The 115,343-nt window shown below is 65.6% G+C and carries 95 protein-coding genes and 5 tRNA genes (2 of these 100 cut by a window edge); 35 read left to right on the top strand and 65 right to left on the bottom strand.

Annotated elements, in window-relative coordinates:
* On the top strand, positions 1-1,947 hold the 3' portion of the coding sequence (locus HHL27_RS07475; RefSeq protein WP_169492719.1) for a trypsin-like serine protease. The gene continues 378 nt to the left of window position 1, outside the view; the window shows 1,947 of its 2,325 coding nt (coding positions 379-2,325); the start codon falls outside the window, past its left edge; the stop codon is at positions 1,945-1,947.
* A gap of 25 nt (positions 1,948-1,972) precedes the next feature.
* Here HHL27_RS07475 and HHL27_RS07470 read toward each other — a convergent pair whose 3' ends face one another.
* On the bottom strand, positions 1,973-2,191 hold the full coding sequence (locus HHL27_RS07470) for a hypothetical protein (protein ID WP_169492718.1): 219 nt from the start codon (positions 2,189-2,191) through the stop codon (positions 1,973-1,975).
* 38 nt (positions 2,192-2,229) lie between these two features.
* Positions 2,230-4,203: a TIR domain-containing protein gene (locus HHL27_RS07465; RefSeq protein WP_206069426.1), complete on the bottom strand. Its 1,974-nt coding sequence runs from the start codon at positions 4,201-4,203 to the stop codon at positions 2,230-2,232.
* Between the two features lie 156 nt (positions 4,204-4,359).
* On the opposite strand from HHL27_RS07465, the gene HHL27_RS07460 reads away from it, so the two are divergent.
* The 3 genes from HHL27_RS07460 (at position 4,360) to HHL27_RS07450 (ending at position 8,183) form a co-directional block, all read left to right on the top strand.
* Positions 4,360-4,614: an HP1242/YdcH family protein gene (locus HHL27_RS07460; RefSeq protein ID WP_169492716.1), complete on the top strand. Its 255-nt coding sequence runs from the start codon at positions 4,360-4,362 to the stop codon at positions 4,612-4,614.
* Positions 4,615-4,758: 144 nt separating this feature from the next.
* Positions 4,759-6,594 carry an FAD-binding protein gene (locus HHL27_RS07455; RefSeq protein WP_169492715.1) on the top strand — a complete coding sequence of 612 codons (1,836 nt, stop codon included), beginning with the start codon at positions 4,759-4,761 and terminating at the stop codon, positions 6,592-6,594.
* Positions 6,591-8,183 carry a patatin-like phospholipase family protein gene (locus HHL27_RS07450; RefSeq protein ID WP_169492714.1) on the top strand — a complete coding sequence of 531 codons (1,593 nt, stop codon included), beginning with the start codon at positions 6,591-6,593 and terminating at the stop codon, positions 8,181-8,183. Before HHL27_RS07455 ends, HHL27_RS07450 begins: the two co-directional genes overlap by 4 nt.
* A gap of 303 nt (positions 8,184-8,486) precedes the next feature.
* Here HHL27_RS07450 and HHL27_RS07445 read toward each other — a convergent pair whose 3' ends face one another.
* Positions 8,487-9,665 carry a BaiN/RdsA family NAD(P)/FAD-dependent oxidoreductase gene (locus HHL27_RS07445; RefSeq protein ID WP_169492713.1) on the bottom strand — a complete coding sequence of 393 codons (1,179 nt, stop codon included), beginning with the start codon at positions 9,663-9,665 and terminating at the stop codon, positions 8,487-8,489.
* Positions 9,666-9,766: 101 nt separating this feature from the next.
* Between HHL27_RS07445 and HHL27_RS07440 the strand changes: the two genes are divergently transcribed.
* Positions 9,767-10,423, top strand: a complete 657-nt coding sequence (locus HHL27_RS07440; protein WP_169492712.1) for a glutathione S-transferase N-terminal domain-containing protein — start codon at positions 9,767-9,769, stop codon at positions 10,421-10,423.
* Here the strand turns inward: HHL27_RS07440 and HHL27_RS07435 are convergent.
* The 3 genes from HHL27_RS07435 to HHL27_RS07425 form a co-directional block, all read right to left on the bottom strand.
* Positions 10,420-10,566 carry a hypothetical protein gene (locus HHL27_RS07435; protein WP_169492711.1) on the bottom strand — a complete coding sequence of 49 codons (147 nt, stop codon included), beginning with the start codon at positions 10,564-10,566 and terminating at the stop codon, positions 10,420-10,422. The two genes, HHL27_RS07440 and HHL27_RS07435, sit on opposite strands and share 4 nt — an antisense overlap.
* A gap of 85 nt (positions 10,567-10,651) precedes the next feature.
* Complete coding sequence (gene lpdA / locus HHL27_RS07430) at positions 10,652-12,076, bottom strand: dihydrolipoyl dehydrogenase (RefSeq protein WP_169492710.1); 1,425 nt, start codon at positions 12,074-12,076, stop codon at positions 10,652-10,654.
* Between the two features lie 82 nt (positions 12,077-12,158).
* Positions 12,159-13,472 (bottom strand): pyruvate dehydrogenase complex dihydrolipoamide acetyltransferase, encoded by a 1,314-nt coding sequence (locus tag HHL27_RS07425; RefSeq protein WP_169492709.1) that lies wholly within the window; start codon positions 13,470-13,472, stop codon positions 12,159-12,161.
* Positions 13,473-13,664: 192 nt separating this feature from the next.
* On the opposite strand from HHL27_RS07425, the gene HHL27_RS07420 reads away from it, so the two are divergent.
* On the top strand, positions 13,665-14,126 hold the full coding sequence (locus HHL27_RS07420) for a universal stress protein (protein WP_169492708.1): 462 nt from the start codon (positions 13,665-13,667) through the stop codon (positions 14,124-14,126).
* 9 nt (positions 14,127-14,135) lie between these two features.
* On the opposite strand, the gene HHL27_RS07415 is transcribed toward HHL27_RS07420, so the two are convergent.
* Together HHL27_RS07415 and HHL27_RS07410 are read right to left on the bottom strand one after the other, a co-directional pair.
* Complete coding sequence (locus HHL27_RS07415; RefSeq protein WP_169492836.1) at positions 14,136-16,415, bottom strand: ribonuclease R family protein; 2,280 nt, start codon at positions 16,413-16,415, stop codon at positions 14,136-14,138.
* A gap of 52 nt (positions 16,416-16,467) precedes the next feature.
* Positions 16,468-17,802, bottom strand: coding sequence for a M20/M25/M40 family metallo-hydrolase (locus HHL27_RS07410; protein WP_169492707.1), 1,335 nt, complete (start codon positions 17,800-17,802; stop codon positions 16,468-16,470).
* Positions 17,803-17,929: 127 nt separating this feature from the next.
* On the opposite strand from HHL27_RS07410, the gene HHL27_RS07405 reads away from it, so the two are divergent.
* Positions 17,930-19,969, top strand: coding sequence for a M3 family metallopeptidase (locus HHL27_RS07405; RefSeq protein ID WP_169492706.1), 2,040 nt, complete (start codon positions 17,930-17,932; stop codon positions 19,967-19,969).
* 45 nt (positions 19,970-20,014) lie between these two features.
* Here HHL27_RS07405 and HHL27_RS07400 read toward each other — a convergent pair whose 3' ends face one another.
* From HHL27_RS07400 to radA, 7 genes are all read right to left on the bottom strand, one after another.
* On the bottom strand, positions 20,015-21,562 hold the full coding sequence (locus HHL27_RS07400; protein WP_169492705.1) for an aminoacyl--tRNA ligase-related protein: 1,548 nt from the start codon (positions 21,560-21,562) through the stop codon (positions 20,015-20,017).
* Between the two features lie 95 nt (positions 21,563-21,657).
* Positions 21,658-22,215 (bottom strand): polyhydroxyalkanoate synthesis repressor PhaR, encoded by a 558-nt coding sequence (gene phaR / locus HHL27_RS07395; RefSeq protein WP_169492704.1) that lies wholly within the window; start codon positions 22,213-22,215, stop codon positions 21,658-21,660.
* 89 nt (positions 22,216-22,304) lie between these two features.
* Positions 22,305-23,372 carry an alanine racemase gene (locus HHL27_RS07390; RefSeq protein ID WP_169492703.1) on the bottom strand — a complete coding sequence of 356 codons (1,068 nt, stop codon included), beginning with the start codon at positions 23,370-23,372 and terminating at the stop codon, positions 22,305-22,307.
* Positions 23,353-24,969 (bottom strand): MFS transporter, encoded by a 1,617-nt coding sequence (locus HHL27_RS07385; protein WP_169492702.1) that lies wholly within the window; start codon positions 24,967-24,969, stop codon positions 23,353-23,355. Before HHL27_RS07385 ends, HHL27_RS07390 begins: the two co-directional genes overlap by 20 nt.
* A 67-nt stretch (positions 24,970-25,036) precedes the next feature.
* Positions 25,037-25,459, bottom strand: a complete 423-nt coding sequence (locus HHL27_RS07380) for an iron-sulfur cluster assembly scaffold protein (RefSeq protein WP_206069423.1) — start codon at positions 25,457-25,459, stop codon at positions 25,037-25,039.
* A 5-nt stretch (positions 25,460-25,464) separates the two neighbouring features.
* Positions 25,465-26,049: a CvpA family protein gene (locus tag HHL27_RS07375; protein WP_169492701.1), complete on the bottom strand. Its 585-nt coding sequence runs from the start codon at positions 26,047-26,049 to the stop codon at positions 25,465-25,467.
* A gap of 11 nt (positions 26,050-26,060) precedes the next feature.
* On the bottom strand, positions 26,061-27,428 hold the full coding sequence (gene radA, locus HHL27_RS07370; protein WP_169492700.1) for a DNA repair protein RadA: 1,368 nt from the start codon (positions 27,426-27,428) through the stop codon (positions 26,061-26,063).
* Positions 27,429-27,541: 113 nt separating this feature from the next.
* On the opposite strand from radA, the gene HHL27_RS07365 reads away from it, so the two are divergent.
* The gene (locus tag HHL27_RS07365; RefSeq protein WP_169492699.1) at positions 27,542-28,054 is read left to right on the top strand and encodes a hypothetical protein; all 513 of its coding nucleotides are present in this window, start codon (positions 27,542-27,544) and stop codon (positions 28,052-28,054) included.
* A 255-nt stretch (positions 28,055-28,309) separates the two neighbouring features.
* Here HHL27_RS07365 and HHL27_RS07360 read toward each other — a convergent pair.
* The 3 genes from HHL27_RS07360 to efp all read right to left on the bottom strand — a co-directional run bounded on the left by HHL27_RS07360 (position 28,310) and on the right by efp (position 29,821).
* Positions 28,310-28,393, bottom strand: a tRNA-Leu gene (locus HHL27_RS07360).
* A 36-nt stretch (positions 28,394-28,429) separates the two neighbouring features.
* Entirely contained in the window at positions 28,430-29,254 is an 825-nt protein-coding gene (locus HHL27_RS07355; protein WP_169492834.1) for an inositol monophosphatase family protein, read from the bottom strand.
* Positions 29,255-29,257: 3 nt separating this feature from the next.
* Positions 29,258-29,821 (bottom strand): elongation factor P, encoded by a 564-nt coding sequence (efp, locus tag HHL27_RS07350; RefSeq protein WP_169492698.1) that lies wholly within the window; start codon positions 29,819-29,821, stop codon positions 29,258-29,260.
* Between the two features lie 96 nt (positions 29,822-29,917).
* On the opposite strand from efp, the gene HHL27_RS07345 reads away from it, so the two are divergent.
* Positions 29,918-30,340, top strand: coding sequence for a hypothetical protein (locus HHL27_RS07345; protein ID WP_206069420.1), 423 nt, complete (start codon positions 29,918-29,920; stop codon positions 30,338-30,340).
* 15 nt (positions 30,341-30,355) lie between these two features.
* Here HHL27_RS07345 and HHL27_RS07340 read toward each other — a convergent pair whose 3' ends face one another.
* The 4 genes from HHL27_RS07340 to thiE are packed head-to-tail and all read right to left on the bottom strand — an operon-like array spanning position 30,356 to position 34,846.
* Positions 30,356-32,308, bottom strand: coding sequence for an OPT family oligopeptide transporter (locus HHL27_RS07340; protein WP_169492697.1), 1,953 nt, complete (start codon positions 32,306-32,308; stop codon positions 30,356-30,358).
* 42 nt (positions 32,309-32,350) lie between these two features.
* Positions 32,351-32,989, bottom strand: a complete 639-nt coding sequence (locus HHL27_RS07335; protein ID WP_169492833.1) for a M23 family metallopeptidase — start codon at positions 32,987-32,989, stop codon at positions 32,351-32,353.
* 27 nt (positions 32,990-33,016) lie between these two features.
* Positions 33,017-34,144, bottom strand: coding sequence for a L,D-transpeptidase family protein (locus HHL27_RS07330; protein ID WP_169492696.1), 1,128 nt, complete (start codon positions 34,142-34,144; stop codon positions 33,017-33,019).
* A 54-nt stretch (positions 34,145-34,198) separates the two neighbouring features.
* Positions 34,199-34,846: a thiamine phosphate synthase gene (gene thiE, locus HHL27_RS07325; protein ID WP_169492695.1), complete on the bottom strand. Its 648-nt coding sequence runs from the start codon at positions 34,844-34,846 to the stop codon at positions 34,199-34,201.
* Here thiE and HHL27_RS22385 point away from each other — a divergent pair.
* Positions 34,831-35,307, top strand: a complete 477-nt coding sequence (locus tag HHL27_RS22385) for a hypothetical protein (protein WP_240959456.1) — start codon at positions 34,831-34,833, stop codon at positions 35,305-35,307. The two genes, thiE and HHL27_RS22385, sit on opposite strands and share 16 nt — an antisense overlap.
* A 12-nt stretch (positions 35,308-35,319) precedes the next feature.
* Here the strand turns inward: HHL27_RS22385 and HHL27_RS07315 are convergent, their stop codons facing one another.
* The 6 genes from HHL27_RS07315 to tkt form a co-directional block, all read right to left on the bottom strand.
* A complete protein-coding gene (locus tag HHL27_RS07315; protein ID WP_169492694.1) occupies positions 35,320-35,790 on the bottom strand; it encodes a hypothetical protein in 471 nt (156 codons plus the stop codon).
* Positions 35,791-35,900: 110 nt separating this feature from the next.
* Positions 35,901-36,809 (bottom strand): fructose bisphosphate aldolase, encoded by a 909-nt coding sequence (locus HHL27_RS07310; protein WP_169492693.1) that lies wholly within the window; start codon positions 36,807-36,809, stop codon positions 35,901-35,903.
* Between the two features lie 120 nt (positions 36,810-36,929).
* A complete protein-coding gene (locus HHL27_RS07305; RefSeq protein WP_169492692.1) occupies positions 36,930-38,114 on the bottom strand; it encodes a phosphoglycerate kinase in 1,185 nt (394 codons plus the stop codon).
* Positions 38,111-38,584, bottom strand: coding sequence for an MOSC domain-containing protein (locus tag HHL27_RS07300; RefSeq protein WP_169492691.1), 474 nt, complete (start codon positions 38,582-38,584; stop codon positions 38,111-38,113). Before HHL27_RS07300 ends, HHL27_RS07305 begins: the two co-directional genes overlap by 4 nt.
* 9 nt (positions 38,585-38,593) lie before the next feature.
* On the bottom strand, positions 38,594-39,601 hold the full coding sequence (gene gap, locus HHL27_RS07295; protein WP_169492690.1) for a type I glyceraldehyde-3-phosphate dehydrogenase: 1,008 nt from the start codon (positions 39,599-39,601) through the stop codon (positions 38,594-38,596).
* Positions 39,602-39,620: 19 nt separating this feature from the next.
* Entirely contained in the window at positions 39,621-41,588 is a 1,968-nt protein-coding gene (tkt, locus tag HHL27_RS07290; RefSeq protein ID WP_169492689.1) for a transketolase, read from the bottom strand.
* A gap of 293 nt (positions 41,589-41,881) precedes the next feature.
* Here tkt and HHL27_RS07285 point away from each other — a divergent pair, with 293 nt between their 5' ends.
* From HHL27_RS07285 to HHL27_RS07270, 4 genes are all read left to right on the top strand, one after another.
* Positions 41,882-42,109, top strand: a complete 228-nt coding sequence (locus tag HHL27_RS07285; RefSeq protein WP_169492688.1) for a hypothetical protein — start codon at positions 41,882-41,884, stop codon at positions 42,107-42,109.
* A gap of 3 nt (positions 42,110-42,112) precedes the next feature.
* The gene (locus HHL27_RS07280) at positions 42,113-42,445 is read left to right on the top strand and encodes a cell division protein ZapA (RefSeq protein WP_169492687.1); all 333 of its coding nucleotides are present in this window, start codon (positions 42,113-42,115) and stop codon (positions 42,443-42,445) included.
* A gap of 197 nt (positions 42,446-42,642) precedes the next feature.
* Positions 42,643-43,239 (top strand): 5-formyltetrahydrofolate cyclo-ligase, encoded by a 597-nt coding sequence (locus HHL27_RS07275; protein ID WP_169492686.1) that lies wholly within the window; start codon positions 42,643-42,645, stop codon positions 43,237-43,239.
* A gap of 22 nt (positions 43,240-43,261) precedes the next feature.
* Positions 43,262-43,489 (top strand): DUF2842 domain-containing protein, encoded by a 228-nt coding sequence (locus tag HHL27_RS07270; protein ID WP_169492685.1) that lies wholly within the window; start codon positions 43,262-43,264, stop codon positions 43,487-43,489.
* Positions 43,490-43,578: 89 nt separating this feature from the next.
* On the opposite strand, the gene HHL27_RS07265 is transcribed toward HHL27_RS07270, so the two are convergent.
* The 6 genes from HHL27_RS07265 to thyA form a co-directional block, all read right to left on the bottom strand.
* Positions 43,579-43,655 (bottom strand) — tRNA-Asp (locus HHL27_RS07265).
* Positions 43,656-43,708: 53 nt separating this feature from the next.
* Positions 43,709-43,785 (bottom strand) — tRNA-Asp (locus HHL27_RS07260).
* Between the two features lie 88 nt (positions 43,786-43,873).
* Positions 43,874-45,196 (bottom strand): dihydrolipoamide acetyltransferase family protein, encoded by a 1,323-nt coding sequence (locus tag HHL27_RS07255; protein ID WP_169492684.1) that lies wholly within the window; start codon positions 45,194-45,196, stop codon positions 43,874-43,876.
* Positions 45,197-45,201: 5 nt separating this feature from the next.
* Positions 45,202-46,254 (bottom strand): alpha-ketoacid dehydrogenase subunit beta, encoded by a 1,053-nt coding sequence (locus tag HHL27_RS07250; RefSeq protein ID WP_169492683.1) that lies wholly within the window; start codon positions 46,252-46,254, stop codon positions 45,202-45,204.
* Between the two features lie 2 nt (positions 46,255-46,256).
* Positions 46,257-47,540, bottom strand: coding sequence for a 3-methyl-2-oxobutanoate dehydrogenase (2-methylpropanoyl-transferring) subunit alpha (locus HHL27_RS07245; RefSeq protein ID WP_169492682.1), 1,284 nt, complete (start codon positions 47,538-47,540; stop codon positions 46,257-46,259).
* Between the two features lie 134 nt (positions 47,541-47,674).
* Complete coding sequence (thyA, locus tag HHL27_RS07240; RefSeq protein WP_169492681.1) at positions 47,675-48,631, bottom strand: thymidylate synthase; 957 nt, start codon at positions 48,629-48,631, stop codon at positions 47,675-47,677.
* 127 nt (positions 48,632-48,758) lie between these two features.
* Between thyA and HHL27_RS07235 the strand changes: the two genes are divergently transcribed.
* The 4 genes from HHL27_RS07235 to HHL27_RS07220 all read left to right on the top strand — a co-directional run bounded on the left by HHL27_RS07235 (position 48,759) and on the right by HHL27_RS07220 (position 51,483).
* Positions 48,759-49,112: a hypothetical protein gene (locus tag HHL27_RS07235; RefSeq protein ID WP_169492680.1), complete on the top strand. Its 354-nt coding sequence runs from the start codon at positions 48,759-48,761 to the stop codon at positions 49,110-49,112.
* Positions 49,105-50,628, top strand: a complete 1,524-nt coding sequence (locus HHL27_RS07230; protein WP_169492679.1) for a methyl-accepting chemotaxis protein — start codon at positions 49,105-49,107, stop codon at positions 50,626-50,628. Before HHL27_RS07235 ends, HHL27_RS07230 begins: the two co-directional genes overlap by 8 nt.
* Before the next feature lie 123 nt (positions 50,629-50,751).
* Positions 50,752-50,828 (top strand) — tRNA-Pro (locus HHL27_RS07225).
* A 145-nt stretch (positions 50,829-50,973) separates the two neighbouring features.
* Positions 50,974-51,483, top strand: coding sequence for a hemerythrin domain-containing protein (locus HHL27_RS07220; RefSeq protein WP_169492678.1), 510 nt, complete (start codon positions 50,974-50,976; stop codon positions 51,481-51,483).
* Between the two features lie 54 nt (positions 51,484-51,537).
* On the opposite strand, the gene recG is transcribed toward HHL27_RS07220, so the two are convergent.
* Positions 51,538-53,595, bottom strand: a complete 2,058-nt coding sequence (gene recG, locus HHL27_RS07215) for an ATP-dependent DNA helicase RecG (RefSeq protein ID WP_169492831.1) — start codon at positions 53,593-53,595, stop codon at positions 51,538-51,540.
* Between the two features lie 119 nt (positions 53,596-53,714).
* On the opposite strand from recG, the gene HHL27_RS07210 reads away from it, so the two are divergent.
* Both HHL27_RS07210 and mfd read left to right on the top strand, forming a co-directional pair.
* Positions 53,715-53,981 (top strand): FAD assembly factor SdhE, encoded by a 267-nt coding sequence (locus HHL27_RS07210; protein ID WP_169492677.1) that lies wholly within the window; start codon positions 53,715-53,717, stop codon positions 53,979-53,981.
* A 38-nt stretch (positions 53,982-54,019) separates the two neighbouring features.
* On the top strand, positions 54,020-57,508 hold the full coding sequence (mfd, locus tag HHL27_RS07205; protein ID WP_169492676.1) for a transcription-repair coupling factor: 3,489 nt from the start codon (positions 54,020-54,022) through the stop codon (positions 57,506-57,508).
* Here the strand turns inward: mfd and HHL27_RS07200 are convergent.
* Positions 57,505-58,785: a GGDEF domain-containing phosphodiesterase gene (locus HHL27_RS07200; protein WP_169492675.1), complete on the bottom strand. Its 1,281-nt coding sequence runs from the start codon at positions 58,783-58,785 to the stop codon at positions 57,505-57,507. The two genes, mfd and HHL27_RS07200, sit on opposite strands and share 4 nt — an antisense overlap.
* 120 nt (positions 58,786-58,905) lie before the next feature.
* Here HHL27_RS07200 and HHL27_RS07195 point away from each other — a divergent pair, with 120 nt between their 5' ends.
* Together HHL27_RS07195 and HHL27_RS07190 are read left to right on the top strand one after the other, a co-directional pair.
* On the top strand, positions 58,906-59,685 hold the full coding sequence (locus tag HHL27_RS07195; protein ID WP_169492674.1) for an NAD kinase: 780 nt from the start codon (positions 58,906-58,908) through the stop codon (positions 59,683-59,685).
* 78 nt (positions 59,686-59,763) lie between these two features.
* Positions 59,764-59,838, top strand: a tRNA-Asn gene (locus HHL27_RS07190).
* A gap of 85 nt (positions 59,839-59,923) precedes the next feature.
* Here HHL27_RS07190 and HHL27_RS07185 read toward each other — a convergent pair.
* Positions 59,924-60,187: a hypothetical protein gene (locus tag HHL27_RS07185; RefSeq protein ID WP_169492673.1), complete on the bottom strand. Its 264-nt coding sequence runs from the start codon at positions 60,185-60,187 to the stop codon at positions 59,924-59,926.
* Between the two features lie 395 nt (positions 60,188-60,582).
* Here HHL27_RS07185 and HHL27_RS07180 point away from each other — a divergent pair, with 395 nt between their 5' ends.
* From HHL27_RS07180 to HHL27_RS07165, 4 genes are all read left to right on the top strand, one after another.
* Entirely contained in the window at positions 60,583-61,872 is a 1,290-nt protein-coding gene (locus tag HHL27_RS07180) for a sensor histidine kinase (RefSeq protein ID WP_169492672.1), read from the top strand.
* Positions 61,847-62,206: a response regulator gene (locus HHL27_RS07175; protein WP_169492671.1), complete on the top strand. Its 360-nt coding sequence runs from the start codon at positions 61,847-61,849 to the stop codon at positions 62,204-62,206. Before HHL27_RS07180 ends, HHL27_RS07175 begins: the two co-directional genes overlap by 26 nt.
* A gap of 147 nt (positions 62,207-62,353) precedes the next feature.
* Positions 62,354-63,460 carry a DUF47 family protein gene (locus tag HHL27_RS07170; protein ID WP_206069418.1) on the top strand — a complete coding sequence of 369 codons (1,107 nt, stop codon included), beginning with the start codon at positions 62,354-62,356 and terminating at the stop codon, positions 63,458-63,460.
* Positions 63,460-64,473 (top strand): inorganic phosphate transporter, encoded by a 1,014-nt coding sequence (locus HHL27_RS07165; RefSeq protein WP_169492670.1) that lies wholly within the window; start codon positions 63,460-63,462, stop codon positions 64,471-64,473. Before HHL27_RS07170 ends, HHL27_RS07165 begins: the two co-directional genes overlap by 1 nt.
* A 27-nt stretch (positions 64,474-64,500) precedes the next feature.
* Here HHL27_RS07165 and HHL27_RS07160 read toward each other — a convergent pair whose 3' ends face one another.
* The 5 genes from HHL27_RS07160 to HHL27_RS07140 all read right to left on the bottom strand — a co-directional run bounded on the left by HHL27_RS07160 (position 64,501) and on the right by HHL27_RS07140 (position 80,779).
* On the bottom strand, positions 64,501-67,563 hold the full coding sequence (locus tag HHL27_RS07160) for a CHAT domain-containing protein (protein WP_169492669.1): 3,063 nt from the start codon (positions 67,561-67,563) through the stop codon (positions 64,501-64,503).
* The gene (locus tag HHL27_RS07155; protein WP_169492668.1) at positions 67,563-75,704 is read right to left on the bottom strand and encodes an autotransporter outer membrane beta-barrel domain-containing protein; all 8,142 of its coding nucleotides are present in this window, start codon (positions 75,702-75,704) and stop codon (positions 67,563-67,565) included. Before HHL27_RS07155 ends, HHL27_RS07160 begins: the two co-directional genes overlap by 1 nt.
* A complete protein-coding gene (locus HHL27_RS07150) occupies positions 75,704-77,362 on the bottom strand; it encodes a ShlB/FhaC/HecB family hemolysin secretion/activation protein (RefSeq protein WP_338114844.1) in 1,659 nt (552 codons plus the stop codon). The genes HHL27_RS07155 and HHL27_RS07150 overlap by 1 nt, the downstream gene beginning before the upstream one ends.
* Positions 77,363-77,659: 297 nt before the next feature.
* The gene (gene secA / locus HHL27_RS07145; protein WP_169492667.1) at positions 77,660-80,398 is read right to left on the bottom strand and encodes a preprotein translocase subunit SecA; all 2,739 of its coding nucleotides are present in this window, start codon (positions 80,396-80,398) and stop codon (positions 77,660-77,662) included.
* 105 nt (positions 80,399-80,503) lie between these two features.
* Positions 80,504-80,779: a hypothetical protein gene (locus HHL27_RS07140; protein WP_169492666.1), complete on the bottom strand. Its 276-nt coding sequence runs from the start codon at positions 80,777-80,779 to the stop codon at positions 80,504-80,506.
* A gap of 108 nt (positions 80,780-80,887) precedes the next feature.
* Here HHL27_RS07140 and argJ point away from each other — a divergent pair, with 108 nt between their 5' ends.
* From argJ to HHL27_RS07125, 3 genes are read left to right on the top strand one after another with little or no spacing between them, the layout of a single operon-like run.
* Positions 80,888-82,114 (top strand): bifunctional glutamate N-acetyltransferase/amino-acid acetyltransferase ArgJ, encoded by a 1,227-nt coding sequence (gene argJ, locus HHL27_RS07135; RefSeq protein WP_169492665.1) that lies wholly within the window; start codon positions 80,888-80,890, stop codon positions 82,112-82,114.
* The gene (locus HHL27_RS07130; RefSeq protein WP_338114843.1) at positions 82,111-82,743 is read left to right on the top strand and encodes a glutathione S-transferase family protein; all 633 of its coding nucleotides are present in this window, start codon (positions 82,111-82,113) and stop codon (positions 82,741-82,743) included. The genes argJ and HHL27_RS07130 overlap by 4 nt, the downstream gene beginning before the upstream one ends.
* Positions 82,744-82,751: 8 nt before the next feature.
* Positions 82,752-83,558, top strand: coding sequence for an inositol monophosphatase family protein (locus HHL27_RS07125; RefSeq protein WP_169492664.1), 807 nt, complete (start codon positions 82,752-82,754; stop codon positions 83,556-83,558).
* Between the two features lie 4 nt (positions 83,559-83,562).
* On the opposite strand, the gene HHL27_RS22380 is transcribed toward HHL27_RS07125, so the two are convergent.
* The 10 genes from HHL27_RS22380 to ahcY form a co-directional block, all read right to left on the bottom strand.
* On the bottom strand, positions 83,563-83,895 hold the full coding sequence (locus tag HHL27_RS22380; protein WP_240959453.1) for a zinc-binding metallopeptidase family protein: 333 nt from the start codon (positions 83,893-83,895) through the stop codon (positions 83,563-83,565).
* On the bottom strand, positions 83,889-85,193 hold the full coding sequence (locus HHL27_RS07120) for a M20/M25/M40 family metallo-hydrolase (RefSeq protein ID WP_240959450.1): 1,305 nt from the start codon (positions 85,191-85,193) through the stop codon (positions 83,889-83,891). Before HHL27_RS07120 ends, HHL27_RS22380 begins: the two co-directional genes overlap by 7 nt.
* Before the next feature lie 78 nt (positions 85,194-85,271).
* Positions 85,272-85,592: a thioredoxin gene (gene trxA / locus HHL27_RS07115; RefSeq protein WP_169492663.1), complete on the bottom strand. Its 321-nt coding sequence runs from the start codon at positions 85,590-85,592 to the stop codon at positions 85,272-85,274.
* Between the two features lie 60 nt (positions 85,593-85,652).
* Entirely contained in the window at positions 85,653-89,141 is a 3,489-nt protein-coding gene (gene addA / locus HHL27_RS07110) for a double-strand break repair helicase AddA (RefSeq protein ID WP_206069417.1), read from the bottom strand.
* Positions 89,138-92,116, bottom strand: a complete 2,979-nt coding sequence (addB, locus tag HHL27_RS07105; protein WP_169492661.1) for a double-strand break repair protein AddB — start codon at positions 92,114-92,116, stop codon at positions 89,138-89,140. Before addB ends, addA begins: the two co-directional genes overlap by 4 nt.
* 6 nt (positions 92,117-92,122) lie before the next feature.
* Positions 92,123-92,845, bottom strand: a complete 723-nt coding sequence (locus HHL27_RS07100) for a nucleotidyltransferase family protein (RefSeq protein WP_169492660.1) — start codon at positions 92,843-92,845, stop codon at positions 92,123-92,125.
* Entirely contained in the window at positions 92,842-93,834 is a 993-nt protein-coding gene (locus HHL27_RS07095) for an aminoglycoside phosphotransferase family protein (protein ID WP_169492659.1), read from the bottom strand. The genes HHL27_RS07100 and HHL27_RS07095 overlap by 4 nt, the downstream gene beginning before the upstream one ends.
* The gene (tsaE, locus tag HHL27_RS07090) at positions 93,825-94,277 is read right to left on the bottom strand and encodes a tRNA (adenosine(37)-N6)-threonylcarbamoyltransferase complex ATPase subunit type 1 TsaE (RefSeq protein ID WP_169492828.1); all 453 of its coding nucleotides are present in this window, start codon (positions 94,275-94,277) and stop codon (positions 93,825-93,827) included. Before tsaE ends, HHL27_RS07095 begins: the two co-directional genes overlap by 10 nt.
* A gap of 5 nt (positions 94,278-94,282) precedes the next feature.
* Positions 94,283-96,622, bottom strand: a complete 2,340-nt coding sequence (locus HHL27_RS07085) for a sensor histidine kinase (RefSeq protein ID WP_169492827.1) — start codon at positions 96,620-96,622, stop codon at positions 94,283-94,285.
* 171 nt (positions 96,623-96,793) lie between these two features.
* Positions 96,794-98,251, bottom strand: coding sequence for an adenosylhomocysteinase (gene ahcY, locus HHL27_RS07080; protein WP_240959553.1), 1,458 nt, complete (start codon positions 98,249-98,251; stop codon positions 96,794-96,796).
* A gap of 185 nt (positions 98,252-98,436) precedes the next feature.
* Between ahcY and HHL27_RS07075 the strand changes: the two genes are divergently transcribed.
* Both HHL27_RS07075 and HHL27_RS07070 read left to right on the top strand, forming a co-directional pair.
* Positions 98,437-98,916 (top strand): peroxiredoxin, encoded by a 480-nt coding sequence (locus HHL27_RS07075; protein ID WP_169492657.1) that lies wholly within the window; start codon positions 98,437-98,439, stop codon positions 98,914-98,916.
* Between the two features lie 154 nt (positions 98,917-99,070).
* The gene (locus HHL27_RS07070) at positions 99,071-100,645 is read left to right on the top strand and encodes a S10 family peptidase (RefSeq protein WP_169492656.1); all 1,575 of its coding nucleotides are present in this window, start codon (positions 99,071-99,073) and stop codon (positions 100,643-100,645) included.
* Between the two features lie 7 nt (positions 100,646-100,652).
* Here HHL27_RS07070 and HHL27_RS07065 read toward each other — a convergent pair whose 3' ends face one another.
* The 8 genes from HHL27_RS07065 to HHL27_RS07030 form a co-directional block, all read right to left on the bottom strand.
* Positions 100,653-101,549 carry an alpha/beta hydrolase family protein gene (locus tag HHL27_RS07065; RefSeq protein ID WP_240959448.1) on the bottom strand — a complete coding sequence of 299 codons (897 nt, stop codon included), beginning with the start codon at positions 101,547-101,549 and terminating at the stop codon, positions 100,653-100,655.
* 89 nt (positions 101,550-101,638) lie between these two features.
* The gene (locus tag HHL27_RS07060) at positions 101,639-102,382 is read right to left on the bottom strand and encodes a TorF family putative porin (protein ID WP_169492655.1); all 744 of its coding nucleotides are present in this window, start codon (positions 102,380-102,382) and stop codon (positions 101,639-101,641) included.
* Between the two features lie 4 nt (positions 102,383-102,386).
* On the bottom strand, positions 102,387-102,857 hold the full coding sequence (locus tag HHL27_RS07055) for a hypothetical protein (RefSeq protein ID WP_169492654.1): 471 nt from the start codon (positions 102,855-102,857) through the stop codon (positions 102,387-102,389).
* A 105-nt stretch (positions 102,858-102,962) separates the two neighbouring features.
* Entirely contained in the window at positions 102,963-103,391 is a 429-nt protein-coding gene (locus HHL27_RS07050) for a PaaI family thioesterase (protein ID WP_169492653.1), read from the bottom strand.
* A 1-nt stretch (position 103,392) separates the two neighbouring features.
* Positions 103,393-104,010, bottom strand: coding sequence for a GTP cyclohydrolase I FolE (gene folE / locus HHL27_RS07045; RefSeq protein WP_169492652.1), 618 nt, complete (start codon positions 104,008-104,010; stop codon positions 103,393-103,395).
* A gap of 26 nt (positions 104,011-104,036) precedes the next feature.
* On the bottom strand, positions 104,037-105,527 hold the full coding sequence (locus HHL27_RS07040; protein ID WP_338114842.1) for a phospholipase D-like domain-containing protein: 1,491 nt from the start codon (positions 105,525-105,527) through the stop codon (positions 104,037-104,039).
* A 127-nt stretch (positions 105,528-105,654) separates the two neighbouring features.
* Positions 105,655-105,966: an FtsB family cell division protein gene (locus HHL27_RS07035; protein WP_169492651.1), complete on the bottom strand. Its 312-nt coding sequence runs from the start codon at positions 105,964-105,966 to the stop codon at positions 105,655-105,657.
* Positions 105,967-106,058: 92 nt separating this feature from the next.
* Positions 106,059-107,189, bottom strand: coding sequence for a GGDEF domain-containing protein (locus tag HHL27_RS07030; RefSeq protein WP_169492650.1), 1,131 nt, complete (start codon positions 107,187-107,189; stop codon positions 106,059-106,061).
* Positions 107,190-107,370: 181 nt separating this feature from the next.
* Between HHL27_RS07030 and HHL27_RS07025 the strand changes: the two genes are divergently transcribed.
* Together HHL27_RS07025 and HHL27_RS07020 are read left to right on the top strand one after the other, a co-directional pair.
* Positions 107,371-107,568: a hypothetical protein gene (locus HHL27_RS07025; protein ID WP_206069414.1), complete on the top strand. Its 198-nt coding sequence runs from the start codon at positions 107,371-107,373 to the stop codon at positions 107,566-107,568.
* A gap of 213 nt (positions 107,569-107,781) precedes the next feature.
* Positions 107,782-108,930 carry an AI-2E family transporter gene (locus HHL27_RS07020; RefSeq protein WP_240959446.1) on the top strand — a complete coding sequence of 383 codons (1,149 nt, stop codon included), beginning with the start codon at positions 107,782-107,784 and terminating at the stop codon, positions 108,928-108,930.
* 33 nt (positions 108,931-108,963) lie between these two features.
* Here HHL27_RS07020 and HHL27_RS07015 read toward each other — a convergent pair whose 3' ends face one another.
* The 4 genes from HHL27_RS07015 to HHL27_RS07000 form a co-directional block, all read right to left on the bottom strand.
* Positions 108,964-110,163, bottom strand: coding sequence for an MFS transporter (locus tag HHL27_RS07015; protein WP_240959445.1), 1,200 nt, complete (start codon positions 110,161-110,163; stop codon positions 108,964-108,966).
* A gap of 110 nt (positions 110,164-110,273) precedes the next feature.
* Positions 110,274-111,701 (bottom strand): amidohydrolase family protein, encoded by a 1,428-nt coding sequence (locus HHL27_RS07010; RefSeq protein ID WP_169492647.1) that lies wholly within the window; start codon positions 111,699-111,701, stop codon positions 110,274-110,276.
* 1 nt (position 111,702) lies between these two features.
* Positions 111,703-112,359: a cysteine hydrolase family protein gene (locus HHL27_RS07005; protein WP_240959443.1), complete on the bottom strand. Its 657-nt coding sequence runs from the start codon at positions 112,357-112,359 to the stop codon at positions 111,703-111,705.
* Positions 112,352-113,482, bottom strand: coding sequence for an LLM class flavin-dependent oxidoreductase (locus tag HHL27_RS07000; protein ID WP_169492646.1), 1,131 nt, complete (start codon positions 113,480-113,482; stop codon positions 112,352-112,354). The genes HHL27_RS07005 and HHL27_RS07000 overlap by 8 nt, the downstream gene beginning before the upstream one ends.
* Positions 113,483-113,681: 199 nt before the next feature.
* On the opposite strand from HHL27_RS07000, the gene HHL27_RS06995 reads away from it, so the two are divergent.
* On the top strand, positions 113,682-114,374 hold the full coding sequence (locus HHL27_RS06995) for a cysteine hydrolase family protein (RefSeq protein WP_169492645.1): 693 nt from the start codon (positions 113,682-113,684) through the stop codon (positions 114,372-114,374).
* Entirely contained in the window at positions 114,368-115,216 is an 849-nt protein-coding gene (locus HHL27_RS06990; RefSeq protein ID WP_169492644.1) for an oxidoreductase, read from the top strand. The genes HHL27_RS06995 and HHL27_RS06990 overlap by 7 nt, the downstream gene beginning before the upstream one ends.
* Before the next feature lie 51 nt (positions 115,217-115,267).
* Here HHL27_RS06990 and HHL27_RS06985 read toward each other — a convergent pair whose 3' ends face one another.
* On the bottom strand, positions 115,268-115,343 hold the 3' end of the coding sequence (locus HHL27_RS06985; RefSeq protein ID WP_169492643.1) for an acetamidase/formamidase family protein. The gene runs 2,264 nt beyond the window's last position; 76 of the gene's 2,340 nt are visible here — the last part of the coding sequence; its start codon lies off the right edge, out of view — the gene reads right to left on this strand; it ends in the stop codon at positions 115,268-115,270.

Genomic DNA, 115,343 nt, shown 5'->3' with positions numbered 1-115,343 from the left:
GGGGAAAAGGACGCCCCCCCGAACAGTGCCACTTTGGTGACATTGGCGCGAGAACAGGCGTGCAATCTTGGCATATTGGAACAGTGCGGCCTCTTTGCCCGCGCGTTGATCGATGGAACCGGCATTGGAGCCGACCCTCCGCGAGCTGCTGCCCTCGCCTATCAAACCTGCCGCCGCAAAGATCGCGGGTCATGCCTGACCTGGGCAAGCCTGCTTGCCACCGGCAATGGGACCAAGGCCGAGCCGGCCCAGGCGCGTGAATTGTTGATACAAGGCTGCCGAAGGGCGGAGCCTGGCTTCTGCGGCGCCTTGGGCAATCTGGCACTCGGCACCGCCTTCGGCGCCCCGGATGCCGAAATGGCGCAATCCACGCTGGCCAATGGCTGTGCCCAAGGCGATGCGCAGTCCTGTGTAGATGCCGGGCGGACCATCCTGACGAACAGGATCACAGCCCCGGCAGCCCGCAGTGCAGCCGACTTTTATGACGATGCGTGCAAGATCAACCAGGACTTGTGCATCCTCGCCGGTGACGTGCGCAATTACCCCGACCGGTTGAAGCAGTGTCAGGACGGCACCTCGGAATTCGCGTGCCAGTTGGTCGGAGAAATGGCGGAGAAGCCTGACTCGCCATTCTACGATCCCGCGCAGGCCGTGCTTGCGTATGAAAGGATATGTGGACCGGACGGGATCTTGTGGTGCGTGGCCGCTGCCCGGCTTCTGGCGTCCTCCTGGGAGCTCGAAAGTAAACTGCCCGCAGCCCGGCGGCTCCGGCTTTACCAATACGGATGCGCATTCGATGGTCTGTCCTGCAAACTTGCCGGCGATCTCTCGGCGCGGGGCGAAGGTACGGAACGCGATCCTGGCGCGGCGCTTGCGCTTTACGGCAAGGCTTGTCGCCTGGACTATGGCGACGCCTGCATCAGCGCCAGCCAGTTTCAGATCGACAACCCGACCCTTGCGCCTCTCGCCGCTGACGCAACTTTCGGCACCGACGAAGACGTCATCTCAGACTATCAGGCAAGACATCCCTACTGCGGTCGTTTCGAAGTCCAGATCGAGGACCGTACCTACTCTGCGGACGATGGCCGCCGATGTCTGGGGGTCGTCAACGGCATTGCAGTGCCACGCGGCGGCGCGCCTTGGCAGGCGCTGGTCGAGCGCCCGGAAAATGTTGCCGGCCGCACCTTTGCAGGTGGAGACAGGGTGCTGTGCGGGGGGAGCCTGATCGCAAAGGGCTGGATCCTGACGGCGGCACACTGCCTGAGCGATCATCTGGACAAGAATGGCGCCATCGACATCGCCACGTCAGGGTACAAGGTGCGTCTGGGCACAAACGACATCTCAAAGCCCAGCGGGCAGCGATATCGCATCCTGCAAGCGATCCCCCACCCCAATTTCCTGAAGCAAGGACCAGAACAACGGCGCGTCGCTTATGACATTGCGCTGCTCAGAATAGATGACCTTCATCCCGAAGTGATTGGCGTCCCAGGCGAAATGCGGACGATCCGACTGGATCCGGAAAGCATCGATGAACGCAAGATCGAACAAGGGGCCAATGTCAGGGTCTTCGGTTGGGGCTGGACGAAGCCCGAAGACAGCGCTGGCTCGCTAAAGCTCAACCAGGCTCCCCTCCAGCTCGCCAGCCTTGACGCCTGTACCGACCAGACCAAGCTGACGGACAACCAGCGGAGGAATTCGGTGCTCTGCGCCTTCGGCTCGAACGGCCAGCAAGCCTGCTATGGAGACAGTGGCGGGCCGCTCGTTTCATACGACCCCGTGTCAGTCCTTGGAAACGGCCGAATGGCGTCAGACCGCAAGGTTCCAACGCTCATTGCGGTGGTAAGCAAGGGCGTCTGCGGCGTGGGCGATGTGGCCAGCCGGTACACGCGGGTCGCCAAGTTTGCGGACTGGATCCGCAAGACCATCGATGCCCCGGGCAACCGCTGATCCTGCAGGTCCAGCCGACGTAAATTCAGTTCGACTTCGGCGGAACCGGGTTCCCGGTATCAGAGGCACCTTCCGAAGCCGCCGCGTCGACGGCCGGATCGTCCGAGGGCGCAGCGCTTGCATCGTCGGTAGCTTCGGCCGAAGCCGTCGCAGTGTCGGTAGCGGCCGGCTTGTCGTCACCTTGGCCACATCCGGCAAGAGCAAGCGATCCCGCACAGGCCAGAACAAGTGCAATCTTCTTCATGCAGATTCCCCCTTTTGCCGAAAGTGGCGGCATCGAAGCTATCGCGCTGTAAGCCCGGTTAGCAAGCGCCCAAAATCGCCCTCTTTGCGCAAGGGATCGAGCATCCAGTCGGTGGGAGCAAGCAGCAACCCCGCATCGCGCACCTCGCGCGCTTTGCGCAGACGATCCAGCGCCGCCGGCACGTCGTTCCACTGGGCCAGCACCTGCGCCTGCTGGTACAGACCGTTGTTGCCAAAGTCGGCCACCAGCTTGTCAAAGTCGCGCTTCGCGCCCGCCTGGTCTCCAAGCCGCGCTCTGGCGATCGCCGAACCGGCGAGCGCGAACAGCGGCGTGGCTTCCTGCCGGTACTCCTCGAGCGCCGCTTTCGCGTCCCCCTTTGCCAACAGCACGTTGCCGATTGAAAAGTGTGCGGTCGCGATGCGATTGTTGAGCTCGATGGCCTTGCGCATTTGCCGCATGGCGTCGCCGAAATCGCGCGCGGCATAGGCAACGTATCCGGCCGTGCGGAACACCCGTGCGTTTAGAGGGTCGAGGCGGATGGCCTTGGCCGCTAGGGGTGCCGCCGTTGCATTGTCCCCGGCAAACGCGAAGTAGGTCGCGGCTGATCGGAGGACGTCCGCGTCGCCGATCGCAAGGTCCCGCGCCCGGCGATAATGGGGCAAGGCCGCCGCCGTGGCGAGCTCGCCGTTGTTGAGCGCATAGCCAAGCGCCAGATGCCCCTGCGCAAGTTCCGGCGCCAAAGCGATCGCGCGCTGCGCAGCCTCGATGGCCGATGCATAAAGCCCTCGCACGGCCCCGGAATCGCCCGTCTCGTTGGCAATCGCGGCCAGCATGGTCGAACGCATGGCGTGCGCCTGCGCGTAGTTGCCGTCGCGGCTGATCGCGGCTTCAAATTGCGCAAGCGCCGCGCGATCCGTTTCTTCCCCCGCCGAAAGCTCGAAATAGGCGCGCCCGCGCAGATATGCGTCGTGCGCGGCGACATCGCTGGTCCCGCCGATGTCACGCTGCGCCACAGCGCTTTGGCGCGCCACATCATCGCCTGCCACTTCGGCAACGAGAGCGACGGCAACCGTCTCGGCGATTTCCGTCTGGAGTGCAAATACGTCGGAAAGCTTGCGATCGAAGCGTTCCGCCCACCGCACCATCGCGTCGCTGCCTCTGACCAGCTCGGCCGTGATACGCACTGCATCGCCCGACCGCTGCACGCTGCCCCGAAGCACGTTGGCAACACCCAGCTTCGACGAAACGGCCATGACGTCGTCCCCCGCATCGCGCAGACTGACGGACGAGGCAGGAGCCGCGACGTGAAGCCGTGGGTTGCGCGCCAGAACGGCCCGCACCTCTTCCGACAGTCCGTCCGAAAACCATGCCTGTGACCGGTCCGGAGAGAGATTCTGGAACGGCATCACCGCAACCGAATTCTCACCCACGCTACCGGGCAGCCGCAGCAGTCCCCTGGACACCGCAAATCCGACACCACCGATGCCGGCGGCCAGAGTCGCCGCGCCCGCCCCGATCAGCACATTGCGCCGTGAACGCTTCGGCACCCGCCGCGGTATCGCCGGAACCTCGGCTCCGAAGCGCGCAAATACCGCGCGCAGGATCGCCAGCGCCTCTGCATCGTCGGCACGGCCGCGCCAGCGTGCGATATCGACGACCTGTACCTGCCGGAAGCCCAGCGGCGGTTCGGTACCATCCAGCCCCAACGGAACGAGACAGCCGCGTACCCGGCCCTGTTCGGCTTCGTCGCGGACCCAGTGCGATGCCACAGCCGTCACCGACCAGAGGACGACCACCGCGTCGGCGGAGGTCAGGGCCGCTTCGATCTCCGGCAGGAAGGCCTGTCCGCCCTCCAGCTGGCCATCCCACCACACCTTGCAGCCAGCGCCTTCCAGCAGCGCGACGACTTGGGCCGCTCGCGCGCGATCCGGCCGGGAATAGCTGACGAAAACAGAACCGGGGGAACCGCCTGTGACTGTCGCGTCGTCAGCTGCTGAACCAGTTTCCCCCATCAAGACTGCAATTTAGCGCCTATTGCGGGGCAAAGCCAGCATATCGCACCGCACACACCGCGCATGGTCGCCTTTGATCGGGGACAATGCAGGCGGCCTCGGCAAAGCGCATCCCGAAAAGCAGCAAGCACATCACAGGCCGACCGGAGGACCAAGATGACTCACCTGTCCAAGCAGCTTCACAACGAATTTCCCCACGACCAGGCCACTCTCAGGAAACTGAAAAGCGAAAACCCGCACTTCGAACGCCTCAACCGGGCACATTCCGAAATCGATGCACGCATCTATCACGCTGAAATCGGTGTCGAACCTCTGTCGCAAGTTCTGCTGGAAGACTTGAAGAAACAACGTCTTGCGCTGCTCGATGAAATCTCGGCGTTGGTCCGCAACTCGCGTCAGCCAGTCGATTAGGAAAGGCTTCTGGCCCGTCTAGACAATGCGCTGGTGGTCAGCGTCGCGAAGTTCTCCACAAGTACACGCTGACGGGGCTTTAATTCGGATTTGACCACTGCTTCCGCATTCAACACCATGGCGCGCGAAGAGGGGGGGCTTTGCGTGCCGAATATTTCCTATGAATCCTTTGCGTGGTGGTCGAACTACCACATGACTGTGACTCGCCCGGATGTCGCAGACATCGGGGCGACAGACTTCGCCAATGGGGACTTGCCACCCGGCATCGTGGAGTTGGCACGCATACACCTCGCCGACATCGACGGACTTGGCCCGCTCGAACGGCTCGGCCACATCGCGCCGGTCCTGCAAGGTTATCTTGCCCACATCGCAGAGCGCATCGCCAACCCGGTGTTCGTTCCCGGCGTACCCCACCAGCCCGGGGTTCCATTCGCTGCCGGCATGGTCGGAACGGCGTGGAGTTTCGCCCCCCTCATCGGCGCGCCTATGTCGCAATTGATGTGCGGCGGCCTCTCGTTCGTCGGGCTTCTTCCGACCTCGCATCGCAATTCGGCGAGCCCCTATCCTGCGGATCGACTGGTAATCGCAGGGGGCGGCACGCGCGGGCGTGAGCTGGTCGATTGGGCCGAGCCGAAGGGGCTGAGCTTGCCGACGAGCGGCAGCTTTCTCGGCCCGACCGTCGCCGGCGCGGCAGCAACCGCGACGCATGGCTCGCGCCTTGGCTTCGGCGGAACGCAGGACATGATCGTCGGCATCCATCTGGTGGCAGGACCGGACAAGCACTGGTGGATCGAGCGGGATGGTGCGCCGGTACTTTCCGACGCCGGCATAGCAGCCCTGGCCGATGGCGGCACGCCACCTGAAGTACGCCGGGATACCGCCCTGTTCGAAGCCGCGCTCGTGCACCTCGGCGCCATGGGCATCGTTGCCGGCGTCGCCATCGAGCTTGCCCAGCTTGCCCGTTACCAGCGCTTTCGCATCGACCAGCCCCTGAAAGAGGATGTGCTGGACACCATCGCCCGTGGAGACTTCGAGGCGCTGGCCCGCGATCTCGGTCGAACCGAGCGGCCGGTCTTCTATGAGCTCACGATCGATCCGCACGCTCCGTACGGCCCTCACGCACTGCATACGCTCTATCTTGAACCTACGCCCGCGCACCAAGCCGAGCAGGGCAGTGCCGAACGGGCGCCGATCGCGGGCGAAGCCGTGGTGAAGATGGCGTCGAGCCTTTTCGCCCATGGACCGAGCGAAGCAGCCTCCCAGATTGCAGCCCAAGATGCTGTTGCGGCGTCCGACCCGGTCGAAGACCTGATCCGCGCCCTGCTGGACAACCATCCAAGCGCATTCGATTTCTATCGCGACACCGGCAGCTTCGGTGCAGCCGGCAAAATCTGGCCGCCGCAAAGCTGGGGCCAATTGCACGATAGCGATGCCTTGACCGGTGGCGTCCCCGGCTCGCTCTACAATGCGTCCTTCGCGATCGATCGCAGCCAGTTGCGCACGGCAATCGAAGCGATCTGTGCCGCCGTTGCGCCACTTCCCGGGACGTTTGTCTTCACCGTCCGTTTCGTCAGCCACGCGAGCGGCACGCTGGCCTTCACCCGCTTTCCGGAAACGGCAGTGATCGAAATCGATGGACTGTCCCCCTTCATCTGCAACAAGGCCGCAGCCCATCCCGATGCTTCGGGCCATCCGCTGCCCCCACCGGCCGTCGCCGGCCTCAGGCAGCTTGCCACGGTGCTGCCCGCGGGGGCCAGAGCCGTGCGTGCCGCGCTTGATGGTGCCAGCGTTGCGTTTTCGATGCACTGGGGCAAGCTCGGCGATCTGGATAGCGCGAAGGTGCATGCAGACTACGGCCCGGTCAGCGACCCGGCATCACCGCTGATGCGCTGGCGCAAGGCCCGCGAAACGCTGCTCGACGATTTCGGGCGATCGATCTTCTGGAACCCCGCCGTCAAGCAATACGGGGTTGTGGAATGATCCGGCGCGTCTTCCCCCTCGCGCTGTCGCTGTTCGCCGCAGGGTGCAGCACCACCGGTCCGATCGCGTTCGAATGCAGGGGCCTAGAAGGCGATAAGGGCTACGCCCAGCCACAACCGCAATCGGCCTATGTCCGGCAGATCCGCGGCCAGGCGCGGCCCGGCGCATTGCCCCGCCCCCCCGCCGGATTGGCGGAGATGATGGCCCCCGTCGAAGCGGCCGCACCGGTCCAGGGGAGCGCTCCTGTCGAAGACGGCAAGGCCCCCGTGCTGACGCTTGAGCAGGCTCTGCAGCAATCGGAACAGGAAGCCAAGGCGGTAGAAAAGGCCACCGTCAACGCGCATGCCTTTGCCGAAGGCTGGTCTTTCACAACGCCGAACCAGCCGATTTCGGCGGACCTGCTGCTTTCCGGTGGCGGTCAGTGGGGAGCATACGGCGCGGGCTTCCTCTCGCGGCTGCACGCCAAGGGGTTTGACCGGAACTACCACTTTGGCACGGTGACCGGGGTCAGCACCGGCGCCTTCCAGGCCCTGTTCGTCGGAGCGGGTGGGGACGAAGACTTCCGCGCACTTTCAGCCGTCTATGCACCGCCCAGCGAAGCTTATCTCGTTCGGCGTTATCGCCCCACCATGCTGGCGGCCGTCACCGGCGAAATGGCCGCCATCGCCCGCCTCAGGGTCCGTCTCGAAGACGCGCTCTGTTCGCGCGCGTTGCTCGCCCAATCGCTCAAAGTTGGCCAGTCGCTCAGCCCGGAAGCTGTTGCTGCTACCTGCCCGATGATCGCGCGGCTTGCCCGGTCCGGCGGCACGAAAGTACCCGGACTTCCGGCGCCGCCCGCGCTGTCACGGAACGTGTTCGTTGGCATGGTGCGGGCCGATGATGGTGAATTCATGATGGCCAACGCCACGCGCATCGCCCAGGATCTGTTCACGGCCGATGCCGTCAGAAGGGGCATTTCCCCGGCCTCGGTGCGCAACGCCCAGCAGTGCCTTGCCGGTATCGGCCTCGCCAGCGCGGCCATGCCGCTGTTCTACCAGCAGGTCCAGATCGCCGACCCGGGCACCGGCGGGAAGAAGCGCACGTACTACGACGGCGGCGTACGGCAATCGGTGTTCGAGGCGGAGCTTGCGCAGGCAAGGCAGAGTGCTGAAAACAAGCGGCCGATCTTCGTGCTTCGCAACGGCCCCACCGCATTGCTGAAGCGGATCAGGGCGCCGGGCAGCAAGGTCGAGCGGGACGTTCCGGGCGCGGACGAAAAGGTCAACAATACAGCCAACCCACTGGACGCTGCCATGCGTGCGGAAAAGATCGTCGTGAACCAGGTCGAGGTGCAGTCGATCGCCGACCTGCGCCTGACAAACCCGGATGGCCCCGTCTATTTCACCACGGCGGATGGTTTCCATGACTTTACCCCGTCGTCACCCCGCGCGTTCTGCGCCAAGCGCAACAAGGACATCATGTTCGATGACCTCTTCATGCTGTGCTTGCGCGATTATGGAGCGGCCTACGCGGATCGCGGGACCAGCGAAACGCTGTTGCTGGATGCCTGGACGCGGTTGGTTACAGCGCAGGAACTCAAGCGCCGATAGCTAGCACATGAACCGGCAGTCGACGGCTAGCGTCGCCCGACGAGCCTTATCGAAGCGCTCCCAAGGGCCGCCCCAAGAACAAGGTGAACGAACACGGCATCCCACTGCGCAAATCGCATCCAGCCGATTCCCGTCCGCAAGGACGTGTAAGCCAGCCTTGCAGCGATGGCTGCCGGCACGATTCTGGTTGCGGAAGTCATCGTCGCTCTCCCCTGCTCGCGGCGCGGCTGCGCGCACCTTTTGAGGTTGAAGCGTCGATGGGCTCAGGCGGTTCCTGCCTATGCTGCGCAAATCTGCGACAGCTTAAAGCGCCTGCCCCGCAGCATGGGCCGAGGCCCAAGCCCACTGGAAGTTGTAGCCGCCAAGCCAGCCCGTAACGTCGACAGCCTCGCCGATGGCGAACAGCCCCGGCACCTTTCGGGCCTCCATCGTCTGGGACGAAAGTTCTGCCGTGCTGATTCCACCGGCGGTAACCTCAGCCTTGGCGAAACCTTCGCTGCCGTTGGGCATGAAGCGCCACCGCGCCAGCCGCTCCTGCGCCGCGCGCAAGGTCTTGTCCTGAACGGCACCCAGTTCCTGATTCACGCCGATGGCCTCGCCCAGCGCGCCGGCCAGCCGGTCGGGCAGCGCCTCCGACAAGGCACGGCGCAGCGTGCTGCGCGGACGCTCGCGCTTGGCCGACAGCAGCCAATCGGGCCGAGCGTCGGGCAGGAAGTCGATCAGGATCGGCTCGCCATGGCGCCAGTAGGACGACGCCTGAAGAATTGCCGGCCCAGAAAGTCCGCGGTGGGTAAACAGGGCTGCCTCGCGAAAAGCCGCTTTCCCCGCCCTCGCCAGCACGGGGGCGGATACGCCCGACAGCTCGCGAAACAGCGCGTCTTCCCCGGCGAGCGTCAGCGGCACCAGCGCCGGACGCGGTTGCACGACCTTGAGCCCGAACTGCCGCGCCAGGTCATAGGCGAATCCGGTTGCGCCCATCTTGGGAATCGATGGACCGCCTGTGGCGATAACCAGCTTGGAGGCTGCAAGCGCAGGGCCCGCTGACGTACTCACATGGAACATGCCGTCGGCATGGTGCACCTTCGAGATGCCGCTACCTGTCCGGATTTCGACCGCACTGGCGCGACACTCCTCCACCAGCATGGCAACGATCTGGCGTGCGGAGCCATCACAAAACAGCTGGCCCAGCGTCTTTTCGTGCCAGGCTATGCCGTACCGCTCGACGAGAGCCAGGAAATCGGCGGGCGTGTAGCGTGCCAGCGCAGAGCGGGCAAAGTGTGCGTTTTCGGAAAGGTAGCGGTCCGGAGCGGTGTGCAGATTGGTAAAGTTGCACCGGCCTCCGCCCGAAATCAGGATCTTCTTGCCCACCTCGTCCGCATGATCGATCACGGTGACGCGGCGGCCGCGCGCGCCTGCGGTTGCCGCGCAGAACAGCCCTGCAGCGCCCGCGCCGAGCACGATGACATCATGGGTGGAAGGCATGGGCTCGCCCTAGCGTGCCGACACCCATGTGGAAAGGCGTTGTCGTCGCCGCCCCGACCGCGCACTCTCGGCCATATCATCATCGCTCGGGAGATTTCTGCGTGCCCCCCGTGATCACTGCATTCAGGGCCTCGCCCGACCGTGGCCGCGGGCTTGCCCGCGACATGCGCGTCCGCTGGGCTTTGGAAGAGCTTGGTGTCCCCTACGAAGTGCAGCTTCTGGACTTCACCGACCTGCGCGAGCCGCCGCACCTTGCGCGCAATCCGTTCGGCCAGATCCCTACGCTTGAAACCGATGGCGTGACCTTGTTTGAATCGGGCGCGATCATTCTCCATCTCGCGGAGACGACGCCGGGCCTTCTTCCATTTGATCCCGTATCCCGCGCCCGCGCGATCAACTGGATGTTTGCGGCGGTCAGCACCGTCGAGCCGCCGATCCTGGAGCTTCAGACCGCGGTGCTGCTTGAAGGACAGAACGATTGGACCGAGGAACGTCTCCCTTTGATCAGGGAACGTATCCATTACCGTCTTGCCTTACTCGCCGCGAGGTTGGGCGAAAATCCCTGGATAGATGGGGAATTCAGCGCGGGCGATCTGATGCTGGTGTCGGTGATGATCCGTTTGCGCGGGCACGATCTTCTCGAACCTCACGCAAATTTGATGCAGTATATCGCGCGTGCAGAAGCACGGCCCGCCTTTCAGCGGGCCTTTGCCGCGCAGCACGCCGTCTATCTCGCATCTGTGAGCCTAGGCGACTAGGCCTCCTCGCTCTCCGGGATGAGCATGGCGCGTTTTTGCTGCACGGGTTTCCAGCGCAGCAACGGTGCGCGTTCGCTGCGCGCGCTGTCCTGCTCATCCTGCCAAGAGCGCGGATTGATCGGTTCTTCGATCTCGTATTCCACGGACATCGTCTCCTTGGGCCATCAATGCCCCATGGAGACGACAGTTCCGTTTCAGTTCAGCGGTTTACCGCAATAATGGACGCAATCAGATATGCAGCGCACGACCATAGGCGGCGAGCACGCTTTCATGCATCGATTCACTGATCGTCGGGTGCGGGAACACCGTGTGCATCAGTTCGGCTTCGGTGGTTTCCAGCGTCTTGCCCACGACGAAGCCCTGGATCATTTCGGTCACTTCTGCACCGATCATGTGTGCGCCGAGCAACTCGCCGGTCTTTTCATCGAACACCGTCTTCACGAAGCCTTCGCTTTCGCCGAGCGCGATCGCTTTGCCATTGCCGATGAACGGGAACGTGCCCACCTTCACCGCATAACCTGCTTCCTTGGCCTTCGCCTCGGTAAGGCCGACGCTGGCAATCTGCGGGTGGCAATACGTGCAGCCCGGGATGTTGGCGCGGTCCATCGGATGCGGGTGCACATCCTTGTTGCCCAGTTCCGCCGCGATGGCTTCGGCGGCGATCACCCCCTCGTGGCTCGCCTTATGCGCCAACCACGGCCCCGGCGTCACGTCGCCGATCGCCCAGACGCCCTTGACGTTGGTGCGGCCATAGCCATCGATCGCGATGATGCCCCGCTCGGCCTTCACGCCGACCGTTTCCAGGCCGATGTTCTCGGTGTTGGGCACGATGCCCACGGCCACGATCACATGGCTGTAGTCGGCTTCGGTGACCTTCCCGTCCTTGCCCTTGATCTTGGCCTTCACGCCCTTGCCCGAAACGTCGATGCTTTCGACGCCTGCACCGGTCAGCACGGTCATCCCCTGCTTCTTCAGCGCCTTTTCCAGGAACGCCGAAACATCGGCGTCTTCCACCGGCACCACGCGGTCCATCATTTCGACCACGGTCACTTCGGCGCCCATGTCGTTGTAGAAGCTGGCGAACTCAATGCCGATCGCGCCCGATCCGATGACCAGCAGCTTACTCGGCATTTCCCTCGGCGTCATCGCATGGCGATAGGTCCAGATGCGCTCGCCATCGGCCTTTGCGAACGGCAGGTCGCGCGCACGCGCGCCGGTCGCCACGATGATGTGCTTGGCGGTCAGCGTTTCGGTGCCCCCCTTCCCGTCAGCGTCGCCCTTCACTTCGAGAGTGTTGGCGCTCTTGAGCGTGCCGCTGCCCATGTGAACGGCGATCTTGTTCTTCTTCATCAGGTGCGTGACGCCCTGATTGAGCTGCTTGGCCACGCCGCGCGAACGCTTCACCACCGCATCGATGTCGGCGCGGATGTTGTCTGCGGCAAGGCCATAGGCCGCCGCGTGCTTCATCTGGTGATAGACTTCGGCCGAGCGCAGCAGCGCCTTGGTCGGGATGCAACCCCAGTTCAGGCAGATGCCACCCAGGTTCTCGCGCTCCACGATCGCGGTCTTGAGGCCCAGCTGCGCGCAGCGGATCGCCGCGACATAGCCACCGGGGCCCGAACCGAGAACGATGACGTCGTATTGGTCAGCCACGCGAATGCTCCTTCAGGCCCTCTTTGTCGGCCCATGATCTAGCGGCGGGCGAAGCAATCGCCCGCTCCTCAAAGTGACAGTCTCAGGCCAGCAGGCCGAGCGGGTTCTCGATCAGCGTCTTGATCGCCTGCATCAGTTCGGCACCGTCCGCGCCATCGATGGCACGGTGGTCGAAGCTGCCGGTCACGCTCATCACCGTGGCGACGGCAAGGGCGCCATCGACGACATGGGGGCGCTGCTCGCCAGCGCCAACCGCCAGGATCATCGCTTGCGGCGGATTGATCACCGCGTCGAACTGCTTGATGCCGAACATGCCGAGGTTGGACAGGCTCGCCGTGCCGCCCTGGTATTCGTGCGGCTGCAGCTTGCCTTCGCGCGCCTTGCCAGCAAGGGTCTTCATCTCGGTGGCGATGGTCGAAATCGACTTCGATCCGGCATCGACGATGATCGGCGTGATCAGGCCCGAAGGTGCGGCAACGGCGACCGAGATATCGGCGCGCGAGTACGTCCGCAGTTCATCGCCGGCAAAGCTGACGTTGCACTTGGGCACCATCAGCAACGCCTTGGCCAGCGCCTTGATGATCAGGTCGTTGACCGAAAGCTTCACGCCCTGCGGCTCGAGCGCCTTGTTGAGCTCGCCGCGCAGCTTCAGCAGCGCATCGAGCCGGATATCGACCGTGAGGTAGATGTGCGGGATCGTCTGCTTGGCCTCGGTCAGGCGGCGCGCGATCGTCTTGCGCACGTTGTTGAGCTTGGTCGCCTCGTAGGGAATGCCGAAGTCGGGGATCGACGCAGCTGCAGGGGCCGGTGCGGTCGCCGCGGCCGGCGCTGGTGCTGCTGCTGCGGGCGCTGCTGCAGCCGGAGCGGCAGCCGCAGGCTTGGCATCACTGACGTCCGCCTTGACGATGCGGCCATTGGGACCGCTGCCCTTGATCGCACTGAGGTCGAGCCCCTTGTCGGCCGCGATCCGCTTGGCAAGCGGCGATGCGATCACGCGATCACCCTTGGGCGCAGGCGCTGCTGCAGCAGCGGCCGGCGCAGCGACCGGTGCGGGCGCCGCTGCGGCCGGTGCCGGTGCCGGTGCAGCCTCTGCCTTGGCCGTAGGAGCAGGCGCCGCTTCAACCTTCGCTGCCGGAGCCGGTGCAGCATCGTCATCCTCGCCCGCAATGGTTGCGATCACGGTGCCCACCTTCACGCCTTCGGTCCCTTCGGCAACGTCGATGGAGACAACGGTGCCTTCGTCGACCGCTTCGAACTCCATCGTCGCCTTGTCGGTCTCGATCTCCGCGAGGATGTCGCCGGAAGAAACCGTATCTCCCACCTTGACCAGCCAACGGGCAATAGTGCCCTCTTCCATCGTCGGGGACAGCGCGGGCATCTTTATCGAGACGGTCATGGCGGGTTCTGTTCCGTTCTGGGTATCTTCGGGTGTCGCGTGGGGTCGCAAGGGCGCGATGCCGCTACGACTTCCGGTTGCGGCATTTCGCCACCACAGCGCGCAGGGTCAACCCCATTGCCACTTGCCCCGCATACGAATTAGGCCGATGGTCATAAGAACTGGAGCAGGTCAAGCCTCGTGGAGAGCCCGATGGCGCAGCAACGCGTCTACCTCGTCATTATGGACGAAACCCCCGAGGCGCAGAACGCACTCCGTTTTGCCGCTCGTCGCGCTGCTCGCACCAATGGCGCGGTCCACATCTTGGCGTTGATCCCTCCGCAGGAATTCGTCGCATTCGGCGGCGTGCAGGCAACCATCGAACAGGAAGCGCGCGATCGCGCCGAAGTTCTGGCGACGACCGCAGCCGGTGGCCTGGCCGCCGAATCCGGCCTCATGCCCACGATCACCGTGCAGCAGGGCGATGGCCCGCAGGTCGTGCGGGATTTCCTTAAGGCACATCCCGAAGTATCCGCACTGGTCCTCGGCGCCGCAGCAGAGGGCGGGCCCGGCCAGCTCGTGGCCCACTTTGCAGCGCACGCGGGCCAGCTGCCCTGCGTGCTGATGATCGTGCCCGGTGCCGCCGACGAAAGCCGGATCGACGCCGTTTCCTGATCCCGCCGCCTAGCGACGCTTGCCTTGGTGCCGGATATTGCCGGGGCGCCCACGCTTTCCGGCGATATAGTTGCCCTGCTTCTTCGGCTTGGCCTCCATCCGGCCACCGCGCCGTTCGATCCGGCGCACGCCTTCTTCCACGTCCACGGGCTCGAATTTCAGCGCGCCAGTCAGCGGGTTTGCCTCCGCCAGCCGCAGCTTGAGCATCATGCCTATGGCGAACTGCTCGCCGCTCTGCTCCCCGATCAGCCGCTGCGCCTTCTCGTCATAGGCGAAGCGCTCTGCCCCCAACGTGGACACGGGGACGAGACCATCCCCGCCCAGCCCCACGATCGTGGCGAACAGGCCGAATTTCTGCACGCCGGTGATGCGCGTGTCGAACACCTCACCCACCCGCGCCGAAAGCCATGCCGCGACATAGCGATCGATCGTCTCGCGCTCGGCTTCCATGGCGCGCCGCTCGGCCACGCTGATCGCCTCGGACACGCGCGTCAGATCGGCGCGGTCACGGTCGGCAAGGCCCGATATCGGCGGCACATCCGCCTGCGGTCGCGGCTGCTCCAGGCCATAGGCATCGACCAGCGCACGGTGGACCAGAAGGTCGGAATAACGCCGGATCGGCGAGGTGAAGTGGGCGTAGGAGCCCAGCGACAGCCCGAAGTGCCCCGCGTTGCGTGGGCCGTAATAGGCCTGCGTCTGGCTGCGCAGCACCGCCTCCATCACCAGCGCCTTTTCCGCCTCGTCGGTCACGTCCTTCAACATGCGGTTGAACAGCGACGGCGTGATCACCTGCCCCAGCGCCAGCTTGCGCCCGAAAGTCGCGAGATAGTCCTTGAGCACAACCAGCTTCTCCCGGCCCGGCGGTTCGTGAATGCGGTAGACCACCGGCGCGACCTTGGCTTCCAGCGCCTTGGCGGCGGCGACGTTGGCTGCGATCATGAAGTCCTCGACCACCCGGTGCGCATCGAGCCGTTCGCGCACCGCGACTTCGGCAATGCGGCCCTGCTCGTCGAGCACGACGCGCCGTTCGGGCAATTCGAGCGCCAGCGGATCGCGCGCGTCCCGCGCCTTTTCCAGCAGGCGCCAGGCTTCCCACAGATGGACGAGATGCGGCGCGGCCTCGCCCGCATCGATGCGGCGCTGCGCTTCTTCGTAAGCGATCACTTCGGCGATGTTCACCAGCGCGCGGGTGAAGCGCCAGTCGGTGATGCGCCCCTGCGCGTCGATGGTCATGTGGCACGCCATCGCCGCGCGGGTCTGGCCCGACTTCAGCGAGCAGACATCGGCAGAAAGCACTTCGGGCAGCATCGGCACCACCCGGTCGGGGAAGTAGACCGAATTGCCCCGCTTGCGCGCTTCGCGGTCAAGCTGTCCACCCGGCCGCACATAGAACGAAACGTCGGCAATGGCGACCACTGCGCGGAAGCCGCCGGCACCGTCGGGTTCGGCCCAGATTGCGTCGTCGTGGTCGCGCGCATCGGCCGGGTCGATGGCCACGATCGGCAGCGCGCGCAGGTCCTCGCGCTTGTCCTCGCTCAACGGCAGCCTTGCGGCGCGTTCGGCTTCGGCCACGGCTTCGGGCGCAAAGCTGAACGGGATGCCATGCTTGTGGATCGCGATCAGGCTGAACGCGCGCGGCGCCAGTGGGTCGCCCAGCACGGCGGTAACCTTCATTCCCGCGCGCGGGCTCTTGCCCGCCGGCTCTGCCAGCACAAGCTGCCCGGCTTCCGCGCCCCCCAAATCGGACACCGGCACCGAATTGCGCACGCGCTTGTCGACCGGCGCCAGCCAGCCCTTGCCCGTGCCATCCAGCTCGATCACGCCCAGCAGCTGCTCTTCGCGCAGCGCCAGCTTCTTCATCGGATGCGCGACCCAGCCCGCACCCGCTTCCTCGGTCCGCGCCAGCACGCGATCACCGGGCTTTAGGGCGGCCTCGCGGGTGCGCGCCCGGCCCTTAGGCTCAACGATGCGCAGGCGCGGCGGCGGGCTCGCATCGTCCGGCTGCCAGTTGTCCGGCACGGCGTAGACATCGCCCTCGTCGATCTCGACGATCCGGAGCACCGTCACGCGCGGCACGCCGCCCATGGCGTGAAAGGCGCTGCGGTTGCCGTCGATCAGGCCCTCTTCGGCCATGTCCTTGAGCAGGGCCTTGAGCGCGATCTTCTCGGTGCCCTTTACGCCGAACGCCTTGGCGATCTCGCGCTTGCCAGCAGGCTCGGCACTCTGCGCGATGAAATCGAGCACCTGCTGGCGCGTCGGGAGTCCCTGGGGGAGCTTGGATTTGACCATCGCTCCCATGTGGCGCTTCACCGCAGGCGTGGCAACCGCCGAAGCCCGGAAATCACCCGCCGATCGGCCCGAAGCCACCGCCGGGCACGGCGGTCGATACCGGACTCTCCGCTCCGTTCGCCGCCTTGGCGCTCACGCCGAAGAACCAGTCATCGCCCCGCACGTGTTCCAGTCGCAGCGTGGTGGCGGTCACCCCTTCCGCCACCTTTTCGGTCCAGCCGGGCGCATCGGTGCGCCGACGCCACACGGTGTAGGACAGGGCACCGGGCACGGCCTTCCATTCAAGGTCGGTCCAGGTCGAAACCGCCGCCTTGGCCGTCACCACCGGCGGCATCGGCGCCGATGCCAGCGCGGCAAGCCCGCGCACGTTCAAACGCGTGACTTTGGCGAGGTAGGGAAAATCCATTTCGTCGATCGTGTCGCCGAACTTCACCCCACCCTCGGTCCGCACGTCCTGATGCTGGTGTTCGTAGTCCTCGATCGCCACCGAAAAGCGCACCGCCGGGTAGCCCTTGTCGGAAAAAGGCAGCTGGTCCCCGCCCCGTCCCATGCGGTCGGCGCGCCAGATCTGACGCACGGCAAGGCCGGTTGCGTCCTGCGCCGCCAGACCTTCCAGCCAGCGCGCGATATTGCGCGACGGGCTGTCGTTCTCGCCCCCGAAGCGTCGCATCTGCGCGCGCAGGGCGTCTGTCGAATCCGCGCGCAGCCCTTCGGAAAGGACGCGCACGTGGGCATCGTCCTTCACCCCGTCGCTTCCGCGCGATCCGCCGACGATGTCGTTGTTGAACACCGCCTTCACCGTCCAGCCTTGCGCCTTGGCGTAGTCGGCCAGCAGCTTGCCGCCATAAAGCCCCTGCTCTTCGCCCGACAGCACGGCGTAGACAATGGTCGCCGGGTACTTGTGTTTCGACAGCACGCGCGCGGCTTCCAGCACCAGTGCCGTGCCCGAACCATCGTCGTTGGCGCCGGGCGCATCGACTGTCGCGTTCATCACGTCGGACCCGCGGCTGTCGATGTGGCCCTGCACGATCACCACTTCATTGGGCCGCTCGGTCCCGCGCTGGATCGCCACCACATCCACCAGCCGCGTGGGCGTTGGCACCCGCTCGCCCGAAATCATCGTCTCGGGCAGCGCGATCTCGAGGCAGTTGCCGCAGGCCTTGCTGCTCTTTCGAAACTCCGCCTCGGCCCAGCGACGGGCGGCGCCGATCCCGCGCTTCGGGTCGGTCTGCGTCGAAAGCGTGTGGCGCGTGCCGAAGGCCACCAGCTTTTCGATATCCGCCCGCTGGCGCGCCTCGGACACGGCCTGCGCCGGGTCCGGGCCTGTCTGGGCGGTTGCCGGCACGGCGATCGACAGGGCGAAGATGCTGGGAAGAAGACGTTGCATCTGCGCAGTCTAGCTCGACCGTAGTGCCCGACAAGGTTTCTTTCGAGACTATAGCACCCTGATTGCGCGCTTCTTTGCGCGTGCTTATCGTCGCTCATCCGAGGATTCCGAAGGGGACAGAATTCCGATGCGCCAGACGCTTTCCGCCATGCTGCTTGCGGGCAGCATGTTCGCCACGCCCGCCGTTGCCGCTCCGATGAAGCCCAACGCGGTGGACACCTTCGTCGGCAACGTCGCCGCAACGCCAGCCGATGCCGCCGCGATCAACGCGATGTGCGACAGGTTCGTGAACGAAATCGCGCGTCGCCAGACCGCGCTTGAGGGCGAGAAGGGCCGCGCCACCATACCGACGACGCTGCAAGCTTACGACGATCTGACCGACCTGCTGTTTTCCTCGCTGGGAGAAATGACGCTCTATCGCGAAGTCATGGCGGATGCCCCGCGCCGAGACGCGGCCGCCGCCTGTGAAGTGAAGATCAACGCCGCGAACACCAAGATCAGCCTGTCGCGCCCGATCTACGAACGGCTCAAGGCCGTCGACGTGTCCAAGGCCGACAGCGCCACCAAGCTGCTGCACAGTCGGATCATCGGATCGTTCGAACGTTCAGGGATAGGCCTGCCAGACGCCGAACGCGCAAAGGCGCAGGAGCTATCGGACAAGATTTCCCAGGCCGGAACCGCCTTCGACCAGGCCATCGCTGCGGGTCGCAAGACAGTCACTGCCGATCCCGCCGAACTCGAAGGCCTGCCTGCCGACTACATCGCCGCGCACAAGCCCGACGCCAGCGGCAATGTGACCCTCTCGACCGACTACCCCGACCTGTTCCCGGTCATGTCCTATGCCAAGAGCAGCGCGCTGCGGCAGCGGATCTACGAAGCGTTCCTGACCCGCGCCTGGCCCGAAAACGACGCCAACCTGCGCACGATGATCGATCTGCGCGACCAGCTGGCAAAGCTGGTTGGCCGCAAGGACTTCGCCAGCCTCGTGCTCGAAGACAAGATGGTCAACACGCCCGAGAAGGTCGTCGCGCTGCTCGATGACATGGCAAGCGCGGCCCGCCCCGCAGCCGATCGCGATTATGCCCGCAAGCTTGCGGTCTACCGCCTCGATCACCCCGGTGCGACCAGCTTCAACGTGTGGGACAACAGCTACCTGACCAACCTGGTGCAGAAGCAGGACTTCTCCTACGACCGGCAGGAAGCCCGCAAATACTTCGCCTACAACAACGTGCGCGACGGTATCCTGCGGCTCACGCAAGACCTGTTCGGCGTAAAGATCACGCCTTGGCAGACAGCCAAGTGGGATCCGATGGTCGAAACCTACGAGATTTCAGAAGCGAGCGGGCCCGAGGCGGGCAAGCTGCTCGGCCGGTTCTATTTCGACAGCCACCCGCGCCCCGGCAAATACGATCACGCCAACATGATCCCGCTGCGGGTTGGCGTTGCCGGCCGCACCATTCCGGTCGGTGCGCTGGTGATGAACCTCCCCGCAGGCGACCATTCCACCGGCCTGATGGAGCACGGTGACGTGCAGACCTTCCTGCACGAATTCGGCCACATGCTGCACCACATCTTCGGCGGGCAGACGGTCAAGTGGGCCGGCGTCAGCAGCATTTCCACCGAATGGGATTTCGCCGAAGCACCCTCGCAGATGCTGGAGGAATGGGTCTACGACTACGACACGCTCAGCCGCTTCGCGGTGGACGCGCAGGGCAAGACGATCCCGCGCGACCTCGTCGAGAAGATGAACAAGGCGCGCTATTTCAACCTCGGCATGGCCGATCTGCGCCAGCTCGGCTACTCGAACATCTCGCTGCGCCTGCACCAGGGCCCTGCCCCCGCCGACTTGGGCGCCCGAACGCGCGAACTCGCCGCCGTGTACGACCTGCTGCCCCTGCCGCCATCGACCCAGTCGCAGGCGAGCTTCGGCCACCTCAACGGCTATTCGGCGATCTACTACACCTACGAATGGTCGAAGGTGATCGCCGACGACATGTTCACCCAGTTCGCCAAGAACGGCATGCGCGATACCGCCACGGCCCTGCGCTATCGCACGCTGGTACTAGGCCCCGGCGGGTCCAAGCCTGCGGCGGAACTGGTGGCCGATTTCCTCGGCCGCCCGATCAGCATCGATGCCTACAAGGCCGAAGTCGCCAAGGACAAATGAGGCAATGGGCGCGGCGGCCAGCGAACCGCCGCGCCTTTGCCAGTATCAATACGCGCGCGCCACCAGGATGCGCTCGACCGCCGGCTCGCCGGTGAACGGGCAGGTGCCGTCCACGGGCGCTGCATCCAGCGGCGTGTTTCGGATGGTGAGCTTCAGCGCCTTCAGTTGCTCTACCACCCTGTCGAGCGCGGCACCGGTCGGGCGCGACCACTGCATCTCGACCCAGCCGGGGAACTTGCGATCCTCGGCGAAATATGTGGAAAGGCCAGCAAGATCGCTCACCCCTCGCTCGATCTGCGCATCGCGGCGCGCGCGGGCTTCCGTGTAGAGCGAGCGCTCGATGTCCTCGAGTTCGGCCGACGCCATCGCCACGAATTCGCCCTGCGCCATGCCGGTGAAGTTCGCCTTCCCGGCATCGTTCCACAGCCGGTCGCGGCGCAGCACCGAAACCTGTCCGCCCTCGGCATCGCGCCCGCCGATCTCCAGGATCAGCGGCACGCCCTTCTTGACCCATGCCCACCGCTTCTGCGTCGCCTTGCCGGGCCGCTTGTCGAGCAGCACGCGCACACGCTCCCCGAACGCGGAGAGCTTGGCCAGCTCCGCGCGCAGCGTCTCGCAATAGGCGAGCAGCGCCGCGTCGCCATCATTGTCGCGCAGCATCGGCAGGATCACGATCTGCTGCGGCGCCACCTGCGGCGGAGTACGCAGGCCGTCGTCGTCGCCATGGGTCATGATCACGCCGCCGATCATGCGGGTGGAAACGCCCCAGCTGGTGGTGTGGCACAGCGTCTGCTGGCCTTCCTTGTCCTGGTAGCGGATGCCCGCCGCCTCGGCGAAGCCGGTGCCGAGGTAATGCGATGTGCCCGCCTGCAGTGCCTTGCCATCCTGCATCATCGCTTCGATCGAATAGGTCGCGACCGCGCCGGGGAAGCGCTCGTTTTCGGGCTTGGGTCCGGCGATCACCGGCAACGCCAGCGGCCCTTCGGCAAAGGCGCGATACATTTCGAGCGCGCGCAGCGTCTCGGCCATGGCGTCGGCTTCATCGGCGTGCGCGGTATGGCCTTCCTGCCAGAGGAACTCGCTGGTGCGCAGGAACATGCGGGTGCGCATTTCCCAGCGCACCACGTTGGCCCACTGGTTGGTCAGCAGCGGCAGATCGCGCCACGACTGCACCCAGCGCGCCATCGCCGCGCCGATCACCGTCTCGGACGTCGGGCGCACCACCAGCGGCTCTTCCAGCTTCGCTTCGGGATCGGGCACCAGCCCGCCCTTGGGATCGGCGATCAGGCGGTGGTGCGTGACGACCGCCATTTCCTTGGCGAAGCCTTCGACGTGGTCGGCTTCCTTGGCGAAGTAGGACAGCGGGATGAACAGCGGGAAATAGCAGTTCTCGACGCCGGCCGCCTTGATCTGTTCGTCCATCAGCTTCTGGATGCGTTCCCAGATGCCATATCCCCATGGCTTGATCACCATGCAGCCGCGCACGCCCGATTCCTCGGCGAGCTCGGCCTCGGCGATGACCGCCTGGTACCACTGGGCGAAATCTTCCTCGCGGGTGACGGGAAGCGCGTGCTTGATCGTGGGCTTGTTCATGGCGCGGGGGGTTAGTGCCCCGCGCGGATTCGGGCAATCCCGGATAGCGCCTGCCCCACCGTGGCAAGCGCTATCGGATCACTCCGCTCGCCGCATTACTTGACGAGCTGGTCGAGCTTCTTCTGCATGTCGGCCATCTGCTTGCGCAGCGCTTCCAGTTCGTCGGATTCGCCCGCAGCCTTGGGATCTTCCCGTCCGGGGGTGGCGGCGCCCGGCACGAACGCGGCGGCCGCAGCCTTGAACATTTCCATGTTGCGCTGGGCGATCTGCGCCAACGGGTTCGCGCCGATCGAGTCCTCGATCGCCTTGCGCAGCTTCACCTGGTTCTCGCGGAAGTGCTCCATCGAGGCTTCGAGGTAGCCGGGCAGCAGCGCCTGCATCGAATTGCCGTACATCGAGATCAGCTGGCGCAGGAAGTTCGTCGGCAGCATCTGCTCGCCCGCCGATTCCTCTTCCATAATGATCTGGGTCAGGATCGTGTGCGTCAGGTCGGCGCCGGTCTTGGCGTCGATCACCTGAAAGTCGACATTGTCCTTCACCATCTGGGCGAGGTGGTCGAGCGTGATGTAGCTCGACGTACTGGTGTTGTAGAGCCTGCGGTTGGCGTACTTCTTGATGATGACCGCTTCGCCGTCTTTTGCCTGCTGTGCCATTGTATGTGCGCCCCCGCTGGGTTCTCTCCTGCTAATTAGCAGATGCAGCATGTGCAGCGCAATAAAAGTTAGCAGTTAAAGTTAAAATACTACAACCTTGCAAACCGCCGGCCCAAAAGGGTCAACATCTCGTATTGGGACAATCCTGTCGCGGCACTTGCGGTCGGCAGATCATATTCTGCACTCAGCCAGTCTCCTTCGGCACATTCGGGCACTGCGGAAAGATCGAGGATCACAAGGTCCATCGAAACCCGCCCGATCACCGGCAAGGTCTTCCCATTGAACGAAAATTTCCCGATCGAGGACCAGCAGCGAAGGTATCCGTCGGCATAGCCGATCGACACCGTCCCGGCGCGGATCGGGCGGTCGGCAATGAACGTGGCATTATAGCCGACCAGGTCCCCTGCGGAGAGATCGCGGGTCTGGATCAAGGCTACTTCCGGATAAGCGGTTTGCCTTATCGTGCCTGCGAAATCGCGGCGCGGAATCCCGCCATAAAGCGCGATCCCCGGACGCGTCAGATCGGCATGGTAATCCGCCCCCAGCGCAATGCCCGCGCTGTTGGCAAGGCTGTAGCGGCGCCCCTTCACGCCCGCGCGCACCTGTCGGAATCGCGCAAGCTGCGCGGCGTTCTGGTCGGTATCCTCGTCGGCGCTGGCAAGATGGCTCAGCACCAGATCGATATCGAGTTCGGCCAGCACGGGATGGCCCAGTTCGCGCATCGCAATGCCGAGCCGGTTGATCCCCGTATCCACCATCACATGGCATGTCCCGCCGCCCGCAGCCTGCCAACGCGCCGCTTGCGCGATCGAGTTGAGCACCGGGCGGACACCGCTGCGCTGCGCGAAAAGGACATCCTCATCCGTAATCGGTCCGTGCAGCACGGCGATGCTTTGGGCCGGCACATGCGCCAGCAGGCTGGGCACCTCGCTCCAGTGCGCCACGAACCAGTCGCGGCAGCCCGCCGCCGCCAGGACGGGCACCACGCGGCTGGCGCCGAGGCCATAGGCATCGGCCTTGACCGCGGCCCCCGCCCGCGCCGCGCCCGACATCTGGTCGAGCGTGCGCCAGTTGTCGGCCAGCGCCCCGGCATCGAGCCGCAGGCGCAACGAAGCAGGCGGCAGGCTCAGGCAGGTATCAGGCAGCTTGGTCTCCATAATCGCGCGGCTTCCCGCCCTTCAGGCCCCAGGCCGCGACGATCAGCGCAACCAGGACCACGCCCCAGGTGTACCACAGGCCCGAATAGGGATTGCCGGTCTTGGCGACGATCAGGGTGGAAATGAACGGCAGGAAGCCACCGAAGTAGCCCGTGCCGATGTGATAGGGGATCGACATCGAACTGTAGCGGATTCGCGGCGGGAACATTTCCGCCAGCAGCGCCGCCACCGGGCCGTACGTCGCACCCGAAAGCGCCATCAGCAGTACCAGCCCCAGCACCACGATCGCGGCGCGGCCGAAATCAGGCGTCACCTTGGTGAAATCGTAGCCTGCATCGCCGAGCAGCGCCTGCAACTGCGTCGCCCGCGCCTTCTTGTCGTCCCAGGCATAGCCATCAAGCGATAGCACCCTGTCGCCCGCGCGCAGCATCAGCGCGCTGCCCTGCACCAGCGTGTAGGGGACGCCCGATCCCGTCAGGTCAGCCAACAGCTTGCTGCACGGCGTCGCCTGCTCGGTGGCGAAGGCGCTGTAGCGGCAGTCGGGCCCGCTCACCACCACCGGCACCGATCGCGCGGTTTCGGCAAGCCCCGGATTGGCCGCGCCGCCCACCAGCCAGAACGCCGGAAACAGCAGCAGCAACGTGGCCACATAGCCCAGCACGATCGGCGTCTTGCGGCCCACCTTGTCCGACAGGTGCCCGAACAGCAGGTTGAACGGCATGCCAAGGACACAGGCGATGCCGACAAGGATTTCCGCCGTCGTATCGTCGACCCGCACCGCGGATTTCAGGAACGACAGGCCGGAGAACATCGCGGTATACCAGATCACCGTCAGGCCAGCGGCCACGCCGAACAGCGCGATGAACAGGCGGCGCTTGTTGCCGGGATAGGTCAGGCTTTCGACGAAGGGATTGCCGGCAAGCTCGCCCTCCTCCTTCATCGCCTTGAACACCGGGCTTTCCGACAGCTTCAACCGCATCCACATCGAAACCGCCAGCAGCGCCAGACTCAGCACGAACGGCACCCGCCAGCCCCATGCCGCCCAGGTCTCGGCCGTCATCAGCGCCTTGCACGAAAGCACCACCAGAAGGCTGAGGACAAAGCCGCCCATCACGCTCGCCTGGATGAAGCTCGTATAGAACCCGCGCCGTTCGGGGTTGGAATGCTCGGCCACATAGACCGCCGCCCCGCCGTATTCCCCGCCCAGGGCAAGGCCCTGCAGGATGCGCAGCAGGATCACCAGCACGGGCGCGGCCATGCCGATCGTTGCGGCCGAAGGGATCAGGCCGACACCCGCCGTGGCAATGCCCATCAGCAGCACGGTGACCAGGAAGGTATACTTGCGCCCCAGCCGATCGCCCAGGAAACCGAACAGCACCGCGCCCAGCGGGCGGAAGCCGAAGCCGACCGCGAACACCAGCCAGAACAGCAGCATTTCCAGCGTGGCGTTACCGGTCGGGAAGAAGGCCTTGGACAGGATCGAGCCGAGCGTGCCGTAGATGAAGAAATCGTACCATTCGAACACCGTGCCCGCGCTGGACGCGGCGATCACCAGCCGGATGTCGCTGGCGCTCGGTTCGCTCTTGCTGTCGCTCATGCCGGTCCCTTCTCCCGTTTCCGAATGCTCTAGCGAAGGCATGGCCAGCGCGAAAGCCTCGCAAAAATCATGGATGGTATAAGGAAAGGGCATCCAGCGCGGCGTCCCACGCCAGCACGATCGCGCCGTGGCGTCCGGGGTAGGCCTGGGCCGGTTCGATCAGTTCGAAGCCCGGCCAATCGGGCAGGGGCCCGTCACCCGCAAGCCACGCGGCGATGGCGCTGCGGGCGGCGGCAATCTCCTCCGCGTTGCGCCCCGCTGCCGCAGCCGCAAAGACGTTTGCGGCGGCCTGCCCCACGGCACAGGCATGCGGCCTCAACCCGACGCGGACAATCCGGCCTTCGCCGTCGACGGCAAGCGCCATGGCAAGGCTGCTGCCGCAGGACCGCGATCGCGCCTCTCCACGCAGGGGCAGCGCCTCGTCCCACGGGTAGGTGGCAAGGCCGGTCGCGGCGGCGAGGATCGCCGGGGTATAGAGCGCTTGTGCCATGATGATCAGTCGGCGGGGCGGCGCTTCTTGCGCGAAGCGGTGCGGTGTTCGGTCGCGGCGGCGCTTGCGCTGTCGTCCGGTTCGGCCCCCCGCGCCGCTTCCTCGCGCCGTTCGGCGATGAGCGTCATCAGCTCCTCGCTCGCGGCATTGAGCACCGGATAAGTCCGGCCGAGCGAGATCCACTCGGGCCGTCCGGATGCGCCCCAGACCACGTCGTAGCCGAACACCAGCACCGAAAAGCCCAGCACGACGACGACGAAGGCCTTCACCGCGCCGAAGCCGAAGCCGAGCAGGCGGTCGATGGGGCCAAGCGTGGAACCGCGGCTTGCCTGCCCCATCCTGCGGGCGATGAAGCGGGTGGCGAAGACGGGGCCGACCATCAGCAGCGCGAAAGCCAGCACACCGGCACCGGTTTCGGTCGAAAGGTGCGGTTCGAGCCAGAGCGTGAGCGGGGCATGGAGGTAGCGCACGGCGACGACTGCCACGCCCCAGGCGAGCAGGCTCAGCACTTCCTCGACAAACCCACGGAAGAAGCCACCGATCGCCCCAACCGCCACCACGAGGAGCACGACATAATCGAAGCCGGTCATTGCAACGGGTGCTACGAGCCGCCCACGATGCGGTCAACGAGATTTGGCAGGAGCTTGAGACTGCCAAAGCGCAGGCCCGGCACCTTTTCGCCCCCCACATCCGGCCCGTAGGCCGTGGTGAAACCTAGCTTTGCCGCTTCCTTCAACCGGATGCCGCCGTGCGCCACCGGACGCACCTCGCCCGCCAGCGATACTTCGCCGAACCAGGCGCAATCGGACGGCAGCGGCCGGTCGGCCAGCGCGGACACGAGCGCGGCGGCAACGGCCAGATCGGCCGCCGGATCGGTCAGGCGATAGCCGCCGGCCACGTTGAGGTAGACTTCGGCCGACGAGAAGCTGAGCCCGCAGCGCGATTCCAGCACCGCGAGCAGCATGGCGAGGCGACCGGAGTCCCAACCGACAACCGCCCGGCGCGGGGTCGCCCCGCTCGCCAGCCGCACGGTGAGCGCCTGGATCTCGACAAGGACGGGCCGCGTTCCTTCGAGCGCGGGGAACACCGCGCTGCCCGCCACCGGCTGGTCGCGACCGGAAAGGAACAGCATCGACGGGTTGCCCACTTCCTCGAGCCCCGCCCCGGCCATGGCGAAAACGCCGATTTCGTCGACCGCGCCGAAGCGGTTCTTGAGCGCGCGCAAGATGCGGTACTGGTGACTGCGTTCGCCCTCGAAGCTCATCACCACATCGACCATGTGTTCCAGCACGCGGGGGCCGGCGATGTTGCCGTCCTTGGTCACGTGGCCAACCAGCACCATGGCGACGCCGTTTTCCTTGGCGTAGCGGATCAGTTCGAACGCGCAGCCGCGCACCTGGCTGACGGTGCCAGGCGCACCTTCGATCTGGTCCGAATGCATCGTCTGGATCGAATCGATCACCAGCAACGCGGGCGGCTCCATCGTGCCGAGCGTGGTCAGGATATCGCGCACCGACGTGGCCGAGGCGAGCCGGATCGGCGCCTTGCCCAGCCCCAGCCGATCGGCGCGCAGGCGGACCTGGTCGGACGCTTCCTCTCCGCTGATGTAGACCGACAGCCCGCCGGCGTTGGCGATGCTTGCCGATGCCTGGAGCAGCAGGGTGGACTTGCCGATGCCGGGATCGCCGCCCATCAGGATGGCCGAACCCGGAACCAGCCCGCCCCCCAGCGCGCGGTCGAATTCGGCAAGGCCGGTCTTGCGCCGCTTCGGCAGTTCGACCGGCTCGTCCAGCGAGACGAAGCGCACCGCGCGTCCACCGCTCGACAGGTCGTGCTTGGCCGAGAACACGGTTTCGGGCGCTTCTTCGGCCAGGGTGTTCCATTCCGAACAATCGGCGCACTGGCCCTGCCAGCGATTCGACACGCTTCCGCACGCTTGGCAGACATAACGACGCTTGGGCTTGGCCATGGCTCCGACTAACGCGAACATAGGGCGAACACAAGCAACCTTTGGCGCCATATCGACAGTCCGCAAGGCGTGGCAAACGGCCTGTTAACGCTTTGCATTCATGACGAGCGGCGATGGCTTCACCCGCACCCATGCTCGGGATCGACCCGAAGATGTATCGCCACTTCGCGGCGATCACCCTGGTGCTGTCGATCGCTATCGCGATGTTCACCAACGGCAAAAGCGACGCGCCTGCGGCCCCACCGGCCGAGGCAGCGGCGCCCGCACCGGGCAAGCCGACGGACAAGGCACCGCCCCATCCCGAGGTGAAGACCGGCAACGGTACGCTGGTCGATGCCCGATCGAACCCGCCGCCGCCGAGCGATATGGATGTGGGGCCCGATCCGATCGACGGGACCGACACCAGCGTTTCCCCCTATGCCCCCGCCCCCAACCAGATCCAGATCGAGCTCGACCCCCGGCAGGCCGCGACGATGACGGCGGCACAGCGGGAGGAGGCGCTCAAGCAGTTGCAGGCGGAAAAGAAGCGGCGGGAGGAGGCCGGGCCCTACCGCCCCTCGGCCATGGAACTGCGCACGCTGCGATCGGCATCGGCGCTGCGTTCGGGTTCGGACGGGGCCGATTGAAGGGCCCATTTTCATCCCCCGGCGAGGCCCCAAGTTGACAAAGTTGACAGACTACAAAGGGCAAACTGCGGACAAGGCCCGGATTCAACGCGTTCGATCAAAAACCACGCATTATCAGAGTTTTAAAAGAGCGAAGCGGGGCTTTTACGCCGCCACGGCGCTGTAGGAAAGCAGCGGCCATGCTTGCATATGCAAGAGACGTGTCAACTTGCCCGCACGGCTGCGGCGAGCAAGGGACAAATTGTCTTTGAAAGGTGGTGCCCCTGGCCAGACTCGAACTGGCACGGATCTCTCCAACCGATTTTGAGTCGGTCGCGTCTACCATTCCACCACAGGGGCACTGCGGACGCGGCTTAGCCGCGCCCGCGCAAAGGTTCAACCGGCCTTGAGCGCGCCGGCAAGCAGCTTGTGCAGGCGCGAGTGCAGCGCATCGTTGCCCGCGAGCACGGTTTCATCGCAGATCGGCAGCGAACGGCCGCGGAAGTCGGACACGAAACCGCCCGCTTCGCGCACCAGCAGACAGCCGGCGGCGGTGTCATAAGGCTGCAGCGCCGATTCCCAGAACCCGTCGAAACGACCGGCGGCAACCCACGCAAGATCGAGCGAGGCCGCGCCGAACCGACGGATGCCCGCAACACGCGGGCCGAGTTCGTGATAGATCCGCGTCCATTCGCCCATGTCGCCACGATTGGCGAAGGGAATGCCGGTGCCGATCACGGCTTCATCGAGGTTGCGACGCGCCGAAACGCGCAGGCGGCGGTCCTGGAGCCAGGCGCCACGGCTCTTTTCCGCCCAGAAGCTTTCGTCGGTGACCGGCTGGTAGACGATCCCGGCGGTGACTTCGCCCCAGCCCGAACCATCGAGCTTGGGTTCCTGCACCGCGATCGAGATCGCGAAGTGCGGGATGCCGTGAAGGAAATTGGTGGTGCCATCGAGCGGATCGACGATGAAACGCGGCTTGGTGGGATCACCGGGCAGTTCGCCCGCCTCTTCCATCAGGAAGCCCCATTCGGGGCGCGCCGCGCGCAGTTCGTCCCAGATCGTGCGTTCGGCAGCCTGATCCGCCTTCGAAACGAAGTCGGACGGCCCCTTGCGGCTGACCTGGAGGTGTTCGACTTCGCCGAAATCGCGACGGAGACGCTGCCCGGCCTTGCGGGCAGCCTTCTCCATCACGCGCATCAGACCGGACATCGCCATGATGGATCAGCCCGCCTTGCCGACGTAGGTACGCTCGTACACGTCAACCACGATGCGCGTGCCGCTTTCGATATGCGGCGGAACCATGACGCGCACGCCATTGTCGAGGATCGCGGGCTTGTAGCTGGACGAAGCGGTCTGGCCCTTCACCACGGCGTCGGCTTCGACGATGGTGGCTTCGACCTGTTCGGGCAGCTGCACCGAGATCGGGCGATCGTCGTACATTTCGAGCACGGCAGTCATGCCATCCTGCAGGAACGCTTCGGCGCCGCCGAGCAGGTCCTTGGGCAGGGTGATCTGGTCGTAGGTTTCGACGTCCATGAACACCAGGTCTTCGCCTTCGGCATAAAGGAACTGGAAGTCCTTGGTATCGAGGCGTACGCGTTCCACGGTATCGGCACTGCGGAAGCGGACGTTGGTCTTGCGGCCATCGATCAGGTTCTTCATTTCGACCTGCATGAACGCGCCGCCCTTGCCGGGCTGGGTATGCTGGGTCTTGGCAACCTTCCAGATGCCCTTTTCGTATTCCAGGATATTGCCCGGACGGATGTCCACGCCGCTGATCTTCATGATGGAAAGAGCCCTGCCAGAGATGGGGAAGCGCGGCCCTTAGCGCCAAGCGCCGATTGCTTCAAGCGCAGCCGTCGTGCTAGCGCGACTGGCGTGATGAAGTCGCGCCTTGCCCTGATCGCCGCGTGCCTGCTGGCGAGCGCCGGTTCCGCCGTTCCGGCCCACGCCGTCCCTGGCGGAAAACTGCACACCCTGGCCATCGGCCACTGGCTGTGCGAGCAGCCCGGCGATGCGACCAAGCCGCCGGTGCGCCTGGAAGCAGACGATTTCTGGGCGGTGCAGGATTCGAGCTATTCGCTGCGCAACGGCGAGACGGGCACGTACCTGCTGCTGGCAGACCGCCTGGTAATGACGTCCGGTCCGTTCGAGGGACGGGCCTATGCGTTGGAAAGCGCCGCGACCGTCCATCCGCTTGGCAGCGATGGCAAGGAAACCGGGATGCGCTGCGTCAAGTCGGGCACGCCTTCGGCCTATGTCGACATGGCCGAGACGAACCCGCCGCTGCCGACCAAGAACTGATCCCGCCGGGCGGGATCACGCCCGCCTGACGGAATCGCGCTGCATCGTAGCATAAGCGAAGGCGATGATCGTGCCGAACACGATGATCCCCATCGGCACGGCGACACCGGTTTCGCCCGCGACCGCCATCACGTCGGCATTGTTGCTGGCAGCGACCAGCGCGGCGTAGGCGATGTTGAACAGGCCGTCGCCCACGATCAGCCCGGTGGCGGCGAGCACCCCCATGCGTTCGGCAAGCTCGGGATCGGCCTGCCGGGCTGCCCAGCGGTTGTAGACGTGCCCGAGCACAGCGCCGACGACGACCAGCGCGGTGACCTGCATCGGCAGGTACATGCCCATGCCGACGGCGAGCGGTGGCAGCGCGCCCTTGCCCGTCTTGCGCAGCACTTCATCGCCAGCGACGACCGCGACGCCGATGGCTGCGCCGATGCCGACGAGGCCCCAGTCGAGATTGCCGCCGAGCACGCCCTGCGCGATGGCGGAGATCAGCGCGGCCTGCGGCGCGGAAAGCGCGTTCTTGCCAGCGCCGGGCATCCCCTCGAACCCGAACGTCGCGTTGAGCAGATCGAGGATCGGCGGGATCACCAGCGCGCCGAAGCCGACGCCGAGGATGAGCGCGACCTGCTGGCGCCACGGCGTTGCGCCGACGAGCTGGCCGGTCTTGAGATCCTGCAGGTTGTCGTTGGAGATCGTCGCCACGCCGAACACGATTGCGGTGACGAACAGGGCGAAGGCCACCAGCGCCCGCATATCGGCTGGCGAGCCGCCGCGTCCGAAGATTGCCAGCAGCACCAGCGAGATGCCGAGCGCGGCAAGAATGCCGACGCCCGAGATCGGGCTGTTCGACGCGCCGATCAGGCCAGCCATGTAGCCGCAGACCGACGCGATGACGATGCCGGCGATCAGCACATAGATCACCGCCGCGCCGATGCCGAGGCCGAGCTTGCTGGCGACCCGGCCACCTGCGGCGAAATCGGCGAGCAGCAGTGCGATGGGGATCATCAGCGCGAGGATGGTGCCGCCGACAACACCGATCGGCAGATCGCGCTCGGTGAGCTCCAGACCTTCCATGCCCTGCCCTGCCCGCGCGCGGTTGGCGGCGATGGCGGCGGCGATGCCGCGCACGATCGGCCCGATCACGCGCAGCAGCGTCCAGATCGCGGCGATGCCGATGGTGCCGGCGCCGATGAAGCGGATCTTCTGGCGGAACACGGTGCCGATGAAATCGGCAAGCTCGGTGCCTGCAGGCGGGCCGCCTGCGGTGTATAGTGGCAGCAGCACGCCGAAACTGATGACGATGCCGACCAGCATCGCGATGCCGACGGCAAGGCCGACGAGATGGCCCACGGCGACGAGCGCGAGCGAGAGCCCGCCCGCCACCGACGTGCCACCAGACCCCACGGGAATAGTGAAGGAGGCTTCTTCGGCCACCAGCTTCATCTTGGCGAGCAGCGGGTAGAACAGGCCGAGGAAAGCACCGCGTCCGACCGCGGCAAGGCCCTTGCGGTTTTCCTCTACCCCGCCGACGCCTGCACCGACCTTGAGCACTTCGGCGGCGGCAACGCCTTCGGGATAGGGAAGGTCCGATCCGGTCACCAGCGCACGTCGCAGCGGCACCGAATACATCACGCCCAGCGCGCCACCGATGGCAATGACGGCGACCGACTGCCAGTAGGGAAAGCCGCTCCACCAGCCGACCATGACGAGGCCGGGCAGCACGAACACGATCGCGGACAGCGTGCCGGCCGAGCTGGCGATGGTCTGGACGATGTTGTTTTCCTGAATCGTCGATCCGGGAAGCAGCCGCAGCAGCGCCATCGAGATGACGGCGGCAGGGATCGACGTCGCGAAAGTCAGCCCGATCCGCAGGCCGAGGTAGACGTTGGCACCGGTGAACACCATCGTCAGCAGCGCGCCAAGCACCACGGCGCGCAGGGTCAGTTCACGGATCGGTTGCTCTTGCGCCATGCGGTTCTCCTCAACCGTGCCGTAGTGGCACGTGCAGGCGGATCAGGGAAGCGCGCGCAGCAGCGGAAAGGGATTGATCGGCTCGCCTTGATCCCAGCGTGCTTCGGGCGTGGTGCGCAGCAGCGCAAAATGGAGATGCGGGGCGCCCGGATCGGCATTGCCGGTGGCGCCGACCGCGCCGATCACCTGCCCCGCGCGCACCGCCTGCCCTTCGGCGAGGTCCGGGGCGTAGGCGGACAGATGCGCGTAGTAGGCCATCGTCCGGCCATCGGGGCTGCGGATATAGATCGTGTTGCCGCCCTCGTTCGACAGGAACAACTTGTCGACCCGGCCCGCCATCGCCGCGAGCACGGGCGTGCCGGAAGGGGCCATGATGTCGATCGCATCGTGGATCCGCGCGCCGCCGGCCCGCGCCTGCGTGTAGGTGTCCGTCAGGTCGGCGGGGCGGACGCCCTGGACCGGCAGGACGAGCGACCCGGACATCGCCGGAAGTGGCGCAAGCGGGGACGCAGCAGGTTGCGGCACGGCGGCGGCCGGACCTGGTGCGCCAACGAGCGCCTGCGGCATGACCGACGAACGCGCGCCACCGTTCAGCCAGAGGGCGCCGGCAACGAGCCAGACCGCCGAGGTGATCGCGGCGGTGGTGGCGATCAGGCGCAGCTTGTCCTGCCACCGCTCCATCGCGATCACGCCCCCGACTTCACCGCGTCAGACAACGAATTCCACCTTGGTCTTGGTCGAGACCATCTGGGCAAGGCGCGCGACGTCCCAGTTGGTCAGGCGCACGCAGCCGTGGCTCTGGCTACGGCCGATCGTCTGCGGTTCGGGCGTGCCGTGGATGCCGTAGTGTTCCTTGGACAGATCGATCCAGACCACGCCCACCGGGCCATTGGGGCCTGGCGGGAGTAGGACCTTGGGCTTCTTGTCCGACACATCCCAGAACAGGTCCGGGTTATAGTGGAACTTGGGATTGTGATCGATGCCGTAGATCTTCCAGGCGCCCAGCGGCAGGGGATCGTGGCTCGACCCGGTCGTGACGGTGAACAGCGCGACCAGCTTTCCGGCGGTGTCGTATCCGCTCAAGGTGCCCTTGCTGCGGCTGACGACGATTCGGTCGAGCGGGGGCTGGTCGGTGCCGACGCCCAGCGAGGCAAGCGTGCGCAGCCAGTCTTCATCCTGCTTGCCAACGGCGGAGATCGCATCGTTGCCCACATTGGGCACGCGGATCTTCTGGCCGGCGGCGAAGGCGACCGGCGGCGATCCCTGTGGCGCAGGGTTGAGCGCGTGGAGCACTTCGGGCGTGGTATGGAAGCGTTCGGCAAGCTTTTCATCGAGAGAGGCGTAGCCGAGGGAGGGAAGCTTGGCCTGTTCGACCGGGTCCTTGGGCAGGGGGGCGAAGGGACCCGCGGCGAAATCGGCGGGGATGGTGACCACGCGCGTGGCGGCGATCTGCGACCAGCGCGACAGCAGGGTCTGCGTCTGGTCGTCAAGCTCGCCCGATTGCGGCAGGTCGTTCGCCTGTTGCAGGCCGCGCAGCGCATTGTGGGTAGACAGGCCCATCTGTCCATCGATCACGCCAGGCGCAAAGCCGAGGCGTTCGAGCACGACCTGCACCTTCATGATCGGGCGCGGCTGATCGTCGGCGGCGGCAGGATCGGGCGCCTGGCCTGGGCCCGGATCGTGCGAGGCCATCGAATCGGCGGTGATGCCCTGCTGTTCCTGCGCCGGCTCGGAAGCGGCGCCGGTATCGGTCGCCCCCGTGCCAATTCCCGAACTGTTCGAATTGCAAGCCGCCAGCGAAAGCGCGAGGCAGGTAGTCAGCAGAAAGCGACGCATCAGTGTTCCCGGTGTTATATTTCCCGGGAAACACCTTGGCGTTCAATGGGTTCCTCAACCCTCTCGCGCGGCAGCAAGGATCGCGTCGGCAAGGCGGCGGACACCCAGGGCTTCGTCGGCTCCCCAGATGGCCTGGCTTACCGCGAGAAAGTCGGCACCGGCCTGCACCAGCCCTGCGCAATTGTCTGCAGTGATCCCCCCGATGGCGACGCAGGGCAGTTCGAACAGCGTCGACCACCAAGTGAGCAATTCGGGCTCTGGGCGGTGCTTGGTTTCCTTGGTGCTGCTGGGGAAGAAGGCGCCGAAGGCGACGTAGTCGGCTCCGGCCTCGCCCGCTTCCATGGCAAGATGGCGGCTGTCGTGACAGGTGACGCCGATCTGGGCATCGCGTCCCAGCCGCTGGCGCGCTTCGGCCACGGTGCCGTCCTCCTGACCAAGATGCACGCCGTCTGCACCCAGGCGCTTGGCGAGCGCCACCGAATCGTTGACGATGAATGCCACTTCGCGATCGGCGCAAATCCTCTGGAGCGGCTCGGCAAGCCGCGCGGCCTGGTGTTCATCGACATTCTTTACCCGGAACTGAAACGCGGCAATCGGCGCGGCCGGGTCCGAGGCATCGAGCGCGCGGGCCAACCGGTCGGCAAACGTGCCGGAGACATCGAGCGGCGAGATCAGGTAGATCGAACATGAAGGGTGAGCCATGGGACGAGCGCCCTACCCTTCCCGCCAGCCGCGCGCAATCGGGCGTTCCGGAACCGTTCAGCCCCAGCGCCGATTATGGCCGCATGAAGAAGCTGCTGCTCCCCCTGATCGCCTTCGCACCGCTTGCCGCCTGCGCTACGATTCCAGCCGATATCCGGACTGACGGATTTGCACGGCTGAGCGAAGCGACCCGCGCCGGGCCCGTCACCGTCCGGCCGGTGGACGTAGTCGAGGACAGCCGCTGCCCGATGAACGCGCGCTGCATCTGGGCGGGCCGCGTGGTCGTTTCTGCCGTGATCACCGAAGACGGCCGCAAGCAGGAGCGCAAGCTGGTGCTGGGCGAACCGGCGCTGCTGACGTCTGGCAGCGTCATGCTCGATACGGTCGAACCGCCAACCCGCACCGACACCCAGATCCGGCCGCAGGACTATCGCTTTCACTTCAGCTGGACGGGCCGCTGACGCAGCCGCGCATCAGCCCGAAACGGCAATTCCGTGTTGCGTCATGGCGGCATCGAAGGGTGACGCATCGTCCAGCCGTATGGCGATGCGACGGCGCTTGCCGGCGAGTGCCCCTTCCGCGACTTCGATGATGCGGTTGGGATAGGCCACGGGCACCAGCTTGCGCACATCTGGTGCGCCGAGCGTGCCCGCGGGCCAATCTCGCTGGATGCCGGCAATCTGGTCCAGCCGCAGTTCGACCTTGCGCAGCGAGCCCATGTGCAGGACCAGAACATCGCCATCCAGCCGATGCGGCAACCGCGCGAACGAGCGGATCCAGCCGACCAGCCAGACGAGCGACAGGAAGGTCAGGATCGTGAGCGGCCAGGCGAGCGACGGCCACTTGAGCGAAACGAACAGGTGAACGGCGAGCATTTCGAGCACCGCCAGACCAAACAGCGCCCAGACCATCGGCGCCACACTGCGATGATAGGGAAAGGTCATAGCGGCATCCTGTTGCAGAAACGGAGACGCCCCGCCCCCGGTTGACGGGGTGCGGGGCGGCCTTTCTCCATCCTCACGCAACTTGTGGAAGGGGTTTTCCCCTTCACGCATCAGGCCGCGACGGCGGCGGTCTTCTGCGTCGAACCGTTGTAGATTTCGTCGATCGCCGCACCGAGCGAGGCATCGAATTCGGCGTCGGTCATCTGGAAGCGCAGGTCTTCGAGCAGAGCGCGGCTGAAGCTGGCGATGATGCCGGTGTTCTTGGCAAGTTCGACGCAGGCTTCGGGGCGCTTGTAGCCGCCCGAAAGTGCGACGACGCGCAGGACCTTGGGATGCGATACGAGCGGATCGAAGGTGCCCGGCACGATCGGCAGCGACAGCTTGAGCATGACCTGCTGGCCTTCGGGCAGCTCGTCGAGGTTCTTGAGGATCTCGGCGAGCAGGATCTTGTCGCAGTCGGCGCGGGTTTCGCTCTTGATGTTCACTTCCGGTTCGATGATCGGCATCATGCCGTGCGAAAGCACCTGCTTGCCCACTTCGAACTGCTGCTTGACCACGGCGGCGATGCCTTCGGCATTGGCCGAATTGATGACCGAGCGTTCCTTGGTGCCATAGACGCCCAGCGCCTTCGACTTTTCGAGCAGCGCGTCGAGCGTGGGCATCGGCTTCATCAGCTGGACGCCGTTGGCTTCGTCTTCCAGGCCCTTGTCGATCTTGATGAAGGGCACGACGCCCTTTTCGATCAGCGCGGCCGGCGTCGGCTTGCCATCGACGGTGCCGTCCATGGTGCGTTCGAACAGGATCGCACCGATGACCTTGTCGCCGGTGAAGGCGGGCGACTTGATGATGCGGCTGCGCATGTCGTGGATCAGGCCGAACATTTCCTCTTCGGTGTTCCACGCGCCCGCTTCCACGCCGTAACCGGCAAGTGCCTTGGGCGTCGAACCGCCGCTCTGGTCGAGCGCGGCGATAAATCCGTTACCCGCGGCCATCTTCTCGGTCATTTCGGCGTAGTTCATGGCTGATCCCGTGCTGTGGAAAAGAATCGGGCAAGCGGCCCGTGCATACCTATGCGCAAACGCTCCATAAACAGGCGCGGATTGCAGTGCAACATCGCGCCTGTCCGGTGGGTCGATTTTTTATCCGAGCGCGGCGACGCCGGGCAGTTCCTTGCCTTCCATCCATTCAAGGAAAGCGCCGCCAGCCGTCGAGATATAGGAGAAGTCGCCCGCCACGCCGGCGTGATTGAGCGCGGCGACGGTATCGCCCCCGCCTGCGACCGAGATCAGCGAACCTTCCTTGCTGAGCGCGGCGGCAGTGCGGGCCAGCGCCACGGTCGCAGCATCGAACGGCTCCATTTCGAAGGCGCCCATCGGCCCGTTCCAGACCAGCGTGCGGCAGGTCTTGAGCACATCGCCCAGCGCTTCCACCGCCTGCGGCCCCACGTCGAGGATCATTTCGTCGGCGGCGACTTCGTGCACGTTGCAGGTGCGCAGCGAAGGCGGATTCGCGGCGAATTCCTTCGACACGACCACGTCATAGGGCAGGTGCACGGTGCAACCGGCCTTGTCGGCATTGTCGAGGATTTCCTCGGCCGTGGCCTTCAGATCATGCTCGCACAGCGACTTGCCGACATCGACACCACGCGCGGCGAGGAAGGTATTGGCCATTCCGCCACCGATGATCAGGTGATCGACCTTCGAAACGAGGTGCTTGAGCACATCGAGCTTGGTCGAAACCTTCGCCCCGCCGACGACGGCAGCGACCGGGCGTTCGGGCGCGCCAAGCGCCTTTTCCAGCGCCTTGAGCTCGGCCTCCATGGCCCGACCGGCAAAGGCTGGCAGCACCCGGGCGAGGCCCTCGGTCGAAGCGTGGGCGCGGTGCGCGGCGGAGAATGCGTCGTTGACGTAGAAGTCGCCCAGGCTGGCGAAGCGCTCGATCACGGCAGGATCGTTCTTTTCCTCGCCGCCGAAGAAGCGCGTGTTTTCGAGCACGGCGATGCTGCCGGGGGCAAGCGCGGCCACGGCGGCCTTGTCGCCCTCCCAGTCGATGTAGCTGACCGGACGGCCCAGCACGTGGGCGAGCGGGTCGGCCAGCTTCTTCAGCGAAAACTCTTCGGACGGCTGGCCCTTGGGACGGCCGAAGTGGGCCAGCACCAGGACCTTGGCGCCCTTGTCGGCCAGTTCGGTCAGCGTCGCCACGGTGGCGCGCAGGCGGGTATCGTCGGTGACCCTACCATCGGCCATCGGCACGTTGAGGTCTTCACGGACCAGCACGGCCTTGCCAGTCACGTCCCCGATGTCGTCCAGCGTCTTGAAGCTCATGTCTCGATCCTCACTTCGTCGCCGATGGCGATGTCGCCATCGCTGATGACCTTGCCGCACACGCCGCCGCGCCAATCGGGCAGCAGTGCGGCTTTCAGGCCGGGGGCAATTTCGTCCATGCGGCTGCAGGGGTCGCATTCGCAGTTGATGCGGATGCGCAGGGCTTCGCCGATGCGGATGATGGCGCCGGGTTGGCGTGGCAGGCGCAGGCCGGAAACCAGGAGGTTTGCGCGGCGCACGTGCCAGGGCAGGTCGATCTTGAGATCGGCCAGCGCGGCGGCCCAGCTTTCCGCCTCCATGACGGTGATCTGGCGCTTGCCGGTCTTGCCGGGGCGGAGGGCGCCACGCAGATCGCCGTGGACGCCCTCGCCTTCGGTCACGCGGACGCGGGAGATGGTCTCGATAGGACCGCGCGGCCGATCATGCCGCGCGATTCCCTCCAGAACGCCTGAGCGCAGTCCCGCGTCCATCGCGGATGCTTAGAGGAACTTGCCCATCGCGCCCGCGGTATCGAGCATGCGGTTCGAGAAGCCCCATTCGTTGTCGTACCAAGACAGCACGCGCACCAGCTTGCCTTCGAGCACCGCGGTTTCGAGGCTGTCGATGGTCGACGAGTGCGAATCGTGATTGAAGTCGATCGAGACCAGCGGCTCGTCGGTATAGCCGAGCACGCCCTTGAGCGCGCCCTCGGCAGCTGCCTTGAGCAGGCCGTTGACTTCCTCGACCGTGGTGTCGCGCTTGGGCGTGAAGGTCAGGTCGACGACCGAGACGTTCGGGGTGGGAACGCGGATCGACGAACCATCGAGCTTGCCCTTCAGATCGGGCAGCACTTCGCCCACGGCGACGGCGGCGCCGGTGCTGGTCGGGATCATGTTCATCGCGGCAGCGCGGGCGCGACGCGGATCCTTGTGCAGCTGGTCGAGGATCTTCTGGTCGTTGGTGTACGAGTGGATCGTCGTCATCAGGCCACGCTCGATGCCGATCGATTCATGCAGGACCTTGGCCAGCGGCGCGAGGCAGTTGGTGGTGCACGACGCGTTCGAGACGATCTTGTGGTCGGCGGTCAGCTTGTCGTGGTTGACGCCGAAGACGACGGTGAGGTCCACGCCCTTGGCCGGCGCCGAGATCAGCACGCGCTTGGCGCCCGCATCGAGGTGCTTCTGGCCGCCGGCGCGATCCACGAAGAAGCCGGTGCATTCCAGCGCAATGTCGATGCCGTTGGCGGCGTGCGGCAGGTTGGCCGGATCCTTTTCGGCAGTGACCTGGATGCGCTTGCCGTTGATGATCAGATCGTTGCCATCGACCGAGACATCGCCCGGGAAAGCGCCGTGGACGCTGTCGCGCTTGAACAGCAGGGCGTTTGCCTTGGCATCGGCGAGATCGTTGATCGAAACCAGCTCGAGCCCTGCTTCGGGGCGTTCGAGAATGGCGCGCGCGACGTTGCGCCCGATACGTCCGAAACCGTTGATCGCAACCTTGATCGCCATGTCAAAAACTCCCTTTAAATCACGAAAGACGTTCGAGGACCTGCGGGACGATCTTGTCCACGCTGAACCCGAAGTGATCGAACAGGACGTCGGCCGGGGCCGATGCGCCAAAGGTATCCAGGCCGATGGTCAGGCCATCGCCGACATACTTCTGCCAGCCGAAGGTGACGCCCGCCTCGATCGAGACCTTGAGCACGCCGGCCGGTAGCACGTCGGCCTTGTAGGCGGCGTCCTGTCCGTCGAACAGTTCGAGGCACGGGGCCGAAACCACGTCCGCGCCAATGCCCTTGGCTTCGAGCGCGACCGCGACGTCCTTGGCCAGCGCCACTTCCGAACCGGTGGCGACGAGCACGACCTTGCGATCGGCTTCGGCGCTAACCAGGCGATAGGCGCCCTTGGCGCTCTTCATCTCGGCATCGAAGCGGACCGGCGGCAGGTTCTGGCGCGACAGGGCGAGGACCGAGGAGGCATGCTTGTCAGCCAGAGCAAGCGCCCAGGCTTCGGCCGTCTCGATCGCGTCGGCCGGGCGGAACACCTTGAGGCCGGGGATCATGCGCAGGCTCATCACGTGCTCGACCGGCTGGTGGGTCGGGCCATCTTCGCCCAGGCCAATCGAATCGTGGCTCAGCACATAGATCGCGCGGGTGTGCTGCAGCGCCGACATGCGGATCGCGTTGCGGCAGTAGTCGGCGAAGACCAGGAAGGTGCCGCCGTAGGGAATGATGCCGCCATGCAGCGCCATGCCGTTCATCGCCGCGGCCATGCCGAATTCGCGGATGCCGTAGAACACGTAGCGACCGTCGTAGCTGTCCGGGCCGAACGGCAGGGTCGACTTGGTCTTGGTGAGGTTCGAGCCGGTCAGGTCCGCCGAGCCACCGACCATTTCGGGGATGGCGGCGGTGAAGGCTTCGAGTGCCATCTCGCTCGCCTTGCGGGTGGCGACCTTGGGCGGGTTGGCGATCAGCGACTGGATATACGCGTCGAAGCCCGTGTCGGCGGGAAGATCGCCGGCCATGCGGCGGGCGAGTTCACCGGCCTTGTCGCTGGCGGCGGCGCGCGCCTGCCATTCGGCATGGGCCGCCTTGCCCGCTTCGCCGGTCGAGCGCCAGTTGGCGAGGATCTCTGCCGGAATCTCGAACGGGGCCGAAGTCCACCCGAGGTATTCGCGCGCGGCGGCGATCTCGTCGGCGCCGAGCGGCGCGCCGTGGACATTGTGGCCGCCCTGCTTGTTGGGGGCACCCTTGCCGATCACGGTACGGCAGGCGACGATCGAGGGGCGCGGATCGGCAGCAGCTTCAGCCAGTGCACGGGCGATGTCGGCGAAGTCATGCCCATCGCACGAGGTGGTGTGCCAGCCGGTGGCGGCGTAGCGGCCGAGGATGTCCTCGCTGGTCGACAGCGAGGTATCGCCGTCGATGGTGATCTTGTTGTCATCCCACAGCACGTTCAGGCGGCCGAGCTTGAGCGTGCCGGCAAGGCCGATGGCTTCGTGGTTGACGCCTTCCATCAGGCAGCCGTCGCCGGCGATCACCCAAGTCTTGTGATCGACCAGGTCATCGCCGAACTGGGCGTTGAGATGGCGTTCCGCCATCGCCATGCCCACGGCCATTGCAATGCCCTGACCAAGCGGGCCGGTGGTGCATTCGACGCCATCGATCAGGAAGTTTTCCGGATGCCCCGCGCAGACGCTGTTCATCTGGCGGAAGTTGCGGATGTCATCCATCGTCGGGCTGGCGTAGCCCGAGAGGTGGAGCAGCGAATAGATCAGCATCGAGCCGTGGCCGGCCGAGAGCACGAAGCGATCGCGGTCCGCCCACTTGGGCGCCGAGGGATCGAACTTCAGGAACTGCGACCACAGCACGGTGGCGACGTCTGCCATGCCCATCGGCATGCCGGGGTGGCCGGAATTGGCAGCCTGGACCGCGTCCATGGCGAGCGCACGGATCGCGTTGGCCATGGGACCGAGCGCGGCGGGATCACGAGTCATAACCTGAGAAAAACCCTTCTGGCGCGCAAATCGGCACGCATTATCGGTGATTCGGAGCGCGGCCTCTTTGGTGACCCCGCCCCCAAGCGTCAAGTTTGCGAGGGTGACGCGCTCACCCTCTCGTGTCGAGCCGACGCATACGTTCGCGTCCCGGCCGCGCATACGAATGCGGACGCCGATTCGCAAGCCCGGTCACGGAGACGGCCCGCGGGCGCGCTTATCAACAGGTCAGCTTGGCTTGTGCCGAGGAGCGGCGTTACAACCCCGCCTGCTCTATGCTAGCGATTGGAATCATGGCGAGCGAACACGATCTCGAAGCAGCGCTGGACCGTATCGAGCAGGCCCTTGCCCGGCTCGAGGCCGCAGCGGCAAAGCAGGCCGAGCATGTCGAGCAGAGCGGCGCGGCCGTGGTCGAGCTGGGCGAACTCCGCACGCGCCATCGCAAGCTCAAGGATACCGTCGCCCAGGAACTGCGCCAGCTGGACCTGCTTCTCGCCAATCTTCCCAGCCAGCGCGGTTAGCCCATGAGCAACGTCACCCTGACCATCGGCGGGCGCAATTTCACGGTTTCGGCAACCGATGGCGAGGAAAGCCACATCGAGATGCTGGGCCGGATGATCGACGAGCGAGCGCGCCGCATCGGTGCGCAAAACCAGTCCGAACCGCGCATGCTGCTGTTTGCCGCGCTCGTCATGGCCGACGAGTTACATGAAGCGCACAAGGCCGCGCCCCCGCCTGCTGCGGAGCCGCTGCCGCCCGCCGGTCCATCGCCGGAAGTGCTGGCGCGGATCGACACGATCGCGGCGCGGGTCGAAAAACTCGCGATGCACCTTGAGCATGTGGGCCCGGCGTCCTAGATCGGACGGCGACGGGTACTGCCCGGCACGAGCCGTTGAAACATCCCTGAGGCTATAAGCAAATCCATGGGGGCTGTCCCTGCCCTGGACCACTCTGTTTCCATTGGGGTCCCGGGTACATGGTCCCCACCTGACGTTGAGGCGTCGGTGGATTTTCCGAGCAAACGACCCATGGTGGTCCCGTCACCCACCTTCCCATGAGCAAAGCTGGAGTACCCGTGCCGGAAAGCAAGGCCGCCTTGCGCAAGACGCTACGCGCCGCGCGCCGCGATCACGTCGCCGCGCTCGATCCGCGCGTGAGGGCCCTGCTGTTCATGCGCCCCCCGGCTCCGCTCCTGAACATCGTGCCCGATGGCGCGACGATCGGGCTCTATGCCGCAACGGCCGACGAGGCTCCGGCGTTTTCCTATGCGCGCTTCTTCCATGAAGCGGGGCACCGCATCGCCCTGCCCTGGTTCGCATCCCGCGAAGCGGCGATGACGTTCCGCACGTGGGCGTCTCCGCATGTCGACGAACTGCTGGTGCCTGGCCCCTACGGGATGGCGCAGCCGGTCGAGGACGCCGACGAAGTGGTGCCCGATCTGCTGTTCGTACCGCTGGTCGGCTTCACCGCAAACGGACAACGGCTGGGCCAGGGCGGTGGCCATTACGACCGCTGGCTGGCCGCGCATCCCGAAGTGCCTGCGATCGGCCTTGCCTGGGATGCGCAATTGGTCGACAGCCTGCCCGAAGAACCCCATGACCGCCCGCTGCGCGCCGTGGTAACCCCGACGCGGCTCTACGGGCCATGGTGACCGGAACGGAAAGGCACTGAGCATGGACGAGTTCAAGGATGCGCGTCCCACCTGGCGCAAGCCGGTCGGCATCCTGGCGCTGTTCGCGGCCCTGATGGCCTATGCGGTGCTGGTGGCGGCACTGTCGAACTGGATCGGCGCGCTTCCGGTGCTTGTGCAGGTGCCGATCTATCTGGTGCTGGGGGTGGCCTGGCTTCTGCCGTTGCGGCGCTTCCTGATCTGGATGGAAACGGGCCGCTGGTCGGCCTGACAGACTTCCATTCGCCAGAGCATGACCCAAACGAAAAAGGCGTCCGAAAGGACGCCTTTTCACTTTTCGATGCATGATCATTTCGACGATGGCGCGAGTGACGGGGCTCGAACCCGCGACCTCCGGCGTGACAGGCCGGCACTCTAACCAACTGAGCTACACCCGCTCATCGTCAAAAAAGGGCGCCTGCAAGCGCCCCATTTCGTGTCCCAAAGCGAATGGCGCGAGTGACGGGGCTCGAACCCGCGACCTCCGGCGTGACAGGCCGGCACTCTAACCAACTGAGCTACACCCGCGTTTCCGCTTGGGAGCCGCGCCACTATGCCAGCGCAGCGCGCCTGTCAACAAAGTGTCGCGACAATTTTTCCACCTCCTCCACAGTGATCAGTCGGCGAGCAAAAGCACCGGGGTTTCGATCAGTTTCTTGACCGCCTGGACGAAGCTTGCCGCGTCCCAGCCATCGACAACGCGATGGTCGCAGCTGATCGAGATGTTCATCAGCTTGCGCTTCTCGATCCGCTCGCCACCCATGCCATCGGGAACGAACATCGGCCGTTCGATGATGCGGTTGGGACCGATGATGGCGACTTCGGGGCGGTTGATCACAGGCGTGGTGGCGACGCCGCCAAGCGGCCCGAGCGAAGTGACCGTCAGGGTCGAGCCAGACAGCTCCTCGGACTTGGCGGTGCCGTTGCGCGCGGCTTCGGCAAGGCGCCCGATCTCGCGCGCAAGCTGCCACAGGTTGAGGCCCTGTGCGTTGCGGATCACCGGGACCATCAGGCCGGCGGGCGTTTGTGCCGCCATGCCCATGTGCACCGCGCCATAGCGCGTCACCACGCCCGCTTCATCGTCGTAGCGCGCATTGAGCATCGGGAACTGCGGCAGCAGCCGGCAGAACGCGGTGATCAGCAGCGGCAGCATCGTCAGCTTCGGCTTGTCGCCGCGATTGGCGTTGAGCTGTTCACGCATCGCCTCGAGCGCGGTCACGTCGCATTCCTCGACATAGGAGAAGTGCGGGATGTTGCGCTTGGAGGCGGCCATGTTCTCGGCAATGCGGCGGCGCAGGCCGATGACCTTGATCGTCTCGTCCCCGCGATCGGGGCCCGCCGCGCGATAGCCACCCGCTGCGTTGTAGGCGAGGAACTGGTCGAGATCGGCGTGGCGGATGCGTCCTTCCTCGGACGGGCGCACTTCGGAAAGGTCGATGCCAAGATCCTGGGCGCGCTGGCGGACGGCCGGGCTGGCGAGGACCTTGGCGCCGTGCGCCGTGCGGGACGGCTGCGGTGCAGGCTTGGCTGCGGCAGGTGGCGGACTTGGCGGCGGTGAAGCCGGAACGACAGGCGCCGGAGCTGGAACCGGAGCCGGTTCGGGCGCGACCTCGGCAACCGCAGGGGTTTCCGCCTCGATGCGCTGCTCGACGACTTCGGCCTTGGGTGCGGGGGCTGCTTCTTCGACCTGCCCTTCCCCTTCGGTCTCGATCACCACCAGCGGCGAACCGATCGCGACGACATCGCCGACGTCGCCCGCGACCTGGACGATGACGCCCGAGACCGGGCTTTCCATTTCAACCGTGGCCTTGTCGGTCATCATGTCGGCCACGCGGCCGTCTTCCTCGACGCGGTCGCCGACCTTGACGTGCCAGGCGACGATCTCGGCCTCGGCGATGCCTTCGCCGATGTCCGGCAGGCGGAATGTGAACTTGCCCATGGGGTTCAAGCCTTCATCAAGCGGTCGATGGCCTCGCCAATGCGGACGGGACCCGGAAAATAAGCCCATTCAAGGCTGTGCGGATAAGGCGTGTCGAAGCCCGTCACGCGCTCGATCGGCGCTTCGAGGTGGTAGAAGCAGCGCTCCTGCACCAGCGCGGAAAGCTCTGCACCGAAGCCACCGGTGCGCGTCGCCTCGTGGACGATCAGGCACTTGCCGGTCTTTTCCACCGAAGCCTCGATCGTCTCGATGTCGAGCGGGACGAGCGTGCGCAGGTCGATGATCTCGGCATCGACGCCCTTTTCGGCGCAGACCGCCGCAGCGACGTGGACCATGGTGCCGTAGGCGAGCACGGTGAAGGCCTGGCCGGGGCGCACAATCCGCGCCTTGCCCAAGGGAATAGAATAGTAGCCCTCCGGCACCACGCTGTCGGCGTGCTTGCTCCACGGCTCGACCGGCTTGTCGTAGTAGCCGTTGAACGGGCCGTTGTAGATGCGCTTGGGTTCGAAGAAGATCACCGGATCGTTGTCCTCGATCGCGGCGATCAGCAGGCCCTTGGCGTCATGTGGGGTGGAAGGCACCACCGTCTTGAGGCCCGCCACGTGCGTGAACAATGCCTCGGGGCTCTGGCTGTGGGTCTGGCCGCCAAAGATGCCGCCGCCGAAGGGCGAGCGCACGGTCAGCGGCGCGATGAATTCGCCCGCCGAACGATAGCGCAGACGCGCCGCTTCCGAGACGAGCTGGTCGAGCCCGGGGTAGATGTAGTCGGCAAACTGGATTTCCGGCACCGGGCGCAGGCCATAGGCCCCCATGCCTACGGCAACGCCGATGATCCCGCATTCGGAGATCGGGGTGTCGAACACGCGGGCCTTGCCGTACTTCTTCTGCAGGCCGGCGGTGGCACGGAATACGCCGCCGAAATAGCCGACGTCCTCGCCCATCACGACGATGTTGTTGTCGCGCTCCATCATGATGTCGAGCGCGTCGTTGATCGCCTCGATCATGTTGAGGCGGCGGGTCGGGGCGTCAGCAAGGCTGACCGGGGCTTCCTCGATCATGCTCACGACTCCTTCCATTCCGGCCATTTGATGCGGCGCTCGCGGATCGCCTGCTCGCTCTGTTCCTTGAGGTGCCAGGGCAGGTCCTCGAACACGTCCTCGAACATGGTGTGGAACGGGTGGTGCAGGCCGTGGCCGAGCACGCCGTTCTTCTCCGCTTCCTTCGTGGCAGCCTTGACCTGCTCCATCAGTTCGCGATCCATCGCGGCGTGCTGGTCTTCCGACCACTCGCCGAGCGCGATCAGGTGCTTCTTGAGCCGGTTGATCGGATCGCCCAGCGGCCACTCTTCACGCTCCTGCGCCGAGCGGTACTGGCCGGGATCGTCCGACGTCGAATGGCCTTCGGCGCGATAGGTGAAGTGCTCGATCAGCGTCGGCCCGCCATTGGCGCGGGCACGGTTGGCGGCCCACTGCGTGGCGGCATAGACCGCGAGCGGATCGTTACCGTCGACGCGCAGGCCGGCCATGCCATAGCCGATGGCGCGCGCGGCAAAGGTCGTGCGCTCGGCGCCGGCGAACCCTGAAAAACTCGAGATCGCCCACTGGTTATTGACCACGTTGAAGATCACCGGGGCGTTGTAGACCGTGGCGAAAGTCATCGCCGAGTGGAAGTCGCCTTCCGCGGTCGAGCCTTCGCCCACCCACGTCGCGGCGATGCGGGTGTCGCCCTTGATCGCACTCGCCATGGCCCAGCCCACGGCCTGCGGGTACTGCGTGGCGAGGTTGCCGCTGATGGTGAAGAACGAGGCTTCCCGCGCCGAATACATGATCGGCAGCTGGCGGCCCTTCAGCTTGTCGGCGCGGTTCGAATAGATCTGGTTGATCATCTCGACCATCGGATAGCCGCGTGCGATCAGGATGCCCTGCTGGCGATAGCTGGGGAACACCATGTCGTCGCCCGCCAGCGCCATCGCCGGCGCGACCGAGGTCGCCTCCTCGCCGGTGCACTTCATGTAGAAGCTGGTTTTGCCCTGGCGCTGGCCGCGATACATGCGATCGTCGAAGGCGCGGGTGAGCGCCATCGTGCGCAGCATCCGGCGAAGCGTTTCGGCATCGAGCCGCGGATCCCAGGGCCCGTGCGCCGCATCATCCTCGCCCAGCACGCGCACGAGATCCATGCACAGGGGGTGCGTTTCGGCCGCTGCGCAGCCTTCATCGGGACGCGGCTGCGCGCCAGCCGGCGGTACCTCGATATGTGAATAATCCACGGCATCGCCGGGCCGGAACTTGGGCTCGGGCACATGGAGCGAAAGGGGCGGCAGGTTGCCGTTCGCCTTCGCGGTCATGCTGTGCAAATCCGCATGTCTGGACTCTCCCGCGAAGCGAACGCGCGAGGAACCGCCTCGTGCCGATGCTCGCAAAATTTTAGCGTCTTGTTATTTTATTGCGCGACGCTTTCCGAGTCAATCAGGGGTCCGCACTAGACGGCGACAGGCGCGGACAAGGCTTTCTGCGGCTCGTAGCCGTGCACGACAAAGTCCGAGATGGCGTAATCGAAGATGGAATCGGGGCGGCGAATCAGCTCGAGCCGGGGGGCGCCAGAAGGCGTGCGCGCCAGCTGCTGCTCAACCAGATCCGCGTGGTTCAGGTACAGGTGAGTGTCTCCGCCCATCCACACCAGCTCGCCCGGTTCAAGGTCACATTGCTGGGCCAGCATGCGGATGAACAGCGCGGCACCCCACAGGTTGAACGGCAAGCCCAAAGCAACGTCGCAACTGCGCTGATAGAGCAGGCCATTGAGCCGATTGCCGGCCACGTGAAACTGGTACGTCTTGTGGCAGGGCGGCAGGGCCATCGCGTCAAGCTCGGCGACGTTCCACCCTTCGACGATGTGCCGACGACTGCCAGGGTTGTTGCGCAAGCTTTCGACCACTTGCGCGACCTGGTTCACGCCGCCGGCGCGCTGGCGAAACAGCCCCTCGCCCGCCGGCTCATAGACCGGCCAGTCGACCCATTGCCTGCCGTAGACCGGCCCCAGATCGCCCCAGCGCGCGGCGAAATCCGCATCTTCGACAATGCGGCGTGAAAAGTCCGCGCGTTCGATCGGATCCCCCGTTTCGCGGCGGTAGCGATCGAGCGGCCAGTCCGTCCATATCTCCACACCCTGCGCACAAAGCGCGCGGATGTTGGTGTCTCCGGTCAGGAACCACAGGAATTCGCGCGTCGCCGTCTTCCAGTAGACACGCTTGGTGGTGAGCAACGGCATGCGCCCGCCGGACAGATCGAAGCGCAATTGCGCACCGAAGACGGACCGCGTGCCGACGCCCGTGCGGTCGACACGCTCATCTCCATGCTCCCAGATCCGACGCATGAGATCGAGATACTGCCACTCGGGATGATCGAGCAGGGAATCGGACGGGGCCAGCCGGGATGCCATGCCCGCAGACTAGGCGCGCACGCTCGGCAGCGGAAGGGGCGATCGCCCAAACCTTGCGCCAAAGCCTACGTAGTGTTCCGTTGCCCCTTTGGGCGAACCATCAAGCGCGGCTTGCCATAGCACTTCAATGGCCGGTCGTTTGTCCAGAATCGCAGCGAGTCAGGCAATTGCGCCAATCCAGGCGATGCTTGCACTTGTCCTGTTTGCCCTCGCGACCGGCTATCCCTTCGCGGGGCGAGCCGCCGTTGCCATCCCGTTTGCCGGGGCTACGTCGCGCCACGCGATCACCTCGCTGTCCGAGGGGGCCCAGATCCTCGGCCAGTCATCGGTGGGCGGGTGGCCAGTCGTGAAGCTCGCGCGAAGCGATGCCGCTTTCTCTGCGCTTCAGCACGGCTGGCTGCTGATCGCGGTGCCTTCCACACTTTGCAGCCTGCCCAAGCCAAAGGGCGGCGAACCATCAAGGACTTCTGAAAATGGATGATCTCGAAGACCTGCGCCGGCGGGGCGTCCGCGCGCTGGCAGCGATCGGCTGGCTGTGCACCGCCATCGCCCTTGGCCGCGCTCTGGCGGGTGGCGGCTATCTGCCCGCGCTGCTGGCCGTGGCGCTTTCGGTTCTTCCGACCTTGTTTGCAATTTCGGGCCGTTGCGACGCCCAAGTCCGCCTCGTGCTCGGCCTGACCATACCGCTCTATCCCGCGCTGTTTCTTGCGCAGTGGTCCGGCTCGGACTGGATTCTCGACCAGCACATGGTCTTCTTTGCCGTGATTGCCACGCTTGCGATGCTGGCAGACTGGCGCCCCATCTTGGTGGCGGCAGCGGTGACGGCGGTCCACCATCTCGCCACGAACTTCCTCGCGCCGACGCTCGTCTTTCCTGACGGCCCCGACTTTACGCGCGTCGTGATGCATGCCGTGATCGTGGTCGTAGAAAGCGGCGCATTGATGTTCCTTTCCAGTCAACTCGAAACGCAGGTCGTCCGCCAGGCGTCTGCCCGCAGCACGGCGGAAGAGTTCGCCCAAGCCAGTGCGCGCGAACGCGAACAGGTCGCCGCCGAGCAGAAGGCAGTGATCGATGCGCTGGAAGCCCGGCTTGCGGCCCTTGCGCAGGGGGACCTGGCAATGCGCATCGAGCAGGCGTTCCCGGCTGCGTATGAGCCGTTGCGCATGACGCTGAATGCCGCGACGAGCGACCTTTCCCGCCTCGTCCGCTCGGTCAGCGACAGCGCACTGCAGATCACCAATGGATCGGCCGAAATCCGCAATGCCTCCGACGACCTTTCGCGCCGGACCGAACAGCAGGCAAGCGCCGTGGAACACAGTGGCTCGGCGACGCACAAGCTGACGCAGGAAATCGAATCGACCGCCAGCCGCGCTGGTGAGGTCAATGTCTCGATCAGCACGGCGCAAGCCGATGCCTATAACGGCGGCCAGGTCGTGGAGCGCGCGATCGACGCGATGAACGCGATCGAGCAGTCGGCGGGCGAGATCAGCCAGATCATCACCTTGATCGACGGCATCGCCTTCCAGACCAACCTGCTCGCGCTCAATGCCGGGGTCGAGGCCGCACGCGCTGGCGACGCGGGCAAGGGGTTCGCCGTGGTTGCCAATGAAGTGCGCGCGCTGGCCCAGCGCACGGCGGATGCTGCTCAGACGATCAAGAGCCTGATCAGCGTCTCGAGCGAGCAGGTCAGCCAAGGCGTTGCGCTCGTCGGCGAGACCGGCACCGTGCTGCGCACGATCGTGGAGCAGATCACCGGGATCGGCAGCGCCATCGGCGACATCGCCAGCGCTGCGGAAGCGCAGGCGCGCGACCTTCACAGCGTGGGCCGCTCGTTCGGCGATCTCGACCGGGTAACCCAGCAGAACGCCGCGATGGTCGAAGAGAGCAACGCTGCGGCACACAGCCTGGCGCGGGAGGCAGAGAGCCTAAAGGCCCTTGTCGCGCGGTTCCGGACCGAAGCGGCAAACGCCGGCTTCACGCTGCGCCACGCGGCTTGAGCCACGTATATCTGCGGAAAACGGGAGGGTCGCAAAAATTGTGCCCTCCCCGCTTGCGTACCGGCAAACGCCCCCGTATAGGGCGCGCCTGCCTTGCAGCCGGGTGACCGGCCGCAGATCGGTCGGGGAATAGCTCAGCCTGGTAGAGCACTGTCTTCGGGAGGCAGGGGCCGGAGGTTCGAATCCTCTTTCCCCGACCACTTCATCTTCTGGCGATGAACGAACGGCCGTCCTTCGGGGCGGCTTTTTCGTTTGTTCCCAAGCACTTTCGGAACCTTGCACGCTTTGGCGCACTGTCTGGACGAACGGCGCCTGCCACGCGCCGGACGGAACAGGAGACCGCCCGTGCCAAAATCCCCCACCTATTCGGACGCCATTGCACTGCTGAAGGCCGATCATCGCAAGGTCGAGGACTTGTTCGCCAAGTACGAAACCGCATCTGACGCGAAAAAGCCGGACCTCGCCCGGCAGATCTGCAACGAGCTGAAGATCCACACGATCATCGAGGAAGAGATCTTCTACCCTGCGCTGAAGGGCAAGATCGAACAGGAAACCTGGACCGAAGCCTATGTCGAGCACGACGGCGCCAAGGTGCTGATCAACGACATCATGGCCAGCGATCCAGAGGACGATTTCTTCGACGCCAAGATCAAGGTGCTGTCCGAAGAGATCAAGCACCACGTCCATGAGGAAGAAGCGCGGTCCGAGGGCATGTTCTCGCAAGCCCGCGCTACCGGCCTCGATATGGTGGACCTGCGCGACCAGATGCTCGCGCGCAAGACCGAGCTGATGGAGCAGGCCAAGACCGGCGAACTGCCGCCGGCACAGGTCAGCGTGGTTAAGCTCGCCGCCTGATCATCCCGGCCAGGGGACAAGACGCCTTCGTGAGGGAAACCTTGCCAAGGCGTCTTAGCCTCCGCGCAACAGCTGCACACCCCAGTCTCGCTCGAACAGGTATAGCAGGATGCGTGCTGCTTCGCCGCGTGGCGACGACAGGCCGCCATCGCGCTCCATCAGCAGCCTCGCATCATCATGCGCGAGGGGGAGCAGCCGCGCGATCTGTTCGAAGTCGGCAACGCGGAATGGGGTATCGCCCGACTGCCGCGTGCCGAGCAGTTCGCCGCCCCCGCGCAGCCGCAGATCCTCCTCGGCAAGCTGGAAGCCGTCCTGCGTTTCCCGCATAAGGGCGAGCCGCTCGCGCCCGACTTCGGAAAGCGCTTCACCCCGCAGCAGCAAACACGTGGATTTCTGGCTGCCGCGTCCCACGCGTCCACGCAGCTGGTGCAACTGCGCAAGGCCGAAGCGTTCGGCCTGTTCGATCACCATCAGCGTCGCATTGGGCACATCGACGCCCACCTCGATCACCGTTGTCGCAACCAGCAGTTTCGCGTCGCCCCGGGCAAAACGCTCCATCGCCGCGTCCTTCAGCTCGGGCCGCAGCTGCCCGTGGACCAGCACCACCGTATCGCCGAAGCGTTCCTGCAGCAGCGCGTGACGAGCCTCGGCCGCGGCCAGGTCCTCGGTCTCCTGCTCGCGGACCATGGGGCACACCCAATAGGCCTGCGCGCCGGTGGCGATGTGGCGGCCGATGCCGTCGATCACGTCGGCAAGCCGTTCCTGCGAGACCACCCGTGTGTCGATCGCCTGCCGACCGGGGGGCATCTCGTCCAGGCGCGAGACGTCCATTTCGCCATACTGGGCCAGCGTCAGGGTGCGCGGGATGGGCGTGGCGGTCATGGCCAGGCAATGCGGCGTGCGGCGCGCCTTCTGCGTCAGCATCAACCGTTGACCGACGCCGAAGCGGTGCTGCTCGTCGATCACGACAAGGCCGAGATTACGATACGCCACCGCATCCTGGAAGATCGCGTGGGTGCCGACGCAGATGTCGATCGACCCGTCGAGCAGGCCCATGAGGATCGATTCGCGCGCCCTGCCCTTGTCCCGCCCGGTGAGCAGCTGGATCGTGACGCCGGTGCCTGCCGCCATCCGCGTCAACGTCTCGGCATGCTGGCGCGCAAGGATTTCCGTGGGAGCCAGCAGCGCGGCCTGCGCGCCTGCCTCGACCGCGACCAGCATCGCATGGAGCGCGACCGCGGTCTTGCCCGAACCGACATCGCCCTGGAGCAGGCGGAGCATTGGCGCGCCCTGCGCGATGTCGCCCTCGATCTCGACAATGGCGCGGGTCTGGGCGCCGGTCAGGGCAAAGGGCAGGTTGAGCTTTGCCCGCAGCCTGCCATCGCCCACCAGCGGCGTTCCGCTGCGCTGGCGGTTGGCCGAGCGAACCAGCATCAGCGCGAGCGCGTTCGCCAGCAGTTCATCATAGGCTAGCCGATCGCGCGCCGCCGGATGCTGCGCACGATGGCTTTCGACCACCGCGTCCTTCCACATGGGCCACCCTTGCTTTGCGACAAGACCGGGCTCGATCCATTCGGGCAGGTCTGGCAGCAGGCCGATCGCCTGGTGCACGAGCGCCTGGATACGCCCCTGCGTCAGCCCCTCGGACAGCGGATAGACCGGCTCGTTGAGCTGTCCCATCAGCCCGGCGCCGTCTTCGGCGACATGATCGGGATGGACGATCTGGAGCGATTGCCCGAACTGGTCGAGCCTGCCCGCAACCCACCGCCGTTCGCCAACCGGCAGTTGCTTCTTGGCCGTGAAGGACGAGCGGCCGAAGTACACGAGCGCCACGACGTTGCCGAGCGCATCATCGGCAAGGATGCGATAAGGGCCGCGCCCCGACGCCCCGCGATGTTCGCGCACCGTCAGCGCGACGACGACCTGCTCGCCGACGCTGGCTTCGTCGAGGTTCGCGACCGCGCGGCGCGACACGAACCGGTCAGGCAAGTGATAGGCGAGATCCCGCACCCTGCTGAGGCCCAGCTTTTCCAGCGGCCGCGCCAGACCGGGCCCAACGCCCTTGAGGCTGCCGGTTTCGGCGAACAGCGGATTGAGCAGGTCGGGGCGCATCGCGGCGGACATAAGCGGAACGCAGCCGCCCTGCCAAGGGCAGGTTCGCGGTCGGTGACGGGGCTCCTGCCCGTTGGCTGCCCTTGAGTATGCCGCGCGCTTGGAATAACGCGCCTGCCATGATCGAGCCCGACCGACTTCGCCGCCTCAAGTTCCGCGCCTGGCACCGGGGTACGCGCGAGGCCGACTACATGATCGGATGCTATTTCGACCGCTTCCACGCCGGCTGGGACGAAGCGCAGGTCACCTGGTTCGAAACGTTGATCGAGGAAGAGGACGTCGACATCATGGGCTGGGCGCTCGGCACTCTCTCCGTTCCGGAAGAGTATCAGGGCACGATGATGGACGCGATGCGCAAGCTCGATTACGTGGATATCCCGCGCTGAGGCGGGAGCCATCGCGCAGCGCGAGCATTTCCTGACCAATGTCCGACATCGCCAAGGTCCTTTCGGCCAAGACTCCGCTAACCCTGTCCTCCATCGCCCGTGGCGCGCAGCCACTGGTGCTGGCCGACCTTGCGCGCGCCGCAAAGGGCCGCGCGGTATTCATCGCGCCGGACGACAGCGCCGCACGCGCGATCGTCGAAAGCGCCGCCTTCTTCGCCCCTGAACTCGACGTTCTCGATTTCCCGGCGTGGGATTGCCTGCCATTCGACCGCGCAAGCCCCGCCCTGTCGATCAGCGCGCGACGGCTTGCCGCCCTGCAGAAGCTGCAACAGAAGCGTGATCGGCCGCAATTGCTGGTGACGACGATCAACGCGGTGCTGCAGCGCGTGCTGACGCCCTTCCGCATCCGGGAATCGACGCGCCTTCTGACGCCGGGCGTAGAGATCGGCCGCGAAAGCCTGATCGCTCTGCTGCAGCGGCAAGGCTATACCCGTACCGATACGGTGGTCGATGCAGGCGAATATGCCGTGCGCGGCTCGATCTTCGACATCTATCCCACCGGCCTCGATCACGGCCTGCGGCTCGACTTCTTTGGCGACGAGCTTGAAACCCTGCGCCTGTTCGATCCGGGCACGCAGCGTTCGGTTCAGCCGGTCGAGACGCACCTGCTGATCCCGGCCAGCGAGGCGCTGCTCGACGAAGACAGCATCAAGCGCTTCCGCAGCCGCTATCGCGAGATGTTCGGCGCCAATGCGACCAGCGATCCGCTCTACCAGGCGGTGAGCGACGGGCGTCGCCTCGCGGGCATGGAGCACTGGCTGCCTCTTTTCGAGGACCGTCTGGTCACGCTGTTCGATCACCTTTCGGCCGATGACGACCTGGTGGTGATCGATGCCGCCGCGCTGAAGGCGGCGGATTCCCGGCTCTCCGACATTGCCGATTATTATGAGGCGCGCATTGAAAGCGTCAGCCGTGGGGGCGCAAGCTATCGTCCACTGAGCGAGAATGCGCTCTACCTGGCGCGGGAGGAATTCGAGCGCGCGCTTGCCGGTTGGCCGGTGCATCGTGCCACAATCTTTGCCGAACCGGATTCGAAGCAGACCGTCGACTTCGGCTTTTCGAGCAGCCGCGATTTTACCCCCGAGCGCGCGCAGGGCGCCAACGTCTACGAAGCGGCGGTCAAGCATCTTGCCGCCTTGAGCACGCGCGGTCTCAAGCCGATCGTCGCCGCCTACACCACCGGGTCTCGCGCGCGGCTTTCATCGATTCTCGGCGATGCTGGCAAGGGTCCGCTGGCACTAGCCGACACGTGGCAGGAAGCGCTCGGGATTGCGGCCAAGGGCAAGCCGGTTGCGGTGGTCCTGCCGCTGGAGCAGGGGTTCGCCAACGCCGAACTGGAGCTGCTGACCGAGCAGGACATCCTTGGCGACCGGCTCGTCCGCCGCAAAAAGAAGCGCAAGGACGCCGACGCCTTCCTAGCCGAACTGTCCGCGCTCAATCCGGGCGATCTCGTCGTGCACATGGAGCACGGGATCGGCCGGTACTTGGGGCTCGAGGCTGTAGGTGTCGGCGATTCCCCGCACGATTGCGTCCAGCTCGAATACGCTGGCGGCGACAAGCTCTACATCCCGGTCGAAAACCTCGACGTCCTCTCGCGCTACGGCGCAGAGAACGACGGCGTCGCGCTCGACAAGCTGGGCGGCGAGGCCTGGCAGCGGCGCAAGGCGCGGATGCGCGAGCGCATTCTGGAGATGGCGGGCGGCCTGATGGCCACTGCGGCGCAACGCGCGCTGCGGCAAGCCGATGTCCTTGCCGCCGATCCGGCCAGTTTCGGCCCGTTCGTCGACCGCTTCCCCTGGGACGAGACGGAGGACCAGGAGCGCGCCATCGAGGACGTGCTGGGCGACATGGCCGAGGGCAAGCCGATGGACCGGCTGGTCTGCGGCGATGTCGGCTTCGGGAAGACCGAGGTGGCCCTGCGCGCGGCGTTCGTCGCAGCGATGGCCGGCAAGCAGGTCGCCGTGATCGCGCCGACGACGCTGCTGGCGCGGCAGCACTACGCGGGCTTCGTCGAACGGTTCAACGGCTTCCCGCTCAACATCGGACGCCTTTCGCGCCTTGTGCCCGCCAAGGAAGCGGCGACGACCAAGGCGGGCCTTGCCGACGGGACGATGGACATCGTCATCGGCACGCATGCGCTGCTGTCGAAATCGATCGAGTTCAAGCGCCTTGGCCTGGTCATCGTCGACGAGGAACAGCGCTTTGGGGTTACGCACAAGGAAAAGCTGAAGGAACTGAAGGCGGACGTCCATGTCCTCACCCTCACCGCAACGCCGATCCCGCGCACGCTGCAGATGGCGATGTCGGGCCTTCGCGAGCTTTCCACGATCCAGACACCACCGGTCGACCGCCTCGCCGTGCGCACCTACGTCATGCCTTGGGACGATGTCGTGATGCGCGAGGCGCTGATGCGCGAGCACCAGCGCGGCGGGCAGAGCTTCATTGTGGTGCCACGCATCGCCGACATGCCCGAGCTGGAGGAATGGCTGCGCCTGAACGTGCCCGAGGTCCGCTTCGTGACCGCGCACGGCCAGATGACCCCGACCGAGGTCGAGGACCGCATGGGCGCCTTCTACGAGAAGAAATACGAAGTGCTGCTTTCGACCACGATCGTCGAAAGCGGGATCGATATTCCCAGCGCGAACACGATCATCCTGCACCGCGCCGAGCGGTTCGGTCTGGCCCAGCTGTACCAGCTGCGCGGGCGCGTGGGCCGTGGCAAGCTGCGCGCATATGCCTATCTCACCTTCCCGGAAGACCAGGCACTGTCGGAAATCGCCGAGAAGCGATTGAAGGTCCTGGGCGATCTCGACTCACTGGGCGCGGGATTCCAGCTGGCCACGCACGACCTCGACTTGCGCGGCGCAGGCAACCTGCTGGGCGACGAACAGTCGGGCCATATCAAGGAAGTCGGCTTCGAACTTTACCAGTCGATGCTCGAGGACGCGATTCTGGCCGCGAAGGCGGGCGACCTTGCGGCGATGAAGGAACGGGACACGCTCAGCCCCCAGATCACCGTCGATGCGCCGATCCTTATCCCTGAGGATTATGTGCCCGACCTTGCCGTGCGCATGGCGCTCTATCGTCGCATGAACGATGCTGAAGGCGCAGACGCGGTCGAGGCTCTGGCGGCCGAGATGATCGACCGTTTCGGCCCCCTCCCCGGCCCGACGCAGAACCTGCTCAAGCTAATCGAGATCAAGCGGCAGGCGATCGAGGCGCGCATCGCCAAGATCGATGTCGGCGCCAAGGGTGCACTTGTCTCGTTCCACAACGACGACTTCCCCGATCCGATGGGGCTGATCGGCTATGTCGAACGTCTGAACGGCGTCGCCAAGCTGCGCCCGGACAACAAGCTCGTCATCCAGCGCGCATGGGGAAATCCGGAGAGCCGTCTCAACGGCCTGGTCCAGCTGACCAAGGGCCTGTCGGCAATCGCACGGCGCGCGACGAAGAAGGCGGCCTAGAGCTCGGCCAGCACGGTCACGTCCTGGGCGGCGACCGGCCCTGCACGCAGGAAGCCCTGGAAGATGTCGCAGCCTTCCTCACGCAGCACGCCGAGCTGCGCTTCGGTTTCGACTCCTTCGGCCACGATCTTCATGTCGAGCGCGCGAGCCATCGCGATCATCGCCGACACGATGGCCCGGTCCCGGCGATCCCGTGCGATGTCCTTGACCAGCGACCGGTCGAGCTTGAGCGCGTCGATCGGCAGTGCCTTCAAGGCGCGGAAGTTGGAAAAGCCGGTACCGAAATCATCGAGTGCGACCCGAACGCCGTCTTCGGCAAGATCGGCGATGGCCGTGGCGCAATCCTCGAAATCGGCAATCAGGGTACGCTCGGTGATTTCCAGCGTGAGCCTGTCAGGCGCGAAACCGGAATTACGAATCAGCGCACCCATCGTCTCGGCGAAGCGGCCGAGCGCGAAATCCTCGGCCGTGACGTTGAGCGAAAGACGCAAGGTATTCGGCCAGGTCAGCGCGGCAGCGAGCGCACGTTGCGCCACATGCTCGGTCAGCTGGGTGACGAGATCACCGCGCTCCGCCACCGCAAAAAGGGTTTCGGCTCCGATCCGGCCAAACTTGGGATGCTCCCAGCGCGCCAGAGCCTCGGCGCCATGCAGCGCCCCGCTTGCGACATCGAACTGCGGTTGGAACAGCACCGTGATCTCGTCGCGGTGGAGCGCACCGATGAGCTCGGCCTCGAGGCTGGCCGCGCTCTGGCCTCGCGCCGGATGGCTGCCATCGGCCCAGAGGATGCGGCGCGCAGGCGAACGCAGCAGTTCCAGGCTCGCCTGATCGAGCCGGTCGAGCAGGTCGGCCCCGCCCTCGCCCGTCAGGCCGCGGATCAGGGCCGTGCGCGGCTGCAATCGTATTGCTTCGCCATCGAGCGTCATCGGCCGGCTGATTGCCTGCCCCAGCGCTTCGGCCAGCCAGTGCCAGCGCGCCCTGCTCAACGGCAGGGGCGAGGCGATGATGAACTCCGCGCCGCCGCTGCGAGCGACGAGCGCTTCGGGCCCAAGTTCCTCCAGAGCGAAATCGGCCATGCGCTGCGCCACTTCGACCAGCGCGAGATCGCCACCGCTCATACCATAGGCGAGATTGACGGTCTGGAGCCGCTGCAGGCTGACCTGCATCGCCTGGACGAAACCATCGCGGCCCGCTGCATCGAGCCAGTCGCGCGCGCCTGCAGCCCCCGGCAAGCCGGTCAGGACGTCTCGTTCGGATTCAGCCAGAGCCCGTTTCATCGCCACTGCGCATAAGCGAAGAATTGCTTGAAATCACCAACTCGCTGTTTTGGCATTGCACCAGTTTGGCGCGCTCCATATCACCCGCCGGAAATTGCGACAGACAGGGACGATCGACCAATGCCCGAAAGCCAGCGCCTCGCGCTGCTCGCTTCGCCCACCGACAGGGCGCAGGAGGCCGAGGAAGCCCTGAGCAAGCTGCACGACTGGGTTTCGCCCGCAGAGGCCGATGTGGTCGTGGCGTTGGGCGGCGACGGCTTCATGCTCCAGGTGCTGCACCAGATGCTCGAGCAAGGACCCAACATTCCCGTGTTCGGGCTAAACCTCGGTACCGTCGGGTTCCTGATGAACAAGCACAAGTCCAGCCGCGGCATCGCCGAGCGGGTTGCGAAGGCGCGGGCGATCGCCGTCGCGCCGTTGCGCATGGAGGCGACGACGAACACCGGCGAAACAGCAACTTCATGGGCGATCAACGAAGTTTCGCTGCTGCGTGAAACGCGCCAGACCGCGAAGCTCGAGGTTTCGGTCAACGGCAAGGTGCGCATTCCCGAACTCGCCTGCGACGGCGTACTGGTGGCAACACCCGCCGGTTCGACCGCCTACAACCTCTCGGCAAACGGCCCGATCCTGCCGCTCGGCTCCAACATGCTGGCGCTGACCCCGATTAGTCCGTTTCGGCCCCGACGCTGGCGCGGCGCGATCCTGCCGGAAACTTACGAGATCGTGTTCCGCGCCCGCGAATCCGTGAAGCGTCCTGTGTCGGTTGTTGCCGATCAGCGCGAAGTGCGTGATGTCAGCGAAGTGCGCGTGGTCGCCGCCCCCGACAATCGGCTGACGCTCCTGTTCGATCGCGGCCAGAGCCTCGAGGAGCGCATTTTCGCCGAGCAGTTCATGGTCTGAAAAAACATCGCATCAGGCGCTTGCCAAACCGGAATCGCCTGTTATTAGCGCCCACCTGCCCCGGGCAACCGGGGCTGCTCCCTGATAGCTCAGCGGTAGAGCTCTCGACTGTTAATCGAGCGGCCGTAGGTTCGAATCCTACTCAGGGAGCCATTTCCATCCGGAAAGCTGGCCGAGAGCTGAAACTTAAGTTCTCGTGCGCCCTGCGCGATCATGCTGTGATCGCCTTTTCCCATGCTCATTGCGACGATGACCAGGCCGCGATGCCTGACAGCTTGCTGTGGCAATCGCCCCAGGCCGAGCGCAGCGACAAGATGTATTCCAGTGTCATCGCGTCCCGTCTGGCCTGCTGATCGTGTCCGGGCAGATCGGGTGCCACGGGCTCGTTCGCGCAGGCGAGAAGATCAGCGGGCGGCTTGATCGTCGCGATGCGCGCTTGCCCGCAGGCGGCGCAAGCCATCGCCAAGGGGATCATCACCGCTTGCCGCAGCTTGCCGTACATCTTCGTTCTCCTGCTGAATCCTGGCTGCTCGGGACGCGGAAACGATGCCCGCCGCATCGTCCGCGCGCTTGCCCTGCTCTAGGACTCTCGCGGCCGATTGTGCGCGATCATCCTTCACGGCGCGGCGGATCGAATGCTGCAGCCCGATGGACAACGCGACCGCAAGCACAAGGCACACCATCAACAAGATGGAGGTGCGATAACGCGCGAGGCTCAAAAGGCTAAACATCGGCGGCCATCCTATCTGCCAGCGTTCACGACCGAGCGTATCGGTCGCGATATTTGCCGCACCCGTGTGTCGCTCCAAGTGCGCCCGAAGCAGAACAACGAAGCGGTGTGTAGGAAAGGGAAAATCAAACCCATCCGGGCGCCCTTGCTCGCTCCCGGCGAGGGTTATGGGCGATTGGCAGACTTGCCGTTCTTGTCCGGGCTATCCTGCCGATTGCCCCCCAAAGGCATCGATTCCTTTCCAAAACTCGCGTACGCATCGGACTCGGGTCCATCGCCTTCGCCGCATGGACGGAGAGAGTAACGTGCTGGAATACCTACAATCTTTCCTTGCGGTGAGAGGCTTGGCACCGCACGGTTACTGCCTGCTCTGGGATCCCGCGTTAATCTGGACCCATGTCGCAGCCGACGCCGTCATCGCTGCCTGCTATTTTTCAATACCGATCCTGCTGTTCCGGCTGCTCGCCATGCGGCGCGATATCAAGTTCGGCTGGATGCTAGCAGCTTTCGGGCTCTTCATCCTGGCCTGCGGGATGACGCACATTCTTTCGATCGTGACGCTGTGGATCCCTGCTTACGGCTGGGAGGCGCTGGTCAAGGTCGTGACCGCAATGGCATCACTGGTCACGGCGCTTCTCCTGCTGCGGCTGTTGCCCAATCTTGTCGCGATCCCTTCGCCCGCCCAGCTTGAGCGCGTGAACGAGGCGCTTCGGCAGGAAGTGCTGGAACGCGCGCGGGCCGAGGAAATGCTGCGCCAGTCGCAGAAGATGCAGGCGATCGGCCAACTGGCCGGTGGCATCGCGCACGATTTCAACAACCTCCTGGGCGTGATCATCGGCAACATCGATCGCGCCCAGCGCAAGGGAACGGGAACCCCGGAAGGCGAAAAGGCCATCGGTAACGCCTTACAGGGCGCGGAGAGGGCGGCCAGGCTCACGCATCAACTGCTCGCCTTCACCCGCCAGCAGCCCCTGCAGCGCCAGCCGCACGACATCAACGCCATCGCCCGTGCATCCGCCGACCTGCTGGACGAGACCGTGGGTCCGCGTATCGAAGTGGCGCTCGATCTTGCCGACGATCTGCCGCCCTGCCTTGTCGACGCCTCGCAGCTCGAAATGGCGCTGCTGAACCTGGGCCTGAACGCTCGCGATGCCATCGACGTGAGCGGCACCATCACCATCGGCACGCGACTTGCCGCTCCTGCGCTGGTGGAGATACGCGTGGCCGACACCGGCTGCGGAATGGATTCCGCCACACTGGAAAGGGCGATGGAACCCTTTTTCACCACCAAGGAAGTTGGCAAGGGGACGGGGCTTGGACTGAGCCAGGTGTTCGGCTCCGTCGAGCAGATGGGCGGCCGCCTCGAAATCGAAACCAGTCCGGGAACCGGAACGACGGTGCGCCTGTTTATGCCGACTGACGGGGGAACTGATGGCATCTACAATCTGTCTGGTTGAGGATGAGCCACTGCTGCGGGCAATGACTCAGGCCGATCTGGAAGATCTCGGGTTTGATGTGATTGCCGCGAACACCTGTGAGGAAGCCTGGACCATCATATCATCGGGCACGCCACTCCACTGTCTGCTGACCGACATTCGAACGCCCGGGGCCATCGATGGATGGGAATTGGCTCGCCTTACCCGTGAAATGCGCCCCCAGATCGGCGTCATTTACGTAAGCGGGTACGCTGGCAACGAAACGAAACCGGTCGCCGGCTCGATATTTCTGTCCAAGCCTTATCTTTGCCGCGATCTGGAACAAGCACTCGCAACGCTCGGCGTTTCGCAATAGCGCGGAAACGCGAAGACCCGGCCAATTCTTGACCAAAGTTTGACAGAGGTCTTTCTGCTCGTCATTTGCTGCGCGCGAATCGTGCGGATGGCTTAGTCAGGTGCTTCCGCTTTTCCCCGGAGAGCCGCCATTCAGCAGATTGCTGCCTTGCCCTACCGCACCGATGGAAGCGGAACCGACGTCTCCGTGCGCGTCCTGCTGGTGACGTCGCGAGGCACTGGGCGCTGGGTCGTTCCCAAGGGCAACGGGATCACGGGGCTTGAGGGCCACGCCGCCGCCGCGGTCGAGGCGGAAGAGGAAGCCGGAGTACGCGGGCTGGTCTGCCCCGTGCCGCTCGGTACCTATCGCTATCGCAAGCGCAAGGGCAGCGGCGCCTCTCTGATGGTCGACGTCGACGTCTTCCCGCTTGCCGTGACCGACGAACTCGAAGCCTGGAAAGAGGCCAGCCAACGCGAGCGGCGCTGGTTCACCCTCGCCGAGGCTGCGGAAAAAGTCGACGAGCCTGACCTTCGCGAACTGATGCGCAGCTTCGCCCCCAACGAATTCCAGGCGGCTACGCGCCGCACCAGCATGCTGGCGCAAGTCGCCCGTAAATCGAGGATTTTCCAGATGTCCGCTTGGTTCCAGCGTCTTCTTCCGAAGACCGGTAACTTCTTCGAATTGTTCGAGGCCCACGCCCAGACGATTGTCACCGGCGCCGACGCGCTAGCACGCCTGCTGCAGGGCACAGGCAACTCCGCCGATCACATCCGCGAAGTGATCGAACGCGAAAACGATGGCGACCAGATCATCCGCGAGATGCTGCGCACCGTCCGCGAAACCTTCCTGACCCCGTTCGACCGCAGCGCGATCACCAGCCTGATCGGCGCGATGGATGATGCCATCGACGAAATGCAGGGGGCCGTCCAAGCCATCGACTTGTACGAAGTCCGCGAATTCGAGCAGGAAATGAAGGACATGGGCGCGATCATCGTCGATGCCGCGCGCCTTGTTGCGGAAGCCATGCCGCTGCTGCGCGATGTGGGCCGCAACGGCACGCGCCTTCACGAACTGACCGAGCGGCTCGTCCGCATGGAAAATCACGCCGACGAAATCCACCGGCAGGGCCTGAAGCGCGCGTTCAAGGAACATGGCGAACGCGCCACGATCAAGTTCATTGTCGCACGCGAAATCTACAAGCATCTCGAGTACATCGTCGACGCGTTCGAAGACGTGGCGAATGAGATCGACGGCATCGTGATCGACCACGCCTGATGCACGAGCTAGCTTTCCCCCTGCTCGCGGGACTGGTGCTGGTGGCGCTGGCCTTCGACTTCCTGAATGGCCTGCACGACGCGGCCAATTCCATCGCGACGGTGGTATCGACCAAGCTACTCAAGCCGGTTCCCGCCGTGCTGTTCGCCGCCAGCTTCAATTTTGCCGCGTACTTCCTCACGATCATGTTTCCCAGCCTCCACAAGGTTGCTGAAACCATCGGCAAGGGCCTGATCGACAAGGATCTCGTCACTCCCGCCGTTGTGTTCGGCGCTCTGGCGGGCGCGATGTTCTGGAATGTCGTCACTTGGCTCAAGGGAATTCCCTCGTCGTCGAGCCATGCGCTCGTCGGGGGCATCGTCGGTGCGGGCGTAGCGCACGCCGGCTTCACCAGCATCCAATGGTCTGGCCTCAACAAGACGCTGATCGCGATCGTCCTGTCTCCGGTTCTCGGCATGGTCCTGTCCATGCTGATCATGCTGATTTCGAGCTGGCTGTTCGCGCGGGCACGCAACAAGACAGCAGAGCGCAGCTTCCGCTCGCTTCACTTGCTGTCCTCGGCCGCCTATTCGGTAAGCCATGGCCTCAACGACGCGCAGAAGACGATGGGCGTCATCACGGTGCTGCTGTTTTCTACCGGCTATCTCAAGGGCGAATTTGCAGTGCCGCACTGGGTTGCGATCAGTTGCTACATCGCAATGGCGGCAGGCACCATGGCGGGCGGCTGGAAGATCATCGAAACGATGGGCAGCCGCATCACCAAGCTGTCGCACCACCAAGGGTTCAGCGCCTCTCTGGGCGGCTCGATCATGGTATTCAGCGCTTCGCTGCTCGGAATCCCGGTGTCGACCACGCACACGATCACCGGCTGCGTCGTAGGCGCCGGAACCGCGCGCCGCGCCTCAGCCGTGCGCTGGGGCGTTGCCGGCAACGTCGTGGTCGCCTGGGTGATCACGATTCCTGCCTCGGCGGCCGTCGGTGCGTTGTTCTACAGCCTCACGCTGCTGTTTTGATCGCGCTGGGGCGGCGGCGGACGCGCATCAGCGCGCCGCCGTCCGTGTGGCCGCTGGACCTGCCTGCACCAATGGCTTTGCACCATCGCCCAGGATGATGAACGCGGCCCAATAGAACGGGTGCGAAGTGTTGGGATCGTCCATCAGCTTGACTTGCGCCTCCTCGAGCGCCTGCGCCAGCGGCTCGCCCGGCCTGGCCCCGACAACACCCCCGATCAGGCGCTTGGTCGCGTTGAAGTCGTCCGGCACCGGCCAATGGCTGGCGATGACCGACCGCGCGCCCGCCCCGACAAAGGCGCGGACAAGGCCATCGAGCGCATAGTTGCCCCCCGTCGTGACCCCCGCCTCACGGCTCGCGGCCACCGTCGCCATGCCGGCCGTATCGCATGCCGACAGGATCACCAGATCGGCATCAAGCTTGAGATCGAAGATTTCCCGGAAAGTCAGCAGGCCGTCCGAGCCCTGATCTCCGAAGCTGGTCACAAGAGCCGGGCGCGCCGGGCAATCGGCGCGGGGCGCGGTCACCAGGCCGTGTGTTGCGAAGTGCAGCACGCGATACTGGTCGAGCGTCCGGTCGGACAGGAGTTCAGAATCGCTGAAGGCCATGTCGGTGCGGACGTCGCTCGCCCCGCCAATGGTCTGCTTGGCGAAGACGAGCTCATCCGCCGAGATGGGCCGCTGCCAAGTCACCAGGGGCCAGTCGCATTCGTCGGCAACGGCGGTCACCGGGCGGAACGCCGGCACCGCGTTATGCCCCAGGCCGAGGTAGGGCTTGGTCGCGCGCGAGGGCGCAAGTTTGCGCAGATCCAGGAAACCACGCGGGGAAACCGCGATGGATACCTCGCGACCGCGCCCAAGCCAGGCGATGCCCGTGAAGTCGAACGCGTCGGCATCGGGCGCCTTGGTGCGCTTCTTGTAGGCCGCGATCCCCTTGTCGTCGGTCACCAGAACCGATGGCGGAAGCTGCAGCATGCCCGCGTCGGGCTCGAACACCAGGTGCTTCACTGCGGGCAGCTGCCGATCGATCGGCCCGAACAGCGTGCGATAGAGATCGCGGGCACGGTCGAGGTCGAACGGGTAGTTCACCTGCCGACCGTTCTCGACTTTTACGATCGAATCGCGGATGGCTTGGACCTGTACGGCAAGCTTCGGACGGTCCAGATCGAGCTTGAAGGTCTGCGCCCCCTCCGCCGTGGCGAACAGCGCGTAGAGATCCTCCCCAACCGCGACCAGCTTATAATAGCCCTCTCCCGGCTGCAGCGACTGCTGCAGTTCGGCCAGCGTAACCCGCTGCGGCGCCAGCACATTGTAGCGCGGATAGGCAGCGAGCTTGCTGACCAGTTCGGTCTGATCGCGCTGCAGGGACGCCAGCGTATCCTTGGCGGCGGCTAGCGCTGCCTGCTCCTGCGCGGACGGAGTCGCAAGCGCGCTCAGACGCGTCACTTCCGCATCCGTGCGGGCAATATCGCGGCTGCGCGTGACCGACAGGCGGAATAGGGCGGCTGCATCGTCGTTGCCTTCCGACAGTTCGCGCGCCAGCACCGCCTGCGTCTGTGCAACGCCTGGCCGCTGCAGCACCTGCGCCGCGATGAACATGGACGCTGCGCTGGTCGCGTCGCCGTCCTTGGCCAGCAGCCCGAGGTATGGCGAAAGCATGTCGCGCAAGGTCGCCCCGCTGTCGCTGACCATCGCGCTCTGGTCGATGACGCTCGCATAAAGCGCCTTTGCCGCGGCTGCATCGCCGGCCCGGCCCAAGAATGCTGCCTTGCGCGCCTGCGCGGCCAGCAAGGCCGGCGATTGCGGAAATGCCGCAGCCAGCGTGGCTATCGCCCGGTCGAATTCGGCGGCAGCCTGATCCTTGCGGCCCTGCGCCTCGTTCAGCAGCGCCTGCTCGATCTGGATTTCCGACCGCATCCATCCGATCGAATCGACCCGACCGCCCCGCACCATGGTCAGGCGCCGGTCGGCCTCGGCCAGTTTCTCCAGCGCATCGGCATAGCGCCCCTTCAACCGTTGCGCCGTACCCGAAAGCGCCACGCCCTGCGCATCCAGAATCTCGGCGCGTTCGGTCGCCGTCAGTCCAGGATCCGCGCCACCCAGGCGCAGCAGGGCGTCGTTCTCGCGGTTGATCTGTTCGGACAGCGGCAAGTTGATTTCGCCCATGGCGAGCTTGTCGCGATCGAAGTTGGCCGACACCGGGGGCACCGGGCTGGCCAGCTGCGCCAGCGCGGCATCGGGCTTCTTCTGGTTGAGCAGGTCAATCACACGATAGTTTCGCAGGCGCCTCTGGGTCACCGCATCATCAGCTGCCAGCGCGGACTGAGCCTGCTCGAAAAGACGCTTCGCCGCCGCGAAATTGCCGAGATTGGATTGCTGGAGACCCTGGTTGGCAAGCGCTTCGGCCAGATCCCCCGTATCGCCCTTGCGATCGCGGGCGGACAGCGCCTCGAAAAACTCGGCGGACTCGGCAAAGCTGCCACCGTTGTTGCGCAGATAGCCTTCGTCGCGCGCACCCGACTGATCCAGCTGACCCGCCTGTACGCGGGCGAACGCTGCCGGATCCGACACCTCGGTGCTCGCCACGCGCACTTCGCCCGGGACCGGGCTGTCGGTTGCGACGCTTGCTAGCGCAAGCCGCAACGCGGGGTCGTAGCCGGCGAGGCCTTCGACGAAATACGAAACACCCCCGCGCCTGACGAGATAGCGGCGGTAATCGACGCGCGAACGCGGATCCCTGCAGGCAAGGCTCAGTACATCACCGAGCCCCTCGATCGTTGCGGAGCCCGGCTGGGCGCAATCCAGTGCCACGCCGGGCAGCGCGCTCGGTTCCATCGCCGGCGCGACCTCTCGCCGAACCGCAATCAGCGACCCGACGGCGCCGGCTGCATCGCGGCACGTCAGACGATAGGAACGGTCGAACATGCCCGAAATCCGCGCATCGGCCGGCGCATTCTGCGCGGTGCACATCACGCCCGACGAACCGATCCGAAACGAATTGCGGATCGAAAGCGGCGGGGCTTTGGCACTCGCCATTGCAGGCATGGCCAGCGCGAGCACGGCAAGGCTCGTCCCGAGAAGTCGCGCGCGCATCACAGTCCTCCCTCGGCGCTGTTTTCGTTGACCGGCGATCCGACCAATGCCGGGTTCCCACTGCCGGCGACCGGCTCCTCGATATGAGACGGCGGGTTGAGCGGGCGAATGTCGATCAGCGGCGTCGGCGGCGCGATCGGCGCGCCGGCAGCTTCGTTCGCGGCCTGCTGCTCCTCCTCTGTCGGATCGCTGGCCGCGTTGGCCGGATCAAAATCGCCCGGGCCACCGTCGAAGGCCGGTGTGTTGCCCAGCCCGGCCTGGCCCAAAAGCTGGATCTGCGTCGCAACCGTCGGTCCGACGACTTCGATTGGCACATCCACCGTCGTTACGCCGCAAGCCGTCACCGTAATCAGGCAGCCGTCCAAACTGCTTCCCGCGTCGAAGAAGCCGATCTGCGCGTGGTTCTGCCGGAACACCGCATAGGCATCCTTCCCGGTAACCACACTCGCCCCGTCGAGAAACGCACCGTTGACGATCATTTTGACAGGAATCGACCCGGCCGGCCCGATGCGGAAGCCGTCCGCAGCCGTCAGGAAACCTGCCGGTATATCGGTCGTCCCAGTGTTCTGGACATAAAAGCTGCGACCGACAGTGAAGTCGAAGGCAGCCGCAGACAGAACACCATCAGGCCGCTGGACAGAGGCAGGCTGCGTAAGATCGGCCTCCAGTCCAGCGTAGGCAATATCGGCTTGGAGCTTGTCGAGAATGGTGCCGCTGGCAACATGGATCCCGTCCGCGGAAATGCGCAACGTGCCCGCCAGCGTGGTGCCACTGCCGTAGATCGCCAGCGATCCGGTGGCCGCATCAAGTTCGAAGCGGCCGGTGGCGAATTCCAGCGCGTTGGTCGACAGGAAGCCTCTGGAAGCCACATTGCCAAGAATTCGGATCCCGCCCGAGATGACCCCGGCGTCATTGACCGTCTCGAAGCGCACGGTGCCGTTGGGATCGTCGATCGTGCTCCCGGCCATCGGCCCGGTGATGGCAAGATTGCCGATATGCAGGTCCACAGCTGCTTGGCCATCCAGCCCCCGGACCGTCACCGAACCGCTGCGGATAAGCGCCCACTCGGCCGACGAAAGGGTCCATTCGGTGACTCCGAACCCGTCGCCCAGGGTGACGCCGTCCTGGCTCAGCGAGCGCAACAGGATCGCGCCCGTCGTCCCGGCATCGAGTCTCAGCGGCTCGCCATTGGAGGCAACGGTGTTGATCGCGATGGAGTTGGACGAAACCGTGATCGAAGGCGCGGCCCAGCGCGCGTTGATGATCGCGCTGCCGCCGCTGTCCACCGCGATCGATTGCGACATGTCGATCTGCCCGAGCTCGGCTTTGCCGGTAGAGGCCGCCGAGAATCGCCCGCCCGATGCCTTGGCCATCACGATCGAGCCGCCAACCCGGACAGGCGCAGCGCTGGTGAGCGTCGAGACGTCGATATTTCCTGCCCGGGTTCCGGCAGCCAGCATCGATGAGGACCCGATCATGGTGCTGCCCGACACCACTGCATTGACGACGACGTTGCCACTCGCGAGCAGTGCCATATCCCGGCCGACGATGTCGCTCAGCGAAAGATCGCCGGAGGCGACAAGCGCAATGTCGGTGCTCGCGGAAACTTGGCCCGACGAGAGGTTACCGCCAGAAAGCACCTGCACGCCGGCATTCTGGCTCGACAGGCTGGCAAAGCGCGCATTGCTGCCGATATTCGCCACGATCGGCCCATAGGCGGTCACCGCGCCAACATCGGCGGTACTGCTGGTGTCCAGCGTGATCGCCCCTTGACCGGCCAACAGTGTCGCCGCCGTCAAGGCTCCGCTCGCGCTCAACGTGATGTCACCACTAGCAGTTGCAACGTTACCGACGATCGCCGTGGTGCCCGCGGTCGCGCGCACTCCGCCACTCCCGGTCAGGTCGCCGCTCGCGAGCGCGCCCGTTGCCGCGAGGTTGATCGCGCCAGCCGTCGCAGACACGTTGCCGAGAGTGATGTTGCCACCACTGCTGGTGATCGCCACCGCTCCCGCCGCCTGTACCGCTCCAGCAAGACCCGGCGATGTGCTGCTCGCGGTGGTCACATCTCCAGTCGCGGTGAGCGCAAGGTCGCCGCCAGCGGCCACACTGCTCGCGGACAGGATCCCGCCGCTCGTGATGGTCGCCGTTCCGGCAGCCGTGACCTGGCCCAGCGTGACCGCTCCACCGGCGTCCAGCACCAGCATGCCATTGGCCGCCGTCGTCTGGATAGCGCCAAGCTGCAGCGCCTTGGTGGTCGTCGCGGTCAACGAAGCCGCCGCCAGCGGACCGCTCGCGGTGATCGCGCCGCTCGCTCGCACCGGGCTCGCCGTGAACAGCGCATCGTAGTTGTAGCTCGCGCCCCGCGGCGAACCGCCGGCCGAGGCCATGGCATAGTCGGCAAGCAGCAGACGGCCCGATGCGGTCGCGCCACCCAGCGCGATGTCGCCACCGCCCAGCAGCGCGATGTCGGTGCCGGTCAAGGTCCCGACGTTGAGCGTACCTGCGCCGAACAGTCGCGTCGATCCGGCAGTCGTGTTGCCCAGCGTCACCGCCGCATCGGACTGCACGACAAGCTCGCGCAGCGACGACGGATTGCTCGAGCCGAGCACCGTCACATCATGCGCGGTCAGCGCGCCGCTGGACACCAGCGCCACGCGGTCGACACCCGTCACCGACCCGCTGATGCCGAGCGTGCCGGTCGAGGAGATGCTGACAGCATTGTTCGCATCGACCGAACCGAGGGCAACCGCGCCATTGCCGACGACCGAAACGAGACCGGTCGCCGCAAGATTGCGCAGGCTGATCGTGCCGCCGGCCGAGACGTCGAGATCGCCCGTCGCATCCAGATCGAACAACCGGATCAAGCCGGACGCGTTGACCTGAATGCCGGAGCCCGCCTTGAACGAAACATCGCCGATGATGTCTCCCTGGCTTGAGACGATGAGCGCGTTTACCGCCTCGATCGATCCGGGCGTCGTGACGGCGACGCCCGATTCCACCCAGTTTCCGGCTTCAAGTCGGGCGTGGTCGGCGGTCAGCCTGCTGCCATCGAGCGCGACCGAGATTTCGCCCGGCGTGATGAACTGGAAGCCGTTCGTAAGCGACACGTTGCCGTTGACGATACTGATCTTCGAAGGAAGGACCCCGGTCTGGGCCGGGCCGGTGGCCGTCATGGAAATCGACTGCGCCGTCACATCGCTGTTGCGCACGTCGAGGCTGAGCGGCTGGCCCAGGAACGAGGCAGTGCCGTCAACCGCGCCAAGCCCTTGGGAAGCAGTGGCCGTAAAGGTCAGGTTCTGCGCATTGACCGATCCGCGCTGGGCATCGACGAGATAACGGCTGGTCACGAGCATCGCCGCACCGTCTGCCGCAGCATTGCCGCCATTGCCCTGCGTACCGCCGTTGCCGCCATTGCCGCCGTAGGCGCTTGCGTCGAACGAGCCGTTCGCCGTCAGCGTGACATTGGATCCGCGGACCAGCAGCACGGCACTGCCGCCGGTGCCGTTGCCGCCATTGCCGCCCGCGCCGTTCCCCTGCGAGCCCACGCCCCCCGCGCCACCGTTGCCGCCCGAACCATTCGCTGCTGCACTGACCGAGCCAAACTGCGCAAAGCCGATGTTGAGCGAACCGGTATCGATGCCGCTTTCAGTGCCGATCTGCAGATAGCCGCCGGTGCCGTTGCCGCCGCTTCCGCCGGGCCCGCCGGTGCTGAAGTCGTTGTAATCGCCGATGCCGCCGACACCGCCCGTCCCGTTGCCGCTGGCGAACAGCGAACCTACGGTGAGCTGGCCGTTTCCGGCACTGCCCAGCACGAGCACATTGCCCCCGACGCCACTGCCGCCGTTCCCGCCAACGCCGGTCGGCCCGGTATCGCCCGGCGCGTCACCGCCTGCACCGCCGATCCCGTCGGCGAGGACCGTTGCCGATGTCAGGTTGATCCTGCCGATCCCGGCGATAGCGTTCTGCGCCGAAATGGTCGCCGCGCCCGCGTTGGCCGAACCACCGGCTCCACCGTAACCGCCGGCGCCCCCCAGAGCCCGTGTATCCACCAGCAGCGTATTGATGACGACCGAGCCGTTGCGAGCATAGACACCTGCCGCCCCCGAAGTTGCGTTGCCGCCAGCACCGCCCGCCCCGCCCGAGGCATAGGAGGTGACGCTTGCCGGACCGCTGATGTCGATCGAGCCTCCGTTGCCCAGTTCCTGTCCGCTACCGGCGCTGATGGACGCTGCTCCAGCGCTGGCAGCGCCGCCATGGCCCGCGGCATCGAACTGGTAGCCGGTACCGCCAAACGCGTTCGCGCCGACAACAGCTTCCGCGCCGATCGTGATCGCGCCCCCAACACTGCGCAACGCAGACGTCCCGCCCGCCGCATCGCCGCCACTACCGCCCAGCGAGATGTTGTCTCCGCCGACGGCCCCGGTATCGAGCGTGATCCCTCCGGTGACCACAAGGGTCGACCCGGTGTGGGCTTCCACATTGACGTTGCCGCCATAGGCCTTGCCGCCGGTGTAAGCGCCATCGGCGCTGCCGCCGAAGCCCGCGCCCCGCAAGGTCATCGTACTGGCCGAAAGGACAAGGCCCGATCTGACGAGCAGCTGCACCGATCCGCCTGTCCCTGTGCCCCCATCGCCGGTGAGCGAATTGCCACCGACGCCCCCCGAATCGGCGTAAAGACTGGCCAGCTTGATCTGGTTGCCGTTCGTAGCCCCTTGAGAAACCAGAACGATGCTGCCACCGGTGCCCGCGCCGCCGATCGCCGTTCCCGATCCCGAAGCGCCGGTTCCGGTGGTCAGCAGGACCGTATTGCCGTCGACCTGGAACAGCGAACCGCCGCGGTCGGCCTTCAGCGTGATTACGCCGCCGGTGCCGCTGCCGCCGTTGCCCGAAGTCCCCGCGCTTGTCCCTGCACCACCGGCGCCCGCTGCACCGCCAGAGCCAGTGGCAGAGACCGATAGGCTGCCGGCCAGCAGCTTGCCCGAAGGCGTACCGCTTCCCAGCGCCCCGTTGCTGTCGAATTGCACGTTGCCGCCTGTGCCAGCGCCACCCGCGCCGCCGTTTCCGCCCGCAGGTCCGTTGATCGAATCGCCGTCACCGCCGTTTCCACCAAGGCCACCGTAGCCCGAAGCGTCCACGGTCAGCACGTCGGGCGTGAAGCTGCCGTTGCCCACGCCGGTGTTGACCACGATGGTGCCCCCGGTACCGCTGCCGCCCCCCCCGCCTGCGCCCGGCGTCAGGACGCCGGCCGGCACGCTCACGTTGGCGCCTGCCCCACCCCGACCGCCGCTGCCCCCCGCGACGAGCGTGAAATTGGTCCCCGTGATCGAAGAAGGCCCCAGATTGCTGGACTGGGCATCGAGCAGCACGGTTCCGCCCGTGCCGATGCCGCCATCTCCGCCATTGCCACCAACGCCGTCGATGCCGTTGCCGCCACGGCCCGAGGCATCCAGCACGAGCCCGAAGTTGTAGGCGATCGTTCCGTTGTTGGCGGTCGTGTGGGCATAACCACCCGTGCCGCTTCCGGAAGAGACATGACCATAGCCGCCTGTGCCGCTGGCATCGATCGTGACGAGTCCGTCGCTGCCCCCGAACGTCAAGGTGCCACCCTCCGCAGAGATCAGCGCTTCGCCACCCGTGCCAAGTCCGCCGCTGTCGGCCACGCCCCCTCGCCCGAGCGAAAGGATCGAGACGTCACCCCCGATCGTGACAGTGCCGCCTGTGGCGCGGATCGCCGCCAAACCACCGGCACCGTCACCCGCGCCCTCGGCGCCCGGGCCACCATTGCCGGTGGCGTCCGCGATGAGGGAATCGAAGTCCACGTTCCCGGCCACGATATCCAGCGTCGCCGCGCCGCCTTGGCCGTCGCCGCCGATCCCGACATACCCTTCGCCCGCACCGCCGGCATCGGCAATTGCTGTGATATTGACCGCGCCGGAAGTAATCGAGCCTCCGCCCGTGCCTATGCGAATTTGGGCATCACCGCCGGTGGCGGCCCCGCCAAATCCGCCCGAGATATTTCTTCCGCCCTGTGCAGAGGCGCTGACCGTGAACGCCCCGGAACTGAGCGCCGCACCGTTGTTGATGACCTGAGCGAGACCACCCTCACCCGCGCCAGAAGTCGACGTGCCGAGCGATTCTCCGCCCGATGCGTCCGTCGTCACAAGAGTCGATCCCGAAACATCGAACGTGATTGCCGGACCGCTCGTCGATAGCCTCGCGGTACCGCCCGTACCGCTTCCCGCATTGCCGGTCGCCGCATCGCCACCGAGGCCGTTGGCCGCGATGGTCAGGTCGGAACCGATGCTCACCGTATGGGCTTGACCCCCCGACACCGAAAATGCCGCGGTTCCGCCGGTTCCGCTGCCCCCTTCGATGGTGCAACTGATGCAATCTGATCCGAATGTGCCGGTGCCGCCTGCAAAGATTCGCACACTGCCGCCCACGGTCAGCGCACCGCCACCTGTGAAGGCATCGATGCTGGCCCTTCCGCCAAGGCCGTTGCCGCCCGCATAGCCGCTTGAAATCTCGCCGCCATCGCCCTCTGCGGCAATATCGATGTAGCCTGCCGAGACACTCGCCCCATTGCCGTAGGACAGCTGCGCCACGCCGCCCTGCCCGTTACCAGCCGCTGCAGCGCTGCTGGGCGAGGATCCGGTGCCATTGGCGCTGAGCTGAAGGCCCGAGCCGATCGAAACCTGCGCGTTGTTGGTGGCGAAAAGCGTCGCCGATCCTGCCGTTGTTTGCGGGCTGTCCACCAGCCCCGCGCGGTCGGCCCGGACGGTCAGAGTATTGCCGACGCTCAGCGAGCCGCCGTCCACCGTGACGGTCGCCCCGCTCAAATCGTTGACGCCAGTGCCCCGGATGCTCGCCGTGTCGATCGAAACGACCGAAAGATTGCCGGCCACATTGAGCGACGAACCACTGCCTGCAACCTGCACTTGTGCGGCAATCCCGGGGCTGCCAGCCGGCAGCAGGGCACCCTGCAGCGTAAGATCCGATGCAAACGTGGCGCTCTCGCCCGCGTTCACCGAAACCGAAGCGACACCCGTCGACTTGGCATCGACTGCGGAAGTGGCGGTGATCGGGCCGCCGATAAGGAGATCGGTCTTGCCACTGCCGCCGCCCGCGGAAGCGGCCGAATCGATCACACCGCCCTGGACGTCATAGCCCGCGGACAGAACCACCGTGTTGCCGACTACATCGGCCGCGCCTGCAATGTCGAAGCCCAGCGAGTTGGCGCCGGTGATGGCCATCGTGATGGCGTCGTTGCGCGGCACGGCAACCATGTAGATGCGGTGCACGAACGTGCTGGAACTTCCCGCAGCGCCACCGATCGATCCCGAGCTGGCAAGTACCGTGCCCGACGCACTGGTGCCTTGGTTCACGCGGATGCTGAACAGGCCACTTGGCGAAAACTCGATGGTCGCGGCGTCAGCCGCCACCAGCGCGGCCGAACCGTTGACGTCGATGGCACCGGCCTGCGTTATGCTTGGCGCAACCATGACGAGATAGGAATTGTTGTCCGGCCCCGCCGCGCCAACGCTGATCTGTGCCCCTTGGGCGATATCGATCAGCGAACCGGCCTGGGATTGCTGGAACGAAAAGACGCCATTGGTCGAAAAGGCGCCGCTTTGAGGGTCAAAGGGCAGATCCGAGGTCGTCAGGCCGAGATTGCCCACGTCGAACACCGCATGTGGTCCGACAAGGATACCGCCGGGGCTGTAGAAGAAGACCGTTCCACCCCGCACCGTTCCCGAACCGGTCTGCAACTGCGAGATGACCGTCCCGTCGAACTGGATTGCCCGCGTCGGATCTGCCGGCAGGATGCGGTTGAGGACGGCAAAGTCGCTCACGGCGCTGCTGTTGTTGGTGAAGGTGGTCGTCGTGCCCTGCGGCTGGAAGGCGATCGGCCCGCCACCGTTGGCGTCGTCGAACGGGGTCCAGTTGATCACCGCATTCGGGCTGCTGACGGTAATGTCGGTCGAGCTGCCGGTGGCAAAAATCGAGGCGGAGCCAGCCACGACCTCCCCGGTGCCCTGGAACGACTGGGCGTGCGCCACGATGACCCCGCTGGCGAGAGCGGTCGCCAACGCGAGCGACGATACGGCGACGAGTTCGCCACGGCTGCGGTTGCGGGGCATCAGTTGGTCCTCCAGGGCAGGAGCCGGGTCGTGAGCGTCAGGAGAAAGCGCGGGTCCGGGCGCTTGGGATTGAGGCGGGTCCCTTCGAGCGGCACCGCGAGCGTTGCGTCGAGCCGGAAGCGTGCGCCAAGTTCACCGTGGACACCGCCGCCAACCGAAATCAGCCGATCCGACCCACGCACGTCCTTGTTCCAGGCCCACGCAATATCGCCGAAAAGGTAAGGCTGGACGCGAACCTCGCCGCGGCCGATGGCCAGGCGGGAGCCACGCAGTTCGAGCGACAGCCCCAGCGCGTCGTCGCCTGCAATCCGGCCAGGATCGTAACCGCGCCCGACGGTGTAGTTGCCGCCCGAAAACTCCTCGAACCCCAGCAGGGGCGTGAAGGCGTACTGACCGCGCGGCAGCAGCGCGAACGAAACCTTGCCGACGACCTTCTCGAATTCGCCCTGGGCGCGGATCACCGTTGCATCGGGGCGGCCGTCGGCCCGGCTTATCGGCGTTTGCCCAGCGCACGCGGCTCCGGCGCAGCCATGCGAGGCATCGAGTATGTCGAGACCTTGCCGCAACTCCACCGACCCGGTGGCACGCCACCCGGGCAAGGCGCGCGACGTATCGATCGCATCTACATCGAGGCGGCTCCACAGCACCCGCAGGCGATCGCGGGTCAGCGGACCGATCAGGTCGACATTCTGGTTTGCAAGGTCGAACCCTGCGGAAAGCCACACGTTGGCGCGCTGCGAACGCACCAGCGGGTAGCGCGCATAAAGACTGGCGAACAATGTGCGGGCCTTCAGCTCGATCCCGCCCGGCAAGGGGCCGATGTCCGGCTTGGTCCACGCATAGGTGAACTGCCCACCCACGGTCAGGCCCTCGCTCCCGGGCCGGAACTCGTGGCTTGCCTGAAGGATATGCTGCTCGGTGAAGTCGGCCGTCGCGTAATAGGACAGCGTCGTCACGTCGCCCAGCCCGGTCAGGCCGAAAGCCTGTGCCCGCACCTGCCCGCCCCATCGGCCCGTTGCCCGCGAAGCAAGGTTCTGGATTGACAGATCGACCACATAGGGCACGCGCAGGACGCTGACCTCGCCGATCAGGTCGCCCGGCGCCGTACCGGCGGGGCGCAGTGTCAATTGCACGTTATAGCCCGGAAGGTCGCGCGCCAGCAGCAGGTAACGCTCGGCCGCGTTGCGATCGAAGATCTCGTCCTTGGTCAGCTTGCTCAGGTATTCCTGAAGCTTGCGCTCGGCACCCCGGGTTTCGCCCCGCGCACGGATCGCGGTGACCCGGGCGTAAAGCACCTCCATGCGCACTTCGCCGTTCTCGATACGCTGTGTGGGTACCTGTACCGCGGCCAGGTAGCCCTTGTTGCGCAGGATGGTGCCAGCCGCGTCGCGGATTTCGCACAGCGTCGCGATCGGCTGCGGACGCCCGGCGAACGGCTTCCACGCCTGATCAAGTTCCTCGGCGCTTGCCCCCTTCAATCCGTTGAAGGTGACGTGATTGATCGAGACCTTGATGTCTGCATATTGCGGATCAGCCAGCGGACAGCTGGAACGCTCGATCCCGCCTTCGATGTTGAGGCGCGGTGCCGCAGGCTGGGCCGGTTCCCCGGTCACACCCTGCAGCTGGTCGCGTGACGGCACGCCTGCCGTCGTCGGCACCGATTGTGCCATCGCCACCGAAGGTTGAAATGCGGCGCAAAACGCCGCGATGCCCATTCCAAAACCGCCAACCGAAGCGCACTTCAGCCAATCGGACCCATTCGCCTTGCCGGCCATCGCCGCCCCCGTCGTCGCCAGAACATTCGACGCGGCCCGTTTTCGTTTTATTTTCCGGTCGTTAGCAACGCTCTGCAACGCGAGTCAAACGCCATTTGGCGAGCGATCGAAGCAAACGCTCGCCAGATGGGCGATAACAGCAACAAATCAAAACCTAAGCAAACATCGCGCACCGATATTTCAGGCAAGCGCGCCGTGGCAATGCTTGTACTTCTGGCCCGAACCGCAGGGGCACGGGGCGTTTCGACTGATATCGAGACCCGCATATGGGTTGTCGCCCGCCTGCCCGGCAGCTGCCGCCTGATCCGGCCCCTGCGCTGCCATGGCGCCCAGCATGGCCGCAGCGCCGGGGATTGCCTGCGCGTCGTTCTCGCCTGTGAAGGGGTCGATATGGCTGGTCAGGAAGTCGGGAAGCTCCGGCAACTGGAACTCCTCGGGCGCCCGCATGCGGAATTCGGCGGTCATCAGAATGCGGGTCACATCCTCGCGGATTGCATCGAGCATGCGTTCAAACAGGCCGAATGCTTCCTGCTTGTATTCGTTGATCGGCGTCTTCTGCGCATAGGCGCGCAGGAACACCACCTGACGCAACGCGTCGAGCGTCGCCAAGTGCTCCTTCCAGTGGTGGTCGAGCCGCTCGAGCAGGATCGACTTTTCAAGTCCCTGCCACGCCTCGGTATCGATCTCGGCCACCTTCTCGGCCATCTTGGCCTCCGCCAGCGCGGCGATCCGCTCCTCGATGAGTTCCGGCTCGACGCCGTCCTCCTCCATCCACGCTTCGAACGGCGCGTCGATGCCGAGAACATCCCGGATTCGCGCCCGCAGGCCCTCGATATTCCACTGCTCGGGGTACGATCCCGGCGGGCAGGCATCGCCAACCAGCGAGTTGACGGTGTCGTTGCGCATGTCGGCCACAACATCGCCCACCGCGTCGGCATCCATGATGTCGGCCCGCTGCTCGTAGATCACCTTGCGCTGGTCGTTCATGACGTCGTCGTATTCGACGACCTGCTTGCGGATGTCGTAGTTGCGCGCCTCGACCTTCTTCTGCGCGGTCTCGATCGCCTTGGACAGCCACTTCGATCCGATCGCCTCGCCATCGGCCAGGTTGCTGTTCATCATCCGCGCGAACAACGTGTCCGGCCCGAAGATGCGCAGCAGGTCGTCCTCGAGGCAGAGGTAAAACTTCGACAGCCCCGGGTCGCCCTGACGGCCCGAACGGCCACGCAGCTGGTTGTCGATGCGGCGGCTTTCGTGGCGCTCGGTACCGATCACGCACAGCCCGCCGGCTTCCAGCACCTTGGCCTTTTCCGCCGCAACTTCGGCACGGATGCGGGCCTCGCCCGCCTCGCGCTCGGCTTCGTCGGTCACGTCGGCCAGTTCGTCCGCGATGCGAAACTCGATGTTGCCACCGAGCTGGATGTCGGTGCCGCGCCCGGCCATGTTGGTCGCGATCGTCACCGCCCCGAGCCGGCCCGCCTGCGCCACGATGTGCGCTTCCATCTCGTGGAAGCGGGCGTTGAGCACGTTGTGCTTCACGCCTTCCTTGCGCAGATATTCCGACAGCAGTTCCGATTTCTCGATCGACACCGTGCCGACCAGCACCGGCTGGCCGATCTCGTTCTTCTCGCGGATCAGCTTGGCGATTGCCTGGAACTTGTCGGTGGTATTCTTGTAGAACTCGTCTTCCTCGTCGATCCGCTGCACCGGCACGTTTGTCGGGATGCTGACGACGTTCATCTTGTAGATGTCGAAGAATTCCGGCGCTTCGGTCGCCGCCGTGCCGGTCATGCCGGCCAGCTTGGGATACATGCGGAAGTAGTTCTGGAACGTGATCGAAGCCATCGTCTGGTTTTCGGGCTCGATGCGCACGCCCTCCTTGGCTTCCACCGCCTGGTGCAGGCCGTTCGACCAGCGCCGGCCGTCCATCATGCGGCCAGTGAACTCGTCGATGATGACGATCTTCCCGTCCTTGACGATATAGTCGATGTCTCGCTTGAACATCACATTGGCCTTGAGCGCCTGGTCGAGGTGGTGGACCACCATCGTGTTCTCGACGTCATAGAGGTTCGAGCCGACGAGCAGCCCGGCGCCTTCCAGCGCGCGCTCGATCCACTCGACGCCGTCTTCCGTCAGCGAGATGTTCTTGGTCTTCTCGTCGGCCTCGTAGAGCGCAGGATCGATCGTCTTCACCACCGCGTCGACCGCGACGTAGAGATCGCTCTTGTCGTCGGTCGGGCCAGAGATGATCAGCGGCGTGCGCGCTTCGTCGATCAGGATCGAATCGACTTCGTCGACGATCGCGAAGTTGAACGGCCGATGCACCATCTGCCCACGCTCATGCTTCATGTTGTCGCGCAGATAATCGAAGCCGAGTTCGTTGTTGGTAGCGTAAGTGATGTCCGAATTGTACGCCTCGCGCCGCTGCTCCTCGTTCAGGCTGGGCACGATCACCCCGACGGTCAGGCCGAGGAAGTTGTACAGCACGCCCATGGTCTCGGCGTCGCGGCGAGCCAGGTAGTCGTTCACCGTCACGACGTGGACGCCCTTGCCTTCCAGGGCGTTGAGATAGACCGCCAGCGTCGCGACCAGGGTCTTGCCCTCGCCCGTGCGCATTTCTGCGATCTCGCCGCGGTGGAGCACGATGCCACCGATCATCTGCACGTCGAAGTGGCGCATGCCCATGGTGCGGATCGAAGCCTCGCGCACCGTGGCAAAGGCTTCGGGCAGGATCTGGTCAAGCGTCGAGCCACCGGCGAGCATCTCGCGGAACTTGGGCGTCTGCGCGGCAAGTTCGGCGTCGGACAGCGCCTTGATCTGGGGCTCATAGGCCGCGATCTGGCGAACCAGCTTGTCGAGCGACTTGACGTAACGGTCGTTGGACGAACCGAACAGGGACTTGGCGAGTGCGCCGAACATGGTGGGATTCCTGCTGTCTGTGGGGTGGCGCAAGGCGCCGGTCATCGGGCGCATGCGCAAACGATCAATGCGATGAATGGTGCCCGCGAACGGGCAAGCGCAGCCTTACTGGCGCGACCGGTCGGAAAGCTCGAACCCGCACCCGCTGGCGAGTGCCGGCACGGGCAACCACACCGGCTTGCGCTGCTGTGCGGCAAATCGACGCGGCGGCGATGCTTCGCGCGCCCGTACCGGGCAGGCTGCTCGCGCCGGCTCCGCCACGACCGCGGCTGCGCTCTGCAGGCCTTGTCCCGCTACTTCCGATTGCGCAGCCGCCACCGCCGCCGCCTGGGGCAGCGAAAGGCCGGTCAGCATGGCCAGAAGAACAAGCAGCAAGCGCATCGTGCGCGTCGAGATAGGCAAGCAATTGCAACTCGTCCACCTTGAAACGCGTTTTGCCGCTGCGTTCGTACATTGAAGAGCGGCCGCCCACGCGCTACCCGCACCGTCATGTCCGACGCCATTTCCCCGCTCGCCACGCCATTCCCCGCGCTTCCCGCCATTGCCGGTGTCACCCCGCGGGTCGCCCGCGCCGGCTACAAGGACTGGGGTCGCTGCGACCTCACCTACGTTGAGCTAATGGAAGGCACGGCAGTCGCCGGCGTCTTCACGAAGAACGTCTGCTGCTCCTCGGAAGTTGACCTCGGGCGCCAGAACGCCAGGCTCGGCAAGGCCCGCGCGCTGGTCGTCAATGCCGGCAACTCCAATGCCTTCACGGGCTATCGCGGACGCGAGGCGGTCGAAGCGATCATGGCGCAGGTGGCAGGCAGCCTCGGCTGCGCGAAAGAGGAAGTGTTCGTCTGCTCGACCGGCGTGATCGGCGTTCCCCTGCCCAAGGACAAGGCGCGCGCCGGGATCGAAGCGGCACTCGTCGCCGAGCCTTGCGGCTGGGAAGAGGCCGCCCGCACTATCGGCACCACCGACACCTTTGCCAAGGGCGCGACCGCCACCGCGATGATCGGCGGCACGAAGGTCACGTTCAGCGCGATCATCAAGGGCAGCGGCATGATCGCGCCCGACATGGCCACGATGCTGGGCTACGTCTTTACCGATGCAGCCGTCTCGCCTGCGTTCCTGCAGGAAAGCCTTTCGACGGCAAACCTGCGCACCTTTTCCTGCATCACCGTCGACAGCGATACCTCGACCAGCGACACCGTGCTCGCCTTTGCCACGGGCCAGGCCGGGAATGCGCTGCTGGTGGACGCGAACAGCCCCGGCGCCGATGCGTTTGCCGCGGCCCTGCATGATATCTGCCGCCAGCTCGCGCATCTCGTCGTCAAGGATGGCGAAGGCGCACAGAAGTTCATCGCGGTCAGCGTCTCGGGTGCGGTCAGTGACGAAAGCGCCCGCCGCATCGGCCTAGCCATCGCAAATTCGCCCCTGGTCAAGACCGCGATCGCGGGAGAGGACGCCAACTGGGGCCGCGTGGTCATGGCTGTGGGCAAGGCCGGGGAGCCTGCCGACCGCGATCGCCTGTCGATCGGCTTCGGCGGCACCTGGGCCGCGCGCGACGGCCAGCCGCTTGCCGATTATGACGAAGCGCCAGTCGCCGCGCACCTCAAGGGCCGCGAAATCTCGATCGAGGTCGACATTGGCCTGGGCGATGGCCGTGCCACGGTGTGGACCTGTGACCTCACCCATGGCTACATCTCGATCAACGCCGATTACCGGTCGTGAGCGCCACCCGGCCTCCCGGCGATCCCATCATCCTGTGGGGCCGCCTCAACTCGCACAACGTCAAGAAGGTCGCGTGGGCGCTGGTTGAAATGGAGCTCCACTTCGTGCGCCACGATATCGGCGGCACGTTCGGCTACACTCCCGAATACCTCGCGATGAACCCCAATCGCCTTGTCCCGACGATCGAGGACGGGAGCCTCGTGCTGTGGGAATCGAACGCGATCCTGCGCTATCTCGCCGATGCCCATGCGCCGTCCTTTCGGTCGCAGGATGTGGCCATTCGCGCGGACGGCGACAAATGGATGGACTGGCAGTTCCAGTTCGCAGACGCACAGCGCGACGCCTTCCTCGGATGCGTCCGGCAAGGCAAGGACCGCACCGATCCCGCCGTCGCCGCGTCGGGCCAGAGCGCAGCAGCGATGATGGCCCTGCTCGATGCCGAACTCGCCTTGCGTTCATGGCTGTCCGGGGATCGTTTCGGCATCGCCGACATTCCGATGGGCGTCTATGCCCACACCTACTTCTCGATCGACATCGCCCGACCCAGCCTTCCGCACCTTTCCGACTGGTACGCCCGTCTGAAGGAACGGCCCGGTTATGCCGAGCAGGTGATGATCCCTCTTACGTGAGACTCGCGATGACCCAGGCACTCGATACCGCCGTGGCCGATCTCCTGCGGCGGACGGCCAAGGCGACGCTGTTGGCCCGCTATCAGCAGCTGACCGCCGATCAGGTCGTGGCCAAGGCCGCCGATGACATGGTCACCATCGCCGACACCGAAAGCGAAGCGATGCTGGCTGAGGGTCTGGCAAGGCTCCTGCCCGAAGCCGCGATTGTCGGCGAGGAGGCCGCCCATGCCGATGCGACCGTGCTGGATCGTCTGGGTGACAGCCTTTGCTGGGTCATCGACCCGCTGGATGGAACCAACAACTTCGCCGTCGGCAAGCCGCCTTTCGGCATGCTGCTGGCGCTGGCCGACAAGGGCGAAATCCTCTCCGGCTGGATCTACGATCCGCTGTCAGATCGGCTCTGCACTGCGCACAAGGGCACTGGTGCTTACGTCAACGGCGAGCGCGTCACTGCACGCACGACAGGTCATGAACCGCCGGTTGCGGCCATTTCCCTGATGTTCCTCGATAAGGCGGAACGCGAGGCGATGAAGGCCAGGGTGGCGCCGCACTACACGCTGGTCGATATCCCCCGCTGCGCCGCCGAACAGTATCCCCGCCTGGTTCTCGGCGTGAACGACATATCGGTGTTTGAGCGCACGTTACCCTGGGACCACGCCGCCGGCGTGCTGTTCGTCAACGAGGCGGGCGGCCGGGCGCTACGTCCCGACGGCAGCGCCTATCGCACCGACCAGTACGGGCAAAAAGGCCTGTTTGCAGCCTCTTCGCCCGCCCTGTTCGACGAATTTGTCAAGCGTAGCAGCGCCGAAGACTAAGCCATCACTGCGCCGGGTCGCGCACCTTGAACGGATCGGTCGGCACCGGCTGCGTGGGCAGGATCGCGCGCGGCAGTTCCTTGTCGCTGTTCGCCGCCTGCCACAGCATCCCCGCCATGATCACCGCCGCCTGGCGCATGTCGTCGCCGCGCATGTGGTCCACCGTATCAAGGTTCGAGTGGTGCACGCGGCTTTCATAGTCCAGCGGATCCTGGATGAACTGGTAGCCGGGAAGGCCAATTGCTTGAAGGAACACGTGGTCGGTGCCGCCGGTCTTGCTCACCACCAGCTTTTCCGCGCCCAGCATGTCGAAGGGCGATAGCCATTCCTTCAGCAACTTCTCCGCGCCCAGGTTGCCTTCGCTGTAGATGCCCCGGAACGGCCCGATCCGTTGTCCATGTTGAAGTAGGCCTTCAATTGTCCGTACTCGGCCTTGGGCTTGATCGGATAGGCGTTGCGCCACGCGATATAGGATTCATAGCCCTTCAGCGACGGATCGACAGGGCGGGTCGCCAGATGCTGCTCAATATAGGCGCGGCTGCCGAGCAGGCCCTGTTCTTCACCGCTCCACAGCACGAAGCGGATGGTGCGCTTCGGCTTGACGCCAAGTTTTGCAATCAGACGCGCGGCTTCGATCACGGTCACGCTGCCCGCACCATTGTCGCTCGCACCATCGCCCGCGATCCAGCTGTCGAAGTGCGCGCCGGCCATGACGTAACCGGCCTTCGGATCACTGCCGGGAATTTCGGCCACGACATTCTCGGCGCGCAGATTGCTCTCGTCATAGCGGGCGGCAACGCTGATGGCGATTTCGGGCGCCGCGCCGGTCTTGGCCAGTCGTACCAGGCGACGGTAGTCCTCCTGCGCCAGCTCGATCGCCGGAAGCGCCAGCGTCTGGCCGGGCTGGAAGTCATAGCCCTCGCCATGGACAAGCATCCCGTCGCGATAGCTCATCTTGACCATCGCCACGGCGCCCTCGGCCTTCAGGAACGCGGCGAGCTTGCCCTGAAAGCGGCGGTTGCGCACCTGCACGGCCGCAGCATCCGGATCGAACACCGGCTTCGTGTAGGTATCGAGCTCGGAAAGCTGTGCGTCGGTGTAGCGCTCGAACACCGGCTCCTTGCTCTCGCTGGTCTGCCCGGGCAGCGACACCAATACGATCTTGCCGGCGAGCTTGCCCTTCCACTCCGCGAAATGCTCTTCGCGCGACATCGGCGCGATCACCACCGGCGCTTGCACCGTGCCCGACGTTGGCGGCGACCACGCGACCGGGATCGCCGTCAACGGCAGCCGTCGCGGGCTGACCATCGCCACCGAATAGCTGTCGAGATTCCAGCCCACGCCGAAATCGAACGGCTCGACCCGCACCGTCGGCACGCCTTGTGCGCGTAGCAGATCCATCGCCCAGGCTTCCGCCTTGCGGTGGTTTTCGGAATTGGTGAGTCGCGGCCCGATGCGGTCCATCAGCGCAGAGGCGGTGGTCATCGCCTGGCTGCGGTTCATGCCTTCGTCGATGATACGGGCAATCGCGGCGCTGTCGCCGTCGGTCGCGGCGCGAACCGGGAGCGCTGCCGCACAAATCGCAAGAGCCGCCGCCGACGACATGGCAACGCGGCGCATAACCTGAATTTTCATAAACTTGAGCATCTCCGATGAGAGGTGCGGCAATCTTGCACCCCTCATCGGCCTTGCCAACCGGCAATCAGTGCATTGTCACAAGACGCTTTCGATCCAGCCCTTCAGCTGGCTCTTCGGCGCGGCGCCAAGCTTCTGCGCCACCGGCTTGCCATCCTTGAACAGCACCAGCAGCGGAATCGACTGGACGCCGATCTCGCCGGGGACGCCGGTGTTTTCCATGATGTCCATCTTCGCGATGGTCAGCTTGTCGGCCAGTTCTTCGGAAATTTCCTCAAGCGCCGGCGCAATCATCTTGCACGGGCCGCACCAGTCCGCCCAGAAATCGACGAGGACGGGCTTGTCCGAGCCCAGCACTTCGCTTGCGAAGGTGGCGTCGGTCACGGCTTTGGTGGACATCGAAGGAACTCCTGTTTCGTTTGTGTGCAATCTAATCCGCAGGCGGCCTGTTTCAACCGATCATCCGGCAAAGCTTTCCTGCGCGCCCCCAAGCTCCAACTTCGGGCCAAGCTCCAGCTTCTGCGCCTCGATCAGCGCATCGGGCAGGACGAACAGCGCCGGCGCATGGGTGTAGAGCAGCGCGGCTTCCACCGCCTTGCCGGGATGGATCGTGCGCAAGGCGGCAACATAGGCGGCCATCTGCCGCAAATACGCACCCGGGATGTCCTCGATCCTCAACGGCGGGCGGCGGCCGGTCTTGAAATCGACGATGCGCACCTTTTTCGGCGTGATCAGCAACCGGTCGATGGTGCCGCTGACGATGCGCGTGCCGACCAGCGCCGCCACCGGCACTTCGGCCAACGACCCCGGCCCGAACACGTCCTGCCAGCCGCCATGCGACAGCACGCGGATCGCCGCATCTGCCATGCCCGCCCGCTCGTCTGCATCGAACTCTTCCGCCGCCCGCGCCAGCCAGCCGAGCGCCGCGCCGCGCCACTCGTCCGGCGCGAGTTCGGGCAGCCGCTCGATCAGCTTGTGGATCAGCGTGCCGCGTTGCGCCGCGCGCAGCATCCCCGGCCCCGGCTTCACCGGTGGATCGGGCGCCTCGTCCTCACCCAGTGACGACGGCGCGAGCGGGCGCGGCGGCTTGGGCTCGGGCCCGATCGGCCGCACCAGCACCTCGGGCAGCACCAGCCCCGGCGCTGTCAGCGCAGGCTCGGCCACACCCGAAGGCATTGGTGGTAGGCTGCCCACCTGCTTTCGCCCGCCCCACAGCGGATCCTCGATCCAGCCGTCGGTACCGAACAGCGGCTCAAGTTGCGCATACCAGCTGTCTGTGGGCAATTCCTTGCGCTTGCGCCCCATCGCGCCGCCGATGAACAGCGCCTCCTCGGCCCGGGTCATCGCCACGTAGAGCAGCCGCCAGTGTTCCTCGCGCTCTTCGCGAGCGACTTTCGCCTCGGCCTCGCGCACCGGCCCGACGCGCTCTTCCTTGCGCAGTGCCGGCAGCGGCACCTCGCGCCGCGCATCGAGCACGACCTCCTCGATCGAACCGCCGCGCGCGATCGACTGGTCCGGATCGTCCGCGGCATCGGCAAGGATCACGATCGGCGCCTGCAACCCCTTCGAGCCATGCACCGTCATCACCCGCACCAAATTCTCGGGCTTGCCCGCCTCGCGCTTCAACTCCCCCTCGCCCGCGTCGAACCACTGCAGGAAACCGACGAGGCTCGGCACGTTCGAAGCGGCATAGGCCATCGCGGCATTGAGCAGTTCGTCGATCGGATCGTTGGCCTCGCTGCCAAGCCGCGCGACCAGCGCCTTGCGCCCACCCCAGGGGCCCACCAGCAACCAGTGCAGTAGGTCGTGCGGCGGTTGGTAGTCGGCGCGGGTCAGCAGGCTGCGCAGCCGCTCCATCGTCGGAAATGTCTCGGGCCCCTCGCGCTCGCGCAGGTGCTCCCACAGCCGCACGCCCTTGTCGCGATAGCCATGGGCGAGCAACTGTTCCTGGCTCCACCCGATCAGCGGCGAAACCAGCAGCGCGGCGAGATTGAGATCGTCCAGCGGTTGCGCGGCAAAGCGCAGCGCTGCGATAAGGTCCTTCACCGCCAGCGGCGCGCCCAGCCGCAGGCGATCGACCCCCGCCACAGGCACGCCCTGCGCATGAAGCCGCGCCACGATCAGCCCGGCAAGGTCCTTGCGCTTGCGCACCAGCACCATGATGTCGCCCGGCGTCGCCAAACGATGGCTGCCTTTCTGCAGGGGGAAGCCGTTTTCCAGCCATGCGCGGATCTGCCGCGCCAGCCGGTCCGCCATCTGCCGGTCGGGCCGCGACAACCAGCCGCCCTCTTCCGAAGCCTCGCCTTCTTCCTCCTCGCCCTCGGCGCCGGGCTCCAGCCCAACCGGTTGCCATAGCACCACCTGGCCCGGGCGGTCCTCGCCGACATGCGGTTCCGGCTCCTCGGGCAGGCCGAACCGCGCCGGGCCGATCAACCGGATCGCCCTGTCGACGAAGGCAAGGATGGGGTTGGCTGTGCGATAGGACTGCCCCAGGCCAAGCCCCAGAAGCTCGCGCGTCTCGTCGCCCAGTACCTCGGCCAGTCCCCGCAACTGTCTCGCGACGCGCTCCCTGGCGGCAGCGAAGTTTTCCGGGCTCGTCCCCTGAAAGCGGAAGATCGCCTGCTTGTAGTCCCCCACCACGAAGAGCGTGCGCATGCGTTCGGCGTGCTGGCCCTCGCCGGTGAAGAAGTCCTGCACCAGCCCGTCGAGCACAATCTTCCACTGCGCCGCATTGGTGTCCTGCGCCTCGTCGACCAGAATGTGGTCGAAGCGCCGGTCCAGCTTGTAGCGGATCCATTCGGCGCTCGCCTTCTCGGTAAGCAGCGCGGCGGCCGTGCGGATCTGGTCGTCGAAGTCGATGAACCCTTCGCGCGCCTTGGCCTCGTCCCAGGCAAGCGCGAAGCGACGGCCGAGCGTGAGCGCGGGTTCGAGCATCGCGGCCAGATCGACCAGCGCCTTGCGCTCGCGCACCTGCCCGATCCGCTCGATCACGCGGCCGGCGTAGCCCTCGTACTCCGGGTGCTTCTTGGCGATATTGGTGAAGGAGCGCGGACTGCCCTCCTTGGTCAGGAATACCTCGGCCAAGTGGTCGAGCGCCGCGAGCCGCTGCGGCGCCGTGCCCGCCAACCAGTCGCCCAGCGCATTGGCCGCCTTCACGCCCGTCGCCGTGGCCCACGCCGCGTTGGCCTCCATGCACCAGCACACCGAAGCGCAGTCGAACGCATCGTCGGCGCACATCGCGGCAAGGCCCGACCCGTCCTCGTCGGCCTCCAGCCCCAGCACGCGATTGATCCGCGGGCGGAGCGGCGGGGTCCAGCCGCTCGTCCCGAACCACAGCTCGCGCGCGCCCGCGCAGCGCAGCAAGAACGCCTCGATCTGGTCCTGCGCCATCCGCAACGACAAGTCCGACAGCGCATCGAGCAACGTCTCATCGCCCTGCTCCTGCGCAGTCACCAGCAGATCGGCCAGCACCTGCCGCACCAGCAGATCGCGGTCGCGATCCTCCATCGCGCGCGTCCCCGGCAGCAGCCCAGCCTCGACCGGGAAGGCCGAGAGCAACCATTGCGAGAACGCGTGGATCGTTTCGATCCTGAGCCCTCCTCCGGGGCAATCGAGCACGGCGGCAAAGCGGCTGCGTGCCCGCGCCTGCGTCTCCGGATCAATTCCCGCGCCAATCGCTTTAAGCTGCAATGCCAGCTCTGTCGCTGGCAGGCGTACCCAGCTTGCCAGCACCTCGTTGACGCGCGTCGCCATTTCCGCCGCGCCCGCCTTGGTGAAAGTCAGGCACAGCAGGTTCTCGGGCTCGACATCGCGCTGCAGCAACAACCGCAGCACCCGCGCCGAAAGCACCTGCGTCTTGCCAGTGCCGGCCGAGGCCGACAGCCACACCGTGCGGTCGGGCGCCACCGCGCGCGCCTGGTTGCCCTGCAGCGGATAGACCTTGCTCATGCGGCGTCTCCGCCCTTCAGGTCGCGGCCCTGCCATTCGTCGAGCCGCATCAGCTGGTCATAGTCGGTGTAGCCCGGAAGGTCCGGGTTGAGCCGCGCCGTGAACGGCTCGCTGCCCAGGATCCAGCGTCCGATGGCTTCCTTAAGGTAGCGTTCGGTCTCGGGCAGGAAGTCCTCTCGCGGGATGCCTGCCTGCTTCTTGCCGTCTTTCACCGGCTCGCTGCGATAGCCGAAGCCACGGTTCTTGTTACGGGCGAGCGACCAGTATTCGAAGACATTGGGCACGCCCGCCACGCCATCGAAGCCGCCGCCTTGCGCGATCAGGCCGATCAGGCCCAGCTGCAAGGCAAAGCCCTGCTCGACCATCCGGCCCGAAGGCGGCATTCCGGTCTTGTAGTCGATCACCGCCAGCGATCCGTCGGCCAGCCGGTCGATCCGGTCCGCCCGGCCATGGATGCGCACACCGTCGATATGGATGGCGCCCTTGGCTTCGACAGCCAGAACCTCGCGCCCTTCGCCCAGCAGCGTGTCCTGCTCGTGCTCGATCCACGCAAGCGCCGCCAGCAGGCGCGGCTGCCACAGTGCGCGCATGAACGGGTGCGCGCTCATTTCGGCAAGCTTCTGCTCGGCGAGCGGGATCAGCTGTCCCGGCACGCCCCCGGCTTTGTGCCACAGCTCCAGGATCGCGTGCACCGCCGTACCGCGCCACGCCGGGGTCGGATCGGCATCGATCGGGTCGAGCGCGCGCAGGCCAAGGATCGCCTGCGCATAGAACTGGTAGGGATCGCCGCGCAGCCGGTCGAGCGCGGTGACCGCAATCTCCACCCGCCGTTGCTCGGCCGAGGGCACGGGCTCGGGACGCGATGCCCCCTCCACCTTGTCCGGCCGGTCCAGCGCACGGGCCAGCCGCACGGCCTCGTCCTCGCGCACCAATTGGCGGCCCAGCATGGCGCGGATGCGCAGCAGGAAGCGCGACGGGATCACCGGACCCGCCGAATCGCGCGCGGCATGGCTCAAGACCACTTCGGGCGCACCCAGCGCGGCGGCAAGATCGTGTGCCGAAAGACCGATGCGGAAGTCCGCGCCCGGAATGCCCAGCGCGCGCAGCACCGGCGGCGCCAGCAGCGGGTCCGGCGCGGGCGCGGCGGGCCAGGTGCCTTCGGTCAGCCCCGCGCAGATCACCAGATCGGCCCGGCTCATCCGTGCTTCAAGCAGGCCGTAGATGGCAAGACGTGGATGACCGCCATAAGCCGGCCGGACAGCCACCTCGTCCAGCGCGTCGCGCAACAGCGCCGGCAATTCCAGCGGATCGACGATCAGGTCGGCCCGTGCCGCCGCTTCGCTCCACTGCTCCACGAAAGCAGCCAGGCTGCGCCCGTCGGCATTGGCCCACACGCCCTCGCCGCACAAAGCTTCTGCCGCCTCGGACAGCATCGCCAGGGTGGCGCCCAGCGGCAAAGGCTCATGCACCAGCAGCATCGGCACCAGCAGCGCCTCGACCTCGTCCCACCAGCCGCGCAGCCGGGGATAGCGCTTGCCCTGTGCCTGCACCGCATCGCGCACCGCTTCGACGCCCGGACCAGGGCGCGGTCCGCGAAGCACAAGATCAAGCTCGCGCACGCGCTCAAGCCAGCTGGCGCGAGCCTGCGGCCGCACCAGAGGGTGGCCGAGCAGCGCCAGCAGCGGCACCGGCGCAGCGCGCTCGGCCCAGCACTCGGCAATTTGCAGGAACAGCCGCCCGGCCGGCGTCTGCGGCAATGGCCGCCCGGCGGTATCATCCGCGCCGATGTTCCAGCGCTGCAGGTGCCCCACCACGCGGTTGGCAAGGCCGCGGTCGGGCGTCACCACCGCCACGCGCTTTTCGGGCACGTCCAGCGCCTGCCGCACCAGCACCGCGATGGCCTGCGCTTCTTCCTCGGGGTTCGCGCTCTCCATCATCCGCACGCCCGACAGCCGGCGCTGTTCGGGCGGCAGAGAAACCCAGGCCGCACTCGCCTCGGGCGGCAGGAACAGGTTGGAAATCGCGCGGCTGCGCTCGGGCGGCGCGGCCGCAAGCCCGGCGCGATGCCACGGCTGCACCTCGGACCGCGCCACACCCATGCGATTGAGCAGCAATTTCAGATGATACTGCGGATGCGTCGTCACGTCGCCGCGTCCGAACGGCGGTCCGCCCGGCTCTTCAGGTGCACCCGCCACGCCCAGCGCATCCCAGACGTCCGCGTCGAGTGCGAGATCGAGGTCGGGCAGGATTACCGCGCCTTCGGGCAGGTCCGCCACCACCCGCAGCAGCCGCGCGATCGCCGGGGACGCCGACGTAACCCCCGCTGCCACCACCGGATGGGCGGGAGGCTTCGCCTTCCACCGCTGCGCCGCATGCGCCAGCAGCCGGTTGCGCCGCTCGGGCGCGTCGATCCGCCCCATCCCGTCCAGTTCGGCCTGCCAGCGCGCCAGCACCCGTGCGAACAGCCGCGTGTTTTCCTGCCAGTGCTCCGACAGATCGCCAACCAGTCCGATCACTTCGGGGTCAAGAAGTTTCCCCGGGGAAACCCCTTCCACCGCCAGCCGGTCCATGCTTTGCACCAGCACCCGCGCCTGCCGCATCAGCCCGGCTTCGCCCGGCGCCTGATCGCCCAGCTCCTCGCGCAGCATCTGCGCTACTGCCAGCAGGCGCACCACGGGATCGACCGCCTGCGGGATGTCCGCCCCCGCCCCGATCGGATCGAGCAACGGCCCCAGCGTTTCATCGAGATCGAGGTCGCCCACCACCGCCATGCGCGGCAGCAGCAACCCACCGCCGCTCGCGCGGACGAACGCCTCGGTAACGGTTCGGATCGCACGCCTGCTCGGCAGCAGCAGCGTCAGCCGCGCAAGACCCAGCCCTTCCTCGCGATAACGCGGGATCAGCCCTGCGACGAGCGCATCGGCAAAGCCCCGGTGCGCAGCGATCGAATAGACCGAAGGGCGGCCGTCAGCCACCTGTCGTCAACCGCCGGTGAGCGCGGCCTCAGTCGGCGCGATCATCGCGGGCGCGCCGACTTCGTACCACAACCCGGTGTGCGGCAGCGCGAACAGCCGCCCCTCTTCGATCGCGCGGTTCCATAGCAGGTTGAACGAGAAGGGTCCGGCCGGCGCATCGCGCAGCAGCCGCGTCGACAGCAGCTGTATTCCCGCGAATATGTAAGGCGCCACTCGCCCGGGCTTGCGCCGGGTGACCTCGCCCAGCGGCCCCAGGTGGAAGTCTCCCACGCCATCGTAGTTGAACGCCTGCGCATGGCTTACCACCAGCAGCAGCGCGTCCATCTTGGTCTCGTCCCAGGCATCGCTCAGAGCTGCGAACACGTTGCGCGGGCCATCCAGCCAGATGTTGTCGCTGTTGAGACTGAAGAACGTGTCCGCGCCGATCAGGTCAAGCGCCTTGACCGTTCCCCCGCCGGTCTCGAGCAACTGGTCGGTCTCGTCCGAGATCGTGATCGCCGGCGCGCTACGGTGCGAGAGATGCGCGCGCATCTGGTCCGCAAGGTAGTGGACGTTGACCACCGCCCGCGCCACGCCCGCCTCGGCCAGCTTGTCGAGCGCATGGTCGATCAGCGGCCTGCCCGCCACCCGCACTAGCGGTTTGGGCCGGCTGGCGGTCAGCGGCCTCATGCGCTTGCCAAGGCCCGCTGCAAGCACCATCGCCACGTCGCTGGCCAGCGGCTTCGTCATACCTCGAACCTCCCGCCCAGCACGCCCGCGGGATCGCGCAACGCGGCCGAGATGTACTGGTCGAACCACGCCGCCACGGGCGCCAGCGCGGGATGCGCCAGATCGCGTTCAAGCAGCGCCCACACCCGGGGAATGTAGTCGAGATAGCGGGCCTTGCCGTCGCGCTTCCACAGACGCACGAAGATCCCGACGATCTTGATGTTCCGCTGCGCGCCAAGGCGGGCATAGTCCGCCAGGAAATCATCGCCCGGCTGTGCCTGCCCGACATAGTAATCGAACATCTTGGCCTCGAGATCGGGCGAGACATCGCGCCGAGCGTCTTGCAGCAGGGAGACGAGGTCATAGGCCGGGTGGCCGGTCAGCGCGTCCTGGAAATCGAGCAGCCCCTGCCGGTGCAGCCCGCCGTCGAGCATGATGTTCTCGGCATGATAATCGCGCAGCACCGTCACGCCCGGGCGCTGGCGCGGCAGCAGCGGCAGCAGCACTTCCTCCCAGGCCTGCGCATAAGCGCGGCTGTCGACGTAGAGCGACTGTGCCGGACAGAACCAGTCGATGAACAGTCGCGCCTCGCGCTGGTATTCGGCAAGGTTGTAGCCGGTGAAGGGCCCCGGCGGCAGGCGGTGCAGCTTGATCAGCGCATCGATCGCGTAGCGATAGACCTCCTCCTCGTCCTGCGGCCAGGCGTCGAGGTATTCGCGCATCCGCACTTCGCCGAAGTCCTGCAGCAGGACGAAGCCCTCGCTCGCTTCCTCGGCCAGGATCTGCGGCGCGTTGAGGCTGTTCGCGTCGAGCCACTTGGCCGCGCGGATGAACGGCTCGGGATCCTCGTGCGGCGGCGGCGCGTGCATCAGCATGGCGGTGCCATTGGAGCGTCGGATGCGGAAATAGCGCCGGAACGAGGCGTCTCCGGGCAAAGGTTCGACAACCGCCCCGGCCCAGCCGGCAGAGGCCAGGAACGGTTCGACGCCAGCGGGAATGCTCAGGTCCATGCCCCCCGCTCTAGCCAACCAGGGCCGGGCTCGACAATGGCCGTGCGCCCCTTTTCCCGCATTTCCAGACGGACGGTCAGGCAATTCACCTCATGCGAGAAACCGCCTGCTTGCTCGGGCCATTCCGCAAGCAGCGCAGCGCCTTCGCGATAGTCGTCGAGCCCGATCTCCTCCGCCTCGGCTGGATCGTCCAGGCGATAGAAATCGGCATGGACCAGCGGCAGACGAACCGCGGGCGGATCGTAGACCTCGATGATCGCGAAGCTCGGGCTGGGCACTTCGCCTTCGTACCCCAGGGCCGCGACAATCGAACGTGCCAGGGTGGTCTTGCCCGCGCCGAGCGTTCCTTCGAGCGCGACCACATCGCCAGCACGCAGGCGCCCGGCGATCCGCGCGGCCAGCGCCGCGCTCGCATCGAGGTCGGGCAGCGGCACTTCCACCACCCTGCTCACGGGAGCGTCACCACCGCACTGGTGCCCTCGCCCGGTTCGGACAACAATTCCAGCGTGCCGCCATGCGCTTCGATCAGCTGGCGCACCAGCGGCAGGCCAAGCCCCGTGCGGCGCTCGACCATGCGGCCGTCACCACTGATCTTCAGCCCTTCAAGCGCCCGTGCCAGCTTGGTCGGCTCCATCCCGCTGCCGTTGTCGGACACGACGACCTGCAGCTTTCCACCACGACGCGAACAGTCGATCTGGATCCACCCCCCCCGTGGCGTCGCCGCAATTGCGTTGTCGACCAGCTCGCCGAAAGCCCGGTGCAGGCGCCGCGTATCGCCGGTTACCGCCCCGATCGCATCGCTCCCGCGCAGATCGAGCGAAAGCCCCGCGGCATTGATCTTCTCGGCACGCTCCTGGACGACGGACGTCAGCAGTGGAAACAGCGGCACCTGCTCCTGCGCGATGGGAAGCGTTCCGGCTTCGCTCTGCGACAGGTCCAGCACGTTTTCGATCTGCTGGCCCAGCCGCTCGACCGAGGTCAGGATCGCCGCAACATATTCTTGCGCCTGTGGCGTCAGGTCGCCGGCGATCCCGGCTGCGAGCAGTTCGGCAAAGCCGCCGATCGAGGTCAGCGGGGTGCGGAATTCATAGCTCATGTTGGCGATGAACCGCGTCTTCACCGCATCGGCCTCGATCAGGGCGGCGTTGCGTTCGCGCAAGGCGGCTTCAGCCTTCTGGGAATCGGTGATGTCGAGCACGGTGAGAAGGCCGTTGCCATCGGGCAGCGGCACGCCCGCGAATTCGAGCTGGCGCCCGTCGCCAAGGGCAATGCGCCCGCTCTTGCCCTTGCGCTCGAGCGTGGCGGCCTGGATCACGTCGGCCAGCACGCCGACTTGCGCCGCGCGCTTCAATTTCCCGGCGATGCGATTGAGCAGCGCGTCGGCCCGCGGATGCGTTGCGAGGAAATCCTCCTCCAGCGCCCAGTCGTTGGCAAAGCGCCGGTTCCACAACTGCAGCTTGCCGTCGGGCCCGAAGACCGCGAGCGATTCGAAAAGGTTGTCAAAGGTAGCCGTGCGGGTGCGCAGCAGCGTGTCGCGGGTCGCCGAAAGCTGGAGCTGCTCGGTGCGATCCTCGAAGATCATCAGCAGTCCACCATCCGGCATCGGCTGGCCGACCACGCGCAAATGGGTTCCGTCCGAAAGGTGCCACGGTTCCTCTCGCGGGGCGCTCGACAGGAACCAGCCCTGCCGTTCGCGCCGCCATTCGGGAAAATCGCGCACTTCGGGCAAGCGGCCGGCATCGCGCATGCGGTCCAGCACTCGGTCGAACGGCGGCGTATCCACCACCCAAGCCTGCGGGATGGCGAAGATGCGCAGGAACGGCTGGTTTGCGAAGACCAGGTTCCGCTTGTCGTCGAACTGCGCAATCCCGGCCGACAGGGTGTCGAGCATCTGCCTCTGAGCATCGCGGAAACGCCGGAACTGGCGGGTCAGCTCCTCCATTTCCTCGATATCGACGGCGTAGCCTGCAACACCCTCGTCCCCGAGTGGCAGATCCGAAACCCGAAGCGATCGGCGCTGACCGCCGATCGTTGCCGATACGATGCGCGTGACTGCCTGCTTGCGGGCATGGACCTGCTTGGCGACTTGCGCTGCGGTCAGCCCGTCGGACGGTTCGACCAGTTCTACCCCCTGCGCCACCGCGTCCTCCGCCGTGCGCAGGCCCACTGCCTTGACATAGGCGCTGTTGACCAGCCGCAGCTGCATTCCCGCATCGCGGAACCACATCGGCAGCGGCGCCGCTTCGATCAGGCCCGAAAGCCCCGCGAAATCGGATCGCGCCTGCTGCGCTTCGGCCCGCAGGCGGCCAAGCTCTTCCTCGCTTTCGGAAAAGTCGAAGAACCACACAACCGCCGCGCCACCCGGCGCGATCTGCGGGTCCGCCAGATGCCCGGTCGCCCCAAGGCTGCGCCCGCCCCGCGGATGAAGCGCGAGGCGAAACGGCGCTCCGGTTCTTTGTGCACGGCGCACCGCATCGCCCAGCTTGGAAAGCTGCACCTCGTCGAAGCCGCGATCCTCGCCGTCAAGCTCGCTCAGGTATTGGGGCATCGCATCCAGGCCGAGCCAGCCCGCCAGCCGCGAAGGGCCCTCGATCCGGCCGTCGGCGCGCACCAGCAAGGGCAGCGCAGGCGCTTCCTCGACCATGCGCGACAGCCGGCGCGCCAGCCGCTGTGCCGCATCGGCCTTGCGCAGCTTCTGCCGCGCCGCCACGATCGCCCACAGCGCCGCCAACGTCCATGCTGCCAGCAACAGGGCAATGACGACCAGCGCGGTGTGGTTAAGCAACATTGCTTCCATCGCTAAGCGGCGCCTTCCTGCAATGCAATCCGGGATAGGCGCCGAATTGCAGCGGAACGCGCGGCTCTTGCGCAAAACTGCCTCGCCGCATGCAAGACGGGGCCCCGCATTGCTTCGGAGCCCCTTCCGGTATCGGTCCGCACGCTGGCGGCGGATAAGGTGTCAGTAACGGTAATGATCCGGCTTGAACGGCCCTTGCGAGGTTACGCCGATATAGGCCGCCTGCTTGTCGGACAGCTTGGTCAGCTTGACGCCCAGCTTTTCGAGATGGAGCGCAGCGACCTTTTCGTCGAGATGCTTGGGCAGCACGTAGACGCGGTTCTCGTATTCGCCGTTCTTGGTAAACAGTTCGATCTGCGCCAGCGTCTGGTTGGTGAAGCTCGCGCTCATCACGAAGCTCGGATGACCGGTCGCGCAGCCCAGGTTCACCAGGCGGCCCTTGGCAAGAATGATAATCTGCTTGCCGTCGGGAAACTCGACGAGATCGGTGCCCGGCTTCACTTCGGTCCACTTGTAGTTAGACAGCGCCGCGATCTGGATCTCGCTGTCGAAGTGACCGATGTTGCACACGATGCTCATCGGCTTCATCGCCTTCATGTGCTCGGCGGTGATCACGTCCTCGTTGCCGGTGGCGGTGACGAAGATGTCGGCGCGGGTCACCGCTTCCTCCATCGTCACAACTTCATAGCCTTCCATGGCCGCCTGCAGGGCGCAGATCGGATCGACTTCGGTGACCATCACCCGGGCGCCGCCGTTGCGCAGCGACGCGGCACTTCCCTTGCCCACGTCGCCGAAACCGGCGACGCAAGCGACCTTGCCCGCCAGCATCACGTCGGTTGCACGGCGGATGGCGTCGACCAGCGATTCCTTGCAACCGTACAGGTTGTCGAACTTCGACTTGGTCACGCTGTCGTTCACGTTGATCGCGGGGAACGGCAGCTTGCCGTCCTTGGCGATCTGGTACAGGCGATGGACGCCCGTGGTGGTCTCTTCTGACACGCCCTTGATGTTCTTGACCGATTCAGTGAGGTATCCGGGCTTGCGCTTGAGGAATTCCTTCAGCGCGCGGACGAACTCGATTTCCTCGGCATTGCTCGGTTCGAACAGTGCCTCGCCCGCTTCGACACGTGCGCCCCACAGCGCAAACATCGTGGCATCGCCGCCATCGTCCAGAATCATGTTGGCGGTCTGGCCGGTGCCGTCATCCCAGTCGAAGATGCGGCCGACATAGTCCCAGTAGTCGGCCAGGCTCTCGCCCTTGATCGCAAACACCGGGATCCCCGCGGCCGCGATCGCTGCGGCGGCGTGGTCCTGGGTGGAGAAGATGTTGCAGGTGGCCCAGCGCACGTCGGCACCCAAAGCCACCAGCGTCTCGATCAACACGGCGGTCTGGATCGTCATGTGCAGCGATCCCGTGATGCGGGCGCCCTTCAGCGGCTGCGCGGCGCCGTATTCGGCACGCAGGGCCATGAGCCCGGGCATCTCGGTTTCGGCAATGGCGATCTCGGCGCGGCCGAAGTCGGCAAGCCCGATGTCGGCGATCACGAAGTCGTTTTGGGCGGTCTGGGGGGCGGGGGTGGCCACGCGGCTGTCTCCTGAAAGCAGATTTGCATCGCCCATCCCTCGGACAGGCACCATGGTTCGCGCCTTAATCGTTCGCGGCAGCGCGCGCAATGGCGATATAAAGAAAGCTTTATATCTTCCTTCACGCTGACCACGCAGTTGCGCTGTCACAACCCCGGCCTATATCCACATCGCTCACACACGCGAACTTGGCAAAGTTCGACAGGAAAGGAAAAATGGGGATGACGATTTCGGTTGGAGACAAGCTGCCCGACGTGAAGCTGGTCAAGGCCACGCAGGAAGGCCCGGAAGCGGTGCAGAGCGCCGAATACTTCGCCGGCAAGCGCGTCGCCCTGTTCTCGGTGCCCGGCGCCTTCACCCCCACCTGCTCGGCCAAGCACCTGCCCGGCTTCGTCGACAAGGCCGCCGATCTCAAGGCCAAGGGCATCGACGAGATCGCCTGCACCGCCGTCAACGATCCGTTCGTGATGAAGGCCTGGGGCGCTGCTTCGGGTTCGGCCGACGTTACCATGCTGGCCGACGGCAACGGCGATTTTGCCAAGGCCGTGGGCCTGACCATGGACGGTTCGGGCTTTGGCCTGGGCACCCGCGGCCAGCGCTTCTCGATGATCGTCAACGACGGTGTTGTCGAACAGCTGAACGTCGAAGCTCCGGGCGACTTCAAGGTCTCCTCGGCCGAGCACATGCTCGAACAGCTCTGACGCAGCCCTGACAAGTTGTGCGGTGGGGGCGAGACCGCCCGTCCCCACCGCAAACTTTAGAAGGCGGTTGCAATTGTAACCCGCCGAAGCCAAGCATCGCACCATGACCAGCCCGTCATGGCTGGAACTTTGATAAACATATCAAGGACCTGTGATGCGATCTTTGCTTGCCGCAGCAGCGCTTGCCGCCACTGCCCTCACCCCTTCCCTGCTGACCCCCGCCCTTGCCCAGGAAAAGCCATCGGACACCAAGTCCGACGCCAAGACCCGCGCCGAGGCGCTGAAGGCCGACGTCGAGAAGGCCTGGGTCCGCCCGCCGGTGGAGGAACTGGCCAGCACCAGCAAGGGCAGCGTGACGGTGCGCGGCGCGAAGATCGGCTACACCGCGACGGCCGGGACGCTGACGATCCGCGATGACGACGGCAAGCCGGTCGCATCGATGTTCTACACCGCTTATACCCGCGATGGCGGCGGCAACCGGCCGGTCACGTTCTTCTACAACGGCGGGCCCGGTTCGCCCACGGTCTGGCTGCACATGGGCAGCTTCGCCCCTGTCCGGGTTGCGACCAACGACCCGGTGTACGTCGCTCCGCGCGACTACGCCGTCCGCCCCAACCCGGATTCGCTGATCGACAAGACCGACCTCGTCTTCATCGACGCGATCGGTGCGGGCTGGTCACGGCCGCTGGGCGACAAGACCGGCAAGGATTTCTGGGGTGTGGACCAAGATGCCGATGCCTTTGCCCGCGGCATCATGCGTTATGTCGACAAGTACAACCGCTGGGACAGCCCCAAGGTGCTGTTCGGCGAAAGCTATGGCACCTTGCGATCGGGTGCCGTGGGCGCCCTGCTTGAAGAGCGCGGCATGAGCGTGGACGGAATCGTGCTGCTGTCGACGATCCTGAACTATGGCGTCCGCCAGCCGGGATACGACCAGAACTACCAGATCCTGTTCCCGACATATGCCGCGACCGCTTGGTACCATAACCGCGTGCCCAACCGTCCGGCCAATCTCGAACAGTTTCTGGCCGAGGTGCGCGCCTTCGTCGCAGGCCCATATGCCGCGGCGCTGGCCAAGGGCGATGCCGTGCCGGACGAGGAAAAGCGTGCCGTGGCTCGGCAGATGGCGGCCTATACCGGGCTGTCCGAGGATTATATCCTCAGATCCAACCTGAGGATCAGCCTGGGCCACTTCCAGACCGAACTGCTGCGCGACCGGGGCGTCGCCACCGGCCGGCTCGATACGCGCTACCTGCTCAACGTAGCGGACGCCAATGCCGACAGCCCTGAGGACGATCCTGCAAGCACCGCCATCACGGGCGCCTACTTCGCAGGATTCCGTAATTACGCGTCACAAGTGCTTGGTTACAAGTCAGATATGCCGTACAAGCTATCGGCTCGGGACGGCTCGTTCGACTGGGACTGGAAGCACCGCGCACCGGGTGATCGCTACCCCCAGCCCTCGCCCAACACGGCCGTCGACCTCGCCTCTACGATGCGGGTCAATCCCGATCTGAAGGTACTGTTCCTCAACGGCTACTTCGACGCCGCAACCCCGTTCTACTCCACCGAGTACGACGTCGCGCACATGGGCCTGACGCCGGAGCTCAGAAAGAACATCAGCTTCCGCTATTACGAGAGCGGACACATGGTCTATCTCAATCCACGCGAACTGACGCACATGCACGACGACGTTGCCGCATGGTACGATCAGACAACGCGCCGGTGACAATCGGCTAGCGATCGAGGATCGGCTCGAGGAAGCGGATGACCCGCGCCTCGAGCTCGATCCGGCGGTCGGACCAGGAATGATCGGTCGGAACGTGGGCCGTCACGACCTTTCGCCCGCCCGCCTTGCGCACCGCCTCGACCAGCACGTCGCCATGGGAGGCAAGGCCGTCGTCCGACGTCAGCACCAGCAGCGGTGTTGCTTTCAACGCATCGGCCTTGATCGCGTAATCCCATTCGCCGGCGTGCGCGGCCAGTTCATCGGCCATCATCTCGGGATCGGTGCCGGCGAGCGTTTCGCTGTTGTCGGCCATCAGCTTCACCCTGTCGTCGCGCGATGACTTGCCGACAAGGCCGAAATCGCCGGCCGAGATCAGGACCAGCCCCTTGAGTGCAGGTTCCGCCGCGCCGGTCATCGCCGTGACCCAGCCGCCCATGCTGTGGCCGACCATCGCCACGCGATCGGGATCGACACCGAGGCGGGCAGCATTGGCCGGGTCGCGGACGAAGGCGAACACAGCGCGCGCATCTTCGAGGTTCTGGGCGAACTGGAAAGCGCCCGGGCTTCCCCAAGATCCGCGATAATTGAAGGTGATGGCATTCCAGCCCTGCCGCCGCAGGGCCTGCGCCAGATCGAGGTTCTTTTCGTTGCCGGGAAGACCGTGACAGACAATGACCGTGGGATGCGGCCCCGCACCCGATGCAAGGTAGGCAACGCCGTTGATCTCGACCCCGCCCGACCGGATGTGCAGCACAACCATGCGCGCTGGATTGGTCGGGTCGGGTGCCGGATCGGTGTAGATCGAGGCCGGAAGGCTTGCGGGCGGCGGGCCCGCCATCGCCGGCGCCCCGCCGATTGCCATCAGGCATGCCGCGATCGCGCTCGCGAGAGATGGACTGGACATTCGCTGCATCACGGGTCCCCGGTCAACCACGGAGCGCCAGATTCAGGTTTGGCCTGCCCGCTGTCAATCGGGGTGCTAAAAAGGAGACGTCAGAAGCCGAACCGGATGCGCGCGACCACCTTGTCACCGACGTGGCGGCCGTCGGCATAGGGTGACGGATCGCTTTCCGCCTTGGTGCGGTTGATGTCATTGCCGACGTAATCAACCCCCACGGTGAACGGAAACTGCGTGTATTCCAGCCCGACGCGCCAATCGGCGTAGTCACCACCGGGTCTCAACCGGGCGGCACGGGGCGAGCTGCCACTACCCGTGGTGTAGCCAAGACCTGCCGACAAGCTGACCGGAAATGCGGGCAGACCCGCACGCGCATCGGCATGCAGATAGAGGTTCTGTCCACCGATCGCCGCCTGGCTCGGCGCAAACACGGCGCCGGCCCCGAGGTCGATCGGTCCGATCGAATAGCGGGTGCCAAGCGCCAGTTCGACATAGTCCATGCGCCGGTCGGCCCCGGTGAACACATGGCCGATCACCGAGCCGCGCAAGGAAAACCCGCCCGCGTCGAACTGCTTGCCAAGCTCAAGATCGCCCACGGCATCCGCGCCGCCGTGGCGATCCGATCCGCGCAGGGCGACAATGCGGGCAGAAGCGTCGAAGCCGCTGATCTCGGCTTTGCCGTCGACCGATCCGGTGATCTCGCCATCGCTCCAGCCGATCCCCCGCCGCACTTCGTCGGTGGCGGCTTCGATGCCGCCGCTGAGCGCCACTTGCGCATGGGCAGGTAGCGCGCTGCCGAGCGCGAGCAGGGAAAGGGCGATGGCGGAGGCGTGTTTCATTGGATCATCCTGTTGCGGAAGTGGCGCGAACCATTGCATCGGCCTGCGCCATCACCGCCTTCGTGTCCTGCGTTGCGTGATCGCGCAAGCGGGCCTGCAACGCGCCGTCGCGCGCAGCGGCCTTCCCGGCGAAGGCACTCCTCTCGCTGGCACACCATCCGGGTCGCACGGTCTGGAACACGTTCGCCGATCGGACGGTCGAGTTGAGCGACGTTCCCGACGTCATCCGCGCTGTCCGCACGATTTCTAGATCGACCCGCCAGATGCAGCGAAGGCTTGCCGGCCGCCCCGCCGCCCCCGGTGATCCGACCTGACGCGCGGTGACGACGGGCGTTCCAACCCAAGTGGTCGGTACGGCGCCCGAGGCGTGTTCTATCACGCGTTCATGCACGACGGGCTCAGCCGCGCTGGCCGGGGTGGCGACTGCGATCCCTGCGGTCACGGAAACGAGGGTAATGCTTGCGGCTGCCTTCATCATTCTGCTCCTTCCCAAGCCGTTGCAGGCCTTCAGTCGGAACAGGGAATGGTCGGCAGGAGTGTCCGCCAAATGCCTGCGCTGTTTTATTTTATTTCGACACGGTCAGGCTGGTAGCGCGTAGATCGCGGTTGCCTGCGCGACGAGCGTATGTGCATCGTGCTGCCAGAGGCGCACGTCGATCGTCGCCAGCCTGCGTCCCAGTTTCAGCAGCGCGGCATCGGCAAAAACCGGGGCAAGCGTGGCGCCCCGCAGGAAGTTGATGGTGAGGCTGCTCGTCACGGCCATCGGCTGCGGCCCGATATGCGCAAGGACGACGGCATAGGCCGCAACGTCGACCAGCCCCATCTGCGTGGGTCCGGACACGAGGTTACCCGGACGCAGGCTTTCAGGCCCAGGATCGAGCCGCATCCGCACGCGTCCGGGCACCAAATCCACCACGCGGCCGAGCCGGCCGTGCACCTCGACCGGGAAAGCGCCGAGCAGGAGTTGCTGCAGCGCATCCATCTCCATGACCGGAACCGGGGCGGCCATGTCAGTAGCCCATCAGGCTGAGCACTTCCTTGCGGCTGCGATTGTCTTCGAGGAACGTGCCGATCAGCCGGCTGGTGACCATGCCGACGCCGGGCGTGCGCACACCGCGACCGGTCATGCACCCGTGCTGCGCCTCGATCACCACGGCGACGCCGTGTGGCTTGAGGGCATCCCAGATGCACTGCGCGACTTCGCTGGTCAGCCGTTCCTGAATCTGCAGACGGCGGGCATAGGCGTGCAGCACGCGCGCCAGCTTGGAAATGCCGACAACCTTGTGCCGGGGCAGGTAGGCAATGGCCGCCTTGCCCACGATCGGCGCCATGTGATGTTCGCAATGCGACTGGAACGGGATGTCCTTCAGAAGGACCAGCTCGTTATAGCCGCCGACTTCCTCGAACTGACGCGCTAGATGCGCCGAAGGGTCCTCGCCATAGCCCTGGCAGTATTCCTTCCATGCGCGGGCCACGCGCTTGGGTGTATCGAGCAGGCCTTCGCGGGCGGGGTCGTCGCCAGACCAGCGGATCAGGGTGCGGATAGCCTCCTGCACGTCATGCGGAACGGGCTCCTTGCCGCGCGCCAGATCGTCATCGTCTTCATCGTGCAGGTGATCGTGCGCCATCTTGCCTCCCAAAGCCTTCTCTTCGCTCAACGCGGCCGGCGCAGGATACGGCTCTTGAACAGGCCGCCGCGTCGGTAGAACGCCAGCATTTCCTCCGGGCGCTCGGGATCGAGCACCTCGGCATCGGCCAGCGCCTTTTCGGCCTCGCTCAATTCGCGCGGAATGAAGCGGCGCAAGCTCTTGCCCGTTGCCGGCACGGCCTCGATGGCGGCGGCCATCGAACCGTGCCGTTCGACAAGGTCCGCTACCGCGTCGCTCGACAAACCGCAATGTTCGGCAAGCAAGCGCAGGCGCAAGCGCATGATCGCCTCTCCGCAATGATGATTGCCGGGGCGGGCACAGTCGATGAACACATCGCACTCGCTGTCGAGCCCCATCGAGCGGTTGTTCATGTTGGCAGAGCCGACACGAAGGATCTCGTCATCGACGATGGTCAGCTTGGAATGCACGTAGATCGGCGTGCCAGCCGCGTTGTACGGGTGCCAGATGCTGAATCGCCCGGCGTGGTCTGCCTCGCGGATCGCGCGGAACAGGCGGATGCGCGCGCCGTCCATCGCCGCCTGTTCAAGCCAGCCATCGCTGCTTTCGGGCATCACCAGCACGATCTCGGGCGGGTCGGGCCGCGCCAGACGCTCGGCAATCGCCTCGGCCACCACGCGAGAGGCGAAGTACTGGTTTTCCGCGTAGATGAAGCGCTTGGCCCGCGCGATGTGCTCGACGAACATAGCCTCGATCTCGCGCACTTCGGCAGCGTTGCCGTACTGCGACCGAGTCCGGGCGATGCCAACCTCGACATCGTTGAATTCGGCGTGGATATCCTCGGGCCACGGCGTCTCGTCCTGCGGCTTGCACGCGGGCATCGGGCGTCCACCTGCCTGCTCCCAGCGCGTTCTGCCATAGTTGCCAAGCACCTTCGCCACTTCGCCTTCGAGCAGCATCGTGCAGTCGTGCCACGGGCCGTAGAGCTTTCCGCCAGGGCGGCGGCGGCGGGGGTCGTTTTCGATGTGGTCGCTGGTGTCCCAGCGATCGCCCGCCATGTCGATACCGCCGCACACGGCGAAGCGATCGTCGATCACCACGATCTTCTGGTGATGGCTGCAGCCCAGCGGATGCGCGCTGTCGAGCTTGAAGCCTATGCGCGGATGCTTCCACCAGCGCAGCAGGTCGACGATCATAGACCCGCGGAACACAGCCTTCAGCGCGCCGAAGTTCCACTTCAGCACCTTGATTTCCAGCGGCTTGTTCCGGTTGGCCAGCCAGACGACGAAGGCACCGAGCCGCGCGGGCGCAATGCGCTTGCGCGGCAGGTTCCACCAGCGCCGACCGTCACCGATCAGGATGCGCGTATCGAAATCCCAGCCGATCATGAGGATGCGCTGGCGCGCGGCCAGCATCGCACCGCGCATCAGTGCGAAATAGTCGGCCGCATCGACGACGACATGGGCCCGCGATGCGCGCGCATAGCGCCAGACCGAAGCGGTTGGCGCTGCAAGGTCGCCCTGATCTGTCCTCTCCACGACCACGACTATGCAACGCGGCGCTTGTAACCGCCAGTCACGCAGCTTCGCTGAACCATCATTTGCGCATGCCCCTTGTTTGAGCGCCAAACGGCGCGCGGGGCGCGGCGTTCCCTTGAAGAACGCGTTACCGGCGCGGAATGACCAGTTCGTCCGGGTGCGCCACGTTCAGGTCCGAACGCAGCAGTTCGCCGACGAGATCGGGATCCGCATGCCGCGGGTCGAGCAGGCTGAGCCGGTTCTTCAGCCGGTCGCGCTCGAGCGTAAGCTTCGTCAGCTCCTTCTGCCGCTGATCGAGCAGCTTGGCGTTCTCGCCCCATGCCAGCAGTCCGCTCGGCCCCGCAATGCCGACCGCGCCCAGCAGCAGCAGCGCCACCAGCGCCAGTGTCTGGGTCAGGCTTTCGCGAGGGAGCCGGAGATGGGAACGACGACGCGTCATGGATTGTCACAGAATCACATAAGTTCGCCCGATTCAACAATGTTTCGGTCGAAATGCCGGGGAAACGCCGCACTTCGTCGCAGATACGACTCCTACCAGCGCGAATGACGCTCGATGCGCAGCCGTGGCGCAAGTTCCAGACGGTCGCGACCCTTGGCCTTGGCCACTTGCAGGGCAAGGTCGGCCGATCGCAGCGCCTCGTCCGCCGTGCCACCCAGACGCGCGACGCCCGCGCTTGCTGACACACGCACGATGACGTTGTCGACGGCCCGCGTGGTTCCCGAAAGCGAGCTGAGTACGCGGGCGACGACGGTTTCCGCCTGCTCCGTGCTGGCGCCCGGCAGCAGCACGCCGAATTTTTCTCCGCCGATCCGCGCCACGGTATCCCCACCGCGCACCAGTGACCGCAGCAGATTGGCGAACAGCAGCAGAACCTTGTCCCCCACCAGGTGGCCATGGCGATCGTTGAGAGCGCGAAAATGATCGAGATCGAACAGCGCGATGCAGCCACCCGATTGTTCACCGAGATGATGTTCGAGCATTGCGATGAAGGCGCGGCGATTGGACAGGCCCGTCTGGGCGTCGGTCAACCCTGCTTCGTAGAGCTGATCTTCCAGTTGCTTGCGCTCGGCGATGGAGCGCAGGTTCGCCACTACCGACCGGGTCGTCCCGTCGGCGTCTTCCAGCGGCTGGATGCGCACTTCGAACCAGCCCTCGCTGCCCTCCGCGCCGACAAGATGGAATTCCTGCCACACCGCATCGCCCTGCCCGGACACAGCCCCCTCCAGCGTCGCGCCTAGATCCCCGCGTCGTTCCGGGGCGACAAGATCCAGCAGGTTTGCGCCAATCGGGCCACCTTCACGCCAAAGGCCGATGCTGGCCGCCGCGGGCGAAGCATAGGTCACCGTGCCGTCCATATCGGCGCGCAACACCACTTCGCTCGTGCTGTTGGCAAGCAGGCGATATCGCGCTTCAGCCTCGAGCAACTGGCGCTCAAGCTCCCGCCGTCGCAATGACAGCCTGGCCAGCGGCAAGGCGCAAGCGAAAAGCAGGATGAGCGCCGTCGTACCCGCTGCGACGATCGGATTGGCTAGTTCGAATTTGCTCGATGGCCGCACCACCATCGTTCGGGGAGCGAAGTCCTGTCCTTGGGCGGAAGGTGAGGCGCCAGCCGCTGCGACACTGGTGATCGCACCCGCAATCGTTAACTTTTGGGCAACCATGCTGCGAAGCCTGCGCCGCAATCCTTGCCCAAAGCCTGCTGAAGGCAGTTAAAACTCTACTAACCAAAGAGATTTTCCGCCGGATGCTTGGTGCATTCGTAGACAATTAATGCAGGCTCGCTTGCAGCCCTGAAGGCCAGTCCATACCGGTTTGAAACAACCAGACCGGATCGCCCTTCCCTTGATGACGCCACGCTTCCTGACGCCCGAAATGAAAGACCAGAAGGAACGCTGGGCGGTTTGCGTGGTCTGCGGAAAGCATACCGCGGGCAAGTGGACGCGGCTTGAAGACGGCTCGTTCCGCCGCGATCCGCGCACCCACAAGGACGATTCGGGCGAAACCTGCCCCGGCAGTTTCCAGGCGGCCGACCTGCGCTAATCGCGCAGAGGCCCATCCCCTCCGCCCCAGCATCGAACGCCGCTTTGGTTCGCGGATGACGTCGGTTGGCTTACTGCGACAGAGCAACGCGTGCGCCGCCTGGATTCGCGGAACCGGGTGACGTGCAAAGCGCTTGGGGCCAGTATATTTCAGTTCACCGTGTGACACGGTTCGGCGGCCCGCTGATTTATCAAGGGGCATCAAAGGACTATCATGACGGCCGATCCCATTCCGCCGATCGCCAGACCCGGCACGTTCCTGAACCCCACCGAACCGGCGATGTCCCGACCGCAGCGGCGTGCAGGACTGGTCGCCGTGCTGATCCTGATGGTTGCCGGGATCGTCACGCTCAGGGGCTTTCTGCCGGCGCTGGGCTGGGCGGCGATCTTCGCGATTGCGCTGCGCCCGGTGTACGATCGGCTGGCTGCGCGATGGCCTTCTCGCGATCGCGATCTCATCCCGGCGCTTCTTGTTGCCGCGACGCTGCTTGTCTTCGTCCTGCCGTTGCTCGTCGTAGCGGCACCGATCATCGCCGATGCGCATGAACTGGGACTTTGGGCGGATCAGATCCAGCAGCATGGGCTGCCGGTTCCGGCCTTTCTGGCCAGCCTGCCATTCGGCGCCGAGCTCGTTCCGGTCTGGCAGCAGAAGCTTGGGCACCCGCAAGCCCTTTCGGGCCTTGCTCATGCGGTGGTTCACGCGAACGGAGCGGGCTTCGGCCGTCGCCTGGCGGGACAAGCCGTGCACCGGCTGGTGCTAGTGGGGTTCATGCTGGTGAGCCTGTACTTCATCCTGCGAGACATCAGGAACATCGAAGAGGCGCTTCGAATAGCGAGCAATCGCGCCTTCGGTGCGGCAGGCGAGCACGTCGGCATTCAGCTGGTCCGGGCGGTGCAAGGCACGGTCAACGGCCTGGTCTTCGTCGGCCTTGGCGAGGGGGTGGTGATGGGCGTCGCGTATGCCTTCGCCGGGGTCCCTCACCCGGCGCTGTTCGGCTTGCTGACGGCTATCCTCGCGACGATCCCGTTCGGCGCCGCCGTAGCGATCGCGGCAGCGGGACTAGCACTCTTTGCCATTGGCAAGATGGGCACAGCGATCGTCATCGTCGCGCTGGGTGCAGTGGTCGTGTTCGTTGCCGATCACTTCGTCCGACCGGTGCTGATCCAGGGCGCGACGCGGCTGCCATTCGTGTGGGTGCTTCTCGGCATCCTGGGGGGCGTGGAAGCCTGGGGCCTGATCGGACTGGTCATCGGACCCGCCATCATGGCCGGCCTGATCCTGCTGTGGCGCGAATGGGTCGGATCGCAGCAAGGCCCGATCAATCCGCGCCTCATCCCGCCCGCCGGTCCTGACACACCCTGACAGGATCAAGCCGCGGCAGGGTCGGCCCGAGGCTCAGCCGACGCCCAACGCTTCTTCCTGCGCGTGGGGTGGACGGGTCAAGGCGACCGCGCCCGCCAGGAGCGCGGCGATGGCGGCCTGACCGATCAGGCTCGGCGCAAAACTGCCAGTCGTATCGTGCAGATGACCGCCAATGCTCGGCCCAAGCGCAGCTGCGGTAGAGAACACGGTCATGACCGAGTAGAGCTCAAGCGAAGCCAGTCCGCCGAACCACTGGCGCAAAAGCAGCGTGGTGCTGACGGTGCTGGCCCCCAGCCCTACGCCGAAGCTTAGCGCGAACAGCGAAAGCGAGGCGCCGTTGGTCGGCAAGACCAGCGCGGCCGACGAAAGCGCGAGGGTCGCAAGCGCGACGACGGTCAGTTGCTGAGGGCCGACCTTCTGCCCCGCCAGGCCGACCAGCGCCGCAGCAGCAGCCGCCACCAGCGCCGCAGCACTGATCACCAAGGTTGCCGTGCCAGCCGCCACCGCATTTTCGAGCAAGTGCTGGTAGGCGAAGGAATGAACCGTGGTGTTGATCAACAGGCACCCGGTATAGGCTACGACCACCAGCCAGAACTGCCCCTTTGCCATCGCCCGGCGCAACGTCCATCCCGTGGCCGCGCCCCCTTCGCCATCAAGCGCGACGCGGCTGCGGCCCTGTTCGTCGATCCGGCTGATCAGCGCGGCGATGCCGCCCACGGCCGCCGCTGCCACGGCACAGATCCACCAGTACGAACGCCAGCCCCCGGTTGCGCTGTGCACGCCATAGAACAGCAGCGGGCCGCACACCGCACCAAGGTTGCCTGCAGTGAAATAGAGCCCGATAGCGGTCGAGCGGCGCCCTTCGAAAACGTGCCCGATCACGTGCACTGCCGGAATAGTCCCGCAAAAGCAGAACCCCATGCCGAGCAAGAGCGTGCCGCCAAGGTAGGCCGGCACGCCAGTCATCAGCGCAAGGGCGGCAAAGCCGGTGACCAGCTGTAGCGCGCCAAGAACGATCGTCACCGACACGCCGAACAGCCGGATGGTCGTGGCGGGCAGCAGGCTGGCCGCGCCGCAGGCGGTGCCAAGCAGGGTGAAACCCATGCCCGCTTCGGCCCAGCTCAGCTTGAGATCGGCGACGATGTAGGGAAGCACCTGCCCCAGCGAATTGAACGTCGCCGCCATCAGCAGGAAGTAGAGCGCGCTGAACGCAAGAAGGAGGCACTGCCGCATGGCCATGCTTCTTGGCGCATGGTGCGCGCCGATGGAAGCCGGTCCGCGCGGTGGCTCACCCACGGGCAGATTGTCCGACGCGCTGGCGGGCGGCTGAGCGATGGCCGCGCTCACAGCACCGGCCACGCACTGGACACCGCTTTGCCGGCTCGCGCGATGATGCCATCGGCCGCTGCCTCGATGTCGGAATAGAGCCGTTCTTCGTCGATCGTCGTCATGCGATATCCATCCACCAGCCGCTTCCCGTCCACCCACACCGAATGCACGCCACGCCCGTCTGCCGACCACACCAGCTGGTTGACCGGATTGAGCAACGGCACCCATTCGGGCCGGTCGCGGTCGTGCGCCACGAAATCCGCCTTCTTGCCCACGGCCAGGCTGCCGATCCGATCACTCAGCCCCGCACCGGCCGCGCCGTTGATCGTCCCCGCCTCGAGCACCGAAGTCGCCGGGAACAGCGATGCGTCGCGCCGGGCATCCTTGTGCAGCCCGGCCATCAGGTACATCGCGCGCATCATGTCCTGCGCATTGGCGTTGTTCGCGCCGTCGGTGCCGAGCTGGATCGCCACGCCCGCCGCGTGCATTTCGGGAAACTTGCCCGCGCTGGAGGCACCATAGGCCCCCTTGATCGCGGTCATCGGACAATGCGTCACCCTCGTGCCGGTCCGGGCAAGCGTCGCCACTTCGGCATCGTCGAGGTGGATCGCGTGGGTCAGCGAGACGTGATCGCCAAGAACGCCGATCGCTTCGAGATGCTCGATCGCGCGCCGTCCTGTGGTTTCGAGATAGAATTGCGGGTCGGCTGGATCGGGGCTCATGTGCGCGGTCACGCCCAGCCTATGGTCAAGCGCCAGCGCACTCGCCGCGCGCCACAGCTCGTCGGTGGCGGTGTTGTGCCCCACAAGGCAGGCCCAGCCCGCCAGCAGCGCATCGTCGCGCGCAGGAAAGCGCGCGATCTGGTCTTCCAGCCTGCCGATGGCGGCGGCCGTCAACTGCGCCTGGTCTTCGGCCGGATCGAACGCGCGATCCTGCACCCATTGCCCGATCCGCCCGCGGATTCCGACCTGCTCCAGCGCGGCGACAACGCCCGGAAGGTCGATGATCGTGCCCGCCTCGACGAAGCAGGTCGTGCCCGAGCGCAACATCTCGACCGCGGCAAGCTGCGCCGACAGCGCCTCTTCCGCCGGGTTCTGCGCCATGTATGTGGGGATCAGCCAGTCGAACACGTTGGTTCGCCAGTCGGTGTCGTCGGGCACGTAGCCGCGCGTGATCGGTTCGCCGGTTATGTGGACGTGGCAATTGACGAACCCGGGGGTGAGCTCGAACCGTCGCCCGTCGATCGTCTCGCGCGCCACCACCGCGTGCTCCACTACTTCGCTCGGGCCCACGGCCACGATGCGATCGCCCGCAATGGCGAGCCCGCCATCGCGATAGATGCGCCGCTCGTCGTCCATCGTGACGATCCACGCGTTGCGGATCAGCAGATCGGCGCGGACCGGGCCCAAGCCATCGGGGGACGATGCGGTTGGCTCGTGCATTTCAGCCGCCCCAGGCCGCAACCACGGCATCGGTCGTGGTCAGCAGCGAACAGTGCAGCCACAGCGCCTTCAGCGTATTGAGCTGCAATTCATCGTCGAACGTGGCGCAGGCGTCGGACACCACGAACGTGTGGTAGTTGTGGTGGAAGGCATCGCGCGTGGTCGAATCGACGCAGCAGTCGGTGCTGATCCCGGTGACCACCAGCGTGTCTATGCCGCGGGCGCGCAGCTGCATGTCGAAGTCGGTGCCGTGGAAGCTCGAATAGGCGAGTTTGGATATCTCGATGTCGCCAGGCTGCGGCGCGACGCGGTAATAGTCCTCACCACCGCTGCCGATCCGGCAGATCGCTTCGTGCCCCGGCGTGCCGCGCCGTTCCATCCAGGTCTTGAGCGCCTGAGAATCGCTTTCGGGCCGGGTCATCACCCGCATGAAGGCGACCGTCGCTCCCGCCTTGCGGGCCGCGTCGATCAGCGTCTCGATGCGGTCGACCGCGACTTCACAGCCGCTCATGTCCATCCCGCTACGCCCCAGGACGCCTTCGGGCGAAGCAAAGTCGACTTGGATATCGACCACGACGAGCGCGGTCCGCGAAGGTGCGATCATGTCGCCCGGTGCCAGCTCGTGCGGCAGGGCCTGCATCACGGCAGCCTCAGACATGCGCCGCCTCCCTGATCTTGCCGGGGAAACGCTGGCGCAGCACAGGGAGGATCTCCTTCGCGAAAATCGGCAGCATCGTCAGGTATTCGGGGAAGATCACCATCAGCCCGTCGAGCTCGGTTTTCTCGAAGATCTCGGTCAGCTTCTCGAGGATCGTCGCCGGAGAGCCCGCGACATGCGGCGCCATCAGCGCCGAGCGCGCCTTGCGGGTGAAGTCGTTCTCCTTCCCGATCTCGCTGTCGAGGAAGCCATAGGCCCGCAGCATCCCGTGCAGGGCACCTTCGTCGAGCCCGTCTCGGTAGCTTTCGACCATCGCTTCGGCTTCGGCGTCGGTGTCGGCGATCACCAGGATCATCATCGAATAGGCACGGATCGCATGACCCAGTTCAAGCGCCCCAGCCTTGGCCTTGGCGGAATTGGCGATCAGTTCGTCAAGATCGTTCCCGGCAAGGAACAGCGCGTCCATTTCCTCGGCGGTAAAGCGCACGCCCGCCTTCGACGTACCGGCACAAACCAAGATGGGCCGCGTCGATGGCTTGGGGAACGACTGGCAATCGTCGAGCGTGAAATACTTGCCGTGGGCGGTAACGCTGTCCTGCGTCCACAGCGCCTTGATGCCCTGGATCCACTCCGTCGCAAGGACGTAGCGCTCATCGTGATCGACGCCTTCGGGCCAGGCGCCCATCTGCGCGAATTCGCCCTTGTAGGCCCCGGTCACGACGTTGAGCCCGGCGCGCCCGTGGCTGATCTGATCGAGCGTGGCGATCATCTTGGCCGTCACCGCCGGGTTCTGCAGCAGGGTGTGCACGGTCGCCCAAACTTTGACGCGGGTCGTCGCCTGCGCCAGGCCCGCCATCATCAGCGGGCTGTCGAGCGACGATTTCCAATGCTCGATCTCCCCGCCGTATCCGCGGAACTTGGCCATCGCCATGATGAAGTCCAGCCCGCCCGCATCGGCAAGCTTCGCAACCTCGAGGTTGTAATCGTACGACCCGTCGAGCCGGGGCGAGTTCTTCGAGATGATCCAGCCGCCGTTGGCCATGGGCATGAAGATGCCGATGTCGCGGCCACCGGTATCGGATGGCAGGCCGAAATCGGCGCGTTGGGGAATGCTTTCCGTCATTGTCTTGTCCGTGCTCGCGAGGGGCTGGATGGGATCTTCACCACGGTATGCGCGGCGACCACTTCCTTCTTGTCATGCTGCGCACACAAGTTTGCGCAGCGCGATGAATCGTTCACTGGCCCCAAATCCATGCGCGCAGTGCAAAGACCGCAGCCGCGCCCGCGCCCTAGCGTAATGCCGCAAGCAACGGGGGTAAACGATGGCGCATGTCACAGACCTGCCCCAATGGGCCGTGGATCGAGGCAAGGCGATGAACGACGTGCAGGCGCTCGATTGCGCCCGCACAGCTCTGGTCGTGATCGACATGCAGCGCGTCTTCATGGAGCCGGGCGAAGTCTTCGCCAATCCGCACGCGATGGACATCATGCCGGCGGTCAACCGCCTGGCTGCCGCGTTCCGCGCTGCCGGATGCCCGGTGATTTGGACGCGGCAGACAGTCGACGATGCGCCTCCGCTGGCCATGCCCGATTGGCAGTACGACCTGTCGTTGCCGGCCGTTGCAGAGGCTGTCGCCGTGGTGCGGGCAGGAACCTCGTCGCACGGTCTGCATCCCGGGATGGACGTGGCGGACGCCGATCCGGTGATCGACAAGTACCGCTACAGCGCCTTCATGTGCCCGGCCGGCGCCTTGCAGCAGGCGCTGGATCGGCTGGAGGCGCAATGCATCGTCATCGCCGGAACGCTCACCAACTGTTGCTGCGACAGCACCGCGCGCGATGGCAACATGCTGGGCTACCGCACGATCATGGTGGCCGATGCCTGCGCCGCGCCGACCGACGCGGAACACAACGCCGCGCTGATGCTGGCGCGCCTGAACTTTGCCGACGTAAAGACCGTGGCCGAACTGGAGGAACTCCTGTCCCACGCCGAACAAGGGGCCTCGCAATGTTGAACTGGTTTGTCACAGGGGTAAGCTCGGGCCTGGGCCGTGCGATTGCCAAGGCGGCGCTTGCGGGCGGCGATCAGGTGATCGGAACGGTGCGCTGCCAGGCCGACGCCGAAGCCTTCACCGCGCTCGCCCCCGGTCGCGCCCACGCCATGAAGCTCGATGTCACGGACGAGGCGGCGGTTGGCGTCGTCTGGCGCACGGCCGAGCAGCTTTTCGGACCGATGGACTACCTCGTGAACAATGCCGGGCGCGGATTTACCGGCGCGATTGAGGAAACCAGCCTCGAAGACGCGCGCGCCTTGTTCGAGGTCAACCTGTTCGGCCCGATGGCGCTGATCAAGTCCGCGCTGCCTTCCTTCCGCGCCCGCAGAAGCGGCCATATCGTCAACGTGACCTCGGTCAGCGGCTTGGCCGCTTGGCATGGCACGGCGCTTTATGGCGCAACCAAGTTTGCGCTCGAATGCCTTGGCCGGACGCTGGCGCAAGAAGTCGCGCCTTTGGGGATCAAGGTCACCAACGTCGCGCCGGGGGGGCTGCGCACCGCGTTTTCCGCCGAAAGGCTCGCCGGAGCCGAGCCGACCATTGCCGACTACGCAGAGACCGCCCACCTCGCCCGCGCCACACTCCAAGGCCACTTGGGCGCAGAACCCGGCGATCCCGATCGCGCCGCTGCCGCGATCGTGTCTGCGCTGGCCGCACCCGAGCCGCCCCTGCTTCTCCTGCTGGGCGATGACGCGCTGAAGTATGCCACTGCCGAGTTCGCCATGCTCGAAGGCGAGATCGTGCGCTGGCAGGACCTGACCCTGGCGATCGCCGCAGAACCGGCCGCCGTGGCTGCGGAGTAAAGTCATCCACCCTTGCGGGCGGGCGGCACCCGTGCCGTCCGCCCGTCTTTTTCAGTTCGAGAACAGCGCCTTGCGGATAACGGCGTGCACACCCCAGTTGCCGTTGGCGACCTGGCTGATGCCGAAG

Source organism: Novosphingobium olei, assembly GCF_012927405.1.
Classification (GTDB): domain Bacteria; phylum Pseudomonadota; class Alphaproteobacteria; order Sphingomonadales; family Sphingomonadaceae; genus Novosphingobium; species Novosphingobium olei.
This window is presented reverse-complemented; position numbering and strand designations above follow the sequence as displayed.

What these genes read in the sequence shown, in the direction of transcription:
- HHL27_RS07470 (WP_169492718.1), bottom strand. Translation starts at nt 2,191, where the DNA reads ATGAAGAAGATTGCACTTGTTCTGGCCTGTGCGGGATCGCTTGCTCTT.
- HHL27_RS07465 (WP_206069426.1), bottom strand. Translation starts at nt 4,203, where the DNA reads ATGGGGGAAACTGGTTCAGCAGCTGACGACGCGACAGTCACAGGCGGT.
- HHL27_RS07460 (WP_169492716.1), top strand. Translation starts at nt 4,360, where the DNA reads ATGACTCACCTGTCCAAGCAGCTTCACAACGAATTTCCCCACGACCAG.
- HHL27_RS07450 (WP_169492714.1), top strand. Translation starts at nt 6,591, where the DNA reads ATGATCCGGCGCGTCTTCCCCCTCGCGCTGTCGCTGTTCGCCGCAGGG.
- HHL27_RS07445 (WP_169492713.1), bottom strand. Translation starts at nt 9,665, where the DNA reads ATGCCTTCCACCCATGATGTCATCGTGCTCGGCGCGGGCGCTGCAGGG.
- HHL27_RS07425 (WP_169492709.1), bottom strand. Translation starts at nt 13,472, where the DNA reads ATGACCGTCTCGATAAAGATGCCCGCGCTGTCCCCGACGATGGAAGAG.
- HHL27_RS07420 (WP_169492708.1), top strand. Translation starts at nt 13,665, where the DNA reads ATGGCGCAGCAACGCGTCTACCTCGTCATTATGGACGAAACCCCCGAG.
- HHL27_RS07415 (WP_169492836.1), bottom strand. Translation starts at nt 16,415, where the DNA reads ATGGTCAAATCCAAGCTCCCCCAGGGACTCCCGACGCGCCAGCAGGTG.
- HHL27_RS07410 (WP_169492707.1), bottom strand. Translation starts at nt 17,802, where the DNA reads ATGCAACGTCTTCTTCCCAGCATCTTCGCCCTGTCGATCGCCGTGCCG.
- HHL27_RS07405 (WP_169492706.1), top strand. Translation starts at nt 17,930, where the DNA reads ATGCGCCAGACGCTTTCCGCCATGCTGCTTGCGGGCAGCATGTTCGCC.
- HHL27_RS07400 (WP_169492705.1), bottom strand. Translation starts at nt 21,562, where the DNA reads ATGAACAAGCCCACGATCAAGCACGCGCTTCCCGTCACCCGCGAGGAA.
- phaR (WP_169492704.1), bottom strand. Translation starts at nt 22,215, where the DNA reads ATGGCACAGCAGGCAAAAGACGGCGAAGCGGTCATCATCAAGAAGTAC.
- HHL27_RS07390 (WP_169492703.1), bottom strand. Translation starts at nt 23,372, where the DNA reads ATGGAGACCAAGCTGCCTGATACCTGCCTGAGCCTGCCGCCTGCTTCG.
- HHL27_RS07385 (WP_169492702.1), bottom strand. Translation starts at nt 24,969, where the DNA reads ATGAGCGACAGCAAGAGCGAACCGAGCGCCAGCGACATCCGGCTGGTG.
- HHL27_RS07380 (WP_206069423.1), bottom strand. Translation starts at nt 25,459, where the DNA reads ATGGCACAAGCGCTCTATACCCCGGCGATCCTCGCCGCCGCGACCGGC.
- HHL27_RS07375 (WP_169492701.1), bottom strand. Translation starts at nt 26,049, where the DNA reads ATGACCGGCTTCGATTATGTCGTGCTCCTCGTGGTGGCGGTTGGGGCG.
- radA (WP_169492700.1), bottom strand. Translation starts at nt 27,428, where the DNA reads ATGGCCAAGCCCAAGCGTCGTTATGTCTGCCAAGCGTGCGGAAGCGTG.
- HHL27_RS07365 (WP_169492699.1), top strand. Translation starts at nt 27,542, where the DNA reads ATGGCTTCACCCGCACCCATGCTCGGGATCGACCCGAAGATGTATCGC.
- efp (WP_169492698.1), bottom strand. Translation starts at nt 29,821, where the DNA reads ATGAAGATCAGCGGCGTGGACATCCGTCCGGGCAATATCCTGGAATAC.
- HHL27_RS07345 (WP_206069420.1), top strand. Translation starts at nt 29,918, where the DNA reads ATGAAGTCGCGCCTTGCCCTGATCGCCGCGTGCCTGCTGGCGAGCGCC.
- HHL27_RS07340 (WP_169492697.1), bottom strand. Translation starts at nt 32,308, where the DNA reads ATGGCGCAAGAGCAACCGATCCGTGAACTGACCCTGCGCGCCGTGGTG.
- HHL27_RS07335 (WP_169492833.1), bottom strand. Translation starts at nt 32,989, where the DNA reads ATGGAGCGGTGGCAGGACAAGCTGCGCCTGATCGCCACCACCGCCGCG.
- HHL27_RS07330 (WP_169492696.1), bottom strand. Translation starts at nt 34,144, where the DNA reads ATGCGTCGCTTTCTGCTGACTACCTGCCTCGCGCTTTCGCTGGCGGCT.
- HHL27_RS22385 (WP_240959456.1), top strand. Translation starts at nt 34,831, where the DNA reads ATGAAGGGTGAGCCATGGGACGAGCGCCCTACCCTTCCCGCCAGCCGC.
- thiE (WP_169492695.1), bottom strand. Translation starts at nt 34,846, where the DNA reads ATGGCTCACCCTTCATGTTCGATCTACCTGATCTCGCCGCTCGATGTC.
- HHL27_RS07315 (WP_169492694.1), bottom strand. Translation starts at nt 35,790, where the DNA reads ATGACCTTTCCCTATCATCGCAGTGTGGCGCCGATGGTCTGGGCGCTG.
- HHL27_RS07310 (WP_169492693.1), bottom strand. Translation starts at nt 36,809, where the DNA reads ATGAACTACGCCGAAATGACCGAGAAGATGGCCGCGGGTAACGGATTT.
- HHL27_RS07305 (WP_169492692.1), bottom strand. Translation starts at nt 38,114, where the DNA reads ATGAGCTTCAAGACGCTGGACGACATCGGGGACGTGACTGGCAAGGCC.
- HHL27_RS07300 (WP_169492691.1), bottom strand. Translation starts at nt 38,584, where the DNA reads ATGGACGCGGGACTGCGCTCAGGCGTTCTGGAGGGAATCGCGCGGCAT.
- gap (WP_169492690.1), bottom strand. Translation starts at nt 39,601, where the DNA reads ATGGCGATCAAGGTTGCGATCAACGGTTTCGGACGTATCGGGCGCAAC.
- tkt (WP_169492689.1), bottom strand. Translation starts at nt 41,588, where the DNA reads ATGACTCGTGATCCCGCCGCGCTCGGTCCCATGGCCAACGCGATCCGT.
- HHL27_RS07285 (WP_169492688.1), top strand. Translation starts at nt 41,882, where the DNA reads ATGGCGAGCGAACACGATCTCGAAGCAGCGCTGGACCGTATCGAGCAG.
- HHL27_RS07280 (WP_169492687.1), top strand. Translation starts at nt 42,113, where the DNA reads ATGAGCAACGTCACCCTGACCATCGGCGGGCGCAATTTCACGGTTTCG.
- HHL27_RS07275 (WP_169492686.1), top strand. Translation starts at nt 42,643, where the DNA reads ATGAGCAAAGCTGGAGTACCCGTGCCGGAAAGCAAGGCCGCCTTGCGC.
- HHL27_RS07270 (WP_169492685.1), top strand. Translation starts at nt 43,262, where the DNA reads ATGGACGAGTTCAAGGATGCGCGTCCCACCTGGCGCAAGCCGGTCGGC.
- HHL27_RS07255 (WP_169492684.1), bottom strand. Translation starts at nt 45,196, where the DNA reads ATGGGCAAGTTCACATTCCGCCTGCCGGACATCGGCGAAGGCATCGCC.
- HHL27_RS07250 (WP_169492683.1), bottom strand. Translation starts at nt 46,254, where the DNA reads ATGATCGAGGAAGCCCCGGTCAGCCTTGCTGACGCCCCGACCCGCCGC.
- HHL27_RS07245 (WP_169492682.1), bottom strand. Translation starts at nt 47,540, where the DNA reads ATGACCGCGAAGGCGAACGGCAACCTGCCGCCCCTTTCGCTCCATGTG.
- thyA (WP_169492681.1), bottom strand. Translation starts at nt 48,631, where the DNA reads ATGGCATCCCGGCTGGCCCCGTCCGATTCCCTGCTCGATCATCCCGAG.
- HHL27_RS07235 (WP_169492680.1), top strand. Translation starts at nt 48,759, where the DNA reads ATGGCCGGTCGTTTGTCCAGAATCGCAGCGAGTCAGGCAATTGCGCCA.
- HHL27_RS07230 (WP_169492679.1), top strand. Translation starts at nt 49,105, where the DNA reads ATGGATGATCTCGAAGACCTGCGCCGGCGGGGCGTCCGCGCGCTGGCA.
- recG (WP_169492831.1), bottom strand. Translation starts at nt 53,595, where the DNA reads ATGCGCCCCGACCTGCTCAATCCGCTGTTCGCCGAAACCGGCAGCCTC.
- HHL27_RS07210 (WP_169492677.1), top strand. Translation starts at nt 53,715, where the DNA reads ATGATCGAGCCCGACCGACTTCGCCGCCTCAAGTTCCGCGCCTGGCAC.
- mfd (WP_169492676.1), top strand. Translation starts at nt 54,020, where the DNA reads ATGTCCGACATCGCCAAGGTCCTTTCGGCCAAGACTCCGCTAACCCTG.
- HHL27_RS07200 (WP_169492675.1), bottom strand. Translation starts at nt 58,785, where the DNA reads ATGAAACGGGCTCTGGCTGAATCCGAACGAGACGTCCTGACCGGCTTG.
- HHL27_RS07195 (WP_169492674.1), top strand. Translation starts at nt 58,906, where the DNA reads ATGCCCGAAAGCCAGCGCCTCGCGCTGCTCGCTTCGCCCACCGACAGG.
- HHL27_RS07185 (WP_169492673.1), bottom strand. Translation starts at nt 60,187, where the DNA reads ATGTACGGCAAGCTGCGGCAAGCGGTGATGATCCCCTTGGCGATGGCT.
- HHL27_RS07180 (WP_169492672.1), top strand. Translation starts at nt 60,583, where the DNA reads ATGGGCGATTGGCAGACTTGCCGTTCTTGTCCGGGCTATCCTGCCGAT.
- HHL27_RS07175 (WP_169492671.1), top strand. Translation starts at nt 61,847, where the DNA reads ATGGCATCTACAATCTGTCTGGTTGAGGATGAGCCACTGCTGCGGGCA.
- HHL27_RS07165 (WP_169492670.1), top strand. Translation starts at nt 63,460, where the DNA reads ATGCACGAGCTAGCTTTCCCCCTGCTCGCGGGACTGGTGCTGGTGGCG.
- HHL27_RS07160 (WP_169492669.1), bottom strand. Translation starts at nt 67,563, where the DNA reads ATGCGCGCGCGACTTCTCGGGACGAGCCTTGCCGTGCTCGCGCTGGCC.
- HHL27_RS07155 (WP_169492668.1), bottom strand. Translation starts at nt 75,704, where the DNA reads ATGCCCCGCAACCGCAGCCGTGGCGAACTCGTCGCCGTATCGTCGCTC.
- secA (WP_169492667.1), bottom strand. Translation starts at nt 80,398, where the DNA reads ATGTTCGGCGCACTCGCCAAGTCCCTGTTCGGTTCGTCCAACGACCGT.
- HHL27_RS07140 (WP_169492666.1), bottom strand. Translation starts at nt 80,779, where the DNA reads ATGCGCTTGCTGCTTGTTCTTCTGGCCATGCTGACCGGCCTTTCGCTG.
- argJ (WP_169492665.1), top strand. Translation starts at nt 80,888, where the DNA reads ATGTCCGACGCCATTTCCCCGCTCGCCACGCCATTCCCCGCGCTTCCC.
- HHL27_RS07125 (WP_169492664.1), top strand. Translation starts at nt 82,752, where the DNA reads ATGACCCAGGCACTCGATACCGCCGTGGCCGATCTCCTGCGGCGGACG.
- HHL27_RS07120 (WP_240959450.1), bottom strand. Translation starts at nt 85,193, where the DNA reads ATGAAAATTCAGGTTATGCGCCGCGTTGCCATGTCGTCGGCGGCGGCT.
- trxA (WP_169492663.1), bottom strand. Translation starts at nt 85,592, where the DNA reads ATGTCCACCAAAGCCGTGACCGACGCCACCTTCGCAAGCGAAGTGCTG.
- addA (WP_206069417.1), bottom strand. Translation starts at nt 89,141, where the DNA reads ATGAGCAAGGTCTATCCGCTGCAGGGCAACCAGGCGCGCGCGGTGGCG.
- HHL27_RS07100 (WP_169492660.1), bottom strand. Translation starts at nt 92,845, where the DNA reads ATGACGAAGCCGCTGGCCAGCGACGTGGCGATGGTGCTTGCAGCGGGC.
- HHL27_RS07095 (WP_169492659.1), bottom strand. Translation starts at nt 93,834, where the DNA reads ATGGACCTGAGCATTCCCGCTGGCGTCGAACCGTTCCTGGCCTCTGCC.
- HHL27_RS07085 (WP_169492827.1), bottom strand. Translation starts at nt 96,622, where the DNA reads ATGTTGCTTAACCACACCGCGCTGGTCGTCATTGCCCTGTTGCTGGCA.
- ahcY (WP_240959553.1), bottom strand. Translation starts at nt 98,251, where the DNA reads ATGGGCGATGCAAATCTGCTTTCAGGAGACAGCCGCGTGGCCACCCCC.
- HHL27_RS07075 (WP_169492657.1), top strand. Translation starts at nt 98,437, where the DNA reads ATGACGATTTCGGTTGGAGACAAGCTGCCCGACGTGAAGCTGGTCAAG.
- HHL27_RS07070 (WP_169492656.1), top strand. Translation starts at nt 99,071, where the DNA reads ATGCGATCTTTGCTTGCCGCAGCAGCGCTTGCCGCCACTGCCCTCACC.
- HHL27_RS07065 (WP_240959448.1), bottom strand. Translation starts at nt 101,549, where the DNA reads ATGTCCAGTCCATCTCTCGCGAGCGCGATCGCGGCATGCCTGATGGCA.
- HHL27_RS07060 (WP_169492655.1), bottom strand. Translation starts at nt 102,382, where the DNA reads ATGAAACACGCCTCCGCCATCGCCCTTTCCCTGCTCGCGCTCGGCAGC.
- HHL27_RS07055 (WP_169492654.1), bottom strand. Translation starts at nt 102,857, where the DNA reads ATGAAGGCAGCCGCAAGCATTACCCTCGTTTCCGTGACCGCAGGGATC.
- HHL27_RS07050 (WP_169492653.1), bottom strand. Translation starts at nt 103,391, where the DNA reads ATGGCCGCCCCGGTTCCGGTCATGGAGATGGATGCGCTGCAGCAACTC.
- folE (WP_169492652.1), bottom strand. Translation starts at nt 104,010, where the DNA reads ATGGCGCACGATCACCTGCACGATGAAGACGATGACGATCTGGCGCGC.
- HHL27_RS07035 (WP_169492651.1), bottom strand. Translation starts at nt 105,966, where the DNA reads ATGACGCGTCGTCGTTCCCATCTCCGGCTCCCTCGCGAAAGCCTGACC.
- HHL27_RS07030 (WP_169492650.1), bottom strand. Translation starts at nt 107,189, where the DNA reads ATGGTTGCCCAAAAGTTAACGATTGCGGGTGCGATCACCAGTGTCGCA.
- HHL27_RS07020 (WP_240959446.1), top strand. Translation starts at nt 107,782, where the DNA reads ATGACGGCCGATCCCATTCCGCCGATCGCCAGACCCGGCACGTTCCTG.
- HHL27_RS07015 (WP_240959445.1), bottom strand. Translation starts at nt 110,163, where the DNA reads ATGCGGCAGTGCCTCCTTCTTGCGTTCAGCGCGCTCTACTTCCTGCTG.
- HHL27_RS07010 (WP_169492647.1), bottom strand. Translation starts at nt 111,701, where the DNA reads ATGCACGAGCCAACCGCATCGTCCCCCGATGGCTTGGGCCCGGTCCGC.
- HHL27_RS07005 (WP_240959443.1), bottom strand. Translation starts at nt 112,359, where the DNA reads ATGTCTGAGGCTGCCGTGATGCAGGCCCTGCCGCACGAGCTGGCACCG.
- HHL27_RS07000 (WP_169492646.1), bottom strand. Translation starts at nt 113,482, where the DNA reads ATGACGGAAAGCATTCCCCAACGCGCCGATTTCGGCCTGCCATCCGAT.
- HHL27_RS06995 (WP_169492645.1), top strand. Translation starts at nt 113,682, where the DNA reads ATGGCGCATGTCACAGACCTGCCCCAATGGGCCGTGGATCGAGGCAAG.
- HHL27_RS06990 (WP_169492644.1), top strand. Translation starts at nt 114,368, where the DNA reads ATGTTGAACTGGTTTGTCACAGGGGTAAGCTCGGGCCTGGGCCGTGCG.